The 115,343-nt window shown below is 56.8% G+C and carries 100 protein-coding genes and 2 pseudogenes (2 of these 102 only partly in view); 42 read left to right on the top strand and 60 right to left on the bottom strand.

Annotated features, from left to right (window positions below; all coding sequences use genetic code 11):
* Positions 1-444 carry the final stretch of an HlyC/CorC family transporter gene (locus FEZ62_RS14360; protein ID WP_069899570.1) on the top strand. 843 nt of this gene lie to the left of the window's left edge, so the window shows 444 of its 1,287 coding nt (coding positions 844-1,287); its start codon lies beyond the left edge, outside the window; its stop codon occupies positions 442-444.
* Here the strand turns inward: FEZ62_RS14360 and FEZ62_RS14355 are convergent.
* From FEZ62_RS14355 to FEZ62_RS14335, 5 genes are all read right to left on the bottom strand, one after another.
* Positions 413-1,210 carry an SGNH/GDSL hydrolase family protein gene (locus FEZ62_RS14355; RefSeq protein WP_172928406.1) on the bottom strand — a complete coding sequence of 266 codons (798 nt, stop codon included), beginning with the start codon at positions 1,208-1,210 and terminating at the stop codon, positions 413-415. The genes FEZ62_RS14360 and FEZ62_RS14355 overlap by 32 nt on opposite strands.
* Complete coding sequence (gene purT, locus FEZ62_RS14350) at positions 1,207-2,388, bottom strand: formate-dependent phosphoribosylglycinamide formyltransferase (protein ID WP_172928404.1); 1,182 nt, start codon at positions 2,386-2,388, stop codon at positions 1,207-1,209. Before purT ends, FEZ62_RS14355 begins: the two co-directional genes overlap by 4 nt.
* A 118-nt stretch (positions 2,389-2,506) precedes the next feature.
* Positions 2,507-2,695: a DUF1289 domain-containing protein gene (locus tag FEZ62_RS14345; protein WP_069899573.1), complete on the bottom strand. Its 189-nt coding sequence runs from the start codon at positions 2,693-2,695 to the stop codon at positions 2,507-2,509.
* A complete protein-coding gene (locus FEZ62_RS14340) occupies positions 2,695-3,219 on the bottom strand; it encodes a gamma carbonic anhydrase family protein (protein ID WP_150547448.1) in 525 nt (174 codons plus the stop codon). Before FEZ62_RS14340 ends, FEZ62_RS14345 begins: the two co-directional genes overlap by 1 nt.
* A gap of 16 nt (positions 3,220-3,235) precedes the next feature.
* Positions 3,236-3,838 carry a CoA pyrophosphatase gene (locus FEZ62_RS14335; RefSeq protein ID WP_150547449.1) on the bottom strand — a complete coding sequence of 201 codons (603 nt, stop codon included), beginning with the start codon at positions 3,836-3,838 and terminating at the stop codon, positions 3,236-3,238.
* A gap of 167 nt (positions 3,839-4,005) precedes the next feature.
* Between FEZ62_RS14335 and FEZ62_RS14330 the strand changes: the two genes are divergently transcribed.
* Both FEZ62_RS14330 and FEZ62_RS14325 read left to right on the top strand, forming a co-directional pair.
* A complete protein-coding gene (locus FEZ62_RS14330; protein ID WP_172928402.1) occupies positions 4,006-4,563 on the top strand; it encodes an NUDIX hydrolase in 558 nt (185 codons plus the stop codon).
* 19 nt (positions 4,564-4,582) lie between these two features.
* Positions 4,583-5,092: a L,D-transpeptidase family protein gene (locus FEZ62_RS14325; protein WP_090508973.1), complete on the top strand. Its 510-nt coding sequence runs from the start codon at positions 4,583-4,585 to the stop codon at positions 5,090-5,092.
* 51 nt (positions 5,093-5,143) lie between these two features.
* Here the strand turns inward: FEZ62_RS14325 and FEZ62_RS14320 are convergent, their stop codons facing one another.
* From FEZ62_RS14320 to purL, 3 genes are all read right to left on the bottom strand, one after another.
* Positions 5,144-5,461, bottom strand: a complete 318-nt coding sequence (locus FEZ62_RS14320) for a YqfO family protein (RefSeq protein ID WP_090508975.1) — start codon at positions 5,459-5,461, stop codon at positions 5,144-5,146.
* 109 nt (positions 5,462-5,570) lie between these two features.
* A complete protein-coding gene (locus FEZ62_RS14315; RefSeq protein ID WP_075723326.1) occupies positions 5,571-5,840 on the bottom strand; it encodes a CDGSH iron-sulfur domain-containing protein in 270 nt (89 codons plus the stop codon).
* 18 nt (positions 5,841-5,858) lie between these two features.
* Positions 5,859-9,755, bottom strand: a complete 3,897-nt coding sequence (gene purL / locus FEZ62_RS14310) for a phosphoribosylformylglycinamidine synthase (protein ID WP_069899579.1) — start codon at positions 9,753-9,755, stop codon at positions 5,859-5,861.
* 167 nt (positions 9,756-9,922) lie between these two features.
* Here purL and mltF point away from each other — a divergent pair, with 167 nt between their 5' ends.
* Positions 9,923-11,392 (top strand): membrane-bound lytic murein transglycosylase MltF, encoded by a 1,470-nt coding sequence (mltF, locus tag FEZ62_RS14305; RefSeq protein WP_172928400.1) that lies wholly within the window; start codon positions 9,923-9,925, stop codon positions 11,390-11,392.
* Positions 11,393-11,434: 42 nt separating this feature from the next.
* Here the strand turns inward: mltF and tadA are convergent, their stop codons facing one another.
* The 4 genes from tadA to guaB form a co-directional block, all read right to left on the bottom strand.
* Positions 11,435-11,923 carry a tRNA adenosine(34) deaminase TadA gene (tadA, locus tag FEZ62_RS14300; RefSeq protein WP_172928398.1) on the bottom strand — a complete coding sequence of 163 codons (489 nt, stop codon included), beginning with the start codon at positions 11,921-11,923 and terminating at the stop codon, positions 11,435-11,437.
* The gene (locus tag FEZ62_RS14295) at positions 11,923-13,290 is read right to left on the bottom strand and encodes a multicopper oxidase family protein (protein ID WP_069899582.1); all 1,368 of its coding nucleotides are present in this window, start codon (positions 13,288-13,290) and stop codon (positions 11,923-11,925) included. The genes tadA and FEZ62_RS14295 overlap by 1 nt, the downstream gene beginning before the upstream one ends.
* 380 nt (positions 13,291-13,670) lie before the next feature.
* Positions 13,671-15,251: a glutamine-hydrolyzing GMP synthase gene (gene guaA / locus FEZ62_RS14290; RefSeq protein WP_069899583.1), complete on the bottom strand. Its 1,581-nt coding sequence runs from the start codon at positions 15,249-15,251 to the stop codon at positions 13,671-13,673.
* A gap of 211 nt (positions 15,252-15,462) precedes the next feature.
* A complete protein-coding gene (gene guaB, locus FEZ62_RS14285; protein WP_069899584.1) occupies positions 15,463-16,932 on the bottom strand; it encodes an IMP dehydrogenase in 1,470 nt (489 codons plus the stop codon).
* 298 nt (positions 16,933-17,230) lie between these two features.
* Between guaB and FEZ62_RS14280 the strand changes: the two genes are divergently transcribed.
* Complete coding sequence (locus FEZ62_RS14280; RefSeq protein WP_069899585.1) at positions 17,231-18,871, top strand: mechanosensitive ion channel family protein; 1,641 nt, start codon at positions 17,231-17,233, stop codon at positions 18,869-18,871.
* 669 nt (positions 18,872-19,540) lie between these two features.
* On the opposite strand, the gene FEZ62_RS14275 is transcribed toward FEZ62_RS14280, so the two are convergent.
* The 20 genes and pseudogenes from FEZ62_RS14275 to tssA form a co-directional block, all read right to left on the bottom strand.
* Complete coding sequence (locus FEZ62_RS14275; RefSeq protein ID WP_242454969.1) at positions 19,541-20,188, bottom strand: DUF2931 family protein; 648 nt, start codon at positions 20,186-20,188, stop codon at positions 19,541-19,543.
* 62 nt (positions 20,189-20,250) lie between these two features.
* Positions 20,251-20,943 carry a DUF2931 family protein gene (locus FEZ62_RS14270; RefSeq protein ID WP_172928394.1) on the bottom strand — a complete coding sequence of 231 codons (693 nt, stop codon included), beginning with the start codon at positions 20,941-20,943 and terminating at the stop codon, positions 20,251-20,253.
* Positions 20,936-24,424: a type VI secretion system tip protein TssI/VgrG gene (tssI, locus tag FEZ62_RS14265; protein WP_172928393.1), complete on the bottom strand. Its 3,489-nt coding sequence runs from the start codon at positions 24,422-24,424 to the stop codon at positions 20,936-20,938. The genes FEZ62_RS14270 and tssI overlap by 8 nt, the downstream gene beginning before the upstream one ends.
* A gap of 110 nt (positions 24,425-24,534) precedes the next feature.
* A pseudogene (locus FEZ62_RS14260) lies at positions 24,535-25,458 on the bottom strand (serine/threonine-protein kinase); the annotation flags it as partial.
* A 20-nt stretch (positions 25,459-25,478) separates the two neighbouring features.
* Entirely contained in the window at positions 25,479-26,207 is a 729-nt protein-coding gene (locus tag FEZ62_RS14255) for a protein phosphatase 2C domain-containing protein (protein WP_172928391.1), read from the bottom strand.
* Complete coding sequence (gene tssM, locus FEZ62_RS14250) at positions 26,207-29,722, bottom strand: type VI secretion system membrane subunit TssM (protein ID WP_172928389.1); 3,516 nt, start codon at positions 29,720-29,722, stop codon at positions 26,207-26,209. The genes FEZ62_RS14255 and tssM overlap by 1 nt, the downstream gene beginning before the upstream one ends.
* A gap of 23 nt (positions 29,723-29,745) precedes the next feature.
* A complete protein-coding gene (gene icmH / locus FEZ62_RS14245; protein ID WP_090508996.1) occupies positions 29,746-30,606 on the bottom strand; it encodes a type IVB secretion system protein IcmH/DotU in 861 nt (286 codons plus the stop codon).
* 5 nt (positions 30,607-30,611) lie between these two features.
* Complete coding sequence (gene tssK / locus FEZ62_RS14240; RefSeq protein WP_172928380.1) at positions 30,612-31,943, bottom strand: type VI secretion system baseplate subunit TssK; 1,332 nt, start codon at positions 31,941-31,943, stop codon at positions 30,612-30,614.
* A complete protein-coding gene (gene tssJ, locus FEZ62_RS14235) occupies positions 31,940-32,431 on the bottom strand; it encodes a type VI secretion system lipoprotein TssJ (RefSeq protein ID WP_172928371.1) in 492 nt (163 codons plus the stop codon). The genes tssK and tssJ overlap by 4 nt, the downstream gene beginning before the upstream one ends.
* 5 nt (positions 32,432-32,436) lie before the next feature.
* A complete protein-coding gene (gene tagH / locus FEZ62_RS14230) occupies positions 32,437-33,633 on the bottom strand; it encodes a type VI secretion system-associated FHA domain protein TagH (protein ID WP_172928369.1) in 1,197 nt (398 codons plus the stop codon).
* Between the two features lie 19 nt (positions 33,634-33,652).
* Positions 33,653-33,793 (bottom strand): type VI secretion protein, encoded by a 141-nt coding sequence (locus tag FEZ62_RS20935; RefSeq protein WP_090509219.1) that lies wholly within the window; start codon positions 33,791-33,793, stop codon positions 33,653-33,655.
* A gap of 72 nt (positions 33,794-33,865) precedes the next feature.
* A complete protein-coding gene (locus FEZ62_RS14225; protein WP_172928367.1) occupies positions 33,866-35,383 on the bottom strand; it encodes a sigma 54-interacting transcriptional regulator in 1,518 nt (505 codons plus the stop codon).
* A 10-nt stretch (positions 35,384-35,393) separates the two neighbouring features.
* Positions 35,394-38,007: pseudogene (gene tssH, locus FEZ62_RS14220) on the bottom strand (type VI secretion system ATPase TssH).
* Positions 38,008-38,013: 6 nt separating this feature from the next.
* Entirely contained in the window at positions 38,014-39,021 is a 1,008-nt protein-coding gene (gene tssG, locus FEZ62_RS14215) for a type VI secretion system baseplate subunit TssG (RefSeq protein WP_172928365.1), read from the bottom strand.
* Positions 38,985-40,772: a type VI secretion system baseplate subunit TssF gene (tssF, locus tag FEZ62_RS14210; protein ID WP_172928362.1), complete on the bottom strand. Its 1,788-nt coding sequence runs from the start codon at positions 40,770-40,772 to the stop codon at positions 38,985-38,987. Before tssF ends, tssG begins: the two co-directional genes overlap by 37 nt.
* Positions 40,773-41,013: 241 nt before the next feature.
* A complete protein-coding gene (locus FEZ62_RS14205) occupies positions 41,014-41,286 on the bottom strand; it encodes a PAAR domain-containing protein (protein WP_172928354.1) in 273 nt (90 codons plus the stop codon).
* A 10-nt stretch (positions 41,287-41,296) separates the two neighbouring features.
* Positions 41,297-41,707, bottom strand: a complete 411-nt coding sequence (gene tssE / locus FEZ62_RS14200) for a type VI secretion system baseplate subunit TssE (RefSeq protein ID WP_172928352.1) — start codon at positions 41,705-41,707, stop codon at positions 41,297-41,299.
* A 14-nt stretch (positions 41,708-41,721) separates the two neighbouring features.
* Positions 41,722-43,197 carry a type VI secretion system contractile sheath large subunit gene (gene tssC, locus FEZ62_RS14195; protein WP_069899598.1) on the bottom strand — a complete coding sequence of 492 codons (1,476 nt, stop codon included), beginning with the start codon at positions 43,195-43,197 and terminating at the stop codon, positions 41,722-41,724.
* A gap of 25 nt (positions 43,198-43,222) precedes the next feature.
* Positions 43,223-43,723: a type VI secretion system contractile sheath small subunit gene (gene tssB / locus FEZ62_RS14190; protein ID WP_069899599.1), complete on the bottom strand. Its 501-nt coding sequence runs from the start codon at positions 43,721-43,723 to the stop codon at positions 43,223-43,225.
* A 29-nt stretch (positions 43,724-43,752) separates the two neighbouring features.
* Positions 43,753-45,309 carry a type VI secretion system protein TssA gene (gene tssA / locus FEZ62_RS14185; protein WP_172928350.1) on the bottom strand — a complete coding sequence of 519 codons (1,557 nt, stop codon included), beginning with the start codon at positions 45,307-45,309 and terminating at the stop codon, positions 43,753-43,755.
* Between the two features lie 882 nt (positions 45,310-46,191).
* Here tssA and arcD point away from each other — a divergent pair.
* Positions 46,192-47,619 (top strand): arginine-ornithine antiporter, encoded by a 1,428-nt coding sequence (gene arcD, locus FEZ62_RS14180; protein ID WP_069899601.1) that lies wholly within the window; start codon positions 46,192-46,194, stop codon positions 47,617-47,619.
* A gap of 119 nt (positions 47,620-47,738) precedes the next feature.
* Here the strand turns inward: arcD and FEZ62_RS14175 are convergent, their stop codons facing one another.
* A complete protein-coding gene (locus FEZ62_RS14175; protein ID WP_172928342.1) occupies positions 47,739-48,728 on the bottom strand; it encodes a sulfate ABC transporter ATP-binding protein in 990 nt (329 codons plus the stop codon).
* A 591-nt stretch (positions 48,729-49,319) separates the two neighbouring features.
* On the opposite strand from FEZ62_RS14175, the gene cysP reads away from it, so the two are divergent.
* The 3 genes from cysP to cysW all read left to right on the top strand — a co-directional run bounded on the left by cysP (position 49,320) and on the right by cysW (position 52,080).
* A complete protein-coding gene (gene cysP, locus FEZ62_RS14170) occupies positions 49,320-50,333 on the top strand; it encodes a thiosulfate ABC transporter substrate-binding protein CysP (RefSeq protein ID WP_172928340.1) in 1,014 nt (337 codons plus the stop codon).
* A 71-nt stretch (positions 50,334-50,404) separates the two neighbouring features.
* Positions 50,405-51,253: a sulfate ABC transporter permease subunit CysT gene (gene cysT, locus FEZ62_RS14165; protein WP_197737958.1), complete on the top strand. Its 849-nt coding sequence runs from the start codon at positions 50,405-50,407 to the stop codon at positions 51,251-51,253.
* Positions 51,250-52,080 carry a sulfate ABC transporter permease subunit CysW gene (gene cysW, locus FEZ62_RS14160; RefSeq protein ID WP_172928338.1) on the top strand — a complete coding sequence of 277 codons (831 nt, stop codon included), beginning with the start codon at positions 51,250-51,252 and terminating at the stop codon, positions 52,078-52,080. The genes cysT and cysW overlap by 4 nt, the downstream gene beginning before the upstream one ends.
* Positions 52,081-52,267: 187 nt before the next feature.
* Here the strand turns inward: cysW and FEZ62_RS14155 are convergent, their stop codons facing one another.
* The 4 genes from FEZ62_RS14155 to FEZ62_RS14140 are packed head-to-tail and all read right to left on the bottom strand — an operon-like array spanning position 52,268 to position 56,596.
* Positions 52,268-53,662, bottom strand: a complete 1,395-nt coding sequence (locus tag FEZ62_RS14155; protein WP_172928336.1) for an amidase — start codon at positions 53,660-53,662, stop codon at positions 52,268-52,270.
* Complete coding sequence (locus FEZ62_RS14150; RefSeq protein ID WP_172928334.1) at positions 53,659-54,957, bottom strand: TRAP transporter large permease subunit; 1,299 nt, start codon at positions 54,955-54,957, stop codon at positions 53,659-53,661. Before FEZ62_RS14150 ends, FEZ62_RS14155 begins: the two co-directional genes overlap by 4 nt.
* Complete coding sequence (locus FEZ62_RS14145) at positions 54,954-55,526, bottom strand: TRAP transporter small permease (RefSeq protein ID WP_172928332.1); 573 nt, start codon at positions 55,524-55,526, stop codon at positions 54,954-54,956. Before FEZ62_RS14145 ends, FEZ62_RS14150 begins: the two co-directional genes overlap by 4 nt.
* A 29-nt stretch (positions 55,527-55,555) precedes the next feature.
* The gene (locus FEZ62_RS14140; RefSeq protein ID WP_172928330.1) at positions 55,556-56,596 is read right to left on the bottom strand and encodes a TRAP transporter substrate-binding protein; all 1,041 of its coding nucleotides are present in this window, start codon (positions 56,594-56,596) and stop codon (positions 55,556-55,558) included.
* Positions 56,597-56,928: 332 nt separating this feature from the next.
* On the opposite strand from FEZ62_RS14140, the gene FEZ62_RS14135 reads away from it, so the two are divergent.
* The 4 genes from FEZ62_RS14135 (at position 56,929) to FEZ62_RS14120 (ending at position 60,811) form a co-directional block, all read left to right on the top strand.
* Positions 56,929-57,606 carry a GntR family transcriptional regulator gene (locus FEZ62_RS14135; protein WP_201970346.1) on the top strand — a complete coding sequence of 226 codons (678 nt, stop codon included), beginning with the start codon at positions 56,929-56,931 and terminating at the stop codon, positions 57,604-57,606.
* Positions 57,607-57,859: 253 nt separating this feature from the next.
* Entirely contained in the window at positions 57,860-58,588 is a 729-nt protein-coding gene (locus tag FEZ62_RS14130; RefSeq protein ID WP_172928328.1) for an aspartate/glutamate racemase family protein, read from the top strand.
* Between the two features lies 1 nt (position 58,589).
* Positions 58,590-60,029 carry a dihydropyrimidinase gene (hydA, locus tag FEZ62_RS14125; RefSeq protein ID WP_172928326.1) on the top strand — a complete coding sequence of 480 codons (1,440 nt, stop codon included), beginning with the start codon at positions 58,590-58,592 and terminating at the stop codon, positions 60,027-60,029.
* Entirely contained in the window at positions 60,026-60,811 is a 786-nt protein-coding gene (locus FEZ62_RS14120; protein WP_172928324.1) for a fumarylacetoacetate hydrolase family protein, read from the top strand. Before hydA ends, FEZ62_RS14120 begins: the two co-directional genes overlap by 4 nt.
* A 9-nt stretch (positions 60,812-60,820) precedes the next feature.
* Here the strand turns inward: FEZ62_RS14120 and FEZ62_RS14115 are convergent, their stop codons facing one another.
* Entirely contained in the window at positions 60,821-62,509 is a 1,689-nt protein-coding gene (locus FEZ62_RS14115; RefSeq protein WP_172928317.1) for an Ig-like domain-containing protein, read from the bottom strand.
* Between the two features lie 11 nt (positions 62,510-62,520).
* Complete coding sequence (locus tag FEZ62_RS14110) at positions 62,521-63,222, bottom strand: TolC family protein (protein WP_172928315.1); 702 nt, start codon at positions 63,220-63,222, stop codon at positions 62,521-62,523.
* 516 nt (positions 63,223-63,738) lie between these two features.
* On the opposite strand from FEZ62_RS14110, the gene hmgA reads away from it, so the two are divergent.
* The 4 genes from hmgA to FEZ62_RS14090 all read left to right on the top strand — a co-directional run bounded on the left by hmgA (position 63,739) and on the right by FEZ62_RS14090 (position 67,744).
* On the top strand, positions 63,739-65,025 hold the full coding sequence (hmgA, locus tag FEZ62_RS14105) for a homogentisate 1,2-dioxygenase (protein ID WP_172928313.1): 1,287 nt from the start codon (positions 63,739-63,741) through the stop codon (positions 65,023-65,025).
* 354 nt (positions 65,026-65,379) lie between these two features.
* Positions 65,380-66,171 carry an outer membrane protein OmpK gene (locus FEZ62_RS14100; RefSeq protein WP_197737980.1) on the top strand — a complete coding sequence of 264 codons (792 nt, stop codon included), beginning with the start codon at positions 65,380-65,382 and terminating at the stop codon, positions 66,169-66,171.
* Between the two features lie 168 nt (positions 66,172-66,339).
* Positions 66,340-67,182, top strand: coding sequence for a DMT family transporter (locus FEZ62_RS14095; RefSeq protein ID WP_172928311.1), 843 nt, complete (start codon positions 66,340-66,342; stop codon positions 67,180-67,182).
* 79 nt (positions 67,183-67,261) lie between these two features.
* Entirely contained in the window at positions 67,262-67,744 is a 483-nt protein-coding gene (locus FEZ62_RS14090) for an LEA type 2 family protein (RefSeq protein WP_172928309.1), read from the top strand.
* Here FEZ62_RS14090 and FEZ62_RS14085 read toward each other — a convergent pair.
* The gene (locus FEZ62_RS14085; RefSeq protein ID WP_172928307.1) at positions 67,738-68,817 is read right to left on the bottom strand and encodes a GGDEF domain-containing protein; all 1,080 of its coding nucleotides are present in this window, start codon (positions 68,815-68,817) and stop codon (positions 67,738-67,740) included. The genes FEZ62_RS14090 and FEZ62_RS14085 overlap by 7 nt on opposite strands.
* Before the next feature lie 429 nt (positions 68,818-69,246).
* On the opposite strand from FEZ62_RS14085, the gene FEZ62_RS14080 reads away from it, so the two are divergent.
* The 4 genes from FEZ62_RS14080 to FEZ62_RS14065 all read left to right on the top strand — a co-directional run bounded on the left by FEZ62_RS14080 (position 69,247) and on the right by FEZ62_RS14065 (position 71,202).
* A complete protein-coding gene (locus FEZ62_RS14080; protein ID WP_069899621.1) occupies positions 69,247-69,612 on the top strand; it encodes a hypothetical protein in 366 nt (121 codons plus the stop codon).
* Between the two features lie 101 nt (positions 69,613-69,713).
* Complete coding sequence (locus FEZ62_RS14075) at positions 69,714-70,058, top strand: zinc ribbon domain-containing protein YjdM (RefSeq protein WP_069899622.1); 345 nt, start codon at positions 69,714-69,716, stop codon at positions 70,056-70,058.
* A 143-nt stretch (positions 70,059-70,201) separates the two neighbouring features.
* The gene (locus FEZ62_RS14070; RefSeq protein WP_172928305.1) at positions 70,202-70,993 is read left to right on the top strand and encodes a transporter substrate-binding domain-containing protein; all 792 of its coding nucleotides are present in this window, start codon (positions 70,202-70,204) and stop codon (positions 70,991-70,993) included.
* A gap of 2 nt (positions 70,994-70,995) precedes the next feature.
* Positions 70,996-71,202, top strand: coding sequence for a hypothetical protein (locus FEZ62_RS14065; RefSeq protein ID WP_172928304.1), 207 nt, complete (start codon positions 70,996-70,998; stop codon positions 71,200-71,202).
* A 16-nt stretch (positions 71,203-71,218) separates the two neighbouring features.
* On the opposite strand, the gene FEZ62_RS14060 is transcribed toward FEZ62_RS14065, so the two are convergent.
* Positions 71,219-71,668 carry a YHS domain-containing (seleno)protein gene (locus FEZ62_RS14060; RefSeq protein ID WP_172928302.1) on the bottom strand — a complete coding sequence of 150 codons (450 nt, stop codon included), beginning with the start codon at positions 71,666-71,668 and terminating at the stop codon, positions 71,219-71,221.
* 204 nt (positions 71,669-71,872) lie between these two features.
* On the opposite strand from FEZ62_RS14060, the gene FEZ62_RS14055 reads away from it, so the two are divergent.
* Positions 71,873-72,667: an NYN domain-containing protein gene (locus FEZ62_RS14055; protein ID WP_172928300.1), complete on the top strand. Its 795-nt coding sequence runs from the start codon at positions 71,873-71,875 to the stop codon at positions 72,665-72,667.
* 372 nt (positions 72,668-73,039) lie between these two features.
* On the opposite strand, the gene FEZ62_RS14050 is transcribed toward FEZ62_RS14055, so the two are convergent.
* From FEZ62_RS14050 to FEZ62_RS14020, 7 genes are all read right to left on the bottom strand, one after another.
* Positions 73,040-73,393 carry a RidA family protein gene (locus FEZ62_RS14050; RefSeq protein ID WP_090509059.1) on the bottom strand — a complete coding sequence of 118 codons (354 nt, stop codon included), beginning with the start codon at positions 73,391-73,393 and terminating at the stop codon, positions 73,040-73,042.
* Positions 73,394-73,430: 37 nt separating this feature from the next.
* Positions 73,431-74,834, bottom strand: a complete 1,404-nt coding sequence (locus tag FEZ62_RS14045; protein WP_172928297.1) for an FAD-dependent oxidoreductase — start codon at positions 74,832-74,834, stop codon at positions 73,431-73,433.
* Positions 74,831-75,148, bottom strand: a complete 318-nt coding sequence (locus tag FEZ62_RS14040) for a (2Fe-2S)-binding protein (RefSeq protein ID WP_172928295.1) — start codon at positions 75,146-75,148, stop codon at positions 74,831-74,833. The genes FEZ62_RS14045 and FEZ62_RS14040 overlap by 4 nt, the downstream gene beginning before the upstream one ends.
* On the bottom strand, positions 75,141-76,265 hold the full coding sequence (locus tag FEZ62_RS14035; protein ID WP_090509063.1) for an FAD-binding oxidoreductase: 1,125 nt from the start codon (positions 76,263-76,265) through the stop codon (positions 75,141-75,143). The genes FEZ62_RS14040 and FEZ62_RS14035 overlap by 8 nt, the downstream gene beginning before the upstream one ends.
* Before the next feature lie 106 nt (positions 76,266-76,371).
* Positions 76,372-77,373, bottom strand: coding sequence for a TRAP transporter substrate-binding protein DctP (gene dctP, locus FEZ62_RS14030; RefSeq protein ID WP_150547482.1), 1,002 nt, complete (start codon positions 77,371-77,373; stop codon positions 76,372-76,374).
* A 42-nt stretch (positions 77,374-77,415) separates the two neighbouring features.
* A complete protein-coding gene (locus tag FEZ62_RS14025) occupies positions 77,416-78,714 on the bottom strand; it encodes a TRAP transporter large permease (RefSeq protein ID WP_090509067.1) in 1,299 nt (432 codons plus the stop codon).
* The gene (locus tag FEZ62_RS14020; RefSeq protein WP_090509070.1) at positions 78,707-79,270 is read right to left on the bottom strand and encodes a TRAP transporter small permease subunit; all 564 of its coding nucleotides are present in this window, start codon (positions 79,268-79,270) and stop codon (positions 78,707-78,709) included. The genes FEZ62_RS14025 and FEZ62_RS14020 overlap by 8 nt, the downstream gene beginning before the upstream one ends.
* Positions 79,271-79,421: 151 nt before the next feature.
* On the opposite strand from FEZ62_RS14020, the gene FEZ62_RS14015 reads away from it, so the two are divergent.
* Positions 79,422-80,378 (top strand): LysR family transcriptional regulator, encoded by a 957-nt coding sequence (locus tag FEZ62_RS14015; protein ID WP_090509072.1) that lies wholly within the window; start codon positions 79,422-79,424, stop codon positions 80,376-80,378.
* Between the two features lie 294 nt (positions 80,379-80,672).
* On the opposite strand, the gene FEZ62_RS14010 is transcribed toward FEZ62_RS14015, so the two are convergent.
* The 3 genes from FEZ62_RS14010 to FEZ62_RS14000 all read right to left on the bottom strand — a co-directional run bounded on the left by FEZ62_RS14010 (position 80,673) and on the right by FEZ62_RS14000 (position 83,913).
* A complete protein-coding gene (locus tag FEZ62_RS14010) occupies positions 80,673-82,169 on the bottom strand; it encodes a CoA-acylating methylmalonate-semialdehyde dehydrogenase (RefSeq protein ID WP_069899631.1) in 1,497 nt (498 codons plus the stop codon).
* A gap of 101 nt (positions 82,170-82,270) precedes the next feature.
* On the bottom strand, positions 82,271-82,567 hold the full coding sequence (locus FEZ62_RS14005; protein WP_069899632.1) for a cupin domain-containing protein: 297 nt from the start codon (positions 82,565-82,567) through the stop codon (positions 82,271-82,273).
* Positions 82,567-83,913 (bottom strand): aspartate aminotransferase family protein, encoded by a 1,347-nt coding sequence (locus tag FEZ62_RS14000; RefSeq protein ID WP_172928293.1) that lies wholly within the window; start codon positions 83,911-83,913, stop codon positions 82,567-82,569. The genes FEZ62_RS14005 and FEZ62_RS14000 overlap by 1 nt, the downstream gene beginning before the upstream one ends.
* Before the next feature lie 120 nt (positions 83,914-84,033).
* Between FEZ62_RS14000 and FEZ62_RS13995 the strand changes: the two genes are divergently transcribed.
* The 14 genes from FEZ62_RS13995 to FEZ62_RS13930 all read left to right on the top strand — a co-directional run bounded on the left by FEZ62_RS13995 (position 84,034) and on the right by FEZ62_RS13930 (position 99,288).
* The gene (locus tag FEZ62_RS13995) at positions 84,034-84,963 is read left to right on the top strand and encodes a LysR family transcriptional regulator (protein WP_150547488.1); all 930 of its coding nucleotides are present in this window, start codon (positions 84,034-84,036) and stop codon (positions 84,961-84,963) included.
* A 159-nt stretch (positions 84,964-85,122) separates the two neighbouring features.
* Positions 85,123-86,046, top strand: a complete 924-nt coding sequence (locus FEZ62_RS13990) for an aldo/keto reductase (protein ID WP_172928291.1) — start codon at positions 85,123-85,125, stop codon at positions 86,044-86,046.
* Between the two features lie 16 nt (positions 86,047-86,062).
* Positions 86,063-87,364: an MFS transporter gene (locus FEZ62_RS13985; protein WP_172928289.1), complete on the top strand. Its 1,302-nt coding sequence runs from the start codon at positions 86,063-86,065 to the stop codon at positions 87,362-87,364.
* Between the two features lie 304 nt (positions 87,365-87,668).
* Entirely contained in the window at positions 87,669-88,334 is a 666-nt protein-coding gene (locus FEZ62_RS13980; RefSeq protein WP_172928288.1) for a TetR/AcrR family transcriptional regulator, read from the top strand.
* Between the two features lie 12 nt (positions 88,335-88,346).
* A complete protein-coding gene (locus FEZ62_RS13975) occupies positions 88,347-88,934 on the top strand; it encodes a YigZ family protein (protein WP_172928286.1) in 588 nt (195 codons plus the stop codon).
* Positions 88,931-89,488 (top strand): DUF922 domain-containing protein, encoded by a 558-nt coding sequence (locus FEZ62_RS13970; RefSeq protein WP_172928284.1) that lies wholly within the window; start codon positions 88,931-88,933, stop codon positions 89,486-89,488. The genes FEZ62_RS13975 and FEZ62_RS13970 overlap by 4 nt, the downstream gene beginning before the upstream one ends.
* Positions 89,489-89,679: 191 nt before the next feature.
* Positions 89,680-91,254 carry an ABC transporter ATP-binding protein gene (locus tag FEZ62_RS13965; protein ID WP_172928282.1) on the top strand — a complete coding sequence of 525 codons (1,575 nt, stop codon included), beginning with the start codon at positions 89,680-89,682 and terminating at the stop codon, positions 91,252-91,254.
* Between the two features lie 10 nt (positions 91,255-91,264).
* Positions 91,265-92,371: an ABC transporter permease gene (locus FEZ62_RS13960; protein WP_172928280.1), complete on the top strand. Its 1,107-nt coding sequence runs from the start codon at positions 91,265-91,267 to the stop codon at positions 92,369-92,371.
* 42 nt (positions 92,372-92,413) lie between these two features.
* Positions 92,414-93,340: an ABC transporter permease gene (locus tag FEZ62_RS13955; RefSeq protein ID WP_150547495.1), complete on the top strand. Its 927-nt coding sequence runs from the start codon at positions 92,414-92,416 to the stop codon at positions 93,338-93,340.
* Between the two features lie 201 nt (positions 93,341-93,541).
* Positions 93,542-94,228: an SDR family oxidoreductase gene (locus tag FEZ62_RS13950; protein WP_172928278.1), complete on the top strand. Its 687-nt coding sequence runs from the start codon at positions 93,542-93,544 to the stop codon at positions 94,226-94,228.
* 182 nt (positions 94,229-94,410) lie between these two features.
* Positions 94,411-95,766: an 8-oxoguanine deaminase gene (locus FEZ62_RS13945; RefSeq protein ID WP_172928275.1), complete on the top strand. Its 1,356-nt coding sequence runs from the start codon at positions 94,411-94,413 to the stop codon at positions 95,764-95,766.
* Between the two features lie 291 nt (positions 95,767-96,057).
* A complete protein-coding gene (locus tag FEZ62_RS13940) occupies positions 96,058-97,140 on the top strand; it encodes a BMP family ABC transporter substrate-binding protein (protein ID WP_069899645.1) in 1,083 nt (360 codons plus the stop codon).
* Positions 97,141-97,234: 94 nt separating this feature from the next.
* The gene (locus FEZ62_RS13935; RefSeq protein WP_172928787.1) at positions 97,235-98,194 is read left to right on the top strand and encodes a 2-oxoglutarate and iron-dependent oxygenase domain-containing protein; all 960 of its coding nucleotides are present in this window, start codon (positions 97,235-97,237) and stop codon (positions 98,192-98,194) included.
* A gap of 146 nt (positions 98,195-98,340) precedes the next feature.
* Positions 98,341-99,288 (top strand): adenosine deaminase, encoded by a 948-nt coding sequence (locus FEZ62_RS13930; protein WP_172928273.1) that lies wholly within the window; start codon positions 98,341-98,343, stop codon positions 99,286-99,288.
* A gap of 100 nt (positions 99,289-99,388) precedes the next feature.
* Here FEZ62_RS13930 and FEZ62_RS13925 read toward each other — a convergent pair whose 3' ends face one another.
* From FEZ62_RS13925 to FEZ62_RS13910, 4 genes are all read right to left on the bottom strand, one after another.
* The gene (locus FEZ62_RS13925) at positions 99,389-99,856 is read right to left on the bottom strand and encodes a copper chaperone PCu(A)C (RefSeq protein WP_172928271.1); all 468 of its coding nucleotides are present in this window, start codon (positions 99,854-99,856) and stop codon (positions 99,389-99,391) included.
* 76 nt (positions 99,857-99,932) lie between these two features.
* Positions 99,933-101,309, bottom strand: a complete 1,377-nt coding sequence (locus tag FEZ62_RS13920) for a PepSY domain-containing protein (RefSeq protein ID WP_172928269.1) — start codon at positions 101,307-101,309, stop codon at positions 99,933-99,935.
* Between the two features lie 64 nt (positions 101,310-101,373).
* On the bottom strand, positions 101,374-103,419 hold the full coding sequence (locus tag FEZ62_RS13915; RefSeq protein WP_242454957.1) for a TonB-dependent receptor: 2,046 nt from the start codon (positions 103,417-103,419) through the stop codon (positions 101,374-101,376).
* A 166-nt stretch (positions 103,420-103,585) separates the two neighbouring features.
* Entirely contained in the window at positions 103,586-103,975 is a 390-nt protein-coding gene (locus tag FEZ62_RS13910) for a DUF2946 domain-containing protein (RefSeq protein ID WP_172928267.1), read from the bottom strand.
* Between the two features lie 317 nt (positions 103,976-104,292).
* On the opposite strand from FEZ62_RS13910, the gene FEZ62_RS13905 reads away from it, so the two are divergent.
* Positions 104,293-104,466: a hypothetical protein gene (locus FEZ62_RS13905; protein ID WP_090509100.1), complete on the top strand. Its 174-nt coding sequence runs from the start codon at positions 104,293-104,295 to the stop codon at positions 104,464-104,466.
* Positions 104,467-104,473: 7 nt separating this feature from the next.
* Here FEZ62_RS13905 and FEZ62_RS13900 read toward each other — a convergent pair whose 3' ends face one another.
* The 3 genes from FEZ62_RS13900 to FEZ62_RS13890 all read right to left on the bottom strand — a co-directional run bounded on the left by FEZ62_RS13900 (position 104,474) and on the right by FEZ62_RS13890 (position 110,030).
* A complete protein-coding gene (locus FEZ62_RS13900; protein WP_090509101.1) occupies positions 104,474-105,661 on the bottom strand; it encodes a multidrug effflux MFS transporter in 1,188 nt (395 codons plus the stop codon).
* A 75-nt stretch (positions 105,662-105,736) separates the two neighbouring features.
* Complete coding sequence (locus tag FEZ62_RS13895; protein ID WP_345940447.1) at positions 105,737-108,877, bottom strand: efflux RND transporter permease subunit; 3,141 nt, start codon at positions 108,875-108,877, stop codon at positions 105,737-105,739.
* Positions 108,878-108,881: 4 nt separating this feature from the next.
* Positions 108,882-110,030, bottom strand: a complete 1,149-nt coding sequence (locus FEZ62_RS13890; protein ID WP_172928265.1) for an efflux RND transporter periplasmic adaptor subunit — start codon at positions 110,028-110,030, stop codon at positions 108,882-108,884.
* A gap of 143 nt (positions 110,031-110,173) precedes the next feature.
* Here FEZ62_RS13890 and FEZ62_RS13885 point away from each other — a divergent pair, with 143 nt between their 5' ends.
* Positions 110,174-110,797, top strand: a complete 624-nt coding sequence (locus FEZ62_RS13885) for a TetR family transcriptional regulator (protein WP_172928263.1) — start codon at positions 110,174-110,176, stop codon at positions 110,795-110,797.
* Here FEZ62_RS13885 and FEZ62_RS13880 read toward each other — a convergent pair.
* A complete protein-coding gene (locus FEZ62_RS13880; protein ID WP_069899655.1) occupies positions 110,792-110,998 on the bottom strand; it encodes a cation transporter in 207 nt (68 codons plus the stop codon). The genes FEZ62_RS13885 and FEZ62_RS13880 overlap by 6 nt on opposite strands.
* 190 nt (positions 110,999-111,188) lie before the next feature.
* Here FEZ62_RS13880 and FEZ62_RS13875 point away from each other — a divergent pair, with 190 nt between their 5' ends.
* From FEZ62_RS13875 to cueR, 3 genes are all read left to right on the top strand, one after another.
* Entirely contained in the window at positions 111,189-111,575 is a 387-nt protein-coding gene (locus tag FEZ62_RS13875) for a hypothetical protein (RefSeq protein WP_069899656.1), read from the top strand.
* A gap of 97 nt (positions 111,576-111,672) precedes the next feature.
* Positions 111,673-114,048: a heavy metal translocating P-type ATPase gene (locus FEZ62_RS13870; protein ID WP_172928260.1), complete on the top strand. Its 2,376-nt coding sequence runs from the start codon at positions 111,673-111,675 to the stop codon at positions 114,046-114,048.
* A gap of 519 nt (positions 114,049-114,567) precedes the next feature.
* Positions 114,568-114,969 carry a Cu(I)-responsive transcriptional regulator gene (gene cueR, locus FEZ62_RS13865; RefSeq protein ID WP_069899725.1) on the top strand — a complete coding sequence of 134 codons (402 nt, stop codon included), beginning with the start codon at positions 114,568-114,570 and terminating at the stop codon, positions 114,967-114,969.
* A 34-nt stretch (positions 114,970-115,003) separates the two neighbouring features.
* Here the strand turns inward: cueR and FEZ62_RS13860 are convergent, their stop codons facing one another.
* A protein-coding gene (locus FEZ62_RS13860) for an HAD family hydrolase (RefSeq protein WP_172928258.1) crosses the window boundary here: on the bottom strand, positions 115,004-115,343 show its 3' portion. Its footprint extends 266 nt past the window's final position; 340 of the gene's 606 nt are visible here — the last part of the coding sequence; its start codon lies off the right edge, out of view — the gene reads right to left on this strand; its stop codon occupies positions 115,004-115,006.

The following is a 115,343-nucleotide window of genomic DNA, read 5'->3' as shown; positions in this document are numbered from 1 at the left end:
CCGGAAAGCACCCCGCTGTCGACCCAGCTAATCAACTTCCAGAAGCAGAAACACCGCATGGGCGTTGTGGTTGACGAGTATGGCGACGTGCTGGGCGTGGTCACCCTTGAAGACATTCTCGAAGAGATTGTCGGCGACTTCAGCAACCAGAATATTCTGCGCAGCCCGGACATCCATCCGCAGGACGACGGCACCCACGTTATCGATGGCTCGGCGTACATCCGCGAGGTCAACAAGGCGCTCGGCTGGGGCTTGCCCTGCGAAGGGCCAAAAACCCTTAATGGCCTGATTACCGAAGCACTGGAAAGCATTCCGGACTGCTCGGTATGCCTTAAAATCGGCCAATACCGCCTGGAAATCCTGCAATCGTCCGAGAACCGGGTGAAAAGCGTTAAGGTCTGGCTTGCCGAAGCTACGCCTGAGAGCCCTGAGGCTGAAGCCTGATACCCAGCAGCAGGTTATCCGCCCAGAGGCGATAGCCTGCTGCTGATGGGTGGTAACCATCCACCGCCATCAGATGTGCAGCAAAATCCATATCCAATGCCAGATACTGCGCCCCAGTCGCCGTAGCGGACTCACGCATAGCGCGATCCAGCATCGCGGCTCGTAACCCCAGTAAACGCCGGAATAGCCAGGGCAACGCGGTGAAGTGCTGCAAAGGCGGTACACCGCTGAACACGACGCGATCGGCCGTGGTTTGTGCATGGTGCTGCAGGCTGTGAACAATCTGCTGTAGCGAGGCCTGCCAGCGCTTCAGGCTGCTTAAATGCGTGGTGTCGTTAACGCCCAGCAGCACGACCACCAGATCATGCGGCCCTGCTGCTGGCGTCGTCACCCGCTGCGGCAGGGCTCCCTGCGACAACATTCGCTGCGATACATATCGCTGATGCAACTTTGCTGCGGTTATGCCGTTTTCGCCGCACACTTGCCACGCAACGGGCCGGCTGAAGCGCTGGCTCATCGCCCCCGCCAACTGCCCGGCCAGAGCCAACTGCATGCAGCTAACGCCCACGCCGACCGCTGTCGACTCACCCAGCACCAGTAAACGCAGTGGCTCGCCAGCCAATGCAGCGCCTGCCAAGCCTGCCTGCTCGCCTGCAGCCGGCATCAGGCGCAAGGCCTTGCGCCGGGTCAGCACTGCCATTGGCAGCACCACCGGCGATAACGCCAGCACCAGCAACCACCACGCCGATGCTAACGCCGCGCTCATAGCTCGACGTTAATCGCCTGCGCAGCGCGCGTAGCTTTAGCCCGGGCAGCTTCCAGCGACTCGTCGCGTGCGAGCGCCACGCCCATGCGACGCTGGCCGCTGACTTGTGGCTTGCCAAACAGGCGCAAGGCGGTATCGGGCTCAGCAAGGGCCGCTGCAAGGTTGCCAAAGCTCACCTCTTGCGACTCACCCTCAACCAGCAAAACTGCCGAAGCCGAAGGCCCAAGTTGGCGAATGTGCGGAATTGGCAGGCCGAGGATCGCCCGCGCGTGCAGGGCAAACTCAGACAAATCCTGCGAGATCAGCGTGACCATGCCGGTGTCATGCGGGCGCGGCGAGATTTCGCAGAACCACACCTGATCACCCTTAACGAACAGCTCAACGCCGAACAGGCCGCGACCGCCCAATGCCTCGGTCACTGCCAGCGCAATGCGCTCGGCTTCAGCCTGCGCCTTCGGGCTCATCGCCTGTGGCTGCCAGGACTCCTGATAATCGCCTTTCTCCTGACGGTGACCAACAGGCGCACAGAACGTGGTGCCACCAACGTGGCGAACAGTCAGCAGAGCGATTTCATAGTCAAAGTCGATAAAGCCTTCAACGATCACCCGACCTTTGCCAGCACGCCCACCGGCCTGCGCATAATCCCAGGCGGCCTGCACATCGGCAGCGCTCTTGAGCACCGATTGGCCTTTACCCGACGAGCTCATGATTGGCTTGACCACACACGGAAAACCAATCGCCGAAACAGCTGCCTCAAAGGTCTCGAAGGAATCGGCAAATTGATACGGCGAGGTTGGCAGACCCAGCTCTTCAGCCGCCAGACGACGAATGCCTTCGCGGTTCATCGTCAGCTGCGCAGCGCGCGCACTCGGGATGACCGTGTAGCCTTCGGTTTCCAGCTCGGCCAGCGTCGCCGTGGCAATCGCTTCGATTTCCGGAACGATGTAATGCGGCTTTTCCTGTTCAATGATCGCGCGCAGCGCATCGCCATCGAGCATGTTCACCACATGGCTGCGGTGCGCAACCTGCATCGCCGGCGCGTTGGCGTAGCGATCCACCGCAATCACTTCAACGCCCAGGCGCTGCAACTCGATAACCACCTCTTTACCCAGCTCACCCGAGCCGCAGAGCAATACACGCGTCGCGCTGGGCGACAAAGGGGTTCCGATACGGGGCATAGATAATCCTTGAGCTATTCAGTACAGGCAAATAGGTAAGACAACTGTTAAAGGCTGGGCAATAGACGCGATTTACAGACGCCGCAAGCCCACGCAAACGAGCCGTTCAAAGCAGCAATCAGAGCATCAGGCCTTTTTCGCGGGCGCGCTGGTCACACAACACCAGCACTTGGCGACGCTCTTCGTTCTCCATACGGCTCCAGCGCACGATTTCACTCATGCTGCGCTGGCAGCCGGTACACACATCGTCATCGTCGAGCGCACAGATGTGCACGCAAGGCGATTTAACCGGTTTCTCAATGTTCATCAATCGTCTTGCTCAGCAAGCTCCTTGGCATAACGCTGGGCGTTGTGCACGTAATGGGCCGCGCTGGCTTCAAGCATTTTCTTCTGCGCGTCGGTCAGCTCACGCACCACTTTGCCGGGCGACCCCATTACCAGCGAGCCGTCGGGAATCACCTTGCCTTCTGGTATCAGGCTATTGGCGCCGATGATGCAGTATTTACCGATTTTAGCGCCATTCAGCACCACGGCGTTGATGCCGATCAGGCTGTAATCGTCTACCGTGCAGCCGTGCAGCATGACTTTATGGCCGATAGTGACGCCTTTACCCAGCGTCAACGGAAAGCCCATGTCGGTGTGGATCACGGTGCCATCCTGAACATTGCTGTTTTCACCGATATGAATCAGCTCGTTATCGCCGCGCAGAACAGTGTTGAACCAGACGCTGGCGCCGGGCTCAAGCTTGACCTTGCCCACCAGCGTTGCATTCGGCGCCACCCAGCTCTCCGGGTGCGCATCGACACTGGCAGTACCTAAACGGTATTTCATAAGGGTCCCTCAATGCTCAACTGAGCTTGATAAAGTGCTCGGGTGGGCGCTGCATGTCGATGCCAGCGTCGAAGATCAGATTGACCAGCTCGACCACCATTATTGCGGTGAGCCCCCATATTTTGAATTCGCCAAATCGGTAGCTCGGCACGTACCAACTCTGGCCGAGATAATCGATGCGATGCGTCACTTCACGCGGGTCGTCACGAAAGAACGCCAGCGGCACCGAGAATACGGCAGCGATTTCGTCGTCATTGGCCACGTATTCGACGAAGTCCGGCACCACCGCCACATACGGGGTGACTTGAATACCGTGACGGGAAACCAGTGTACTCAGCGGGCCAATAACTTCGACCAACCCTGGCGGCAGGCCAATTTCTTCTTCGGCCTCGCGCAAGGCGGTGTCGATGAGGTCGCGGTCTTCCGGGTCACGACGGCCACCCGGGAAGGCGACTTCGCCGCCATGCGTCGACAAGCCGCTGGCGCGTAAAGTCAGCACCACTTCGGGGTCATCACTACGGGTGATCGGCACCAGAACTGCCGCTTCGGGAAACCCCTGATCCGCCACCATCGTGCGTGGGCGGTAATCGCGTACACGTTGCAGTAAATCGTCCTGCATGTTGAATCTCGACTTTTTCTTCTGCCGCGATGATTGCATGAAATATCCCGACGCCCAAGCCCCGGCAAGCGGATCACCGGCACTGATGGTTGAAAATGCCGCAACCGCATAGCTTGCCGACGCACCTGATATCGCGCCAAGATAGAGGCTTGGCAGGAGATTCCAGCATGAAGTTTTGCAGCCTCTGTGGCGCACCCGTAACTCAGCGCATTCCCGAAGGCGACAACCGCCTGCGGTTTGTCTGCAGCCATTGCGCAACCATTCATTATGAGAACCCACGCATCGTGGCGGGGTGCGTGCCGATCTGGGGTGAGCAGGTTCTACTCTGCCGCCGCGCCATTGAGCCGCGCGTAGGCTATTGGACGCTGCCTGCAGGCTTTATGGAGAACGGTGAAACACTGGAGGAAGCCGCTGCCCGCGAGACCAATGAGGAAGCCTTCGCGCGCGTAAGCGGTCTGGAGCTGTACACGGTGTATGACCTGCCGCATATAAATCAGGTATACATGTTCTTTCGCGCGCAGCTCGCCGACCTCGATTTTGCAGCCGGAATCGAGAGCCTGGAAGTGCAGCTTTTTCATGAACATGAGATCCCTTGGTCAGAGCTGGCTTTCCCGACGGTTGGCCGTACCTTAGAATGTTACTTTGCGGACCGTCGGCATGATGCCTATCCGGTGCGTAACGAACCCCTTGATGCGCTGCGTGCGCATTACAAAAAAGCCTTTTGATCTGCGGGATTATGCTCTGATGCGTTGGTTGTTCGCCCTACTGTGTCTATCGCTCAGCGTTCTGGCTAACGCCAACCCGCAGCCCCCGCAAGCTTCTCCTGCACCCCGGGTCGACAAGATTCTGGTGGTCAAATCCGAGCGCAAGCTACAGCTCATCAGCCACGGCAAGCCATTCAAGTCTTACCGCATATCCTTGGGCAAAGTACCGACCGGGCATAAGGAGCGCGAAGGCGACCAGCGCACGCCGGAAGGTATTTACTGGGTGGATTGGCGCAAGACCAGCGATAACTTCAACTTGTCGATGCACATCTCCTATCCCAACGCACGGGACATGGCCACTGCGCGCAACAAGGGCACCAAGCCGGGCGGCATGATCATGATTCACGGCACCCCGCTCGACGCCGAATACCCGGAATGGTTCTTCAATACGCTGGACTGGACCAACGGCTGTATCGCCATGACCAACCCGGACATGCGCGAAGTCTGGTCGCTGGTGAAAGACGGCACGCTGATTGAGATCCGGCCTTAAGCCGCTCTCGCTGCAAACAAAAATGGCGCCGGGAGCGCCATTCTTTATGCCTCAAAACTGCATGTCCGACAACCGCCACACATCAAAGGCAGGCGTCTCATACGGATGCGCGGCCTTGAGCGCCGCCACGACCTGATGAATAGATTCATCGGCCACGACCAGTTCGACCTTCCACTCATCCACCCGCTCCAGCGCACCCGCCGTGCCTATGAATGGTTGGCTGCCAGGCAATGGCTGAAACTGCCCCTGCCCGAACACCTGCCAGGCACAGTGCTGGTAGTTGCCGATACGTCCGCCACCGGCGTTGAACACCGCCTGTTTGACGGGTTCAAGATGGTTCTCGGGCACATAGAAGCACAATTTGTACATGCGAATTCTCCAACGTCTGCATGCTCAGCTACGACAGCAATCTCCGTACTGGCTCAACATGAGACCCGATTCGCAGCCGCTTGTTCAGCCCTGCAAGCTCGACTGCCTCTCAATTTCTGCGAATAAACCGCTGCCACCGCTCGGCCATCGAACTTACCGGCGGCACATGGCTGCCATCACAGAACGGCAATCGTTTCGAGCGCCCACAACGGCACAACAGCAGGAGCTGTTCACGCGCAGGATTTACAGTGAGGCCACGAGCGCAGCCAGAAGGACAATCGGGACGTTGCAGCGAATGCTCGCAACGGCAAAGCAACAAAGGTTCGCCGGGGCTAACCCGACGAACCTCTGGCAGAATCAATGCGGGCTCATCAGCCATGAGCCCGCATCCGCATGATCAATCCGCCCAGACACGGGCATTACGGAACATGCGCAGCCAGGCACCGTCTTCATTCCACTCATCCGGGGCCCACGAGTTCTGCACGGCGCGGAACACACGCTCCGGGTGCGGCATCATGATCGTGACGCGACCGTCGCGGCTGGTCAGACCGGTAATACCGCGTGGCGAACCGTTCGGGTTGGCCGGATAGTTTTCGGTGACCTTGCCGTGGTTGTCGACGAAACGCATGGCCACGCAACCGGACAGATCCGCTTCCAGCAATGCTTCTTCGCTTTCGAACTCGGCATGACCTTCACCGTGAGCGATGGCGATTGGCATGCGCGAACCGGCCATGCCCTGCAGGAAGATCGAAGCCGACTCCTGAACCTGAACCATGGCAACGCGTGCCTCGAACTGCTCGGAGCGGTTACGCACGAAGTGCGGCCAGAATTCACTGCCCGGAATCAGTTCGTGCAGGTTGGACAACATCTGGCAACCGTTGCACACGCCCAGCGAGAAGCTGTCTTTACGATCAAAGAAGGCGCTGAACTGGTCACGCGCACGGCTGTTGAACAGAATCGACTTAGCCCAGCCTTCACCGGCGCCCAATACGTCACCGTAAGAGAAACCGCCGCAGGCAACCATGCCTTTGAACTGCTCAAGACTGACGCGGCCGCTGAGGATATCGCTCATGTGCACGTCAATCGCGTTGAAGCCGGCGCGGTCAAATGCAGCGGCCATTTCGACCTGACCGTTAACACCCTGCTCGCGCAGCACCGCAATTTGCGGGCGCAGGCCTTTCTTGATGTAAGGCGCGCTGATGTTTTCGTTCACATCAAAGCCAAGCTTGGCGCTCAGGCCTGGATTGTCTTCTTCAAGCAGCGCGTCGAATTCCTGATCGGCGCATTCGGCGTTATCACGCAGACGCTGGATCTGGTAGCTGGTAGACGACCACTCGCGCTGCAACATGCGGCGCTCGCCAGTGAATACCTTCTCGCCGTGATAGCTGATCAGCACTTCACCGTTGTTTACCGGCTGGCCGATCACCGAGACGCAATCGGCGAGGCCCGCGGCACTGAACTGCGAGAGCACTTCAGCGGTAACGTCCTGGTGCACCTGAATCACCGCACCCAGCTCCTCGTTGAACAGCACGCCGGCTACTTCATCAAGGTTTTGCGCGAGCGCATCGAGCTGCAGGTTCAGGCCGCAATGGCCAGCAAAGGCCATTTCCAGCACAGTGGCCAACAGGCCGCCGTCGGAACGGTCGTGATAAGACAACAGCAAGTTGTCGCGATTGAGACCCTGCATGACCGCAAAGAATGCCTTGAGGTCTTCAGCATCATCAACGTCTGGCGCCTGCTTGCCCATCTTGCCGTATACCTGCGCCAGAATTGAGGCGCCCATACGGTTCTGGCCACGGCCCAGATCGATCAGGATCAGGTCGGTTTCACCGCGATCCATGCGCAGCTCAGGCGTCAGGGTCTGGCGAATATCAGTGACCGGCGCGAAGCCTGTAACAATCAGCGACATTGGCGATGTCACGCTCTTCTCAGCGCCGTCATCCTGCCAGCGGGTCTTCATCGACATCGAGTCTTTGCCCACTGGAATGGTAATGCCCAGCTCAGGACACAATTCCATGCCCACCGCTTTAACGGTGTCGTACAGACGCGCATCTTCACCCGGGTGACCGGCAGCGGCCATCCAGTTAGCCGAGAGCTTGATGTCGGAGATCTTGCCGATCTTCGCACAAGCCATGTTGGTCAGGGTTTCACCAATGGCCATACGGCCCGATGCCGGCGCATCCAGCAGTGCCAGCGGCGTACGCTCACCCATGGCCATGGCTTCACCGGTGTAGGCGTCGAAGCTGGTGGCGGTTACGGCGCAGTCAGCTACCGGAACCTGCCACGGCCCGACCATCTGGTCGCGTGCAACCAGACCGGTAATGGTGCGGTCACCAATGGTGATCAGGAAGTTCTTGCTGGCAACAGCCGGATGACGCAGCACACGGCTGATGGCTTCGCTCAGCTCAACCTTGGCCGGATCGAAATCATCGCCCAATTCAGCTTCGCGGGTGGCTTCGCGGTGCATGCGCGGCGCTTTGCCAAGAAGTACGTTAAGCGGCATGTCGACGGCGTTGTTGTCGAAGTGCGAGTCGGCAACGGTCAGGTGCTGCTCTTCGGTGGCCTCACCGACGACCGCAAACGGGCAACGCTCACGCTCACAAATAGCTTTGAAACGCTCGAAATCCTTGGCATCAACGGCCAGTACATAACGCTCTTGCGACTCGTTGCACCAGATTTCCAGCGGGGCCATGCCCGGCTCATCGTTAGGCACAGCGCGCAGGTCGAAACGACCGCCACGGCCGGCATCGTTTACCAGCTCCGGGAAGGCGTTGGACAGACCGCCCGCGCCAACGTCGTGAATGAAGCTGATTGGGTTGTTGTCGCCCAACTGCCAGCAGCGGTCGATAACTTCCTGGCAACGACGCTCCATTTCAGGGTTTTCACGCTGTACGGAGGCGAAGTCGAGGTCGGCAGAACTGGTGCCGGTGGCCATCGACGAGGCTGCACCGCCGCCCAGACCGATAAGCATGGCCGGGCCGCCCAACACGATCAGCTTGGAGCCGACAGTGATTTCGGCTTTCTGCACGTGATCTTCACGGATGTTGCCCATGCCGCCCGCGAGCATGATCGGCTTGTGGTAGCCGCGCACTTCATCGCCGTGCGGGGTGCTGATCTGCTGCTCGAAGGTACGGAAGTAACCGGTCAGCGCCGGACGACCAAATTCGTTGTTGAATGCAGCGCCGCCCAACGGGCCTTCAATCATGATATCCAACGCAGTCACGATGCGCTCAGGCTTGCCGTAAGGCACTTCCCACGGCTGCTCGAAACCCGGAATTTGCAGGTTGGATACGGTGAAACCGGTCAGACCGGCTTTCGGCTTAGCACCGCGACCGGTTGCGCCTTCGTCGCGAATTTCACCGCCAGAACCGGTCGATGCGCCCGGGAACGGGGCAATCGCGGTTGGGTGGTTGTGCGTTTCGACCTTCATCAGAATGTGCACCGGCTCATTAACAGCGGCGTACTGACGGGTCTCTGGGTTCGGGAAGAAGCGCCCTGCCGTGCTGCCAACGATAACGGCGGCGTTGTCTTTATAGGCCGACAACACACCTTCGTTGTGCATCTGATAGGTGTTCTTGATCATGCCGAACAGGGATTTTTCCTGAGCCTGACCGTCGATATCCCAACTGGCGTTGAAAATTTTGTGACGGCAATGCTCGGAGTTGGCCTGTGCGAACATCATCAGTTCGATGTCGTGCGGATTGCGACCAAGACCTGTGAAGCTGGTCACCAGGTAATCGATCTCGTCTTCCGCGAGCGCCAGACCCAGCTCGACGTTAGCCTGCTCAAGCGCAGCACGACCGCCGGTCAGAATGTCTACCACCGTCAGTGGTTTTGGCGACGCGTGGCTGAACAGCGCGGCGGCGTCTTGCAGGTTGTCCAGCACTAACTGGGTCATGCGGTCGTGCAGCAAGCTCTCTACAACCTGCGCCTGAGCCGCATCCAGCTCGCCACTCACGTAGTAGGCAATACCGCGCTCAAGGCGCTGAATCTTGGCCAAACCACAGTTGTGGGCAATGTCACTGGCCTTGCTCGACCAGGGTGAAATCGTACCAAAACGTGGCACGCTGAGGAAAAGCCGCCCAGAGGGCTCCTGAACCGGCACGCTAGGGCCGTATTTAAGCAGGCGAGCGAGCACTTGCTCTTCGTCAGCGGTGAGCACACCGGTAACATCGGCAAAATGCGCAAACTCGGCGTACAGCCCAGTAACAGCGGGTACTTTGCTGGTTAAAAGCTCAAGCAATTTACCGTGGCGGAAAGCAGAAAGGGCGGGAGCGCCGCGCAAGATCAACATCGGAGACAGCCTCTGGGAAGGGGGTGTACTTTGAGGCCGTGCATTCTAGCGTAAAGCGCCGATAACGGCACCCGTTGACTGCTCCGAAACGATAACTACCTCTGTTAGCAGAGAAGCAGAACGCTGTCGAGATATGGCGAGGTGCAAGCTTTGCGTATACTGCATGGATGTTTGCCCAATCTGTGATCCGCAAGCACTGCACCTTCTGGGTGGCAGTGATCGGTATCCTTCTGCAGCTCAGTGGTTGCGCCGAGGAACAAAAACCTCCGAGCGCACTAGAGCGTGTGCAGACGGAGGGAGTCCTGCGCGTGATCACCCGCAACAGCCCGGCCACCTACTTCCAGGACCGCAACGGCGAAACCGGCTTTGAGTACGAACTGGTTAAACGCTTTGCGGCTGACCTCAAGGTCAAGCTGGAAATTCAGACCGCTGACAACCTCGACGAACTATTTTCCCGACTAAAGGCACCGGATGGCCCCTCTTTAGCGGCGGCTGGCCTGACCTCCAGCGCGGACCGCAAAAGCGAGTTTCAATTCTCCAAGCCTTATTTGCAGGTCACCCCGCAAGTTATCTACCGCCATGGTAATCGCCGCCCTACTCGCCCCGAAGATTTGATCGGCAAGAAAATCATGGTGCTTAAAGGCAGCAGTCACGCCAACCAGCTGGCCATGCTCAAAGTCCAGTACCCCATGCTCGCCTACGAAGAGTCTTCCGATGTGGAAGTGGTCGACTTGCTGCGCATGGTCGATGAAGGCCAGATCGACCTGACTCTGGTCGACTCAAATGAGCTGTCGATGAATCAGGTGTACTTCCCCAACGTTCGCGTGGCCTTCGACCTTGGCGACGAACTGGGTTTGAGCTGGGCCGTGCCCGGCGGTGAAGACCACAGCCTGCTTGATGAGATGAACGCCTTCCTCCAGCGCGCCAACGAGAACGGCAGCCTGAAACGCCTGAAAGACCGCTACTACGGCCACGTTGATGTACTTGGCTACGTTGGCGCCTACACCTTTGCTCAACACCTGCAAAATCGCCTCCCACGTTACGAGCAATTCTTCCGCGATGCCGGTAAGAATCACTCGCTGGACTGGCGCTTGCTCGCGGCAATGGGTTATCAGGAATCACTCTGGCAGCCCACGGCCACCTCGAAAACCGGCGTGCGCGGGCTGATGATGCTGACCTTGCGCACGGCGCAGGCAATGGGCGTGTCCAACCGACTCGACCCCAAGCAGAGTATTCAGGGCGGCGCCAAATACATCGTCAAGGTTAAGGCAGGCCTGCCAGACAGCATTAAAGAGCCGGATCGCACATGGTTTGCGCTGGCGGCTTACAACGTCGGCGGCGGGCACCTTGAAGATGCGCGCAAGCTGACCCAGGCCGAAGGCCTCGACCCGAACAAATGGCTCGATGTGCAGAAGATTCTGCCGCGGTTGTCGCAAAAGAAGTGGTTCAGTAAAACCCGCTATGGCTATGCCCGCGGCGGTGAGCCGGTGCACTTTGTGCGCAACATCCGTCGCTACTACGACATTCTCACCTGGGTAACTCAGCCACAGCTGGAAGACAGCCAGGTCGTCGACAGCAATATCCACGTGCCCGGCATCGACAAGAACAACCTGAAGAAAGAAACCTCGCCGCTCTAAGCACGCTATCCAAAGCCACTTAGCTGCAACCTCGAAGGCTTATTACTGGCCTTTGCTGGCCCGCCGCGCACGAAAGAATTCGGTGAGCACCGCGCCGCACTCATCTGCCAGCACGCCGCCCTCAATCATCACGCGGTGATTTAGAAACGTCTGATTGAAGAACTCGCCACGGCTGATGGCCACACCGGCTTTGGGCTCGGTTGCACCATATACAACCCGCTCAATGCGCGAATGAACAATCAGCCCTGCACACATGCTGCACGGCTCAAGCGTCACGTATAAGGTGCTACCCGGCAGGCGGTAGTTAGTCAGCTGCAAAGCCGCATCACGAATCGCCACCATCTCGGCATGGGCGCTGGGATCATGGGTGGTAATCGGGCAATTGAAGCCACGCCCGACAATCTCGCCATCCTGAACCAGCACCGCGCCGACCGGCACTTCACCGACCGCAGCGCCCTGACTGGCCAGCGCCAGCGCTTCACGCATGAAGTGGGCATCGCGAGTGCGATCAATGATTTTAACCGGACGCATCAGGCTACCTTTATCGCCGCCATAAGGCCTGTTTCCATGTGATCAATCACATGGCAGTGGAACATCCACACCCCAGGATTATCGGCGACAAAGGCGATGCGCGCCGTCTCGTTCTTGCCGAGCAGGTAGGTATCGGTGAAGTACGGGATGATTTTCTTGCGGTCGGAGCTGATCACCTTGAAACTCATGCCGTGCAAATGCACCGGGTGCAGGTATTGCGCCATATTGCGCAGCTCGAAAATGTAGTGATTGCCCAGCTTCAACGTGGCGATTGGCCGATCCGCACAGGTTTTGTCATTGATATCCCAGGCCTGGCCGTTGATCTGCCAATACTGAGCTGGCCCCGCCTGATTCGGGTCTGCTAATGCCGCCGCCCATTCAAAGTTGAACTTGATGGTTTCAGCCTTGGCCAGGTCGGGCTCGGCCACAGGATTGGCTGGCAATGCTGGCGGCCACTCTGCTGGCGCATCAGTGCTGGCAACACTCTTGATTGTCGCCAAACGCAACGGCCCGTTACGCAGTGACAACTCGGTGCCCTCTGCCGGAACCTTGAGCGCCAGATCGAGCCGCATTCCCGCGCCCAACCAGTATTCCTTGCCCAGATCACGCGGCTCGATCGGATTACCGTCGAGCGCATAAATCCGCGACTCGGCGCCGGGCAGGTTTATACGGTAGGTCATGGTGCTGTCGACGTTAATCAGCCGCAGGCGAACCACCTGCCCGGCAGGTAGCTCGATCACCGGACGCGGCACACCATTGATTGTCGACAGCCGCCCCCGTGTGCCGGCGCGCGCCGCTTCACGGGGAATGCTGAACGGGGTGAATGCGCCCTCTTCATCAACATTCCAGGTTTTCAGGCTCAGTGTGCGCTCATGCGCAAAGCCGGTCGGCTCGCGTTCATCAATGATCAACGGCCCGACCAATCCGCGCCCCAGCTGCTTGGAACTGGCCAGATGTGGGTGATACCAGTAGCTACCGGCATCGGGCGGGACGAACTGATAGTCGAAATACTCACCTGGCAGTACCGGCAATTGCGATACATAAGGCACGCCATCCATTTCCAGCGGGATGCGCATGCCGTGCCAGTGAATCGTGGTTTGTTCCGGCAGCTTGTTGATAAAGCGCACACGCAACAGATCGCCCTGACGGCAACGAATCTCGGTGCCCGGCGCTTGCGGGCCAAAGCCCCACACCGGGGTTTTATGGCCGGGAACCAGCTCCATGTCGAAGGGCGCGGCGATCAACTCGTAATCGTGGGTCTTGCGATCAAACGGGCGGCCCAGCCAATAACGTGCACCACCGGCACCCAGGCCAACGACGGTTAAGCCAGCCAGCCCGGCGAGAATTTGTCTACGCGTGAACGACATGTAAATGGACTCCTTTAGCCAACATTCATGAGCCCATCAGGCGACGGTTACCAGCGCCTCCTCTGCGGGAAACGGCTAATGTCATAAAGGCTGCGGCATCAGCCTCTCAGCTGATGACTCTGTGAATAGCGGAATGAGAATATTTTAACACGCAACGATCCGGGTTAACGACCACAACAACGCCCGCCATCAGCGCCACTGTGTCGCACCGCTGAAGTGCAGGAACCGCGCAGCTCTCTCAGCCACTGAGAGTTAAGAGCGTACAGCCGGCGCGGGCCAAACGCCGGACTGTGCAGGCAATAAAAAACCCGCGAATGAGCAGCTGCAAGGCTGGTTATTCGCGGGTTCGGGTAACGTCAGGCTAGCGCACTAGCCAACCGTTATTCCCACTCGATCGTTGCCGGTGGCTTGCTCGACACGTCGTAAGTGACGCGGGAGATGCCTTCGATCTCGTTGATGATGCGGTTGCTGACCTTCTCCAGCAGCTCGTAAGGCAGGTGCGCCCAGCGAGCGGTCATGAAGTCAATGGTTTCTACAGCGCGCAGTGCAACAACCCATGCATAACGACGACCGTCACCGACGACGCCAACCGACTTGACCGGCTGGAACACCACGAATGCCTGGCTGGTCTTGTGGTACCAGTCGAAGTTGCGCAGCTCTTCGATGAAGATATGGTCGGCACGACGCAGCAGGTCGGCGTATTCCTTCTTCACTTCACCGAGAATCCGCACGCCCAGACCCGGGCCCGGGAATGGGTGACGGTAAACCATGTCGTACGGCAGACCCAGCTCAAGACCGATGCGACGCACTTCGTCCTTGAACAGTTCACGCAGCGGCTCGACCAGTTTGAGGTTCATTTCCTCAGGCAGGCCACCAACGTTGTGGTGCGACTTGATAACGTGTGCCTTGCCGGTTTTAGCGCCAGCAGACTCGATCACGTCCGGGTAAATGGTGCCTTGCGCGAGGAACTTGATGTTTTCCAGCTTCGAGGCTTCGGCATCGAACACGTCGATGAAGGTGCGACCAATGATTTTGCGCTTTTTCTCCGGATCGGCTTCGCCAGCCAGGTTATCCAGGAACTGCTTTTCAGCGTTGGCGCGGATTACCTTGACGCCCATGTTCTCGGCGAACATGGCCATCACTTGCTCGCCTTCGTGCAGGCGCAGCAAACCGTTATCGACAAACACGCAAGTCAGCTGGTCGCCAATTGCCTTGTGCAACAGCGCGGCAACCACGGAGGAATCGACACCGCCCGAAAGGCCGAGCAATACGTTGGCGTCACCCACCTGAGCACGAACCGTGGCGATGGCATCTTCAACGATGTTCGACGGAGTCCACAGGGCTTCACAACCGGCGATTTCCAGCACGAAGCGCGACAGAATGCGGCCGCCTTGCTTGGTGTGGGTCACTTCTGGGTGGAATTGCACGCCGTAGTAGCCACGCGAGTCGTCGCTCATGGCGGCAATCGGGCAGCTCGGGGTGCTGGCCAGAACGTGGAAGCCTTCCGGCATGCTGGTGACTTTGTCACCGTGGCTCATCCACACGTCCAGACCGAATACGCCGTCGTCATCGATATGATCTTCGATGCCGTCCAGCAGGCGCGCCTTACCGACAACGTCTACGCGGGCATAGCCGAATTCGCGGACGTCGGAACCGAGCACTTTACCGCCCAGTTGCTCGGCCATGGTTTGCATGCCGTAGCAGATACCGAAGACCGGAACGCCCAGATCGAAAACAGCCTGCGGTGCACGCGGGCTGCCTTCTTGATGAACAGACTCGGGGCCACCGGCGAGAATGATGCCGCGCGGAGCGAAAGCGCGGATGTCTTCATCGCTCATGTCGAACGGGTGCAATTCGCAGTAAACCCCGATTTCACGTACGCGACGTGCGATCAGCTGGGTGTACTGGGAGCCGAAATCCAGAATCAGGATGCGATGGGCGTGAATATCAGGGTGAGCCATAGCCGTCTCTCGTAGCGGAATGCACAAATGACAAAGGGCCGATCAACTCAGCCCCGTACTTCATAAACTTTTCAAAAATGACCTTGCTGCTTCTGCACTGGCGAGTATGGCAAGGGGGTAAAGCGCGAACGGCTTATTTGCCTCAGCAAACAACGCCCTCTCGCTTTACCCCGCCTTACCCGCCCTGCGCATGCGAGCAGCAAAGTGATTTTTAACCGACGCGGTAGTTCGGTGCTTCTTTGGTGATCTGCACATCGTGAACGTGCGACTCAGCCATACCAGCGCCAGTAATGCGAACGAACTCAGGCTTGGTGCGCATCTCATCAACAGTCGCGCAACCGGTGTAGCCCATCGAAGCACGCAGGCCGCCCATCAGCTGATGAACGATAGCCGCCATAGCGCCCTTGTACGGCACACGGCCCTCAATACCTTCCGGCACCAATTTCTCGGCACCTGCGGATGAGTCCTGGAAGTAACGGTCGGACGAACCTTGCGCCTGACCCATTGCACCCAGCGAACCCATGCCGCGGTAGGCTTTGTAAGAACGGCCCTGGAACAACTCGACTTCACCTGGCGCTTCTTCAGTACCCGCCAGCATCGAGCCGATCATCACGCAGGATGCGCCCGCAACCAGCGCCTTGGACAGGTCGCCGGAGAAACGAATGCCACCGTCTGCAATCAATGGCACGCCTGTGCCTTCAAGTGCAGCGGCAACGTTGGCAACGGCAGAAATCTGCGGCACACCAACACCTGCAACGATACGCGTGGTGCAGATCGAACCCGGACCGATACCGACCTTAACGCCGTCAGCACCCGCCTCGACCAACGCCAGGGCAGCAGCACCGGTGGCGATGTTGCCGCCGATAACCTGGATATCAGGGAAGCTTTCCTTGACCCAACGCACGCGGTCGATCACGCCTTTGGAGTGACCGTGCGCGGTATCAACGATGATCACGTCAACGCCGGCAGCAGCCAACGCGGTTACGCGGTCAGCGGTTTCAGCGCCAGTACCAACAGCCGCGCCAACACGCAGACGACCTTGGTCATCCTTGCTGGCAAGCGGGTAAGCCTTGGCTTTTTCAATGTCTTTTACCGTCATCATGCCTTTGAGCTTGAACGCGTCATCGACAATCAGGACTTTTTCGAGGCGGTGCTTGTGCAGCAACTCGCGGGCCGCTTCTTTAGCGGCGCCTTCTTTAACAGTGACCAGACGCTCTTTCGGCGTCATCACTTCGTGGACTTTAGCGTCCATGCGTGTTTCAAAACGCACGTCGCGGGAAGTCACGATGCCAACCAGATCGCCGTCAGACAGCACCGGAACACCGGAGATGTTGTTCTGGCGGGTCAGCTCAAGCAGATCACGCACAGTGGCGTTGGCTTCGATAGTAATAGGGTCTTTAACCACACCCGACTCGAACTTCTTGACCTTGCGCACTTCGGCAGCTTGCTGCTCGATGGTCATGTTCTTGTGGATGATGCCGATGCCACCTTCCTGAGCCATGGCAATTGCCAGACGGGCTTCGGTAACGGTGTCCATCGCGGCGGACAACAACGGGATATTCAGTTCAATTCCACGGGTCAGGTGAGTCTTGAGGCTCACATCCTTCGGCAGAACTTCTGAGTAACCTGGAATAAGTAAAACGTCGTCGAAGGTAAGAGCTTCTTGACTGATACGCAGCATGGCGGGGGCTCCCAGACGGGAAAATTGGAAGCGCGTCATTATACCCAGCAGCGGCCCTGCACTCAATGCAAACTATCATTACGCGACGATTTACAGCCTCAACCAGCGCGAAAGGCCCTGACACAGGCAAAAATTGGCCAGCAATACGCATAAAAAGCCAAATGCTGGGCTATACAGTTATGCCAAGCTGATTCGCCGGCTGGCATTGTGCGCACAGGACTGCTCAGTGCCCTCAATGGCGGACGTCTATAGTCACTTTATGGTCAATACCTGATCTTCGATGTGTAAGGAGCCTCACATGCGTAATCTGCTTCAGGTTTTGCTGTTTGCCTGTCTCAGTGTAATGACACTTTCAGTTAGTTGGGCGCAGGATGAAACGCCGACAAACAACACATCAGGGACCATCAACCCCAATGCTGAACCCGCCGATTTAAAAATAGCCAACCGCACCATCTTCACCTTCCGCGCCGAGCTACTCGGTGAAACGCCGCAGCTACGGCAACGCCGCGCAGTGGCGGCTATCAATGAGGCACTCGACGAATACACCGACCTGCCTGTGAGCATCGATCAGGTCCAAAAAAGCTACGTCATCCTGATGGGCTCCAACCGGGCATTCTTTGTCACACCGGGCGACGTTGACCCCGTCACACCGTTGTCTACCCAGGAAACGGCCAAAGCGGCCGCCGCCAAACTGGAGCGGGTAATCAGCGAAACGCAGGAAAGCCGCGATTTGAACTTCATGTTCAAGGCTGTGGGTTATTCGGCTGCCGCCACGGTGATCTACATCCTGCTGCTCAACGGCATCGCGCTGCTGCGCAACAAACTGCTGGATCAACTGCCTAAGTTGCTGCAGCGCCATAACATGTCGCTCAAGGTTGGCCAGACCCAGCTGATTGATACGCGCCAGCTGTATCCGCTGATCTCACGGATATTTTGGGCTTTACGCTGGCTGTTGATATTGCTGCTGACATACCAGTGGATCAGCTTCGTGCTGTCCTGCTTTCCCTACACGCGCCCGTGGGGCGAAAGCCTTAATGCCTACTTGCTGGATATCGCTGGCTATATTGTGCACGGCGTTATCGGCGCCATACCCGGTTTGGGGATTGCGCTTTGCATCTTCATGCTCGCCCGGGCGACAACTCACTTCACCAAACGCCTGCTCACCCGCATGGCAACTGCTGGGCGTAGCTTTACCTGGCTGAACTTCGAGACCCTGTCGCCGACAACCAAACTCACCTCGCTGGCAGTCTGGTTATTTGCCCTGGCGATGGCCTACCCGTATTTGCCCGGCGCCGGTACAGAGGCATTCAAGGGATTGTCGGTACTGGTCGGTTTGATGATCTCACTCGGCGCATCCAGCGTTGTCGGACAAGCAGCAGCCGGTTTGATCCTGACGTATTCGCACACCTTCCGCGTCGGCGAATATGTGCGCTTTGGTGATCACGAAGGCACCGTCAGCGAAATGGGCATGTTCACTACCCGCATCCGCACCGGCCTGGGTGAAGTACTGACTATCCCCAACTCGATGATTACCGGCGGCGTAACCAAGAACTACTCACGCGCCGTAGACGGCAAAGGCTACATCGTCGATACCGTCGTCACCATCGGCTACGACACCCCTTGGCGCCAGGTCGAAGCGATGCTTCTGGAAGCAGCCTCGCGCACACCCGGCATATCCAGCGTACCGGGCGCGGTGGTGTTTCAAACTGCTTTGTCAGACTTCTACCCGGAATATCGTCTGGTCGCCCATGCAATGCCCAGCCAGCCACGCCCACGCGCTGAACTGCTGAGCGCACTGCACGCCAACATACAGGACGTATTCAACGAGTACGGCGTACAGATTATGTCGCCGCACTACCTCGGCGACCCCGCACAAGAGAAGTGGGTACCCAAAGAGAAGTGGTACCAACAGCCGGCAAAACCGGAAGAAGAGGCTTAAACAATTGATGCCTGCTGAGCCCTAATAGCTCAGCAGGCATACACTGGAGCGTTCTGACCCATTACGATTACATTGCTAAGATCAATCCCGCCGCCACTTAGCTGAACACTTCATAACCTACTTAACTCACAAATTTTCGTAACGTGTAAACCTTCACAATCTCCGAGCCACCCAGAAGGATCAAGGACACGAAAATGCCGAACGAGCCAAAGAACCCAATAACAATTAATACGATAGAGACTGAAGGTAGGTAATAGACCAACCGCAAAGGTATTTGAAAATAATATAACCACATGAAACGGGTGCTCCGCTTCAACAAGAGTACAGCGCTGACTATTAGCGATATCTGAAGCAACCACTGTCCGCAGGCAAAAATGTATGCCGCAACTCCGTGATCAGGGAGTAATCTCCAGGTTGAGGAAATATCGGTCACATAGGGAATATTCCCTCTGACAAAGCTCTCAATCGAGTACCAGGCGATGTAGAGCAAATCAAAAACTCCCCACACAAACAATGTTGTATTACGCGACCCATTCATTATTGCTCTTCACCATAGACTAGCTAATTGTCTAACGAATCCGGCGCAGCTGCTCAACATGATCAGCACTGAGAGCAAAGCTAATTGAGAATTAAAAAGTTCTCACTTGCAGTGCATGAAAGCCCGCACAACTACCATGATTCGTACGGTATGCCAAATTTCTCGACGTACGCTTTGGATATATCAGTGAGCGGCCTGTAATGGCCATTGGACTTACCTTCGTAAGGGCCGCGCGGATCAACTGTGGCTTGCGTGCGTGAGACTTCGATAGGTTTAAGGCATGGGCCGGTGACCCAAGTTTTTGCAATACCCCCAGGAGCAAGGCCAATTACAATTGCCTCACGGTAATCTGTTATTACTTTGCCATCAGCACGGCAGAACACCTCTACACTGTTACGCATCATCTCCCGAGTTGATTCTGGGATCTCGATGTAAGCCTCATAAGTTTTTGGTTCTACCATAGACTGCCAGCGAACATAGATTTTTTTAGGCAAATCAGAACCTCTCACATACTTACCTGCACCCCACCCAGGCCTTTCAGGCCATCCTTTAGGATTACCTTTAAACACCTGAGGAACCCCATTATTGAATGCCCTTGGATATCGGAGCCCGACAGTACCACTGCCACTTCGTCGAAATACAAGATTATTAACATCAACTACATCAGCTGTCTCAACCCATACTTCCATATAATCCGGCGCAAAGAATCCTAAACGCCATGCATCATAAGGCATTGTCTGCTTACTAAATGCGGTACCGCTGCTCAACACGAGTAGCATGGAGAGCAAAGCTAATCGACAATTGAAAAGTTCATACGTGTAGTGCATAACACCCCGCACAACTACCATGACTCGTACGGAATGCCAAACTTCTCGACGTACGCCTTGGATATGTCAGTAAGCGGCCTGTAATGACCATTGGATTTACCCTCATATGGGCCGCGCGGGTCAACAGTTGCTTGTGTACGTGAGATTTCAACTGACCTAACACACGGCCCCGCAACCCAGGCTTTTGCAATACCACCAGGAGAAAGGCCAATAACGATTGCCTTTCTATAGTCTGTTATTACTTTGCCGTCAGCAGGGCAAAATACATCTACGCTATTACGCATCATTTCCCGAGTGGCCTCGGAAATTTTGATATAAGCCTCGTAGGTTTTCGGCTCTACCATGGACTGCCAACGCACGTAGATTTGCCTTGGTAGAGCAGCACCGGCTACATACTTACCTTTCCCCCACCCAGGGCTTTCAGGCCAGCCTTTGGGGTCCCCACTAAAATCATCTGGTATTTTTGTAACTAATGGCCTCGGATATCTGATAGAGGCGATACCGCTGCCTGCTCTGCGAAAAACAAAATTATTAACATCTACAACATCGGCCGTTTCGATCCACACCTCCATATAGTCCGGTGCGAAGAACCCAAGACGCCATTCGTCGTATGGCATTGACTGATCGCCCACCACATAATTACTAGCCGCCAACAAAATTATGAATGACACCAGGCCATTCTTGTAGCTATTTAATACCTTATTCATTTGGATACACCGCTCTCTTGTAATTATTTGCCGGCCTATTTATAAAAACCACGTCGAAGCTGCTACTATTCCAACCCTTTGCCGCATTCCAATTAGCGGAAAGATGAATATAGCGACGATAAAGAAGTGTCATTTCTTCGCTCGTTAAATTAGTTGCCGAAGATTGGCCTAACGCGTAAGTCGTAAGCTTTTTAGCGACACCCTCAAGCTCTGCTGGTAGCAATAAGCTTGGGTCATCATGACCAATTTCATTGAATGGCACTTCATATTTTATAGCCAATTCACGCATCAACCTAAAGTAAACCAAAGCTAACCCATTACTCACTTCGCGGTCGCTGCTAGGTGCAGCGTACACATAACGCCCCTCGGAGCGGTCACCTTTGGCGTATTGATTAGCCTGTATTTCCCAAGTTCGCAGTTTCAAATGCAGCTTGTAATGACGTAACTTAACCTCTAACTTAGCCATATCCTTCTGAGCTAACGTGTAGCTCTGGGCTGATGTTTTAGGAGTGTACTGACTAACAAAACTTCGCCATGGCTTAGCCAGCAACACACGCTCTCGATAATTGGGAAGATAACCTCCACCTAAATCTGAGTGTGCACCAGGCAAAACAATATCTGCCGTTCCGGCACTGTTAAGCGAAAAATTGTAACGATGTTCATCCCTCGCCACTAGCTGTACGACCTTAATCGCCACATCCGGCGCCAGGTGAAGATTCACGCCTGAATTAATTTCATTATGCCCGCTAAAGTCTCCGGCCAATGGATCTGCAATTGCGGCAACGGTATCAAATAACCCGATGAAATTTATCGACACATCAATCTTCACACGCCAATCAAAAGACTCAGAAAACACAGCCAGTCCAGATGGGATTTCTTGACCCAATACACCTTGCGGCCCCCTCATCACTTCATTCGCAAAATGTCTAGCTGACGCTGCCCCACGACTGAATCCAAAAATATCAAACTCAACTTTACCTACTAGGCAGTTTTCATTCAAAATAATGAACTGCCTGATAGACTCTAGTATCTTCTGCAGCCCCTTCTCAACTCTTGACAATACTCCTTGCCGCCCTAGACCCGTACCTTGTGAGTAAACTGAATCTTCGTCCCCACTACTAGTTCCTATACCTTCTACATAGACACTCGAATAAGCTATGTCGCTTGTTATAATTCCACTTTCGCTTTCATCCGGATATAAATCATACAACCTAGCTATATTGCTTACATCATTACCATAACTATCATCTGGCACGCTGCCTTTACTATCGAAACCATGCTCTTCACAAAATGCTTGAATATCCTCCCCCATGTCCGTCAAGTTCACGTCTTGGGCACGGCAGTTTGCGGCTTGCTCGCTGTTCGAGCGATTGTTGCCGGTACCATCGAAGAACACGCCCACGCGTAGGGTGATGTTCCTTTGTTCAAGTTCTTCCTCCTCTTCCTCTTCTTCAATCAAGGCTTTAACCGGTGCAGGTACTGCTTTCAGCGCGTTTGCTTTTGGCACTTTGAGTAACGCGCCTGCGGCTACTACATCCGCTAAACCCGGTATCTCAGCCCCCAGCACATATATCCCAGAGCCCTTCCCTGGTTTGCCTCCGGCATTGATGCGGATAGTCGGGCCAACCATGCTGATGCCGCTCGGGTCGAGTTTGAGGAAGCTGCCGCCGGCTTTGGCGGTGAGTTCGATGGCGGCTTCGGCGACGACTTTGTCACCGGCGTACAGATGAACTTCTCGGCCCGCGCGGGTGAGTAACGCGGTGCCGGCTTTGATGTGCTGGGTTTGGCTGACGCTTAGGTGGTCACTGGCCTTGGCCTCGACTTTGCGCGCCAAGTCGATGGTGAGTTGCTCTTGCGCCTTGAACTCGCTGTAGCTGTTGGCGGTAACGGCATCGTGGCGCTCGTTGCCGACCGTGATGCTCTGGTCGTGCTTGATGTGCTGGTCCCAGTCGCGGGCTGCGTGAACGAATATTTGCTCTTCGCCTTTTTTGTCTTCAATGCGCAACTCGTTAAAGCCTCGGCCGCCGGGTGAGCTGAGGGTTTTGAAGCTGCTGCGGGTTTTATTGGCGGGCAGCACATAGGCTGTGTTGTGGCGCTTGTGATACAGGCAACCGCTGATGATGGGCTGATCGGGGTCGCCCTCAAAAAAACTCACCAGCACTTCCATGCCGATGCGCGGGATAACAACAGAGCCGTAGCGCTTACCGGCCCAGGTTGATGACAGGCGCAACCAGCAGCTGCTTTTGTCATTGCCCTGGCCGAGTCGGTCCCAGTGAAACTGCACTTTGACCCGGCCGTATTCGTCGCAATGAATCTCTTCACCCGCAGGCCCGGTAACTACCGCCGTCTGGTTACCCAGCACTTTGGGCTTCATGTGAATGCGCGAGGGGCGAAAGAACACATCCCACGGTGTGGCAGTGAAGCGGTTGCGGTAGCCCTGATGGAAGTCTTCAGCGTTTGCGGTGGTATCGCTGGTGATATTTTCTTCGAGCACTTGCGGCTGTTTGCCTTCGTGCACGAGGCTGGTCAGCAGCCACAAATCGTTCCATTCGCTACGCGGGTGATCGGTAAGGCGCAGGAAGTAGCCGCTGCACAACTGCGGATCATCGCCACGGCCTTCGACCAACGCATAGTCCGCGCGATGGCGCTCAAGGGCGCGTTGGCTTAAATGCCGGCAGCGGTCTCGGTCATAAACGCCGGCTGGATAGGCGTAATTCTCAAGGTCGGGTTCGGCGCCGTTATTCAGTGGGCTTTCATCGGCTTCGAGCAGCAGGCGCGGCTTCTCGAAGTTGTAGTCGCGCCTTGTGGTGCGCTGGGTACGCGCTTCCATGCGCAAGGCGAAGCGCTTGATCACCGGTTCATCGGCAACCATGCCACTGTCTTGTTGATACGGGGTGGAATTTTCGAGTTTGCGGAAGAAGGTCTGATCATCAGCAAACACCATCAGGTGCCCGTCCTGGCTGTGTTCGAAGTGGTAGTGAATGCCCTCTTCTTCGCACAGACGCTGGATAAAGTGCAGATCGGTCTCGTCGTATTGCACGCAATACATGCGCTTGGGATACACGGTTGGACCAAGATCGAAGCAGTAGGCCGTACCCAGAATGCCATGTGCTTCAAGCACCTGACTGATGATTTGCTCGACCGTCAGGTTCTGGAAGATCCGCTGATCGCTGCTGTGCTGCAAGTACGCCACGTGCGGCACCAGCACCATCGCGTAACGGTGCAAGCGCTTGCCCGAATCGCCTTGGGAGACCTGATAAACCTGGCCGTGAATACCGTTACCGGCCGGATCGAACGCGAGGAAAACCTGACGGTGCAACAGCTGGCCAAGATCGAAGTCCGGGGTTTCACTGACCAGCTCTATCGAGAATTGATACGGCGTACTGATCGCTTCGGTGCCAGTAAAGCCCAGCACCTGAAAGTCGTGCTGCAAGCCTTGTATCTGCACGCTGAAATGGGTTTCGTTGCTGGGGTTGAACATGGCGGACTCCCTGTCCCTTGTCTGTTACGTCCATGGCATTAGCCAAATGATGCAGAAAAACCTCTCACGGGTACGGCATTGAATGCGTCATACAAATGCAGTGCATTGGTGGTTCGGCGGTTAGGGTTTAGCCTTAGCGCGCGCTTTAATGCGGGCCAACAGCGGCGGGGTAATTTTCTGGGGCGGCGCAATGTGCGCCCGAGGTTCAGGTCTCTGGCCAGCTCAGACGAAACTCTCAAGTAGGGATGCTTGCCGCAGGCCAGCTCGAAGAGTACGCAGGCAACGGCAAACATATCGCTACCCGTCGACAGCCCGAAGCCATCGAAGAGCTCGGGCGCGGCATAGCTAGGCGTCCAGGCATTGAAACGCTCGCGGCTGAGCCGGGCCAATCCTGGCAGGACGCCGCCAAACGACTGCCCCAAACCGAAGTCGAATAACTTCACCCTGTAGTTGTCGAGCATCACGTTGCTCGGTTTGATATCGCCGTGCAGCACCCCGTGCGCATGCGCGTAGGCTAGAGCATCGAGCAGTTCCAACGCGATATCCCGCAACTCCGACCACGACAACCCATCGGGGCGCTCGCAAAGCAGCTTGTCCAGGGTCAGGCCCGACATCAACTCCTGAGTGATAAACCCACGTTGGCACTCAGGCTCCATGTTGAAGCTGTACACGCGCGCAATGTTGGGATGCTGCAGATGACGGGTTAACGCAAATTCACTGAAGAGCAAGACACTGGCATCTGCGCACTCGGCAATCTCTTCACCGAGAATTTTGATGGCGACAGATGGATCAGGGTCGCCGTATTGCTCATGCAACAAGTCGCGGGCTTTATAGACCAGATTCATCCCGCCCACGCCCAGCAAGCGTTCGATGCGGTAGCGCCCGGCCTATATGCGCGGGATTTCTTTAACGGTTTGAGCTTGAGATGGCTGGACTTGATCGTGCGCCGGAACAAAACCGAAATAGGTCAAATCACGCGGCTCATCCGCCGCGCCCGTTAACGTGACCGGCACCTCGCCACCGGCAAACGTCATCGCCTGCGGCTGCTCGTCGTTCATTGGCGCACCACCACAGCGCTTATGTTGTCGCGTGCTGCACTTTGCAGGACGTTGGCGAACAGTCGATCAATGGCAGCTTCGGGGCTGTCCATGTTGAGCGCGCGACTCAGAGCGTTAGCGTCGAGATATTGATACAGGCCATCGCTGCAAAGCAGAAATACATCACCTGGGCAGACTTCAAACTCGAGCACTTCAAGATTGAGCTGCACGCTGGCACCGATTGCCCGGGTCAGCGCATGCGAGGATGGATGCTGCTGGGCTTGTTCGGCGCTCATTTGCTGCTCGAATATCAACTCCTCATACAGCGAGTGATCTCGGGTGAGTTGATACAACCGCTGTTCGCGCAACATATAGCAGCGACTATCTCCGGCCCAGACGCAGGCGCCATGATTACCCTCGATCAGTAACGTCACCACGGTGCTGCCCATGATGCTGCTCTTGCGATCTGCGGTGACGGTAAGCTCCTGCCCCAGCCTGCGGTTGAGCCAATGCAGGCACTCGCGAACATCGCGCAAGTGCCTGACAAAGCTGCCATCAAACACCAGATCGGCTAGGCTGCTGACAACCAACTGACTGGCAACATCCCCGGCCCGGTGCCCGCCCATTCCGTCGGCGACAGCCCACAAGCCCTGCGCCGAGTTTTCGAGCAAGGCATCCTCGTTACGCGAGCGTACCTTGCCTGCATCGGTCTTTGCCGCACTGCGCCATGGTGCTTCGGCGATCATTACAGATGGCTCGGCAACTGAAACCGGCGCAACACACGCAAGTCGAACGGGTTCGGCGTGCGTTGGCTGGAGAGCAGATAGCTGGCATGTACATCGTCTACCCGCGCCTTGATCAACAGTACATCGCGCCCGCGCAGCGGCTCGGTCTGCATCATGTCGAGAAAACGAAACAGTGACCACGGCCCGGTGTCTTTCTTGACCCCGACAGCGCGTCCGACCAAGCGCTCAAGCACCAGGCTGGTCTGGCCATTGTCGGCATCTGTCGGCCAGACGAACGACTGCGTCACAATCGGACCGTGACGATACTCCATGCGCTGCTCGCCAAAGGTGAACTCGGCGCGACTCACGCTCGGATCAAGGTTGTAGGGTTCAAGCTCAAACTTGACCACTGCCTGATCAGGATTCTCGGCAAAGAAGCTCTGGCGAATGGTACGCACGTTGCTCATTTGCTTCAGGAAAGCCCCGGTCATCGGCAAGCTGTGCTCAGCAATGCTGCGTAAGCGGTAATGGCCCGAACTGCCGGTTACAAAGGGCCGCATGTAGTTGTCGAAGAACTGCTGGGCAATGCCCTGATCCTTGAAGAACATGTTGAAGTCATTGATCGACACATCACTGTGGCTGCCCGCGGAGAACGGGTAACGTCGGGCGATTGCCTTGCTGTAAAAGCTGTACAGCTCACTTTGATAACGCTGATTGAGGTAGCTGTAGGCGTCCGCCAATGCGAGGCCCCAAGTCTGGTTCGCGATGCCTGCAAACCAGCCGCCGACGGGCTGTGGCAGACGCACAGAAGCGGTGAGCAGATTGCCCAATGCATCCTGCTCACCGCTAATACGACTCTTCGCGTACTCGAACGAAGCCTGTCCAGACTGCCCCGCGCGCGCCCGGTTGGCCATCTGCAATTGCAGATCGTTAACCGCTTGCAGTGCGGGAGTAAGATCGGCTGTGGGGCTGCCTTCATCAGTCAGTAGTTGATGCAACGGATCAAAGCGGCGTTGCAGGAGTTTCTTCGCCGCATCCGGCAAACTCTTACTGATATCCACTTTGGACTTAGCCGCCTTGGCCGCATCCGCCACAGCACCCGCCACACCAGAATCAGGCGCTTCGGGCAAATCCTCGGCCGACTCAAGCAGCGTCGGGAAGCGGGTATTGGTGCGCACCTCCGTGAGCAGCAGTAACAGAGGCGAATTGGCAGATGTCAGACTCGCCAGCTGATTAGCGCCTTGCTGCGCATTGGTAATTTCGTGAAGCTCCACACGCCCGACGGCTTCACTCCAGTAGTCGGCATAATCGCTGAAGTACAACTGCTCAAGCTCGACCATCAACTGGCGTAAATCCATACCGCTGATGTCGGTATTTTTACCCAGCACCCAGTTGTCGCGCAGGATCTCACTGACCATGCTGACACCCCGGGAGATGAAGTACTGCTTGTATCCCTGCTGGGTGTAGAAGCCGGGGATAAGGTAATCCGTACCCGAGAACACGCCGCTTTGCGATCCCATATGCTGGCCCAGCCGATACTCAGGCAAGCTCCCCGCTTCATCGCGCAATATGCTGTAAACCACACTGGCAAACGACTCGCTGAGCAACACTTGCCTTGCCTGCGCAATAAGGGGTTTATCCGTTGCATAGCTAAACGGCAGCTCAAGCAGGCGATCAAGGTGCGCGCTCAGTTGCTGCTGGGTTTGTGCATCGCCGCGATAGAGTGCAGACCAGCGACTGGTGATCTGTTGTTTCAACAGCTCCGGGTCACGGCGCTTGGTATCACTGAGCATCAAATAGCCACGCAGGTTTTCCAGCAGTTGCTGGCGGTCATTCATGTGCGTGTGTATTTGCGTTTCAAACAAGCGGGCGATGCGCGGCAACAGAACGCGTTGCAACTCGTTATCGTACGCGGTCTCCAGCACTGGATTACTCGCGTCGCCCTGATACAGCCCCGTGCGCTCATGCAGCGCAACATCACCATCCGGCGGGAATACTTGTGTGGCGTTATAGCTGCTGTTGAGTGGTTTTAACGCCGCACGCACACCATCTGCCGGCGATAATTTTTGATCCTGCTTTTCGAGGGTCTGAGCGATGCTTTTGACCTCATCCAGACGCTCAAAGTTGGCCGAAAAACTCGTCGCCCAGGCAATGCCGAACACCGACAGTGCAGCCGCCGCGCCCAGATAGATTGCGCGCTGCCCCCAATTGATCCGGCGCTTTTCATTCTTGTCGAGGCCAGCAAGCACAGCCTCTGGGAATATTACCTGGCTGAGCAAATTATGAATGAAGCGAGAGCGGCCCTGATGCAGGGTCGGCAGCACGCTGCTGGCAATCCCGAGATTGGAGCCAATTCCCGCCACATTAGAATCAAGGGTTTCGGTCAGGTACGGCGCGCTGGTCAGATAGAAACCACGCAATAAGGTTTTGCGCTGGTAGCGATTACCGGTAAACGCCATGTCGACAAACAGGCACAAACGCTCACTGATTTCGGCAAGCTGATGCGGAAAATCAAGCACGCGCCCCCGGCGTGCGGTGTCGCGCTCCTGATGCATGCGCAAAATCACCTGGCTGTTGAGGCGCTGTAACAGCTTTTCGAGTTCCTGACGCAAGATGGTTACGTCAGTGCCATTCTGATCCTTGCGAAAAGTCGCGCCCAATACCTGTTCGCTCTCTTCGCGAGACAGCTGATCGAAGAACTCATTGAACCCAAGCAGTTGGTCGGCCTTGCTCAGCACCAGATACACCGGCACATCAATGTGCAAGCGCTGATGGATCTCCTGCAGGCGCGCACGAACTTGTATACCTAGCCGCTCCAACGCCTGCTCGCCGCCCTTGGCCAGCAGATCAATTGGAATATTGACCAGCACACCATTGAGCGGCCTGCTCCGCCTGTGCTTACGCAACAGCATCAGCAAGGTGTCCCAGGCGCTGCTGTCCGTCGGTTTATCCGGCTGGGTCAGAAATCGGCCAGCGGTATCAATCAGCACACCATGTTCGGCAAAAAACCAGTCGCAATTGAGTGTGCCTTTGGTGTCACGGGTTAGCTTGCGCTCGATCTTGTTCAGTGGAAAATCCAGCCCGGAGAAGTCCAGCAAACTGGTTTTGCCGCTGCCTTGCGGACCGATCAACACATACCAGGGCAACTCGGAGCGCCAGCGCTCGCTGCGCTTCCTGTAGAGGCTGGTACTTTTGAGCGTATAGAGCGCGTCTTTAAAGCGGCGACTGATTTCTTTCTGTTGGCTCTCAGTCTCCTCCTCACGGCGTAAACGCTCCTGCCCTTCCTCACTGTCCTCGACTTTCTTCATGCGCACACTGCTGCGCCAGCTGAGAAATACGACCAACAATCCCCACAGCAGAAACAATCCGCAGATGGTCAGTAACCGTGCATCTGTGCTTTCCCAGATGCTGTAATCGGCGAAGGAAAATAAAGGCCCCACGAACCAAATGAAGATCGCCGCCAACACCACCAAAATCAGTGTCCAAACCCATGACTTACACAGGAAGGCGGCTATTTTTTTAAAGTAGTTTTTCATTACACATCCCTGTAATTCGGCTTTTACTCGACGTTGACCGCGTCGGGCGGCTGATACGGTTGCAGTACCGACTCACGGTGTTCGCTCAAGACCCAGGCGAAGCCGGAATACATCACCAACAAGCACGCCCCGGTGAATGCCACTACGAGCCACCACGGAACGATTCGAACCAAACCGCGCCCCTTATCGTTAAGGCCCTGCCATTGTGGGGAGAGCTGGCGAGGTACATCACCGCGCAGCTGGCCTATCTGGCGATAAAGGCTGTCGCGGATAGCCTCAAGGTCGAGCATGCCGCGCGGAATAACCCGGTATTTGCCCTCGAATCCGAGGGCCAGGCAGAGGTACATCAACTCCAGCATTGGCAAGTGCTTGACTGGGTTTGCCGAAAGACGCTCAAGCAGTTGGAAGAACTTTTCACCGCCGAAGGTTTCGTGGTGAAAAGTACTCAGCAGGCTCATGCGCGCCCACTCACTTTCAACCCCCCAGGATGTGGTTACCACAGCCTCATCCACGACCGTGCAAAGTATGTAGCGCGCCGCCATTACCTGGCTGCTCTCACTGCCATCACGCAAAGCCCGTGCTTCGAAGAGCTTGAGGTTTGAAGACAGCCGCTGATTGAGTTCGAGCATGTCTTGCGGGGTACTGTCACGCTTTAGCCGCACCACATCTGAAAGCACAGTAGAAGCCGCTGCGACCAATGGATTAAGACTGACATTGAACGAGTCTGCCGGCCCCAGCCTTGCGGCATAGATCATTCGCTCTTCCAGCTGCTCAAACTTTGGAACCGTATCAAAATCGGTGAGTGGGTCTTGCCCACGCTCGTAGCCCGGGCGGTCCAGGAGCACCGTTTTATCGTCTTGCGGATTGCCCATATCCCTGGTCATTTTGATTAATTCCTTATGGCCCAAAACTTCATTTCCAACTCGTCAAACTCACCACTGACATGGAAAGCAAAGCCGCCTGAGCGCTCTAACTGGTCCAGGTCTTCCGGGGTCAGATCAAGAATGAAGTAGGTCTTTTTCGAGTGGAACGGAATCTGTCGTGGCGCGACCGGAAGCGGCGTCACTTTGATGCCTGGGAGGTGCAGGTTTACCAGCTGCCGGATGCTCTCGACCGAGCCCACCTTGAGGTGCGCGGGTAACCGATGGCGTAACTCTTCAGAGTCGCAGTTGGCACTCGCCGCCAGTACAAATGAGCCGGTCTCCAGCAGTGAGCGATCATTCAGTTGCGAGACCAAGACTCCGTACTGACGCGCCTGCAGCACAAGCTCCAGCGCATGCTGCTCAAGCACCATCGACAGCACCTGGCGTATGGTTTCCATCAGTTTGCGAAAGCAGGCGCCCTGATCGGTATGCAGGTAGCTGTTGTCCAGCCTGGGCCGCTTGCTTTCGCTGGAAAACGTCGAGAGATCACCGAGCATTACCAGCAATACGCGATAAAGCTCTTCCGGGGTAATTTGCTTGATGCTGAGGTAGTGGCGCAGAAGCAACTCGGTACGGTTGATCAGTTGCAGCATCATGAAGTCACCGACCTCTGCGCCACCCACCTTGCCGTTCGAGCGAATTCGCTCAGCAATGGTATCGCCCCGATGCGCCAGCATGCTGATCACTTCTTTCAGGCAAGACAGCAGATAGCTCGATCCGTGGGCATGGATGAAGGTCGGAATAAAATCCGCATTCAGGCTGACGATGCCATCAGGTCCGGAATTGAGGATTTCACAGATCTTAAGTTTTACGCTGCTTTGCTCGCTCTGCGCCTCGCCGAGCAGCAAACGAAAATCAGGACGGGCGCAACTCACCTGGGAACTGACGTCATCCCCCGCGTTGGAATCAACCACATCCAGCTCATAGGCGATATAACGCGCAAAAACATCAGTCTGCGCCGCGGTCCGTGACTCGACATGATTGCCAGTCACCAAAGGCAGCGCCAGATAAATATCGCAAACCCCGGTGTTCGGTGGGACTTCAAGCGTTAGTGGTTCGCTGTTTCCACCCAAATCAAACAGGCTGCCGTCTGGTAATACGCCAGCGGCTTTACTGATGACAATTTTGCCCATATTGAGAAACTGCACATCTATCTCGATGCTCAGAAAACCCCATGAATAGCTTCCCAGCAGTTGGGTGCGCATCTTCATCTGGTTATCGTAGTAACGATCGTTGTGCTGAAAGTGCTGAGGCCTCAAAAGCATGCCTTCACGCCAGATTACTTTGTGATCATTCATGGCTGAGCATCCATATTGTTGGCACTTTCGTTAACGTTAGTGATTCCTTGCTGGTCGAGCGTCAGGGCAGTCTGCGTTTGCCCGTCAGGGGTAACCTTGATCACATAGCGCCACTGCGCATCGGATAAATCCCGGTATGCAGCCAACACGCCGACGTAACGACTCTCTGTGTGGACGCTCAGTTTCAAGTTAACAACCTGACCAGGACGCAGCTCCATTTCTTCGTTTGCGACCAGATCAGGCGCCAGGGTTTTCTTGGCGGACTCATACAGACTGAAAAAATCTGCGTTCTCGAATGAGACCGGGTTCTTCAACTCAAACAAACGCACGACAATTGGCGAGGGCCGGCCATTGAGATCAGGATTAAGCCGTTCGCTGGCTGTCAGTTGCAGGTCCAGCTTGGTTAGCTTTGAGTAGGGCGAGAGCACCGAGCAGCCCGATACCAACAGGCTAATGAGCAAACCACTGACAATGTATATCCGCTGCATATCAATCATCCTTGATCTTCTTTGTTGAGCGTTGCTATCAATTGGCATTGTTCTTCGTAGGCCTGCGCAAAATCGCGGGCCAGCAGCCGCTCAGTCCATTCATCATCTTGTTGCAGTGCCTGGTGATAACGTTCGTATGCGCGCCAGCGACGGCCCGCCTTGGCGAACAACGGCTTGTTGCCGTCGCGCTCAAAACGCAAGGTGAGTTGCTGCGGAGAAAAGTGTTCAAGCGCGCTTTGCAGGGCTGCACGACTGGCGCTTAGCATGGCCACCTGATGCGCTTGCAGATCGCGAAATGCCTGGTATATCGCCTGCTCTGCAGTGACGGCCCCGGCCTTGGGCGGGCTCAGTAATACGCCGACAGCCTCATCGGTATCAGTGGCATACTTGAGTGGATTCTTGGCCGCTTTATGTACCACGCTGTGGCTCAAACGCAGCTGGTTTTTCAATTCCCGGCGCGTGTATAACGACTGCTGCAGATTAAGCATGCTCTGCCTGAACAGGCGCGCACTGTTGACCGCCATCGCCTCCCGATCCGCGTTTTCCATCCCGGACATATCAACGCCAAGCGCCTCGCTAAAACGCTGCCAGAACGCTTGATTAAGAGGCGCAACCACAGGCTCGTCGGGTAGCGGCTTGAATACCTTGGGAGCAATTAGCTCAGGCAACACCAGATGCTCTTTATCGACCCGCGCATAATCGGCGAGCTGATGGTCATCTTTTGTAGCGGCCTTGAGCGCTAGCAGTTCATCGAATGGCGCGTAGGCGTCTTCTTGCTGATCCAGTGCCACGAGCGGATCAAGGTCAAAATTGACATCATCAGGAATGATGCTGCCAGCGGGCAAAGGCTGGCCAATTTCGCGGGTATAGGGCGCCAGACGCTCAATCAAACTCGCCCGGATAATCAACCGGCCGAGCCGATAAGAGCTGCCGCTCTCTATGCGTTGTGCCACCCCTTTAGGCAACAGCGCACCACTCTCAATCAATTGTGTGCCGTTACTGCTGATATCGGTGATGTAATAACCATCGTTGCGATAACTGATCAGCGCATGTTGATTGGACAGGTGCCGGGTCGGGTCGGTAATCACCCACTCGCAATCATCACCACGCCCGATCAAGCCCCCCGCGTACTCGAACGTCTTGTGAAGCAACTGGTCTGGTGCGCATTCATGCGCCTCTACTATTTCTAACACCAACTGCATAAGCTCGCGCTCCTTGCGATTATTGTTCGCGATTTAGGGTCGCAGGCTCACCTAAGGGTCGATATTCATCATCGTTGTATTTGAAATTGCCACTACAGCCTCCAACGGTCAGTAGCGCACTTATTAAAAGCGCGGCAATTAGCCAGTTCCGGTCCAACATCTGTTCCCTCCCAAAATGCCCAGCAATGGCGTTGTAGTGCCCGTACATGTCAGCCCCCCGATAAAGCGTGGGTTAGCCATGACTCGCGTTGTAATGGATGTTGAGTCGCGACAGCCGATAAATCAGGGTTCGCCGAGGCAGCGCCAGTTCGCGGGCAGCCTGGGTTTGATTGCCGCGATTTTTGCGTAAGCATTCGATTAACAAATCTCGCTCAACCTGATCGAGCTTCTGGCGTAATCCGCAATGGGTTTGCTCGACTGTATGCGCCTGTAGAAGACTGAAATGCGCGGGCAGCAACACCCCCTGATCGCACATCAGCACGGCACGCTCGACAGCGCCTTTGAGTTCTCGAACGTTGCCCGGAAATTTGCACCCAGCCAGATACTCAAAGGTTTCGGGTGCCCATTTGAGGGAATCACGCTGCAAAAATATGCAGGCCTTTTCTGCAAAGTGCTGAGCCAGAATCCGAACATCGCCTTGTCGTTGCCTGAGCGGTGGCAACTCGATGGGAAATTGCATCAACCGGTAATACAGATCTTCTCTGAAACTGCCTGCCGCTACGGATTCTGGAAGGTTGCGGTGCGTGGCCGCGATAATCCGCACATTGATCTTGTGAGTACTGTTCGCGCCTAACGGGCGAATCTCACCTTCCTGCAACACACGCAACAACTTGGCCTGCAAGGACATTGGCATGTCCCCAATCTCATCAAGCAGCAAGGTGCCGCCCTCTGCGGCATCGAACAGCCCGCGACGATCACGGTCGGCGCCGGTGAACGCGCCCTTGCGATAACCGAACAATTCACTTTCAAGCAAGTTCTCAGGCACTGCTGCACAGTTCTGCACGACAAACGCATGTGTCTTGCGCGGCCCCTGCTCATGAATCGCTCTGGCAACGACGTCCTTGCCCGTGCCCGTCTCGCCCGTTAGCAAAACCGTGTAAGGGCTGGAAATTACCTTGGTGATAAGACGGCGTGTTTCACCGATAGCAGGGCTTTCGCCGATCAGCCCGAACAGGTTGCCCGTTGAGCGCGGATCGGTTGTGCTCGTGAGGCCATCATTCAGCGGGCGGGAGCGCTGCAACAGCCAAGCCTGTTCAGCAAAAAACTGGCCCAACTCAGAAAGCGCTGAGGTATAGCCGCTCAAGTCCTGAACCCGCGTACTGGCCAACAACAGCAAACCATTCACCGTGCCAGTGCGTTTAGCCAAGGGCACACACAAAAGTGATGACCAGCGTTGCTTGAATGCTGGCAAAAACTCGATTGAGTGCAGGCCAGAATCCACTTGTTGCAGACACACCGAACGGTTCTGGCTCAGCGAAAACTGCAGCAACTGCTCATCCCGGTAATCACTCGGCACCGCCGCATCGAGAGTTCTCTGAACGTCACCTGCGAGGCATTGCACGCTCAGATTCAACCGGGTGTGAGCCGCATCCAGCTGATAGACCTGGCTCAACTCACACTCTGTAAGCGCAGTCATGGCCCGCGCCAGCTTCAGTTGCAGTTCGCCGACATCTGCGGCGACGTGCAAGCCTGCAATTTGCCTGACAAAGCTCTCGGCAAACTGCACCGGTTGCGCTACTGGGGAAAACATCAGACGCGCCTCATGCGAATTCACACGCAATTTGCCCATTGGCGAGCGTTGCATGAACCCGACTAATCGGCTCACCCGTTGTCATGGCGTCGAGCAACCGGTCTGCGATCAGTGGCAGCAGATGCAGGTCGAGCAAATGATCGATATAGCGCGCCGCTGTCGCTCTGCTTGCAGCGCTCAGACAAAAGCGCGACCAGTTGCGGGCAGTAACTGAGCTGCAACTGTCGATTTGCCAGTCGCTCCTGCAAGCGCTGCAACTTGAGTTCAACCAACTCACGCAGAATCTGCTCATCCACCGGGAAATAAGGCACCACTTTCATGCGCGCCAACAGCGCAGGTTTAAAGTGCTGGCTAAGGGGCGGCTGGATGGCCTCTTGCAGTTGCTCGACGCTGGGTTTTGCATCCAGATTGCACAAGGCACTTATTTGCTCGCTGGCAAGATTGGATGTCATCAGGATCAGGCAATTGCGAAAATTGATCTCGCGCCCTTCCCCGTCGTTGGCGACGCCTTTATCAAAAATCTGATAAAACAGATTGAGCACATCGGGATCGGCCTTCTCGACTTCGTCGAGCAATATCACCGAATAAGGTTTTTGCCGAACGGCCTCGGTCAACATGCCGCCTTCGCCGTAACCCACATAGCCAGGTGGCGCACCGATCAGTCGCGAAACGGTATGTTTTTCCTGAAACTCGGACATGTTGATCGTGGTGATAAAGCGGTCGCCGCCGTACAGCAACTCAGCCAAGGCCAACGCGGTTTCGGTTTTGCCAACCCCGCTGGGGCCGACCAGCAGAAACACGCCCACTGGCGCATCCGGCTTACTCAAGCCAGCCGCGTTGGCCCGCATGGAACGATCTAGCGCCTCAATAGCCTGCTCCTGCCCAAGAATGCGCAAGCGCAGATCAGTCGCAAAGCTGGCTATTCGGGCGTTATGTTCACGCGCCAGCTGGGCGAGCGGCACACCAGTCCATGCGCTGATAACTTCGGCAACCAGCCGTGGGCATACCTCAAAACTGACCAACCGCTCGGCCTGCTGCGCTTCGCACAAGCTCTGATGCACCCAGCTCAATTCGGCTTCGTACGCTAAAATATCGGCATCGGTATTGCTGTCTTCAAACGCCTCACCTGCGTTTTCAGCTTCGACACGTGCAGCCGCGAGTAACTGGCGAAGCTCAAGCAAACGTTCCGCCATATCACGCTGCTTGCACCAGCGCTCATGCAGGCTCTGCTGCTCAAGTTCAGCTTCAACAAGCCGCGCTTGCAGCAGCGCCAGGCACTCTTGATCAACCGGCAAACCGGACTCAGCATCGCGCTGCAACGCCTGAAGCTGTCGGTTGCCCTGAGCCAGCTCTGCGCGCACACGCTCCAATGCATCGGGCGCGGCGGCGAGGCTGATGCGCACCCTTGCGCACGCCGTATCCAGAACATCCACAGCCTTGTCCGGAAGCAGGCGACCCGCCAGATAGCGCGCCGACAACTCAGCGGCGGCGACGACCGCATCGTCACGAAGATAGATGCCATGGCTTTGTTCATAGACCTGCGCCAATCCGCGCAGAATCGTTACGGCCTCTTCCACCGTTGGCTCATGCAGCTGGACTGGCTGGAAGCGGCGCGACAAGGCAGGGTCTTTCTCAAAGTACTTCTTGTACTCAGCCCAGGTTGTCGCGGCAATGGTGCGCAACTCACCGCGTGCCAATGCCGGCTTAAGCAGATTCGCAGCGTCCGAGCCTCCAGCATCGCCCCCTGCTCCGATGATGGTATGCGCCTCGTCAATGAACAGAACGATTGGCTTGGGTGAAGATTTAACTTCGTCGATCAGGCCTTTCAGGCGGCGCTCGAACTCACCCTTAACACTCGCACCGGCCTGCAACAGGCCCATGTCCAACGCCAGCAGCTCAACGCCCTTGAGAACTTCCGGAACTTCACCGGCAGCTATGCGTGAAGCAAGCCCTTCAACAATTGCGGTTTTGCCGACACCGGCCTCGCCCACCACAATGGGATTATTCTTGCGCCGACGAGCAAGAATATCGATCATCTGGCGAATCGCAGCGTCGCGGCACAACACCGGATCAAGCTTACCGTCGCGGGCTTGCTGGGTGAGATTGTGGGTAAAGCGCTGCAGTTGCGACTCGCCGCCGTGAGCAGTTGCTGGCGGTGCTTTGCCGGCCTCGTTTTGCAAAGAAAAATCGCGGATACGTTGTGCGTTCAACTTGGCGATGATCGGCTGATAACGGCTACCGGCATACCGTAAAGGGTTGCCTATCAGGGCTAGAATCAAGGCGCGCTGATCAATCTGGCTCTGCCCCAATTCCAGAGACGCAACCAGCAACGCATCCTGCATCCACTGCACCAACTCCGGCGCAAAGACCGGATTATTCGAGGCGCATTGTTCGGTTTTAAGCTGCAAAACCGCCTGCAAAGCATCCGCCGTAATCTCCGCGTCCTGCAGCGCACGCACCAGCAAACCATCACGATGCTCAAGCAACGCGAGCAGCAAATCCTCAATCAACACCTTGTTGCCGCCACGCGAAATACAACGCTCAGCGGCACTTTCAAGATCACGTCGGGCCTCTATTTCGAGTGCCTGAATGAGCTGTTGCAGGTCGACGTTAATCATCTTCATCAGTCCTTAATGAGTTTTGCTGCCGAGGGTGACAACACCATCAGCGCGCTCGCAGCCAAGCCAACTGGTCCAACCCAGCAGGCAGGCACTTTCCTGACCAATACGCAGTTCGCGAATTTCTTCGGGGATAAGCACCAGGCGGATGTCGTAATCGAGTGGATCACGCAAGGTAAAACGCACCAGCGCGCAAAGCGGTTGGTAGCCGGTGCCAATGGGTAAAAAATGGTGAAACTGCACCCAGCTCAAGCGCCGAATGTGAATGCGAAACTTGCCACTGCAATCGCGTACGCGTTCGCCCAGTACCAAGTCATGGGCCAGGGTGTAATTGGCGGTGCCCAGGCTGTTCTGTTGCCTGGGCTGAATATCCACAATCCGCACTACGCATTGCTCGATATTCATGTCGGCATGCTTGAAGTAGTAACGCAAAACCGCCTCGATCAACGCGGCGGAGTGAGCCCGTAAACTCAGCAGGCCCAAATACGGCAGCAAGCGTTTCCAGTTGAGTTCTTGCGCGTTGCGTATGTCTTGCCCGGCCAGACCAACCAAGGCGAACAGCTGCTCGGAGAACGGGTCATTCGCCCCCGTGCGAAAGCTCGAGCGATAGCGATACTTGCGCCAGATAGGCAGCAGCAAACGCTGAAGCCGGTGATTGAACAGGTCGAGAAACTCGCGTGTCGGGTTACCTTCCGGGCTGTCGCCAAGCGCTTGTTCGCCATAGAAAGCCGGAATGGGCGAGCTGGCACCAAACAAGCCAATCAAGTTGAAGCGCAAACGACACCGCAGCAGCCCTTCTTCCTGAAAATACTCCACCCGATCCACATCGCTTCCCGGAAACCCGAGGCTGGGATTGGCCTGAAACTCCAACTGATCGTAGAGCTCCTCCTCACTCATGAATGGGTGAGCTTCACGCAGGCGATACAGCACACGCTGCACAGCCTGAAACAGTGAGTATTCGCGTATTACCTGGCTAAGCCCGCTTAAAGAAGGGGCTGTAACCCCATGCGTGGCATCCATGTGTACACTTCTCCCTGTGTGCTCTCTACGCGCAATTCGTGATATGAGTTGAGGCTGGCGTACAGCGCAAAAAACTCATTGAGTACCGAGGCGAAGACGAACAGGTCGCCTTCACAGATGTATCCTTGCGAGTCCATCGACAACACGCTGCACAAGCCACGTATGGGCAATCCCTGATGCAGTCGGTCGACGTGGGTATGCTTGATCGACTTCAAACCGCCAAGTAATCGTTTGCTGACCCGCTGCGCATGCTGATCATAAAAACTCGGCAAGTCGTAGGTTTCGAGAATGACCTTGAGCGCATCGACATTCGCCAACGACAAATAGTTGAGCGACATATTGCTGATCAGCTTCCACAGAAAGTCCTGATTCAGCGGCGGTGCAAAGCTGGAGGTTGCGGCCGTTATATTCTTGAACTTGAGAAACTCGGGCGTGCCATCGCTGGGTACGCAGATATCACCCAGCTTCAGCTTTCGGGGCAGGTTCTGATTGGTGCAGGTCAACTCGATAGACAGGGTTTCATTGATTTCCTCTTCACTCATGCTGAAGCTCAAGTGCGTATCGAGCCCGTCATGGTGCAGCGAAGCGCGCTGGCGAATGCTGTAATGCGCCAGCGCCTGCGGCACATCAAAGCTTGGGTCATGCTCGAATGACTCGAATGGCACATAATCGCGATAACCCAAGCCACCAGGCCGCCAACCCAGCACGGCGTCTATCGAGAACACCCCGCAGTGCTCAAGGTTGTACTTGGCCGGCACCACCAGGTACTCATCCTGCTTGCCATCAAAACGAATGGGCGACGCATCGTGCTTGAATAAATTGACGATGGGCGTGCAGTTCAGCGCTATGTTGTCCAGCGTTGGGCGGGCGCGCTGAAGATTACCCTTGGCCAGATTGAAGCGAATCTCAAAGCCGCGCGTCTGCTTGAGAATGTCCTCAGGCAAGGCATTCAGCCGATCAAGCCCGGTCAAATCGACGAACAGAAATTTGTCCTGAAAGGCAAAGTACTCCTGCAAGTAGCGGTATCCGCGAAAGCTGTTTAACGGATATGGGATAAGTGCCTCTTCCTCCGCAAAGCCGACAGGCTGCACGCGGTCTGGCGATAGACCAAAGGAAATAGTCTTGTCGCCCTCACTCAGAAACGGCTTGTTCTCGCTGTCGAGTGGCACCAACTCAATCGCGTTGAGGTGGCGCAGCAAGCCTAGATACAAGGTCTGGCTGATGTACCGCTCACCGGTAAAATGCAGGCGCAAGCGACTCAGATCCAGACTACCCAGATGCCCCTCGCTGGTCATTGCCAGTCGCAGGTTGAGTAGCGCGCCATCGCCCTGCATCGAGTAGCTCAATGCCTGTAACTCGAGCGGCAAGATTTCAGTGGGATAACAGGTGCGAAAATGGCACGTGACCCCATCAACCGGAACACTTTCAACGGGCGTGTCACGTTGTACTTTATGTGCAGGGCCAGACTCAGTTAACGGCTCAAACTGCAAGATGCTGAACGCCGGCAGCGGACGCATGTAATTGGGCCACAGCAAGTGCATCAGCGAATGACTGAGCTCAGGGAGTTCGTCATCAAGCTTTTGCCGCAAGCGCCCGGTTAGAAAAGCAAATCCTTCCAGCAAACGCTCGACATCGGGGTCGCGCCCAGCCTGCAGCAGAAACGGCGCCAACGCCGGGCTGCGCTCGGCAAAGCGGCGCCCCAACTGACGTAACGCCGTAAGCTCACTCTGGTAGTAATTATTGAACGACATCTCAGCGCCAACCTGTCTGAGCAGGTGCGCAGTGCTCTGTACTCACCCGAATCGGCACTGAACTGCTTGCTGCGTAGGGTGCTGTGGCGGCATGGGTAAAAAGCACTAATCAATCCTTGATAGTGAAATGACGGCGCTGAATCTCGCGGATATCTGCGAGGTTCAGCCACCAAAACGTCCTTGTTTCGGCAGCTCAAACGGCATTGCCAAGCGCTGCAAATAAACGGGCAGTGTTCCGGGACTAACCGATAATCACGGTTCCTGCGCCACTGATGACAACATTGCCGTGGCTGCCGACCGAACCCACGGTAGCGGCTGCTTTGCCATTAATGAAAACCGTGTCCGAGAGCTGTTCCGCCAGGGCGCCACCGCAAGCACTGGTGTCGCCCTCGCGCGCGGCGCTAGCACCCTCGATAAGCACATCCGGCGAGCCGGTTGCGATTGGATTATTGCCATGCCCGCTGTGCGGACAATCGGTTGCGTCACCAACGCGTGCTGCAGGTTGACCAGCCATGTGAGTACCCTCATTTATTAACATTGACCTGCCCGCTACCATCGAGCGTCGCAGAAAAACTGACGTGCCGTTTGAAGCCCTCGACAGCCAGATTGCCCTCGATATTGAACGCCAACTTGAGTCGGTCATTACCGCCGGGTAAAGCCACTACATGCACATTGCTCAAGCGCGGCTCGTAAGCCTCGATGAAACGTTCGATTTCGCGCCGCGCCTGCTTGAGTGAGTCGTGCAGGCTGAGGCGCATATCATTGAGATCGGGTAAACCGTAGTCGGGGAGTGTCTGCACACTCCCCGCACGGGTGCTGAGCATTTTGCCCAGATGCGCTGCAACCGAGGCCATCGCGCAGGCCTCAAGGCTTGAGCCATTGCGCTTATCCAGCTCACCGCTAAGGCGCTCGAATAGGCTCCCGTAAGCAGCCATGCTCAGCCTCCGACCTACTCTTTATCCAGCTTGCCAACCAGCGACAGGGTGAAATCTGCGCCCATGTACTTGAAGTGCGGCCGCACGTTCAGGTTGACCCGATACCAGCCAGGCTCGCCTTCAACATCGCTCACAACAATTTGCGCGGCGCGCAAAGGGCGACGGCCACGGACTTCCGCACTCGGATTCTCTTGATCGGCAACGTACTGGCGAATCCACTTGTTCAATTCAAGCTCAAGATCCGTTCGCTCCTTCCAGGCGCCCAGTTGCTCGCGTTGCAGCACTTTCAGGTAATGCGCGAGTCGATTGACGATCATCATGTAAGGCAGTTGCGTACCCAGCTTGTAATTCAACTCGGCAGCTTTATCTTCGCTGCTATTGCCAAAGAACTTCGGCCGCTGAACCGAGTTGGCCGAGAAGAAAGCCGCGTTATCGCTGCCTTTGCGCATGGTCAGTGAAATGAAGCCTTCGTCAGCCATTTCATATTCGCGCCGGTCCGAAACCAATACCTCGGTTGGAATCTTGGTTTCGATTTCGCCCATGCTCTCAAAATGATGCAGCGGCAAATCTTCAACCGCGCCACCGCTTTGCGGTCCGATAATGTTCGGGCACCAGCGAAACTTGGCAAAACTGTCAGTGAGCTTGGTCGCAAATGCATAAGCGGTATTACCCCACAGGTAATGCTCATGGCTATTGGCGACGTTCTCTTGATAGACGAAGGTTTTGACCGGATTTTCTTCAGGGTCGTACGGGTTGCGCAGAAGAAAACGCGGTACGGTCAACCCCACATAACGTGAATCTTCCTGATCACGGAAGCTCTGCCACTTGGCAAACTGAGGGCCTTCGAAGTGATCCTTGAGATCTTTCAAATCTGGCAGACCGGTAAAGCTCTCCAGCCCGAAAAACTTCGGACCTGCTGCGGCAACGAAAGGCGCATGGGCCATGCACGAGACATTGGACACGTACTGCATCAGCTTGACGTCGGGTGCGCTCGGAGACATGAAATAGTTGGCGATGATTGCGCCCACCGGATTACCACCAAACTGGCCGTATTCAGCGGTGTATACATGCTTGTAGAGGCCTGACTGGACGACTTCCGGGGAGTCCTCAAAGTCATCCAGCAAATCGTCCTTGGAGACGTTGAGCATTTCGATTTTGATGTTCTCGCGGAAATTGGTGCGGTCCACGAGCAACTGCAAGCCACGCCACGCCGACTCCAGCGCCTGGAAGTCGCTGTGGTGGATGATTTCATCCATCTGCCGACTGAGCTTTTCATCAATCTCGGCGATCATCCGGTCAACCATGGCTTTCTTGACCGGCTCACCGCTGTTCTGCGGCTTTAACAATTCCTCGATGAAAGCTGAAACACCGCGCTTGGCGATTGCATACGCTTCATCATCAGGATTAAGCCGGGTTTCGGCGATTATAGTGTCGAGTATGCTGTATTCAGTTTTTGCGTCAGTCGACGTCTTTGCCGCGTGATTGCTCATAATTCCGATCCCTGCTGAAATTGATTTAAGCGTCCTTAGTGACTGCCGGATTAATGCCCAGCTCACCCAAAACCCGCCCGCGCGACTCATCGTCACTCAACACCCCTTCAATCGACTTGCGAAAAGCCGGTGTATTGCCCAACGGCCCTTTCAAAGCCACAAGTGCGTCGCGTAACTCCATCAACTTTTTCAGCTCGGGAATTTGCTCAACCAGATTTGCCGGGTTGAAATCTTTCATTGAGTTGATATTGATACTCACCGCCAACTCTTCGGCGTTCTCATCCAACTGATTGGGTACACCAAGAGTCAAGCTCAATTCCTGCTTGGCCAGCACTTCATCAAATGAGTCTTTATCAATACCAACTGGCTTGCGATCTTCTACCTTGCGCTCATCTTCGCGCTGAATAAAGTCACCCAGCACCAACAATTTCAAAGGCAGCTCTACATCTTCCTGAGCATTTCCAGTCGCCGGTTTAAACGTGACATTAATCCGTTCTTTGGGTGCTATTGAGCCTTCTTTGGCCATGGTAAATCTCCTGAGTTTAACCCTTGGGTCTATTCGAGTATCACGTCTAAATCGAGGTGGCAAAGTCTGCGATAAACATCATCTTTACACTCACGAACAACATTGCTCTGCGGCATCAGTTCACAGCAGCGGTATAACAAATGGAGAATTTCCAGCGCCAAGTTTGGCTCCCAGGAATTTAAACCTGACACCAACAATTGCTGATCCAAAGTTTCCAGCTGAACTTTTACCAAGTCATACTTTTTCGCCGAGAAACACAGCCGAGCCAGACTCAGCTGCCAGAAAAAAATTGCGCGGCCGCCCTGCGCACTTTGCAGGCCTTGATTGAGCAGCCTCACGGCGGCTTTCAAGCCTTCATCACGCAACACCGGCAAGGCATCGGCGAGCGCAATGTCCCAAGGCTCTTCAACATAAGCAGTGTGCTGCGGGTCTTGGGTTTTGGGGGCTTGCAGATGATGATTGACCTGCGCACTTATCCAGGCACGAGTTTGCTCATCGGCAAACGGCTCGCCATCATGGAAGCGCAGCTCAATGAGACTCGGCAGGCGCTGTTGCAACAGCGCAAAGTGGATTTCAATTTCACGCATTGCCAGCTGAGCATTCAGGCCTTCAAGGCACTCCCACACCATGCGCTGACCATCAAACCAGAACGGTGAACGCGCGATGCTGGCCTCAAGCTCGACAAGCAGATCGGCATACTGCTTTTGCTCAAGACGTTCCTGATAGTTCTTTTGTTTATCAGCAGGCAATCCACGCAGCGCAGTAACCTGTTCGGCGTTGCATTCCGGCAAGCTATCAATATTCAGCCAAAGCAGGGTTCTGTTGAGTTTCAGCGCCCGGACATCCGTGGCTTTCTGGCGCAGCCACCATGCGCACAGTGGCCGCGCGCCCTCTTGCAGATTACGCAGCGACTTATGCGCATCTTTCTCGTTGTCGATCTCAGCGTTAGGGCTCAAAAACTGACTGGCGGCCTGCTTCACTTGAGTGACTACACCACTAATCGAAGTCGGCTCCAACTGATCATTGGCGGCGCGCTCAACCATGCCCGACAGACGCCGACAAATCGGCAGCAGCAGCGGCGCTTCATCCTGCAGATGGTTGGTCAGTAGCAAATCAAGCGCTTCGAGGTGCAGCACGAACTGGCGGAAAAGAGGCAGCTGTTCTTTGACCGGCACGGTCTCACTCAAGACGCCTTCCATGCGTGGCACTAACCAGTTGAAAGCTGCAGAACGGGTACGCAGCTTTAGCGGATGCAAGGTGTCCCAATGGTGCTCACAGAGATTTCGCAACATGCCCAACCCAGCCAGCAATCCGGGTAAAGCCTCGCGTTGCTGCAACGCCCATGTCAGCCAGACAGCTACACGCAAATCCTTGGACTGCTCACGTAATAACAACTCGCTCCCATCCAACACCTTGAGCCAGTCAACATGACCATTACCATGGATACTATTGGCTTTACCAAGCTCACGCTCCAAGGCCTCATATTCGCTGGTAAAGCGTACGTCTTCACCGCTGAATTCATTTTCAGATATTGGCGTTTTCGCGAGGCGAATATAATAACTGGAAAGCTTGCGGGCATTACTCATCACTCAGTTCTTCCGGCTTAATTGTATCCACAAACATTTAGAATTCGCGCCAGACGCATCCATACGAACGAAAAATCTAAATCTATATAAACTTACACCAGTTTTGTTTAGTGACAAGCACCAAAAGAAAATCCCTACAGCAACTTACATCCCAACAAATCTACCCACTAAATAAGCGCAATCACTATAACCACGTATACACCCGACAAAGCAACCTACCCCTTAACCTTAACTCACTTAAAGCTTGCAAAGCATTATGCAACTTCTTGCTCAACACCTGTACATATCCACCCGACAAGCTACTTATCATCAGCAATTACGCCTCAATACATAACTGGAGAACAACAAACAAGAGTGAGCAACTTTTTGCTCACTCTAACAAGTGCAAATTAATCAAGCCAATGCGACAACAACCGGCAATAGCCACTACATTGTTTATTAGTTACTTTCCAATCAACTACAGGTATGTATCAATATTGCCCTTGTAACGCGGAATATATCGACCTGTACGTATAGTTTGTTTCATCCCTGAACTCATTCAGACTGGCCTTTCTGCTGAGGCACATGGCAAGGCCGTATCACGGCCGTGCTTGGCCGTTCGGATCGGCGAATCCCGGATTCAGACGAACTCACTAACTAGCACCGATTGGCCAAGCGCTCCTTAAGTGCCCACCTTCAGCCTATTTCCGCTTGCACCGAGACGATCTGAACGATGATTGAGGGGCACTAAAGCAACCTTGATCCACCGCCGCTTAAGCTATGCTTGAGAAAAATTTGCAGCGATGTATGCGGTCACGGTTGGAGCTTTTCAAAATGTCTTAACCGCATCGCCAAGGTGTTTCGCTGGATGTTTGAGCATCAACTACGGAGAAAGGAAGCAGCATGCCTGAGCCTGCACAGAGACTACGGATTGGCGCCTTGATCGCTTTGGTTGTGGGGTCGATGATTGGTGGGGGTATTTTCTCTTTACCGCAGAACATGGCCGAACGGGCAGATGCCGGCGCCATCATGATCGGCTGGACCATCACAGCTGTCGGCATGCTCAACCTGGCATTTGTGTTTCAGGTGCTGGCTAACCGCAAACCTGAACTCAACTCCGGGGTGTATGCCTATGCCAAGGCGGGCTTCGGTGACTACATGGGCTTTTCATCGGCCTGGGGCTACTGGATAAGCGCCTGGCTGGGTAACGTCGGCTACTTTGTGCTGTTGTTCAGCACGCTGGGTTACTTCTTTCCAGTGTTTGGTGAGGGTAATACACCCATCGCCATTGCAGCCTCTTCTGCTCTGCTTTGGGCCGTGCACTTTCTGGTGTCGCGCGGGATCAAGGAAGCAGCCTTCATCAATCTGGTCACGACGATCGCCAAAGTAGTGCCCTTGCTGATCTTTATCGTTATTGCCGCCATAGCCTTCAGTATGGATATCTTCACGCGTGATATCTGGGGCTATGAAAACCCGGACTTCGGCAGCGTGATGAACCAGGTGCGCAACATGATGCTGGTGACCGTGTTCGTTTTTATCGGCATCGAAGGCGCCAGTGTTTATTCGGCACGCGCACAAAAACGCTCGGATGTGGGCCGCGCAACAGTAATCGGCTTCCTCGGCGTGTTGGCGTTGCTGGTATTGGTCAACGTGCTGTCGCTGGGCGTGATGACTCAGCCAGAACTGGCCGGATTACAAAACCCATCTCTGGCCTCGGTACTTGAACATATCGTTGGGCCCTGGGGCGCGCTTCTGATCAGTCTCGGGCTGATCGTTTCCTTGCTCGGCGCCCTGCTCTCCTGGGCGTTGCTGTGCGCCGAGATCCTGTTTGCTACCGCGCAGGACAACACCATGCCGGCGTTTCTGAAAAAGCAAAACGCCAATCAGGTCCCGATCAATGCATTGTGGATGACCAATGTAATGATCCAGCTGTTCCTGCTGATCACCCTGTTTTCGGCGGGCACTTATACCAGCCTGATTTACCTCGCCTCATCAATGATTCTGGTCCCTTACCTGTGGTCAGCCGCCTATGCCTTTCTGTTGAGCTGGCGCGGCGAAACCTACAAAGCCAAATCAAAGGAGCGGATCAAAGACCTGTGTATCAGTTCAATCGCATTAATCTACGCGGTCTGGCTGCTCTATGCAGGCGGCGTCAAATACCTGCTGTTGTCTGCACTGCTCTACGCACCAGGAGTGGTGCTGTTTGCGATAGCCAAGCGCGAACAACGCGCTGCATTGTTCACACCGATAGAAACGGCTGTATTTGTGCTGGTAGTGGTAGGCGCAGGCTTCGCGGCCTACGGTTTGGAGACGGGCATATTGACGATGTAAGCCGGTAATGGCGCTGGGCCGATCAAGTCTCGGCACCCAGCGTGTTTGCCGTGGGTGGCAAAGCTTACGCTTAACCACCCAAGTTGCAGCGCCAACTGGGCATGGGTGCTGCTAAGCAATCACTGATTAGCCTGCGGCTGCCCGGCCTTGGGTTTGAAGTACAGGGTCTCGCCACGATTAAGATTGGCCAGGCTCAGGTGATCTTTAGCCACCTCGGCCTCAATCAATTCGCTTTGCCCAGCCACCTTCAAGGTCACCCGGGTGATTGCACCGAGCGGGCGAATATCACGCACTTCAGCGGCCTGATGATCCGTTTCGGCATCACGCGAAAGATGCACTTCATGCGGGCGGAACAGCACGTGGTGATCTTCACCCACATACAGGCGGTTCGCATCCCCGAGGAAGTGGTAAACGAAGTCGCTGGCAGGCTTTTCATAAACCTCGGCCGGTGTGCCGATCTGCTCGATCACACCTTTATTCATGACCACGATCCGATCGGCAACTTCCATCGCCTCCTCCTGATCGTGCGTAACGAACACCGATGTCAGATGAACCTCTTCATGCAAGCGCGCCAGCCAGCGGCGCAACTCTTTACGCACCTTGGCATCCAGCGCGCCGAAGGGTTCGTCCAGCAGCAACACCTTGGGCTCAACAGCTAGCGCACGGGCCAAAGCGATCCGTTGGCGTTGCCCACCAGATAGCTGCTCAGGATAGCGATCCGACAACCAATCCAGTTGCACCAAACCCAACAGCTCGTGCACTTTTTGCTTGATGACCGTCTCGCTCGGGCGCTCGCGCTTTGGCTTCATGCGTAAGCCGAATGCGACGTTGTCGAATACAGTCATGTGGCGGAACAAGGCGTAATGCTGGAATACAAACCCCACATTACGGTCGCGCACGTCGTGCTCGGAAACATCTTCACCGTGGAACTGAATAGAGCCGCTATCGGGTGTTTCCAGACCGGCGATAATGCGCAACAGCGTGGTTTTACCGCAACCGGATGGCCCCAGCAGCGCAACTAGCTCGCCACTTTTGATATTCAGGTTGATCTCGTTCAGCGCCTTGAACGCATTAAAATTCTTACTGACGTTGGTGATTTCAATCGACATGTTCTTGCGTCCTCAGCCTTCTGGCGCGGGCGGTTAATTCGTACATATCCCGCAGCGATAATGACAGCAGGGAAACAGCGCCCAAGGAAGGAGGCTGATAAGGCGGTGTAAGTGTATCGGGTCAGGTGACGTATAACGACTGCACAGAGGTCATCAGACCCTGACAAAGCCGGTACACGCGCAACCTTTAAAAAGTTGAGCGAATCATAGGGCCGGCCCTATATTCATAAAAATATCATTTAGTAACATTGATATTCGTTTTTAGCATATAAATCAAGATGCCGCGCTATCTACGCTCTGCCGGCGACCTTACTCTTGGCTTTGGATAATGCTGGCTCAAGCGAAACACCGGGCCAACAGTTGCCGAGCTAGCTGACTGATCAGAGCCCGTTGAGCAGCAATTAAGCTGCCTTGGCGCTGCACCGAGGTTAACGCACCTAAAAATTCGATATCGTTATATACATAGCTCAAAAAATTACTTTTTAAGAATAAAAAACTTAGGCAGTATCACCGCCCATAAGTTGGCCGATGTGCCAGAAAAATTAAATGGAGCCTTAAACACAGGGCTCAGTGACGAGGAACGTCTTCATCATGCTAAAGAAATTGCTTCTGGCCAGCCTTATCTCTACCAGCCTGTTGAGCAGCGTATCTGCACTGGCTGACGACAAGCCGATCCTCAACGCTTCATACGACATCGCTCGTGAACTGTTTGCCGAGATCAATCCTAAGTTCCTCGCCAAGTGGAAAGCCGACACCGGTAAAGAGCTGAAGATCGACCAGTCTTTCGCCGGTTCTTCGCGCCAGGCGCAAGACATCATTCAAGGCAAAAAGGTTGATACCGTTACTTTCAACCAGGTAACCGACGTCGACATCCTCGCCAAGCGCGGTCTGGTACGTAAAGACTGGGCACAGCAGTTCCCGAACAACAGCTCGCCTTACTACAGCACCACCGCATTTTTGGTGCGCAAGGGCAACCCAAAGAACATCAAGAACTGGGACGACCTGGCCCGTAGCGATGTGAAACTGGTGTTCCCAAACCCGAAAACTTCGGGCAACGCGCGCTATAGCTACCTGGGCGCGTGGTTGTATGCAAACGAGAAGTTCGCCGGTGATGAAGCCAAAATCAAAAGCTTCGTCGGCAAGATCCTGCACAACGTACAAAACTTCCCAACTGGCGGTCGCGCCGCAACCATCGCCTTTGCCCAGAACGGCCAGGGTGATGTATTGCTGACTTTCGAATCGGAAGTGGTGAACATTGCCAACGGTGAAGAGTTCAAGTCCGGCGAATACGAAATCGTTGTACCGCCAGTCAGCGTTCTCGCCGAGTTCCCGGTGGCAATCGTCGATAAGGTTGTCGACTCTAAAGGCACCCGTGATGTTGCCAAAGCCTACCTGGACTTCCAGTACAGCAAAGACATCCAGCAACTGCTGACCACTTACAACTACCGTGTACACAACCCGGAAGTCGTGAAAGCCACCGCCGACCAGTTCCCGCAGGTGCGCCTGATCAACCCGACAGAAGTACTCGGCAGCTGGGATGACATCACCGCCATGCACTTCGACTCCAATGGGGTGCTCGACCAACTGCTGGCTGAAGGTCGCTAAGACCGCTTTGATTTGAGCAATACAGCAGGCCGCCGTCCATGATGGCGGCTTGTGCATTCAGGGACATTTGCGTGCTTACAACTCCCCGCTTTTTTGTGCAGAAACCCGTACTGCCAGGCTTCGGCCTGAGCTTTGGTTTCAGCACGTTTTACATTTCTCTGGTGATCCTGTTCCCACTGTCGGCACTGCTGCTTTATGTCAGCGACATGAGCTGGGCGCAATACTGGCAGGCCATCAGTGATCCGCGCGTGGTGCAGAGCTACAAGGTGACGGTCAGCGGCGCGTTCTACGCCACGATCGCCACCGTATTGATCGGCATGTTGCTGGCCTGGATCATCACCCGCTATGACTTCCCCGGCCGCCGCCTGGTCGATGCTTTCATCGACCTGCCATTCGCGCTGCCCACCTCGGTTGCAGGTTTAACCCTGGCCACCCTGCTCGCACCTAGTGGCTGGCTGGGCATGTGGCTTGAACCGATGGGCATCAAACTGGCCTACGCCTATCCCGGCATTCTGATCGCAATGGTTTTCACCAGCCTGCCCTTCGTGGTGCGCACCGTGCAGCCAGTGCTGCAAGACATGGGACACGAATACGAAGAGGCCGCCCGGACCTTGGGCGCTAATCGCGTGCAGACTTTTTTCCACGTCGTATTGCCAACGCTATTACCGGCGTTGATGACCGGCGCATCGCAGTCATTCATTCGCAGCCTGGGTGAGTTTGGCGCGGTGATCATGCTGGCCGGCAACATTCCGTTCAAGACGGAAGTGTCCTCGCTGATGATTTTCGTGCGCTTGCAGGAATTCAACTATCCGGCGGCGGCAGCAATTGCCTCGGTGATTCTGCTGGCCTCTCTGGTACTGCTGTTCAGCCTGCAAGTGCTGCAGGGTCGAATCTTCAAATGGCAACGGCAAGGCAAATGAAAAAACCTCAACACTGGCACCAGTGGCTGTTGATCGGCCTTGGCTTGACCCTCGTCACGCTAATTCTGCTAATCCCGCTGGCGCTGATTTTCAGTAAGGCGTTTTCCGGCGGTCTGGCCCTGTTGTGGGGCAACCTCAACGAAGATTACATGATCCACGCCATTGGCCTGACGCTGCTGGTTGCGGCCATGACAGTACCAATTAATCTGGTGTTCGGCATTTTGCTGGCCTGGTGCGTAACCCACTACGACTTCCGCGGCCGCAAGCTGCTGACCACTGTGATCGACATTCCCTACGCGGTGTCGCCCGTGGTGGCCGGCCTTTGCTATCTGGTGGTGTACGGTATCGAATCCTCGCTGGGCCGCTGGCTCTACGATCAAGACATCCAGTTGATGTTTGCCTGGCCGGGCATTGTCATGGTCACGGTCTTCGTTACCGCGCCCTATGTCGCGCGTATTCTGATACCGGTGATGCAGGCTCAGGGCCAGGATGAAGAGACCGCCGCCATGTGCCTTGGCGCAAACGGCTGGCAGATTTTCAGCAATATCACCCTGCCGAAAATCAAGTGGGCATTGCTCTATGGCGTAGTGGTAACCAACGCACGGGCGGTGGGCGAGTTCGGCGCAGTTTCAGTCGTGTCCGGCACCATCATCAACCAGACGCTGACCCTGCCGCTGCTGGTTGACCAGCTCAACAACGACTACAAACCCGCTGCCGCGTTTACCGCCGCCGCACTGCTGGCGATGATGGCATTGCTGACACTGCTGCTGAAAACCTTCATGGAATGGCGCCAACGCACCTTGATGCAGCGCGCCGAGGCCAGCTAGAGCCGGTATTCGCTGTAATCGCAGATTGAAAAAGACGCCCACGGGCGTCTTTTTTATGGCTGACGGATTAGTCGCGCCCCAGGTCAAAGGCTTTCATTGCGCCGTTTGTAGCTGAGCAGCCTGAGGTTAATTGGTGTGATTGGCCTGCGCCTGTAAAGGGAGCTAATAACCGACAGCAGCCAAACATTCAGCTACCCGCCTGCCACAACTTATTAAACCGAGAGTGCCAAGGCCTCGCCTGTTCGATACGCGCTGCCAGCGCCAGTAAATCGCTATCGGCGCCCATGGGCGCGACTAATTGAATGCCTATCGGCAGCCCTTCGCGGGACTCTGCAATCGGCAGGCTAATCGCCGGCACACCTGCAGCATTCACCCAGCCAGTGAAGATCGCATGGCCACGCGGACCGACTGGCTGGCCATCAATGGTCTCGGGATAAGCCTGTTCGGCGGGCCACGGCAAGGCGGCTGCCGTAGGCATCAACAGTGCGTCATAGTCTGCAAACATTCGGTCAACTGCGACTCGTAGCGCCTCGACCTGCTCGATGATGGCCCATAAACGGCTCGCCGGCAGGCGCTCCCCGGCGTCGGCGAGTTGTTGATATTTCGCAGACGCACCAGTGCGCCATTGTGGATAACTGGCAAACAGATGAGCCAGACCGATCTGACCAATCTCAGGCCAAGCCCGATTCATAGCACTCAGATCAATCGGCAGCTCGGCTGTTACAACCGTGCAGCCCAACTGCTCAAGCAAGCCGGCAGCTTCGGCCGTAGCGCAGCGCACCTGCGGACCTACCGGCGCGCCATCGAGAGTTTGTACATAGAGCACTCGCTGCAATTGACGCCTGGCTTGCACCCGCGCCAATGAACGGCGATCGCGGGTATCAGCGCCAGACAGCAAGCTGAACATCAACTGCACGTCGGCAACGCTGCGCCCCACCGGCCCGACTACTTCAAAGTCCAAGAGCAAGCCGGGAAATCCTGCGCCCCGGGCAATCGCGCCGATTGAAGGCTTTAAACCGACCAGCCCGGTGTGCGCGCAAGGCCGACGGATTGAGCCGCCGCCATCGGTACACAGCGCCAACGGCGCAATTCCCGCCGCCACCGCCGCCACCGCACCGCCACTGGAACCGCCGGGCGTGAGCTGGATATCCCACGGATTGCGCGTGGTGCCAAACAAGGCGTTGCCGGTGTAACCCTCAAGGGTAAACTCCGGCACATTGGTTTTTCCCACCAGCACCGCACCCATGGCCCGCAAGCGTGCCACCGGCAATTCATCAGCCGCGAAATTATCTTCCAACGCCGGGCATCCCCATGTAGCGGGCACACCGGCCATCAACAGATTGTCCTTGATGGTCATCGGGATGCCATCCAGTTCGCTCAACGGGCAACCTGCGGCATAGCGCGCCTGACTGGCCAGCGCAGCGGCATGTGCATCAGGAGCCAGCGCGATAAGCGCATTGATTTGCGAGTTGACCTCGGCGACACGCTCAAGCACCGACTCGAGCGCCGCAACCGGCGACCACAAGCCCTGTCGAAAACCTTGCGCCAACTCGACTGCGCCCAGTTGCCATAGCTTGCTCATGCAGCCTTCCCCGGCAGCCAAGTGACGATATCCGGCATGGCTATAAGCAGCAGCGAGAACACCATCATGATCGCGGCGTACGGCAGCGCGCCACGGATCACATCCGTCATGCTGCCTTTGTCCGGGCGAATGCCGTGCACCACAAACAGGTTCATGCCCACCGGTGGCGTGATCAAGCCGAGCTCACACATCAGCACCACGAAGATCCCGAACCAGACCGGATCAATGCCCAGCGCGATGGCCATCGGGAAGGTGATCGGAATTGTCGCCACCTGCATCGACAAGACGTCCATGAACATGCCCAGCACCAGATAGAACACCACCAGCACCAACAGGAACGCCGTGGCGCTGAGGCCAAGCGAATTGACCCACGCCGACATGTCCTCGGCAACGCCCGTCAAGCTGATGGTCAGGTTAAGGATGAAGGCCGACGTGATGATCAGCAGAATCATTCCGGACACCCGCGCCGTCTGAATAAAGCAGGTGCGCAGGGTCGGCCAGTTCAGCGCCCGCGCAGAAGCTGCAAAACCCAGCGCTACCATCACGCCTAGCGCCGCCGATTCAGTCGTGGTCGCAAGGCCGGTGTAGATGCTGCCCATGACCACGCCGAAAATCACCACAGGCGCAATCAGGTGCACCGAAGCACGCAACTTGAGAGCCAATGGCACATTTGCTTCACGCATCGCCGCTTTTTCAGCGCCGCAATGGGTAAGCGCAATAAACAACATGAACAAACCGCTTAACAGCAAACCTGGAACGATACCGCCCATGAACAACTGGCCAATCGAGGTATTGGTCAGCGAGCCATAAATGATCAGGTTGACGCTCGGCGGAATCAGGATGCCCAGCGTGCCGCCCGCCGCCAACGTGCCCAGCGACGGCGCCACTGCATAACCGCGCGCCTGCAAAGATGGTAACGCCACAGTACCGACTGTTGCAGCAGTGGCCACTGACGATCCCGAAGTGGCGGCGAACAACGCGCAAGTGGCGATATTGGAATGCAGCAAGCCTCCGGGCAAACGTCCCATCCACGCCGACAACGCCAAATACATGCGGTCGGCAATACCGGCGCGCAGCAGAATTTCACCTAGCAGAACGAACAGTGGAATCGAGGTCAGCAGATTATCGTTCTGCACGCCCCACACCACCGGAGAAATCGAATCGAGAAACGGCATGCCATACGCCAGCACACCACCAATAATGCCGACAACCGCCATCACCACAGCAATCGGCAGACCTGCCAGCATCAGCAGAATCATCGCCACAAAGGCGATCAGTACAAATACGACACTCATACCGGCTTCACCTGGCTGCGTTGTTCGATGTTGCCCAGTTCCTCGGCCAGTTCATCCTTGGCCCCGCGTGGATTGAAGCCATGGTTCAACGCATTAATACGGCGGTTTACCAGCAAGTACGTCGACCGAACCGCCATACCAAAAGCCACCAGCATGAAAATCACCTGTCCGGCAAACCACAAGCTCTGTGGATAAATCAGCGGCGTTGCCCACGGCGTTTGTGCAGTGCTTTGATAGTCCAGCGTGTCGCGCACCACGCCCCAACTGAGCAAACCCAACAAGCCTGCAAAACTGGCCATCAGCACACTGGAGAACCAGTTCAGCTCCGCTTGCCAGCCCGCCGACAAGCGCTCATAGAACACATCCACACGAATGTGATTACGCCCGAACAAAGCCAGCGTGAAGGCCAGCGTAGCCCCAACTGCCAGGGCATAGCCGCCCAGCTCATTGGCGCCTTGCAACGAGACGCCAAGAAGCTTTCGCGCCAGCACTTCGATGCTGATCCAGCCGGACAGGGCGATAAAGATGCCGCCAAATATCGCTGCAAGCGTGTTTTCGATACGCGACATGATGATCGCCCTCCGCTGAATGGTTTGGGTTACTTCAGGCCAACAACAGGACCGACCTTGGCTTTCCAGTCAGCCGAGCACTGTGGGTTGACCTTGTCGCATACGGCGGCCCAGTTCGGCAGCGAAATAGACTGCAATGCGCCCTTGAGCAACTGGCGATCGGCATCACTGGGCTCAACGCTGATCAGCTTGTATTTCTTGCCAGTGGTGCACGGTTCCGCGCCAACGTTGCAGTTCAGAGCATCCTTATAAAGCTCTTCGGAGTACGCCCAGATTTTGCTGTTGAGGGTGTCGAAGGCTGTCTGCAATTTGGCTTGCTGCCCGGCGTCGAGTTTGTTCCAGGACTTTAGAGAAATGCCGTAGCCGTTCAGGCCCATCTGCACGCCGAGGGGAATCTGCCTTGTGGCAATTTCTGTCCAGCCTGCCGAGTTGGCCGAGCTTGGGCCGGTGATCGCGCAATCAACCACGCCGAGCGAAAGGGACTGATGCGTTTCAGCAAAGCTCATTGGCACCGGAATCCCGCCGATGGACTCAACGAACTGCGCAAGGTTCTGATCCGATACGCGCACCTTCAAACCCTTAACATCGGCAAAGCTTGCAACCGGCGACTTGCAAAAGAGAATCTGCGGACCGAAAGGCCAGACGCCCAGCAGCTTGACGCGAAACTGCTTCTGCAGGCGCTGATCGAGGGTATCGAAATAGGCATCTGCAACCTTGCGACCAGTCTCGTAGTCTGGGTTCAGGCCAACCAGATCAAGCCCCAGCAAGGCCGGTTCATCACGCGAGTTTTGCGAGGCGCGGATCGAAACCAGATCGAACAGGCCGGACTTGAGTACACGCAATTGTTCGGTGTCTTTGATCCCGGTGGTGTCGATTGGCTTGTAGTCCACCGTGACCGGCAACCCGGTATTTTCAGCAAAGTTCTCGAAGAACGGCTGCTCGATGTTCTTCTGGATCAGGCCGGTTGCCAGCGGCTGGCCGATTGCCTTCCATTTGATCGCTTCATCCGCCTGAGCGGAGCTGATTGCAAGGGTCGCGATCAAGCTGGCAACGAGGGGGGTGATTCTCATAAAGGGCAAACTCCTGGACGATTGGCTGTTTTGTGGGTCAGCGAACTGCAAGTGAGTACATAACTTTCAAATGTATTGCGTACATTCTTGAAATAACTTTTGCAGGTACTGTGCCAATCAGCTGTATACCCCTGCGTAGCGGGAAAGGCTGCTCGCTGCTTGCCTGAAGTGATCACGTACCGGGCATGAGACTGGCACCGCGAGGGTGCGCGACGCTGAAGGAGGCACCGCATGAGTGCAGTGTGTTGTGTCACTTGACAGCGAGAGGGGTACTGCTCATTGTTCAGAATTATTGGGTACAATATTTTTGTACAATTGATTGAGGCTGAATCGTGGAATCAACCAACAAGCCGGGCATTAATGAAATTGCCGACCGCATCGTCAACGCGATCATGGAGCACCGGCTACCTCCCGGCATCAAGCTTGCGGAGGAGAAACTGGCCAGCGCGTTCGGGGTCAGCCGCACCAAGATTCGCCAGGCATTAACCCGGCTGGCCAAAGATGGCCTGGTACGCCTGACGCCCAACCGCGGCGCCTTTGTGGCAAGCCCAACCGTACAGGAAGCGCTCGACCTTTTTGCCGTGCGCCGCCTGCTCGAACCCGAGGTTATTCGCAACACCGTTGAACGGGCCGGCAAGGCCGAAATTGACCGCCTCAACCAGCATTTGAAGCTTGAAGCCGAGGCCCGCGCACGTCACGACCGGCGAGCAATCATCAAGCTTTCCGGTGAATTCCACATGCTTCTCGCCGAGGTATCCGGCAACAGTTTCATCAGCAAGATGATGGCTGAACTGTGTCCGCTTACCTGTCTGATCATTGCCTTGTACGACTCGCCGCAAACCCCGGCCTGCCCCGAAGACGAGCACAGCAAGATCGTCGAAGCAATTACCGCCAAAGACAGCGATAAAGCCATTGAGCTGATGCTCCATCATCTCAACCATGTCGAGCAGGAACTCAACCTGGGTGGCCACAGCAAACCCGATATCGACTGGGACCAGATGTTCGGCTAAGCCATTCACCAGCCGCCCAGCCCGTACACCTGCCCTGCAGAAGTTGCCCGGCCCCGGAGGCAACTTCTACAGGAAACACATGCCGTTCAATCCCCTGCGCGCCTCCAGCCTTGACCTCGCCGAGCAATTATTGGCAGGCATATTGCTTAGATAAACTACAAGATTGCATCCAATTTTGTTTTTTATTATGGATGCACATATATTCAAACCAACAGGCTCATGCGCTGGGCTGCAGATAAACGGATCTTCATTAATGACTAAACGTATTCGGCTCGGCGTGCTGACGCCCTCCTCCAACACCGCACTGGAACCCATCACTTCCGCAATGGTTGCCCAAGTGCCAGGCGTTACGGCGCACTTCTCACGGTTCACGGTGACTGAAATATCGCTGGCCGAGCAGGCACTCGGCCAGTTCGATGACAGCAAGATTCTCGCCGCGGCCAAGTTGCTCGCCGATGCGCACGTCGATGTGATCGGCTGGAGCGGCACTGCCGCAGGTTGGCTTGGGTTTGAGCACGACCGTAATCTGTGCCGCCGCATCACCGAAGCCACCGGTATTCCTGCTACCACCTCGGTGCTTGCGCTGAATGAGATTCTCCAGCGTACGGGCCGCGAAGACTTCGCCCTGGTCTCGCCCTACACCGCCGATGTGCAGCAACGCATCATCAGCAACTACACAAGCGCAGGCTTTGCCTGCAAGGACGAGTCGCACCTGAATATCAGTGTGAATTTCGACTTTGCCGAAGTGGATGCACAAACCCTGACCCGCCAGGTCATGGATATGGCCAAGACCAACCCTGCTGCGATTCTCACCTACTGCACCAATCTGCAAGCCACACCACTGGTTAAGGAATGGGAAGCCGAATTGGGCATCGCAGTTATCGATACCACCGCCACTGTCGTCTGGAAAATGCTGCGCATGTGCGGTATCGACACCACAACCATCAACGGCTGGGGCCGTTTCTTTGCGGAGGCCAAATAACATGGCTGCATTCGATCTGGTCATCCGCAACGCCCGTTGCGCCACCGCGGCCGACACCTTCAATGCCGACATCGGCATTATTCAGGGGCGTATTGCCGCGCTTGGGCTCGACCTTGCTGGAGGCGCAGAAGAAATTGATGCAGCAGGTCGCTGGGTGTTACCCGGCGGTATCGACGCGCATGTCCATTTCGACCAGCCGACCAATGACGGCTCGCGCATGGCCGATGACTTTCTCACTGGCACCCGCTCGGCAGCCTGCGGCGGCACCACCACGGTGATCCCGTTTGCTTGCCAGCAGAAAGGCCAGAGTTTGCGTGCAGCGGTTGAGGACTATCACCAGCGTGCCGAGGGCAAGGCCAGCGTTGACTATGCATTCCACCTGATTGTCGCGGACCCGACCGACAATGTGCTGGACGTTGAACTGCCCGCGCTGATCCGCGAAGGCTACAGTTCGTTCAAGATTTACATGACTTACGATGATCTCAAGCTCAACGACCGGCAGATCATCGACGTGCTCGCCGTCGCCCGCGCCGAAGGGGCGATGGTGATGATCCACGCCGAGAACACCGACTGTATTTCGTGGCTCACCGAGCGCCTGCTCAAGCAGGGTAAAACCGCGCCCCGCTACCACGCGCAATCGCGGCCGATGCTGGTTGAGCGGGAAGCCACGCACCGCGCTATCGCCCTGTCTGAGTTGGTCGATGTACCGATTTTGATTGTTCACGTCTCGGGGCGTGAAGCGGTCGAGCAGATCCGCTGGGCGCAAGGTCAGGGCCTGCGCATTTATGCCGAAACCTGCCCGCAATACCTGTTCCTCACCGCCGAAGATCTCGGCCTTGAAGACGATGAACACAACCATGGGGCGAAATGCATTTGCAGCCCGCCGCCGCGCGATAAAGCCAACCAGCAAGTGATTTGGGACGGCCTTGAGTCAGGGCTGTTTCAGGTGTTCTCATCTGACCACGCGCCCTTCTGTTTTGATGGCCCGGACGGCAAGAAAGCGGCCGGCGCAGACGCCAGTTTCGACAAGATTCCCAACGGCATTCCCGGCGTCGAAACGCGCCTGCCGCTGCTGTTCTCGCACGGCGTACTCAATGGCCCGCTGGAGATGAGCCAGTTTGTCGCGTTAACGTCCACCAACCCGGCGAAAACCTACGGGCTGTATCCACGCAAAGGTTCTATCGCCGTGGGCGCCGACGCCGATCTGGTGATCTGGGACACCGGCCTCGAGCGCACGATCAAAAATACCGATCTGCACCACGCCGTCGACTACACACCTTATGAAGGCATAGCCGTGAGCGCCTGGCCTGCGATTACCCTGCTGCGCGGCGAAATCGTCTGGCGTGACGGCGAGTTCACGGGGCAGGCTGGCAAGGGCCAGTTCCTGCCGTGCGACTTACCCACACCCGCGCACCCGAAAACCCGCAAGGACCACTCATGACCAACACACCACAACTGCACGACGCACTGATAGAGGCGTGGCGTTCGGGAACCCCGCTCAGCGAGGAAGCCGCTACCCGTCTGGCACCGGCCGATAATCAGGCGGCATATCGTATTCAGCACCAAGTGGGTGAGGCGTTGCAATGGTTTGAGCAGGGCCGTCCACACGCCTGGAAAATTGGCGCGGCCAGTAAGGAATCACTGCCCACCGCCGCCCCGATTGCCGATGCGGTGGTTATTCATGGCTTGCCAGAAAGCCCTGCACAGTTGCCACTGAGCGCACGCCACACATTGTTTGGCATTGAGGTGGAACTGGCCATTCGCTTGGCCCGCGACTTGCCGGCAAGCACCGATGCCGCGCAAATAAAGGCGGCGGTTGCCGAGGTCATTGTCGCCATTGAAGTCTGCGATGTGCGGGCGCAGGCGTGGCAAAAATTGCCAGCCACGTTTCGGCTGGCAGACCAGCAGATGAATCGATGGCTGATTCTTGGCAATGCGACTGCGGGAGGCTGGCAAGACGACTACGCGCAGCGTGGCGTGCAATTACAGGTGAATGGTGCGCCAGTTGCACTGAAGGACTCGCGTCACCCGCTGGGTGATCCGCTGTGTCTGTTGCCGTGGTTGTGCAATCACGTCGCCGAGCAATATCCGGCTGGGCTGCGCGCAGGCGACGTCATCACCACCGGCACCTGGACCGGATTGTATGAGGCGCAACCGGGCGACCGCATCTGCGCCAGCTTCGACGGGCTCGGCGGCGGCGCGCTGAATATCGCCAACGCCTGAACCGCCTTGCTAACGCAGGGCTCGCATAAGAGCCGCATCGGCCGCCGACTCGCCGCGACTGGCTTGCATCAGTTGTTCGGCGAATGGCAGTGAGGCCAGCGGCCGCGCCTCTACGCTGTCAATTGCCGCGCCAGTGCGCCCGGATGCACCGCTGATGGGGCGCATTTGCACCTCGAACGCGTTGAAGTTGATGTCCAGCATGTAACGATCAACAACACCATTTTCCCGTTCAATGCGTAATTGCAGCGCGATCCCATCTACGTTTGCAGGCCGGTCCATCGATAAATGGCCTAGCCCATCGCCCCGCGCCCACACCGGCAAGGCCCCGCCATCGGCAGCACTGAAACGGGCACGCACGATCCGCTGCTGCTCAGCGTCCAGTTTGTTGATCACATCCAACCATGCGCGAGGCCCGTGCGTATGCATCTGCACCGTGGCTTTGCCGTCGTGCGAGGTCACGGATGCGGCCGACTCTGCCGCCGCATCATAGCCATCGCGGCCTTGGATCACGCTGCTCTGCTGCAAGTGTCCGAACAGGCCCAGATCACCGTTGTTGCCACGGCTGCGCTCGTCGATGCCAAACAATGACGACACACCATTGGCCGCTGCCAGCACAGCACCATCGCCCGACAACGTAGTATTACCATTGAGATCATTAAGCTGATCGATCCCCAACTCCTCAATTGCGGGCGGGTTCAACCACGCCGGTGAATCCGAATGATCCGGTGACTGCCGCCCGGGAGTAAAGCTGGCACCCGGTGCTTGCGGTTCAAGGTGGACGATGTCCTGATTGAGCAGATCAGTGAAACTCAGCGTGCTCGTGCTAAAGGCCTGCCCGTCGGTAATCGTATAACTGACCACAGGCACAGGGCCGTTGTAGTCTGGCCCCGGAATCAACACAAAGCTGCCATCGGCGCCCAGAGTCAGGGTGCCAATCAACGTGCCATCGGCGCTGGTCAGTTGCGTACTGGTCGCGCCATTATCCGGTACGTTAAAACGTTCGGCGATGCCATCTCCGTTGGTATCGACGGCAAAACTGCTGACCCGCAGCGGGTCGCCATCCGGGTCGCGGTCGTTGTTCAGCACATTGCCGGTTGTCGGCGTGTTGACAGTGGTTGTAATCGGGCCATCGGCCACGGCAACCGGCGGATCGTTAACCGCCACCACCGTAATCGAAATAACCGCCGTGGCCGTGCCGCCTTGGTCATCAGTGATCACGTAAGCGAATCGAGTCACGCCGTTGAAATCAGGCGCGGGGATGAACGTCAGAGCGCCGTTGGCAGCCACGCTCACGCTGCCGTTTGGCACCGCAATGCTCTGCGCCACACCGGGCGTGAGCGCCACGCCGTTAATCGACTGCACCCGCAGCGTATCGCCGTCAATGTCCACGTCATTGAGCAGCGGCGAAATCACCAGCGGCGTGTCTTCCTGCGTGGTGTACGGATCGTCCTGCGCAACCGGCAGATCATTCACCGGCGTGACATTAATGCTTATCGTCGCGGTGGCCGTGTCCACGCCATTGCTGATCACATAGCTGAAACTCAGCGGGCCGTTGAACTGCGGCGCGGGCATAAAACTCAGGCTGCCATCGGCGGCGATATTAATCGCGCCGGTCACCACGCCCGCCGTGTTAGTCAGCTGGATAACCTGCGCACTGCCTGGCGTTAGCACCACGCCGTTGATTGACTGAATGCTCATCACGCCGCCGTCTATATCCACAGCTCATAACTCAGCGCCACCAACGGTCGGGTCAGTCCGCTGGACTCCTGCTCCTCTGCTTGTTTCAAGGCCGCTTCGGTGGTGCGTTCAAGTTCCAGGGTTTTGCCCAACATGCGCTCGGCACAGGCTGCACGCCAAAAAGCTGTGCGCACATCTTCGACAATCCGCTGGATGACTTTGCGTTTGCGCTCTTCGGCGAGCATGACCGCGTCACCGGCTTGCTGTGCGCGGACATACGACAAGCCAAAGTCGAGCACATCCCAGCTCAGCGCCAAGTCACTGGCCAGCACTTCACGGTCACTGGAGGTGGACGGTTCGAGGGACTGCTGGCCCGTTAACAAGGACCGGCTACTGCCGCCGGAGTCGTTGCTGCGGCCGTTGTAATCGAGGGTGCCGACCAGCCGGGGCAACATGTCGTAGCGGCTCAGGTCCAGCTCCCGCACACGCACCGCGTGTTCCATCATTTCCACCCGGTAATCGAGGTTGTACTTGATGGCGCGGGCCATGGCCGAATAAAGGTCGATGGGGCCGGTGACAGGCTCTTGCTGGGCGGCGACACGCTTCAACAGGTCATCAGCGCGCTGTTGGCGCTCTTGCTCACTCAATGATTCGGGTTTGACGCTGCAGCCACCAATAGCAGTGCTGAGCAATAAAATGGCTAAAGCAGTTCTACGGTGCCTGAGTGAAAGCATGTGCACACTGTCCATTGATGCATCTGCTCCTAAAGCGCCGCCCGTTGCCGCCGCAACAGACCGTATGAACACTTACGCAAAGCACACAGCAGATCTTCCCCAGCGAAATCGCCTGCCCCTCCTGCATCAGCAGTTCGAGACGGCCACCAAGCGTTGCTACAGGCGAATCTACATCTAAGCCACTTGTTCGAAAGTGTTAGCGACGGGGTGAAATGCTGCCAAGTGAACTGGCTGCCAACTGCATTTCAGATGATTGAAAGTCGTCACATGTATTACGTCAGAACAGCACAGGAACAATTCATTGGCAAATTGGCAAGCACAATTAGGCACTAATTAATTTGTTATAAAAGCTCGCCTATATTCGCCGAAAACAAACTCAAAAGTGGCACATCAAGCGAACATAACGTCCAACGCCTGACTTAAAAAGCCCCCAGAAACAGGCCATTTAATTTGCCGGTTGACCACTTTTTGGCATGCCATTACGATATTCGTAATTCAATTACAAAAAAACTCAAAATGACCACTCTTCAATATCTCTCAGGCTTTGCCAACGAGTTCAGCAGTGAAGCGCTTCCCGGCGCATTGCCTGTTGGCCAGAATTCGCCGCAAAAAATGCCATACGGTCTGTACAGCGAACTGCTTTCTGGCACCGCATTCACGGTGCCACGGGCAGAAGCGCGGCGTACCTGGATGTATCGCATCAAGCCGTCGGCCAATCACCCGGCATTCAAGCGACTTGAACAACAGCTGCCAAACAGCCAGCTAGGGCCTGTCACGCCGAATCGGCTGCGCTGGAATCCGTTTGAGCTGCCGGAAGAACCCACTGACTTCATCGCAGGTTTGCAGCTTATGGCCGCAACCGAGGCGGCCGATAAAGCCAGCGGCGTCAGCGTTTACTTGTACGGCGCCAACTGCTCGATGCAGCGAGTGCTGATGAACGCAGACGGCGAGTGGTTATTGGTGCCGCAGCAAGGTCGTTTGCGCCTGGTAACGGAATTGGGCGTTGTGCAGGTGGAGCCGCTGGAGATCGCGATAATCCCACGCGGAATGAAGTTCCGTGTCGAACTGCTCGACGCCACTGCTCGCGGCTACTTGTGTGAAAACCACGGGTGCGCCCTGCGCCTGCCTGATCTGGGCCCGATTGGCAGTAACGGCCTGGCCAATCCACGAGACTTCCTGACGCCAGTCGCGCACTTTGAGAACATCGACCAACCCACGCAGTTGGTGCAAAAGTTTCTCGGCGAACTGTGGGCAACCGAACTGGATCACTCGCCACTCGATGTAGTGGCCTGGCACGGCAATAACGTGCCGTACAAATATGACCTGCGCCGCTTCAACACCATCGGCACGGTGAGTTTCGATCACCCGGACCCGTCAATTTTCACCGTACTCACCTCTCCCGGCGTAACGCCCGGGCAGGCCAATATGGACTTTGTGATTTTCCCGCCTCGCTGGATGGTCGCCGAAAATACGTTCCGGCCACCGTGGTTCCACCGCAACCTGATGAACGAGATGATGGGTTTGATCCAGGGCAGCTACGATGCCAAAGCTGAGGGTTTCAGCGCCGGTGGTGTATCGCTGCACAATTGCATGAGTGCCCACGGCCCGGACAACACCACCACAACGCAAGCCATTGCGGCAGACTTGAAGCCGCACAAGCTGGATAACACCATGGCTTTCATGTTCGAAACCTGCAGTGTTTTGCGGCCCACCCGCTTCGCGCTGGAAGCGCCGCAATTGCAAAGCAACTACGACGATTGCTGGGCCCACATGGCGAAAACCTTCAACCCTGAGCAACCTTAAACGGTTACGTATCAAGCCAGGCCTTGCGTGATCCAGACCGGCTCGCGCAAGGCCTTGGCCAGCGCATTGAGCGGCAGTGCTTCGAAATGCCGCATTTTGTGCCCCAATTCGCTACCTATACGCCCCAATTCGAGGCAAAGCTGTCCTTTCAGTCAGAATCGACGCCCTCTACCCGCCAAATCTGGGCGGATATAAAACCCTGCGCAATTATTTTTCCTTTTAACAACAACAGTTTGTTTGGCTGGCGATATAAAATTAGCTTATCTGGCGCTAATTTTGCTTTAGACCCAGCAGCCTGACCCAATAGACAGGTTTAACAACGATAATTCTGCACACCAGGAGCAACACCGAATGATGCGTACACTCTCCACCATGATGTTGGCCGGCGGGCTTCTGGCGGGCGGCCAGGCAGCAGTTGCGGGCGACTTACTGCAATGGCAAAACAACAGCCTCACCTATCTGTACGGCGAAAACTTCAAAGTAGACCCGGACACTCAGCAAACGCTGACGTTTGAGCATGCCAGTGGTTGGAGCGTGGGCGATCTGTTCTTCTTCGTTGACGGCATTACTTACAATGACGGTGAAAACGGCGCGGGCGACTCGAAGACTTTCTACGGCGAACTTTCTCCTCGCCTGTCGATGGGTAAGCTGTTCAACAGCAAGATCCAGTTTGGTCCGGTAACAGACGTCCTACTTGCGATGACGTACGAGTTTGGCGAAGACGACACTGAGTCTTACCTGATCGGTCCAGCCGTTGATCTGGCGATCCCCGGTTTCGATTACTTCCAGTTGAACACTTATCTGCGCACCACTGACGGCAAGCGCGATGGGGATAACGTCTGGCAGATTACGCCGGTCTGGAGCTACACCATTCCGGTTGGCAACTCCGACATCCTGTTCGACGGTTTCATGGACTGGGTTGTGGACAACGACGACTCCTACCACGCCAACCTGCACTTCAACCCACAGATCAAATATGACATGGGTAAAGCGCTCAGCTGGGGCGAGAAGCAGCTGTACGTGGGTATCGAGTACGACTACTGGAAAGACAAGTACGGTATCGACAACGACGGTTTCGTTGGCAGTGAAATCCTTGACGGCACCAACCAGAGCGCGACCAACTTCATCGTAAAAGCGCACTTCTAAGTAAGTCCGGCCACAGGCCAACGCTGCATTGAGTGCAGGTTGGCCCGCGGCTTTCAAAGACCACCCAAACGATCTAGCCTCACCCGACTTTCGAGGCATCCTTGCAGCCCCTCGTTTGTGTTTAGATGGTGCCCTCATCTGTGCACCGTTTATATTCGAGAGCTGCCCATGACTGCGCGTACCTTCCTGCTGACCGCACTGGCGATGCTTGCATTTGCCGGTAACTCGCTGCTCTGTCGCCTGGCGTTAAAAGCCACGACCATCGACGCTGCTACCTTCACCAGTGTGCGCCTGCTCTGCGGCGCGCTGACTTTATGGCTGTTGCTGCAATGGCGCAGCAGTGGCAAAACCGCTGCCGGAAGCTGGGCAGGCGCTGTTTCGCTGTTCATCTATGCGGCCGCGTTTTCGTTCGCCTATATCAGTCTCGACACCGGCGTAGGGGCGCTGCTGCTGTTCGGTGCAGTGCAGGTCAGCATGATTGTTTATGGTTTTTACAGCGGCGAACGTTTCAACAAGCTCACCAGCTGTGGCCTGATTCTGGCGCTGGCCGGCTTGCTCGTCCTGCTCTTGCCAGGCGCCAAGGCACCCGCACTCGGTGGTGCGCTGCTGATGTTGCTGGCCGGTGTTGCCTGGGGCGCGTATTCCTTACTGGGGCGCAAAGTTGCCGACCCGCTGGCCGCAACAGCCGGCAATTTTATTCGCGCCGTGCCGCTGGCTCTGCTGCTCAGCCTGATCCTCATCAGCCGAACCCAATGGGACGCCAGCGGTCTGTTCTATGCGGCGCTCTCCGGCGCGCTGACCTCAGGCGTGGGTTACGCCATCTGGTACACCGCCCTGAACGGGCTCAAATCCATTCAAGCCGCCACCGTACAACTCAGCGTGCCGATCTTGGCGGCGCTGGCAGGCAGCCTGGTACTGGGAGAAGCGATGAGCCTGCGCCTGTTAATAAGCTCGGTGGCCGTGCTCGGCGGCATTGCGTTGGTACTCTCGGCCAAACAACGCACAGCGTAAGGCCAGTGTGCCTGATTAACGCGCATACAACAGCCGCGCCCGCTAGACTCAAGGCTCATTACTGCAAGGAATTCTGCCCATGGTACGCGCCATTACATTGCTGCAACGCGCCCTGTTCACCGCTCTGCTAATCAGCCTTACGGCGTGCAGCACGCTGGGCATGCGCGACCCGCTGAAGATTAATCTGGTGGGCGTCGAACCTCTGCAAGGCCAAGGCCTTGAGGTACGTTTCGCGGTCAAATTGCGCGTCCAGAACCCCAACGATTCAGTGATCGACTACAACGGTATTGCCCTTGATCTTGAAGTGAACAATCAGCCGCTGGCCAGTGGTGTAAGCAACCAAAGTGGGCAAGTGCCAGGCTTTGGCGAAGCGGTGATCAGCGTTCCAGTGACCATTTCTGCATTCTCGGCAATGCGCCAGGCCATGGGCGCTACCGGCTTCAAGCCCGAGCAGGGATTACCCTACAAGTTAAGCGGCAAACTCGCGGGCGGGCTGTTCGGCACGGTACGTTTCAGCGACACGGGCACACTTGATCTGCCGGCGCCCGCCACCGCTTACTGAGCCACAGGCTGGCCGAGCATCACCTGATTTCGGCCATTTTCCTTGCCGGCATAAAGCGCCTCGTCAGCGCGGGCGATTGCGCTGTCCAGTCCTTCATGAGCCTGAAGTTCGACCACACCAAGGGTCAGCGTCAGGCCAACATCATGACCATCGAGGTGTAGGGCATTGCGCGACACTTCAACGCGTATTCGCTCGGCCAACTGCCGCGCTCCCTGCAGGTCGGTAACCGGCAGCATGATCAGAAACTCTTCGCCGCCCCACCGACAGCAACTGTCGCCGTCGCGAGCGATCTGCATGATGGTCTGGCTGACATGCAATAAGGCCTGATCGCCGAACTGGTGACCGTAACGGTCATTGATCAGCTTGAAATGATCGATATCCGCCAGAATCATCGACAACGCCGAATGCTTCTCAAAGCTGTGATCCAACTCATCCGCGGCCACCTCAGCCATACGCCTGCGGTTGATCATGCCGGTTAACGGATCATAAGCGGCCAAATGTTCCAGCTTGGAGTTCATGCCCGCCACAACCATAAAGTGGCGCATCACAAACAGCGAAATCACACTAAACGCAGTGGCAAGATTCAGCAGCCGCAGACACTCAAGCGCCTGCGCTGAAATATCCGGGTCTGGGGCCGTGCGCTGCTCCAGCGCCAACATTTGCAGCATCAGTAACACGCACAGCACAACCTTGTGCCAGATGCCAATTCGGCCACTGAAGGCGACCAGAGGGGTCATCGCAAACAGCAGGTAGTGAAAGCCCGCACGGGCGCCAAACTGGGTGCAATACACGCTCAACTGTATGCCGAAGGCCAATATCAGCAACGCCAAACCGCCGATAAATACCGGGAAAGAGCGGCGATTGATGACCAGCAGATAAAGCGGTGCCTGAACCAGAATGAGCAGCGCGCTGAAGGCCCACCAACGGCTGCCGTAAGACAGGAACAGGGAAAGGTGGAGCAGATTGATCACACTGAGAATTACAATTCCCCAGCGCACCAGCGAACGAAACGAGCGGCGGATGAACACGGTGTCATACGGATCATCTTGCCTGGATTCTGGGTTTGACTGCATATGCGGTACATCCCTGTACGAAACAACCCACTGATTACAAAGCCTGCGCAAACCGGCCACTCCAATCAGCTTCCTGCTGCAAGGTGGCACATCTGGCTGCTTGTAAAACCATCGGTCGCGACTGGCAAGCCGATGGATCACCCCTGATGCTGTCGCGACCATATAAAGCGCTTGGCATGCCTGTTCTCAGAGTAGCTCAGAGCGCTACAAAACGGCTGTTTGAGCCCCTATCCGCAAACTAGCACAGGCCACTCAAAGGGGAAGGACAGGGTTGTCAAATTAGTCAAAATACATAGTAAGGATGTTTTACAGAGCAAATTGGCCTAATAGCTTTACACAAGCTTTACACGAACTTACGGATAATTACCGAGTTTAGGCGTTCAATATTGTTGTGCGGTATTAGCCGCAATTTTCGCAGGAGTACTCCTTATGATTGGCCGACTTCCCTTACTCTTGGCCGGCATACTCAGCTTGGCCGTTGCAGGTCAGGCCTCAGCCCATGGCCATAATGATGGCGTGATTGCCGGTGCGGTGGTTGGTGCAGTAATTGGTGGGGCAATAGTTGCTAACAGCCGTTATCAGCCGGCGCCGGTGTATGTGCAACCCGCACCGCAGCCGGTGTATTACCCGCCTCAACCGGTTTACTACGCACCGCCGCCACCGGTTTACTATCAGCCAGCACCGGTGTACTACCGCCAGACGCGCGTAATTGTCGCGCCGCGCTATCGCTATTACGGAGGCGGCTACCACCACGGCGGCGGTCATGGTCACGGCCACGGCGGCCACCATCGTTAAGCCAACCAGGCCCCGCTCAATGCGGGGCTTTTTGCATGTGCCCCGACGACAGCTAAATCCCTATATAATGCAGGTCTTTAGCCCACCTTAGAGGACTCACCGTGAGCACTTTGCCAGCCTGCCCAAAATGTAATTCCGAATACACCTATCAGGATGGCTTGATGCTGATGTGCCCGGAATGTGCCCATGAGTGGGCGGCGGACGGCAGTGATGAAGCGGCTGCAGACGACGCCAAGGTAATCAAGGACTCGGTCGGCAACACCCTTGAGGACGGCGATACCGTCACGGTCATCAAGGATCTCAAGGTCAAAGGCTCATCGCTGGTGGTGAAGGTTGGCACCAAGGTCAAGGGCATCCGCCTGTGTGATGGCGACCATGATATCGACTGCAAGATCGATGGCATTGGCGCCATGAAACTCAAGTCCGAGTTTGTCCGCAAAGTTTAATACTTCCCCGCGAAGCTCGCCCTGCAACTGGGCGAGCGGCTCTAGCGCAAAAGCTTCTACAAGCCCGCTTCGCGCCCTGTCGGCCAGCCGTTTTCAGTGCATGCTATGGTTGTTGAATCAGCCAATAATCCGAGACAGAGCCAATGCGCGTGATGTTGTTCAGTTTGCTTGTGGGTATAAGCACCTCGACTCTCGCCGAGACTTGGCGGGTGGTTGGTAGCGAACAGTTCGCGCCCTACAGCTACACCACCGCGATTGACAGTGAACCGCAAGGTCTGGATGTCGATTTAGTCCGTGCCGTGCTGGATGAGGCCGGTATTGAATACCATCTGCGTTTGTACCCGTGGCAGCGGGCTAAAAAGATGCTGGAGACCGGCGAGGCAGAGATGGCATTCGTGTTTGCCGGAACGGCCGAGCGCCAGCGTCAATACCAGCTGGTTGGGCCTATTCGTGAGGGCTCGACACGCTTCATGAGCCGCCGCGACTTCGCCCTTGAAGACTGGCAGAGCTTCGCGGACCTGGCGCCCTATGTGATTGGTCAGGTGCTGGGTTACGCCTACGAAACTGCATTCGACAACGCCGCGCTCAAGCGTGACGAAACGGCCCAGCAACCCGGCCAGCTGGTCTCAATGCTGTTAGCTAAACGGATCGAACTGATTGTTGGCGATAGCTTGCAGTTACAGTATCTGGCACGCCAGCAACATGGCAGCGAACACGTAAGGATGCTGCCCACTCCCCTGGTGAAAATGCCGCGCTATGTAGCCTTTGGCAAAAATGATTTGCACCGTGCCAAGCAGTTCAATGCCGCGCTGGAAAAGCTGAGAGACACTGGCGAACTGGACGCTATAGTCGAGCGCTGGAGACAACAGATAAGATTGCCTCAACCCAACTCGATTGAAGCTGAGCCCGAACCTGACCTTGAACATCAGAGTTGATCATGCGCATTGCCACATTCGTATTTGCCATTACTTGCCTGCTCGGCCTCAGCGCCTGTGGCCTCGGCGAAACTGCAGCCACCGCCAGCCTGCAGGCCAAACAAGCCGAGCAGGCGCAGCAGCAAATGAAACAACTTAAAGAGCAGGTTGAGCAAGCCAATCAGGCCAGCAATCAGCGCCTCAACGAAGCAATGAAACAAAGCCAATAGCACTCACGCGCGAGCTCTAGAACTCAAGCAATTTGAATCCGGCATCGGCCTTTTTCAGCAGCGCTTGTTGGTCGCCGGACTGGTTCCACTTAGCGCGGCCATCCATTTCCGCACTCTTGTGAAACAACAGCAGCATGCTGCCGACCACCTTGAAGTTGGTCGGGTCGATAGCCATCTTTTTGCCCTCAGTCAGGCTGAATGCACAGAAGGCGCCGTAGTGCGGAACATAGTGCGCCGGATTGCCATTGAACAACGCAACCTGCTCAGGGGATGTCAGGTAATAGGTTTGATCTTTGTACTCGGCCTGAAACTTTTCACTTCCAAGCTCCGCCTTGTTCTCAGTGAAATATGAAACCGGGCTGTAGCCGCCAATGGCGGGCGTTGCAGCCTGCACCTGGCTGCAAAACAGGAACGCGCCAACCAGCAGGACCTGAACGGTCCGTAAAAGCGTGTGGGTACGAGACATAAGCTAACCATCCTTAGTGAGCATTGAGAAAACCGGCGCCACCATCCGTGGGCGCATCCGGACTGCACTCTAACATTGCAGCTCGGCGCTGTGGGGCCTGCTGGATTTACCTGAACGTCTGCGCGCGACCCGCAGATCAAAATCGTTCATAGCCAAACAGCGAATTTCAAATTACCTTGAATACAAACCAATCAGGGAAGAACGATGGCCAACAAAACCCCACAGTCCGCCCAGCAAACTCATCTTGCCGTACTCATCGACGCCGATAATGCGCCGGCGGCGATTGTTGAGGGTCTGTTTGAAGAGATTGCCAAATACGGCATTGCCAGCGTCAAGCGCATCTACGGCGACTGGACGCTGCCCAATCTCGGCAGTTGGAAGAAAGTCCTGCTGGATCACTCGATCCAGCCCATCCAGCAGTTCGCCTACACCAAAGGCAAAAACGCGACGGACAGCTCGCTGATCATCGACGCGATGGACCTGCTCTACACCCGCCGTTTTGACGGCTTTTGCCTGGTCTCCAGCGACAGTGATTTCACCCGGCTGGCGGCACGCCTGCGCGAAGAAGGCCTGACTGTTTATGGCTTCGGTGAGGAGAAAACGCCCTCACCTTTTGTGTCCGCCTGCGACAAGTTCATCTACACCGAGATACTGCGCGCCGACGCAAAAGAGCATGACAAACAAACGCCGGACTCGGCTGATGACGCCCACCCGGAACCCACCAAACAGCCGTCGCAGCGTAAAAACCAGAAAGCCCCAGTCGAGTTTATTGGCAAGGTTATCGATGATATTGATGACGAAGACGGCTGGGTCCAACTGGGCGCATTGGGCTCAAACATCACCAAACTACGCCCGGCGTTCGATGCTCGTCTTTATGGCTTCAAAAAACTCAGCGACCTGATCAGAGCCAACCCGCAGCGCTTCGAATTACAAACAAAGGCCGTCAGCTCCACCGGCGGCGAAGCACTTTATGTACGCAACAGAAAAGCCGCGAAATAACTGGTATACGGCAGCTGTGAACGGCCAAAACGGTACTGCAACATGAATGCGAAATTGCACTCAATTTAAACACCCGATTGTGTTCGGCCTGACCCGTTATTTTCAGTCGGCTTGACCATCGGTTACATCGGACTTGACCGGCACACTTCGTAATCCTGACCGGCAGAGAATGGTCGGTTTTGACCGGTCGAGACAGGCAGTAACCGGCAAAAACCGGTCACTCGAAATTGGTTACGGAAGCAGAGCCGGACTAGTAACTCAGCCTCTCCTCGTCTACAGGTAAGCCGTGCTTCATACTATGTCCGCCGCTGTCTTACTCTGAAAGTTGAGCAGGCCAGAAAGTGAATATGACCCTGCACGCAGAAAATTTAACTACTGCGGAACGGCTGCGATCACCGAGATTTCTACCAGCAACTCCGGGCTGGCCATTTTAGCCTCTACGCAGGCACGCGCAGGGGCGAAGCCTGCTGGAACCCAGCTGTCCCATACACTGTTCATCTCGGCGAACAGGCTCATATCTTTCAGGTAGATGGTGGCTGACAGCAGCTGCTCACGATTGCTGCCGACCGACGCCAGCAGCGCATCGACCTTGGCCAGCATGGTGCGGGTTTGCTCCTGAATGCCGCTGCTACGATCTTCAGCGACCTGGCCGCATAAATAAGCGGTCTGGTTATGCACCACGACTCGGCTCATCCGCGCGGCTGTTTCGTATCGGCTAATGCTCATCACTTGTCCTATTGGTTTTTCATGTTGAAATGACACGCTACTGCTTGTCCCCGTGGCTCACCAGAGAAGCCAGTTCACCCAGGCAAAGAGGTTTTATCGGCGCGCGGATCGTGTAATAACCTACTTGGTCGATGGCGACATTGCGCTCGGCGGCGATGATCTGCGCCACGGTGAGACCGCACATGCGGCCCTGACAGGGGCCCATTCCGGCACGACTAAACGCCTTGGTCTGATTTGGACCGCTACAGCCAAGCCCCACAAAACGGCGGATATCGCCGGCACTGACCTCCTCGCAACGACATACGATGGTTTCATCGACCGGCAGCAGGAACTCGACAGCCGGTTGGTAAAGCACATCTAGAAACGGCCGGATAACCATCAACCTATTCAGGGTCTGACGCACCGGCCGTGCCAGCATGTCCCGTTCAGCGCTGCCGAGGCGCCCCTGCTGGCAGGCAACTTGCCAGGCCGTCAGACGCCCGAAGTGCTCTGCAGCCAGTGCGCCTCCTATCCCGGCGGAGTCGCCAGCGACGAAGACACCGCCGATCGAGGTTTCGCCCCAGGAATCGGTCTGCGGATGCCAGCATTGCTGTTGTTCGTGCCATAAATGCCGAGCATCCATGGCACGGGTCAATTGCACATTTGGTACCACGCCCTGATGCACCAGAAGTGACTTGCAGTTGATAACGCGGCTATGGCCTCGCTGCTGAAAGTGCACTTGCGCCACGCGGCCGCTGCTGTCAGCGTCGGCGCTCAGCTTCGTCACCCCACTGAGCATGTTGATACCAGCCTTGCGCAGCGAAACCAGATAGCCGAGGCCCTTGAACAGCATACGCCACCCCCGTAGCGCGCCGAGCCCATGGCGCAATGCTTTGAAGTAGTTGGCTGACGGCGTGGTATCGAGCACTGCGCTGATCGACACTCCGGCCTTATGCAGCTGCCAGGCAATCAACAACAACAACGGACCACTGCCTGCCAATACAAGCGGGCCTGGCGGGGTCAGGGCGCTGCTCTTCAACAGAATCTGCGCGGCGCCACAGCTCATCACACCGGGCAGTGTCCAGCCAGGGAAGGGAACCGGCCGTTCCTGTGCGCCGGTGGCCAGCAAGATTTTCGCCGCACGTAAGGTGCGACTATGTCCGCCGATGGACACACTGAGTACGCGCTCCGAGCTGATGTCCCAGACCGTGGTCGAACTAAAGTAATCGATCTGTGTATGCTGCAGCGCATCCACCAGTTTGCGCCCGTAATAGTAATCGGGGCCCAGCACTCGGGTGTCGGCCGGAGCAGGCTTGCCTACGCTGCGGTAGATCTGCCCACCCGGGGCGGCTTGTTCGTCAAGCAAGGCGACATCTAGGCCATGCTGACAGGCCGTAGTCGCGGCGGCCATCCCGGCGGGTCCGGCGCCGACTACGACCAAGTCATATATTCGCTCGCTCACGAGTACATCTCCTGCTCTGCCATCGAGAGGTATCTGGCGCCGGTCTGCGGAAGGATTTTCATACCCTCAGCCACCAGCGTCATGCAGCCCTGCACATTGGGGACGCCATCGACCTCCACTAGGCACTCGAAGCACACACCCATCATGCAGTATGGGGCGCGCGAGCTGCCGGACAGCGGAGTTGTGCGTGAAGGAATCATGCCCGAGGCCAGCACTGCTGCGGCCACTGTATCTCCCGCTCGGGCATTGAATGTCGCGCCATCGATCTCTACCAGCACCGTGCCACCGTCTTCATTTGCCAAGCGTTTAAACATCAAATCGTGCTGCACGGAACACCTCCAAAGAAAAGGCTTCAGGTTTGCCTGCTATCCAGTCGGCGATCGGTCCTGAATGAGCGGCACCAAGGGTGACACCGCTATGGCAGGTCACTAGAAATGCCCCGGGGCAGACACGCGACTCTTCATATATTGGATACCCATCCGGGGTCATCACCCGCAATGCGCCCCAGGCGCGAACCATGCGTACGTTTTCCAGCAGCGGAAACATCCGCGTTGCCCGATGAGCAATCTGTGCCATCACCTCGGTAGTGGTGCCGCTGTTGAAGCCGACGTCTTCCTTGGAGTCGCCCAGCTGCATGGTGCCGTCCCCTGTCTGGCGCACATGACCGGTGGGATAATGGAGAAACGGCTGTATGCGTTCGGTGATCAAAATCTGTCCGCGGTTGGGCTGGACCGGGGCCGACAGCCCCAGTTGGGGGGCCAGTACCTTATTGCCGAGACCGGCAGCCAGCACCACCTTTGCAGAGTTCCAGCGGTCATGCCCGGCCACTACGCTAAAGCCACCGTCCTGCTGACGGATCTCGCCGATGGAGGCATTGCTGAGCAACTTACCGCCCCGGGCGATAAAAGCCTCGGCCAAGGCCCGCAATAGCAGTAACGGATTCAAATGACCGTCCTCCAGCCCCAATGTAGCGCCGGCAACATGGGGGCCGATCGCGGGCACAAGAGCTTTGAGTTGTGCATGGTCAAGCACCTTGAACGGGTAATCGCCGCCAGCCTGCTCGCGCATAGCACAAAGCATGCGCTGGCGTTGTTCCAGTTCGGCGTCGTCCAGGCAAATCAGCAGCCCGCCTTGCTGGGAAAGTTGAACATCGATGCCGGTGAAGGACTCAAGCTCTTGGGCAAAGTCTCCCCACAAACGCGCCGACAAACGTGACAACTGGGCGTATTCGGGACAGGTATCGCCCTTGCCCTGCACCCATACCAGGCCGAAGTTTCCCCGAGAAGCGCGCAGGGCGATGTCGCCCTCATCCAGCACGGTGACCTTCAAGCCATTGCGGATAAGGCCTAGCGCAATGGCCAGGCCAACGAGTCCGCCGCCGATCACGGTGACATCCGTTTCGCGACAGTCTGCCCGTAAGCGAACCGACATGGCCTACTCCTTTTAAAATATTGAGGTTGCAGGCATAGGACCTGCTGGATGAAAGCGGCAAGGCCGTCCCGGACGTTTATATTTCGGGGGCCTTGCTCAGCCAGGCTCAGTCCTTCAATGCTGCCTTGAGCACCTTCTCGGCCCACTCTTTGCCGATGTCATCGATGATTTCAGGCCATACATTGGTACGGACTTTCCTCACCGTAGCTTCGAGCTCCGCCTCGGACACGTCGACAATGGTGGCACCTGCTTCAGCTAGCAGTTGCTCGTTGGCGGCCTGGTCAGCTTGGGCGGTCAGCCAACGACGGTTTTCAAACTCCAGAGCAACCTTATCTAGCGCCGCTTGTTGCGCTGGATCGAGGTCGTCATAACGCTCCTGATTGAGCAGCAAATACCACACTTCGAAATGGGTATTTGATGGTACGTAGTACTTAGTCACATCACGGAAGGAGGAGTAATAACCCTCGGCACCCGAGCCCATCACCCCATCAACCACACCCGTTTGCACGGCGGTAAAAGCCTCAGAGAACGGCAGTGGCGAAGCAATGTAGCCCACCTGATTCGCCAACAGTTGGAAGGTTTTGATGGGTGGCACGCGCAGCTTGATGCCCTTAATGGCATTCGGATCGCCAGCACCCTGCACTTCGCGGTTCAGCGCGATTCCGCCGAAATATACCGGCCAAGCGCCCATCACCTTGATGCCTTGTTCTTTATACAGCTCGGCAACAGTTTCACGCAGTGGCGTGCCCGGACCGAACACCTCCCGTGCCTCTTGCCAGTTTTTTACCATGTAGGGCATGTAAATAATCTGGAAGCGTTTGTCTGCGCCGGAGGCTGGCGGTTGAACCGCCATGTCGATAGCGCCGAGGCCCACACGCTCTTGCACCACGGTGTAATCACCTAGAGCATTGGCGGCGTATATCTTGACTTTAATCTTGTTGTCGGTCGCTTTCTGGACATTTTCGGCGAACCATTTGACTTCATTATCAATGACAGTGCCCTGAGGGCGGACATGAGAAAGCTTCAAAGTTTCGGCCTGAATCAAGCCGGTAGTCGCGAGCGTAAGAGCCAGCGCGAGGGCGGATTTTTTTACGAGTGCTAGGTTCACTTTAAGTTTCCTTGTTGTTGTTCGAGGGCCTGAGTAGGGAAATCAGTAACCAAACAGCCTAGGGATATATTCGGAAAGGTCGGGCCATGCAGCGACTAGAACTACGACCGGTAAGTAACCGAATAGTAAAATCAACATGGCGGGTTTAACGACATCAGTGAATTTCACTTTGCCAATACGAGCGCCCAAATAGAGGATGCTGGCGTAAGGGGGCGTAACGCCTCCCATCGCAGTGTTCACCCCAACAATCGCGGCGAATTGGATCGGACTGACGTCCAGAGCGATCATCAGTGGCAAAAGCAATGGCGCGGTCAGGATAATGGCGGTGATGTCATTCACTACCATGCCGATCAAGAACAGGAACAACGTCACCAAAATCAGCAGCGTAGTTTTGTCAGACGTGATTTCGAAAATAGCGGCCACCAACGCTTGCGGAATCTCTTCCATGACGTAGATCTGGCTGAGCATTAAGCTGAACAGGATCATGATCATGATGGAGCCCACGGCAGTGGCCGACTCCTTGCCTGACTCAATAAACGCGCGCCAGGTCAGTCCCTTGTAGATCATGAAACCGACAGGTAAGGCGTAGATAACCGCGACGGCAGCCGCCTCCGTAGGGGTCATAATCCCACCATATATCCCGCCTAGGATGATCACCGGCATGATCAATGCTGGCAGGGCATTCACTGTGCGCGACATGCCTTCCTTGAAAAGGTCGGGCATGGACATGGATTCATCGAGCACCAGCTTGAACTTACGCGACATCACTAGGTTGACCACGGCAATGTTGAACATAATCAGCAGGCCAGGGCCCAAGGTGGCGAGGAAGCTAGCCAGGATTGAGGTTTCTGTGACCCAGCCGTAGACGATCATGGTTACGCTCGGCGGGATCAATAAACCGAGAATCGAGGAGTTGGCGATCAAGGCTGTGGCATAGGCCCGTGGGTAGCCTTTACGCTCCATTTCGGGGATCAACAGCGGTCCAATGGCTGCAATGCCAGTGAGGCCACTGCCGGAGATCGCACCGATAATTGCGCAACTGACAGTCGCCACCACACCGAGACCGCCGCGGATCCGGCCAACAAATATATTGACGAACTTCAGCAGACTGGCCGCAATGCCACTGACACTCATGATGGTCCCGGCAAACACAAACAGAGGGATAGCCAGTAGCACCGGATTGGTCAGTTGGTTAAAGCCCCAAAGCATCATACCTTTCATGGTGGCATCACCGACGAGCACCATGATCATCAGCCCAGCGCCGAAGCAGTAAGGTAGCGGCACCCCAAGGCTGAGCAGAATAATCAGCAGGGCAAAACCGAGCAGCGCGACTTCAATCATGGCGGTTTCCTTCTTGTTTTTCGGTCAGCACCTGGAACTCAGCAACTTCGGTCGTTTCTGGGTAGTCATGGCTTATTGGCGCGTTCAGTGCGGCGCCGCCGTTGAACAGCACGCGAAGGTTTTTATAGAGGTGCATGCAGACGTATAACGTCATCAGCAGCAGGCCGAGAAACAGCGAACATTCATAAATGAACGTTGGTAAGTAGAGGGTGGGGGTTTCCTTCCATACCCTAAATGCGTAGCGGAAGTAATCCCAAGCCCACCAGGTCAGCCAAGCGGAAATAATGATACTGAGGGATTCAGAGATGACCATCAGAAGGCGTCGCGCCTTTTCGGTGTCGAGAAAAATCTCCAGCACGTTGGCACGTATCTGTGTGTCTTCCCGCGACGCGTTAACACTGCCGAGGATGTACAGCCACATGATTGGGATGATCGATACCTCTTCTAGCCCCATGACGGGAGTTTCAAAGACGTATCGGGTGATTACCTGCACGAATTGGAAGCCTGCAACAGTGCTGATTAGCAATGCCAGCGCATACCGGAAGAACGTCTCCATTTTTTCTCTCTTGTTGGACGTTTGTGATGCAGATTTTGCTTGGCCAACTTGATAACATCAAATCGTTTATTATTTGCACTAGATAACAAAATATTATGATCTTGCTTCACATCAATCGTGCTTTAAGGCCCCAAAGTCGTTTGGAGGGTATGTGGCGAAATTAAGTCATCGGCAGGCCGAGGCCTTCCGTGCGGTGATGATCGCCGGCACTATTACCGGCGCAGCAGAGATTCTTTGCGTATCTCAACCGGCCGTGAGCCGACTGCTGGCGGACTTCGAGGATGCCGTTCAACTCAGGCTGTTCGAACGTCACAAGAAACGTCTCACGCCAACGCCAGAGGCTTTGATTCTGTTCGAAGAAGTGGAAAAATCCTTCGTAGGTATCGAGAAGTTGGCCAGAACCGCCGATGAGCTGCGCGGCTATCATCGCGGCTCCTTGAGGATCGCAGCCATGCCAGCTGTGTCCATAGGCTTCCTGCCTAATGTGGTCCAGAACTTCATCAGCGATCACCGCGGCGTTTCAGTGACCCTGCAGGTCCGCAGTTCGCAGCAGGTCGCCGACTGGATCGCTACCCAGCATTACGATGTCGGCATAGTCGCTACTAACGTCTCCGACCCCGCCCTTGAGGTACAACTGCTGGCCGACTGCCGCATGGTCTGCGCACTGCCTGTCGGTCACCGGCTTGCTGATAAGTCGGTGATCACACCCGAGGACTTGCGAGACGAGCCCTTCATTTCACTAGGCACAGAGCAGAGCGTGCGCTACAAGATCGATGAGGTGTTCAATCGCGCAGAGGTAAACCGTCAGCTAATTGTGGACACGCAACTATGCTACGTGGCGTGCTCATTCGTACTGGCAGGCAGCGGCGTCACCCTCGTTGACCCACTGACAGCCCTACACTTTGCGCCGCAGGGCTTGGTGGTAAAACGGTTCGAGCCGAGGATTAGTTTCGTTTTCAACGTTCTGTATCCAGGACAAAGAGCGAAATCGCAAATGACCCTTGATTTTACCGACACGCTGCGCTTCAAGCTGGCGCAGTTGGCAGAGTCCTCGTCCGGTTTATTAGACTTCGAGGCACCACCACACGACCAAGGTGGGAGCACTTGATTCGACATGAGTTAGGCCATCTGAATCAGCTCTATTACGGTGACCGCCTTCAAATCTCTTTTTTGCTAGTTCAAATATGTCCGCCAACTACTGCAAAGTGTCGATTTCAGCCGATTACGACAGGCAGTTTTAGCCGACTGCTGCCAGCCATGGACACGGCCCATTCTGCTCAAGTCCTAAGCACATGATTGCTAAGACCAAATGCAATCGAGCGGTCAATTCGATGCAATTCCCCAATGCAAAAAGCCCAGTCATCGGACTGGGCTTTTTGGTTACCGCGAAGCGAGTTAAGCGTTAGCCGTTGCTTGGGAAAGCAAACGATGCAGCCTCGTGAGTCGCGCGCTGTGGCCAGCGCTGAGTGATGGCTTTGCGACGGGTGTAGAAACGCACACCGTCCGGGCCGTACGCGTGCAGATCGCCGAACAGCGAGCGCTTCCAGCCGCCGAAGCTGTGGTAGGCAACCGGTACTGGCAGCGGCACGTTGACGCCGACCATGCCGACTTCGATCTCGTCGCAGAACAGGCGTGCAGACTCACCGTCGCGGGTGAAGATGCAGGTGCCGTTGCCGTACTCGTGATCGTTGATCAGTTGCATGGCTTCTTCGAGGCTGTTGACGCGCACGACACAGAGTACCGGGCCAAAGATTTCTTCTTTGTAGATGCTCATTTCCGGAGTTACGCGGTCGAACAGGCAGCCACCGAGGAAGAAGCCTTTTTCGTTACCGGCAACGCTCAGGCCACGGCCGTCGACAACCAGTTCTGCGCCAGCAGCAACACCAGCATCTACATAGCCCTGAACCTTGTCACGGTGCGCGCCCGTCACCAGTGGGCCCATGTCCAGACCGCAGGAAGTGCCTGCACCGATTTTCAGTGCTTTGATCTGCGGCTTGAGCTTTTCGATCATCGCATCGGCAATCTGATCGCCCACGCACACGGCAACGGAGATGGCCATGCAGCGCTCGCCACACGAACCATAAGCGGCACCCATCAACGCGCTGACCGCGTTATCAAGGTCGGCATCCGGCATCAGCACCGCGTGGTTTTTAGCGCCGCCCAATGCTTGTACGCGCTTGCCGCGCTTGGTGCCTTCGGCGTAGATGTACTCGGCAATCGGGGTCGAGCCGACAAAGCTCAGGGCTTTGACTTCCGGGGCTTCGATCAACGCATCCACGGCTTCCTTGTCGCCGTGCACAACGTTGAGTACGCCTTTCGGCAAACCGGCTTCCTGAAGCAGTTGCGCGATGTACAGCGTCGAGCTTGGGTCACGCTCTGAAGGCTTGAGGATGAAGCAGTTACCGCAGACGATGGCCAGCGGATACATCCACAGAGGCACCATCGCCGGGAAGTTGAACGGGGTGATACCGGCAACCACGCCCACCGGCTGGAAGTCGCTCCAGGCGTCGATGTTCGGGCCGACGTTGCGGCTGTATTCACCCTTGAGAATTTCAGGTGCTGCGCAGGCAAACTCGACGTTCTCGATACCGCGCTTCAGCTCACCGGCGGCGTCTTCGAGGGTTTTGCCGTGCTCTTCGCTGATCAGCTTGGAGATTTCAGCTTCGTGCTGCTCGAGCAGTTGCTTGAAGCGGAACATGATCTGCGCGCGCTTGGCCGCCGGGGTATTGCGCCAGGCTGGGAATGCAGTTTTGGCCGAGTCGATAGCCTGCTGCACGGTGGCGGTGTCCGCCAGTGCAACCTTGTGGATAGCGTCGCCAGTCGACGGGTTGAACACGTCGGCGCTGCGACCGGTTCCAGCGACTGACTCGCCATGGATCAAGTGATTGATAGTGCCCATGAGACTCTCCATTTAATTGTCTGTGCGATGGAGGCAGTTGTGCCCGGCCATCCGAATTTTCTGCTAAGCGGCGACAAACCTATGGCCTGTCACCTTCTGATTCAGCGAGCGGTTTTGATCTCGGTTTCTACAAACACCACTTCATGCTCACTGGCGTTGACCACATTGTGCTTAACGCCGGCGCTGCGAAAATAAGCCTGCCCGGCAACCAGGGTCGCGTACTTGTCGCCCTCGGGTGTTTCCAGCAACAGGGTGCCCGCGGTCATGGGCACCACGACATAGTCGTAACCGTGGCAGTGCAGCCCGGTCTCGGTGCCCGGCGCAAAGCGCCACTCAGTAACGATAACCTGCTCGTTATCGACCTGCACCGTGGCCACGGCCTGAGCCCGGTCGCCCATTAGTCAATGCTCTGCAGGGCTTGGCCGACCGCGTCGAATACGCGGTCGAGGTCTTCGGCCTTGGCATTGAAGGTTGGCCCAAACTGCAGGGTATCGCCACCAAAGCGTACATAGAAACCGGCTTTCCACAGCGCCATGCCCGCCTCGAACGGACGAATCACTGCATCGCCATCACGCGGGGCCAACTGGATTGCACCGGCCAGACCGCAGTTACGAATGTCGATGATGTGCTTGCTACCTTTCAGGCCATGCAGCGCATTGGCGAAGTGCGGCTCGATCTCGGCAGCTTGCTGCACCAGGTTTTCACGCTTGAGCAGTTCCAGCGAAGCCAGACCCGCGGCGCAGGCAACCGGGTGCGCCGAGTAGGTGTAACCGTGGCTGAACTCGACCATGTGCTCTGGCGATGGCTGGTTCATGAAGGTCTGGTAAATCTCTTTCGAGGCAATCACCGCGCCCAGGGGCACCGCGCCGTTGGTGATCTGCTTGGCGGTGTTCATGATGTCCGGCGTGACACCGAAGTACTCAGCGCCAGTCCACTTGCCCATGCGGCCGAAAGCGGTAATGACTTCGTCGAACATCAACAGGATGTTGTGCTGGGTGCAGATTTCACGCAGGCGCTGCAGGTAGCCAACAGGTGGCACGATGACACCGGCCGAGCCGGACATCGGCTCAACGATGACCGCCGCAATGTTGGACGCGTCGTGCAGCTCAATCAGCTTGAGCAATTCGTTGGCCAGCTCAACGCCACCCGTCTCAGCCATGCCCTTGGTGTAAGCCATGCCGGCTTGCAGGGTGTGCGGCAGATGATCGACGTCCATGAACTGGCCGTACATTTTACGGTTGCCGTTGATCCCGCCGAGGCTGGTACCGGCAATGTTCACACCGTGATAGCCACGTGCGCGGCCGATAAATTTGGTCTTGGCCGGCTGACCTTTCAGGCGCCAGTAAGCCTTGGCCATTTTCACAGCCGTATCGGCGCACTCGGAGCCCGAGCTGGTGAAGAACACATGGTCCAGACCTTCCGGCGTCAGCTCAGCCAGTTGTTCGGCAAGCTGGAACGACAGCGGATGGCCGTACTGAAAGCCCGGCGAGTAATCGAGGGTGCCCAACTGCTTGGCCACCGCTTCCTGAATTTCCTTGCGCGAGTGACCCGCACCACATGTCCACAAACCCGAAAGGCTGTCGTAGATCTTGCGACCCTGATCATCCTTCAACCAGCTGCCTTCGGCAGACACGATAAAACGCGGGTCACGATGGAAGTTGCGGTTAGCGGAGAACGGCATCCAGTGAGCGTCCAGCTTGAGCTGGCTGGCGATTGATGGCGTAGCAGTCTGGGGCATATTCATGGTGCAGCCTCGCGAGGAAGACAATGTTCTTGTTGAAGGACTCTTGCCAGTAAAGGTGCCACGCGGATAAAGTCAGTAAAACCAAACTCTTCTTATCTTTAGTTAAGCGCATACTAAACAATGAGCACACGCCGCCCCGAACCGTTGGCCCAAGTCAGTGATTTTGATATCCGCCTGCTGAAACTGTTCCGCAGCGTGGTCGACTGTGGCGGCTTTTCTGCCGCAGAAAGTGTGCTGGGCATCGGTCGTTCGGCGATCAGCCAACAGATGAGTGACCTCGAACAACGCCTCGGCTTTCGCCTGTGCCAACGCGGGCGCGCCGGGTTTGCGCTGACCGAAGAGGGCCGCGAAGTTTTCCGCTCGACCGAGCAACTATTGGCGGCGCTCGAAAGTTTTCGTACCGAGGTCAACGGCCTGCACCAAAACCTGCGCGGCGAGCTGAATATCGGCCTCACCGATAACCTGGTAACGGTACCGCACATGCGCATTACCCACGCCCTCGCCCGCCTCAAGGAACGCGGCCCGGATGTGCGCATACACATTCGTATGACGCCACCCAGTGAGGTCGAACAGGGTGTGCTCGACGGTCGCCTGCACATTGGCGTGGTGCCGCAGGCCAGCTCGTTGTCCGGCCTTGAGTACCAACCGCTGTATGACGAACGTTCTTTGCTGTATTGCGCGGTCGGCCATCCGCTGTTTTACGTGGACGACACCAAACTCGATGACGAGCGCCTGAATGCGCAAGACGCCATTGCCCCGACCTTTCGCTTGCCGCCGGACATTCAGGGCCATTACCAACAACTCAATTGCACCGCCAGCGCCTCGGATCGCGAGGGCATGGCCTTCCTGATTCTGACCGGACGCTATATCGGCTACCTGCCCGACCATTACGCAGCGCCATGGGTACAGCAAGGCCGGTTGCGTGCACTCAAGGCCGACTCGCGCTTCTATGAACTCAATCTGGCGGCGGTAACCCGCAAAGGCCGGCGTCCGCACCTGGTACTTGAAAGCTTTCTTGAAGTGCTCGACGAAACCAGCAACCTGAGCTGAGCCACGCCGTATCAAGCCGATAAAAAGCGCAGAACGGCTGTTAGTAACAACCCGTAACAACCAAGCCGTTAGATCGGCGCAGCAGGATGCGCCGGTCTATGCTCGAGGGGTTATTGTTTAACCCTGACTCTCGCACGTTTTCATCGCCAAGGAGGCGCCATGTCCAGTCGTCGTCGATTTATCCAGAACAGCGCCACCCTGCTCGGGCTCGCGGCTTGCACCCCGCTGTTGAGCAACGCCGTATTTGCCGACGACCTGAGCCAGCTGCTGAAACGTGAAATCCCCTCCTCCGGTGAAAAGCTGCCGGTCATTGGCCTTGGCACTTCGCGCACATTCGATGTCGGCCTGGACGATGCCAGCCTCAAAGAGCTGGACGGCGTGATGCGTACATTCATCAACGGCGGCGCCAAGCTGATAGATACCGCCCCCAGTTACGGTAATTCCGAGGCGGCCACGGGGTCTTTGCTCAAACGAACCGGCACGCACGGCAAGGCGTTTCTGGCGACCAAGATTTCCGCCACTGGCCGTGACCAAGGGCTTGTCCAGTTCCAGCACAGCCAGAAGGTGCTCCACCGCCAAACCATCGACTTGCTTCAAGTGCATAACTTGCGTGACACCAACACCCAACTCAAGCTGATGCGCGAACTCAAGGAGCAAGGGCTGGTGCGCTATATCGGCGTAACCCATTATCTGGACTCGGCTCACGACGATTTGCTTGCGGTGCTGGCGCGCGAGAAGCTCGACTTCGTCCAGTTCAACTACTCACTGGGTGAGCGCAATGCCGAGAAGCGCCTGCTGCCGTATTGCGCCGATAACGGCATCGCCACACTGATCAACCGGCCGTTCATGCGCGGTGAATTGTTGCGGCGGATCAAAGGCCAGCCGTTACCGGAATGGGCGATTGAAGTCGATGCCACTTCATGGGCGCAACTGTTGCTCAAGTTCATTCTTTCCAACCCTGCCGCAACCGTGGTGATACCGGCCACATCGACTCCGCGTTACATGGCCGACAACATCAAGGCCGGTATGGGCCGTCTGCCAGATGAGCGCAATCGCCAGCGAATTATTCAAGCGTTTTCCTGATTTGCAGGCCGGATAGATGATTAACGCGGCGCCGCGACTGGCCAAGGCAATTAACGCCGAAGCCAATGAGCTGGTGGCGGCCTTATGCGGTTTCAGCCTGTTTCTCTGCCTGTTCTGCGGCTATTTCATGCTTCGCCCAATCCGCGAAACCATGGGCATCGTCGGCGGTGTGGATAACTTGCAGTGGCTGTTCAGCGCCACATTCGTGCTGATGCTGATCGCCGTGCCGCTATTCGCCTGGCTCAACTCTAACGTGCCGCGTGAGCGTTACATCGACTGGGTCTACGCATTTTTCATCAGCAATCTGCTGATCTTCGCCAGCTTATTCAGCCAGCTGCAACACGATGTGTGGCTAGCCCGCAGCTTTTACGTCTGGCTGTCGGTCTACAACCTGTTCGTGGTCTCCGTGGCATGGAGCCTGATGAGCGATGTGTTCGACAGCCAGCAAGCCAAGCGGTTGTTTGCCTTTATCGCCGCCGGTGCCAGTTGCGGCGGCTTGCTCGGCCCAGCATTAGGCGCGCTGCTGATCGGCTGGCTCGGCGAGAGTGGCCTGATGCTCTGCGCCGCAACCTTGCTGGCCACCGCGCTGTTGGCCAAGCGTTACCTGATGAGCTGGCGCAGCCAAGGCGGCGCAGGACGCCCCGGCGCTGTGAGCGATGAAAGCCCGAAACGCCCAGTTCTCGGCAATCCTTTCAGCGGGTTTAGCCTGGTGGCCCGCTCGCCGTATTTGTTGGCGATCAGCGTATTTGTGATTCTTTTGGCGACAGCCAGTACGTTTTTGTACATCGAGCAGGCGCGACTGGTCGCCGAAACATTCCCCACCCGCGCGCAGCAAGTGCGGGTGTTTGGCTTGATCGACTTCACCGTGCAGGCGTTATCACTGATCGCGCAGCTTTTCATCACCGGGCGCATCGCACAGCGCTTCGGCATTCGCGCGCTGCTCGCCAGCGTACCTTTGCTGGTGTGTCTGGGCTTTATCGGTCTGGCCCTGGCACCTACATTCGCCATGCTTGCCGCGCTGATGATTGTGCGCAGAGTCGGTGAATACGCCTGCGTAAGGCCGGGCCGTGAAATGCTCTTTGCACCGCTCGATGCGCAAACCAAGTACAAGGCCAAGAACTTCATCGACACCGTGGTTTACCGCGCCGGCGATGCGGCCAGCGCCTGGGCCAAGACCCTGATCGACAGCCTGAGCAACGGTGTGTGGGTTGCAGCAATAGCAGGCGCAGTCTGCGCCGCCATTTGGGCCGCACTCGGTTGGTACCTGGGCGGCCAACGCGAGCAAATCAAACCGCGCAGTGATGAGAGCAGCGTTTAAGTATCGGGCACCGGCAGACGAGTTGGCGACAGCTCCAGCCGATCAGGCAGCGCTCGGTTGGCAATCCGCCAGCGTCGCTTGCCGCCAGGATCAAACTTGGCCCAAGCTGGCCAAGGCGCTCAAACACAAGCCTTTGCGCTGCGCACCAAGCGACAAAAGCGTGCGACGCCATCGCAACACGCACCAGTAAAGTGCGTTATTCACCGGTAAGTTCGGCTGGCCATTTTTTTCTGACTGCAGAGCTTGTCACGCCCGCGGCACTGGGGTATCTCTGCACTCGTTGCCAGACAAAAGCGAAGCCGTCATGACCTTTGAAGTTCCAGCGCACAGAACGAATACCCCGGGCAAACCCGCAGGCCGTATTCGTCAGAAAAACGAAGAAGCCATCATTCTTGCAGCCGAAGAAGAATTCGCGCGCCATGGTTTCAAAGGCACCAGCATGAATACCATCGCGCAGAATGTCGGCCTGCCAAAAGCCAACCTGCATTACTACTTCAACAACAAGCTCGGCCTGTATCTGGCCGTGCTCAGTAATATCCTCGAACTCTGGGACAGCACCTTCAACAGCCTCACGGTTGATGATGATCCGGCACTGGCACTGAGCCGTTACATACGCGCCAAAATGGAATTCTCAAGGCGATATCCGAAGGCCTCGCGGATTTTTGCGATGGAGGTGATCAGCGGCGGCGAGTATCTCTCGCAATACTTCGATCAGGACTATCTGGTCTGGTTCAAAGGCCGTGCGCAGGTATTCGAGGCGTGGATAGCCGCTGGAAAAATGGACCCGGTAGATCCGGTTCACCTGATATTTTTGCTCTGGAGCAGCACGCAACACTACGCGGACTTCGCCTCTCAGGTGTGCCGCGTGACCGGCCGCAGCAAGCTCACCAAGCAGGACTTCGACAGCGCCACGCAAAACCTAATCACCATTATTCTCAAGGGCTGCGGCCTCAAGACAACTGCCGAGTGACACTCAACGCCAATGCCTTTCACCCTGCTCCAGCCTTGCGAGTACAGCGAGGAAATCCGTAAAAGCCGCTTCGTTGCCTACGCCGCCCCCGTCACCAGCGCCGAACAGGCGCAAGCGTTTATCAGCCAGCACAGCGATGCCAGCGCCTCGCATAACTGCTGGGCCTGGAAGGTCGGCCAGCAATATCGTTTCAGTGACGACGGCGAGCCCGGCGGAACCGCAGGCCGGCCGATTCTCAGCGCAATTGAAGGCCAGGATTGCGATCAGGTCGCAGTGCTGGTGATTCGCTGGTACGGCGGCATCCAGCTGGGTACTGGCGGCCTAGCCCGCGCCTACGGCGGCAGCGCAAACAAGTGCCTGCAGGCCGCCGAGCGCATAGAGCTGGTCAAGCGCACGCAGTGCAGTTGCCATTGTCACTTCAGCGAACTGGCGCTGTTCAAATCCCGCCTGCAGGATGACCCGGACTTCGTACTGGAAAGCGAAACATTCGATGCCGAAGGCGCCACCCTGCAACTGGCCGTGGCCGATGCCCGCGTCGATGAACTGGCTATACTGCTGGCTGATATCAGCCGAGGTCGCGCCGTTCTGCAACGCCAATGAAACCCTGCCTGCTGCTGTTGCTCGCTTTCGCCCTGCCCCTGCGCGCAGAGGTACAGCAGCAACTTGAGCAAACACCCTACATTGCCTGGGGCACGAGCCAGCCAACGCTCGGCGCCGTGCTGCGTAGCGCTACGCCGATTACGTTTGGCGGGCAGCGCTTCATCGGATATACCCGCTGGGACATCAATTGGCGTTTCTTTTGGTATCAGCAAAGCAACGGCCGCTGCCAGATACGCCATCCCGTGACCCGCCTGAATGCACAAATGACCCTGCCCGACCTGCGTGGCGGCAACAGCCAGATACATGCTCAGTTCGACCAATATTTACGCGCGCTGAAACGACATGAAATGGGCCATTACGCCATCGCTCAGGCCGCCGCCAACGCCATCGACGAGCGCCTGCAAACGCTGCCCGAACAAGTCGATTGCAACACTTTGCAGCGGGTGGCCAATGAACAGGCGCAAGGCATTCTTGAGCACTACAGGCAACAGGAATTCGACTACGACCTGCAAACCGGCCATGGCATATCGCAGGGCGCGGTACTGCCTGACTAACGCGTGAAACTTTGTCCAAACGCCAACCCGTCATGCAGGCGCACCACACTGGCCAACAAGCGCACCAAATCGGTGCCAAATTGACATCACCAGGCAGGCAGTCGAAAATTTAACCGCGCCGGTGCAGGTTTCTGACTTACTGGCCAAGTTTTTGCTTATAAAGCGCACGTTGTCATTTAGAGTCACTGCCCATGTCCGTTTCCCCCGAATCTTTGCGCCTGCAGATGCGCGGCATCAGCAAGCGCTACCCCGGCTGTCTGGCCAACGATCGCATTGATCTGAACATTCAGCCGGGCGAAATCCACGCCCTGCTGGGTGAAAACGGCGCTGGCAAAAGCACCCTGATGAAAATCATCTACGGCGTTACCCAGCCCGACAGCGGTGAAATTGTCTGGCGCGGCAAGCCGGTGAAGATGCGCAACCCGGCAATGGCACGCAGCCTCGGCATCGGCATGGTGTTCCAACACTTCTCGCTGTTTGAAACCCTGACAGTGGCCGAGAACATTGCGCTGGCCATGGGCCGCGCCGCGGGTACGCCCAAGCAACTTGAAGGGCGTATTCGCGAGGTTTCGCAGCGCTACGGCATGGCGCTTGAACCAGAGCGTCTGGTTCACAGTTTGTCGATTGGCGAACGTCAGCGCGTCGAGATCGTACGATGTCTGATGCAGGACATCGAACTACTGATTCTTGATGAGCCGACCTCAGTGCTCACCCCGCAAGAAGCCGACGAGTTGTTCGCTACCCTGCGCCGGCTCGCTGCCGAGGGTTGCAGCATCTTGTTTATCAGCCACAAGCTCGGTGAAGTGCGCGCGCTTTGCCACGGCGCCACGGTATTACGCGGCGGCAAGGTCTCTGGCCACTGCGTGCCCCGTGACTGCAGCGACCTGGAACTGGCGCGGCTGATGGTGGGCGATGCAGAAGGCCTTGAAAGTACCTACGCCAAGGTTCAGGGCGGCGAGCACTTTCTGCAGGTGAACGATCTTAGCTGGGAAAACGCCGACCCGTTTGGTACCTCGTTGCGCGCCATCAACCTTGAAGTGCGCAGCGGTGAAATTGTGGGGATCGCCGGGGTGGCCGGGAATGGTCAGGACGAACTGCTGGCAATGCTCAGCGGCGAACAGTTGCTGCACAAGCGCGATGCCGCGAGCATTCGCTTTGCCGGTGCGCCAGTTGCCAACCTGCGCCCCGATGCCCGGCGCAAACTCGGGCTGGCCTTTGTGCCGGCCGAGCGTTTGGGGCATGGCGCGGTGCCAGAAATGAGCCTGAGCGACAACGCCCTGCTCACTGCTTTTCAGCAAGGGCTGGTGAGCAATGGCCTGATCAAGCGCAACAAGGTTGTGGCCTTCGCCGAAGAAATCATCCGCCGCTTCGCAGTCAAGACGCCGGACGCAGAAACCCCAGCCGGGAGTTTGTCCGGCGGCAACCTGCAAAAATTCATTCTCGGCCGCGAGATCATGCAAAAACCCAAATTGCTGGTCGCCGCACACCCGACCTGGGGTGTTGATGTGGGCGCAGCCGCCGCGATTCACCGCGCCCTGATCGCCCTGCGCGATGCTGGCGCGGCGATTCTGGTGATCTCCGAAGACCTCGACGAACTGTTCCAGATCTGCGACCGCATCGGCGCATTGAGCAGCGGCAAACTCAGCGCACTGACCGATACCCCAAGCACCTGCCAAGTTGAAGTGGGCCGCTGGATGGCCGGTGAATTCGGCGCCAATCCTTCCCCTATTGATCAGGCCGCAGCTAACCCTGCCCCGCTGAGCTGACGGAGTTTTTATGTTGTTATCCCTCGAACCCCGCGGCCAGCAATCGCGCGCGATGCTCTGGTTATCACCGGTGCTGGCAGCCGTACTGACGCTCATCAGCGGTTCGCTGCTGTTTCTGGCACTCGGCCACGATCCGCTGGAAACCCTGCACACCTTGTTAATCGCACCGCTGAGCGACTGGTACGGCGTCTCCGAACTGCTGGTTAAAGCCCTGCCGATTCTGCTCTGTGCGCTGGGCCTGGCGGTGGCGTATCAGGCGCGCATCTGGAACATCGGCGCAGAAGGTCAACTGCTGATCGGCGCACTCGCCGGCAGCGCGGTGGCGATCAATATCATCGACTGGGAAAGCCAATGGGCACTGGCGCTGGTCATCATCAGCGGGATTTTTGCGGGCGCGGCGTGGGGCGGTTTAACCGCCTGGCTGCGCACACAATTCAACGCCAATGAAATCCTCACCAGCATCATGCTCAACTACATCGCGCTGAACCTGTTGCTGTTCTTCGTCCACGGTGCGCTGAAAGACCCGGCGGGTTACAACTTCCCCGAGTCCGCCATGTTCGGCGATGCCAGCCGTCTGCCGGTACTCAGCGAAGACGGCCGGGTGCATGCCGGTTTGTACTTCGCCTTGCTGGCGTTGGTGGCGGTGTGGGTATTGCTGCACAAGAGCTTTCTCGGCTTTCAGGTAAAAGTGCTCGGGCTGGACCGCCGCGCTGCGGGTTTTGTTGGCTTTCGCGAGAAGCGTCTGGTCTGGTTCGCCCTGCTGGTCAGTGGCGGCCTGGCCGGGCTTGCCGGAGTGGGTGAAGTGGCTGGCCCAATCGGCCAGTTGGTGCCGCAGGTTTCCCCCGGTTATGGCTACGCAGCAATCACCGTGGCCTTCCTCGGCCGTTTGAATCCAATTGGCATTGTGTTCTCCAGTTTGCTCATGGCGCTGCTGTATCTGGGCGGGGAGAACGCGCAGATGAACATGAACCTGCCGCAGGCAATCACTCAGCTATTCCAAGGCATGATGCTGTTCTTCCTGCTCGCCTGCGACGTGCTGATCATGTATCGCCCACGGCTCAAGGCCGGTCTGTTCAAACGCTCATCAGCCGCGGTTAGCAACGAGGCGGCGGTATGAATCTTCTTCTCTCTCTGGCCCGTATTTGCAAGGTTCAAGCGCATGGATATTGATCTGCTGACTAACATTTTCTACGCCATGGTGCGCACGGGCACGCCTCTGCTTCTGGTCGCGCTCGGTGAACTGGTGTGCGAGAAGAGCGGCGTGCTCAATCTGGGCCAGGAAGGCATGATGCTGTTCGGCGCGGTAATCGGCTTTATCGTTGCCTTCAGCACCGGCAGCCTCTGGCTCGGCGTGCTGCTGGCGATTGCAGCAGGCATGTTGCTTTCACTGCTGTTCGCGATTGTGGCGCTGGGTTTCAACGCCAATCAGGTCGCCACTGGCCTTGCATTAACCATCTTCGGCGTGGGCCTCTCAACGTTCGCCGGGGCGGCCTGGGTGGGCAAACCACTCACTGGTTTTGAGCCGATTGCCTTGCCGTATCTCAGTGATATCCCGCTCATCGGGCGCATGCTGTTTGCGCAGGATCTGCTGGTGTATCTGTCGTTTGCGCTGTTTGCGCTGGTGGCGTGGGTGATGCTGAAAACCCGTATCGGCCTGATCATTCAGGCTGTCGGAGAAAACCCCGACGCCGCCAGCGCCATGGGCTTGCCGGTATTGCGTGTGCGCACGCTGGCAGTCATGTTCGGCGGGGCGATGGCCGGTTTGGCCGGCGGTTACCTGTCGCTGGCATACACGCCGATGTGGGCAGAAAACATGACCGCCGGGCGTGGCTGGATTGCTCTGGCGCTGGTCGTTTTTGCCAGCTGGCGGGTGTTCCGTGTGTTGCTCGGCGCCTACCTATTTGGCCTGGCCAGCATTGTCCATCTGGTTGCTCAGGGCATCGGTATTTCAGTATCGAGCAACCTGCTGGCGATGCTGCCGTATGTGGCGACCATTGTGGTGTTGGTGCTGCTCTCGCGTGACGCGATCAAGACTCGCCTGTTTGCTCCGGTTTCACTCGGCAAGCCCTGGCAGTCGGGGCACTGATCAGTCGCCATGGCAATTACAGACCGCCACGTATGGCCCATCTGAATCACTGAGTTGAGCGGTTGGGCGTGGTGTCAGTCACCCGCCCAAGCCATGCAGATAAACAGCCATACGTAAGTTGGTTTGACGCGTTACAAGCCGTTTGCATATTCGGCCTGTAACCGCGCAACATAGTCGCTCCGGATCAACTTGGAGCGACCTATGCAAACTGTCAAAACCGCCCTTATCATCGGCGCCTCCCGCGGGCTTGGGCTTGGTCTGGTCGAGCGACTGCATAGCCTCGGCTGGAACGTCAGCGCCACGGTTCGCAACCCGCAACGCTGCGACGAGCTGCGCGCTATCGATGGGGTCAAAATTGAAACCCTGGATATCGACGACAGCGCCTCAGTTCAGGCACTGGTCAACCAGCTCGACGGCCAGGTGTTTGACCTGATTTTCGTAAACGCCGGGATTCTCGGGCCTGAACACCAGAGCGCAAGCCAGGCGACCCAGGCTGAACTGGGCCAGTTGTTCATGACCAACGTTGTTGCGCCGATTCGCCTCGCCGAAAAACTCGTCTCACAATTGCGCCCTGACACCGGCGTGCTGGCGTTCATGAGTTCGATTCTCGGCAGTGTAACCATGCCCGAAGGCAACGAGATGGCGCTGTACAAAGCCAGCAAGGCCGCACTCAACTCGCTGACCAACACCTTTGTCTGCAGCCTTGAAGGCAATCGACCAACGGTATTGTCGCTGCATCCGGGCTGGGTCAGAACCGCGATGGGCGGGCCGAATGCCGATATTGATGTAGCCACCAGTTGTGCCGGTCTGGTTACCCAGATAGAGCAGTTCAGCGGCAAGGGCGGCCATCACTTCGTTGATTACAAAGGCCAGACTCTGATCTGGTAAATTGCAGCAGACGCAGCCTGCAAAATGCTTCTGAATACCGCCGTCGCGCGTCAGGTCCGGTTGAACTGACGCGCGACGGCGGGTATCTTTAGCGCCGGTCAGATTTTGTCTGACGCACCTGGATCAGCAGACAGGGTTAACACTGAGCTGGCTTACCTGAAAACCCACTCAGAGGCCTGCACATGCCGAGCACCCATATCTGGATCAAAAACCCTCTCGATATTTTCACTGCCAACGATGTTGATGCATCGGGCGGTATCGTTGTCGAGCACGGCATCATCACGGAAATTCTCAAAGCCGGTCAGGAGCCTTCGCGCCCTTGCACTCAGGTCTTTGATGCCCGCGAGCACGTTGTGCTGCCGGGGCTTATCAACACCCATCATCACTTCTATCAGACCCTGACCCGCGCCTGGGGCCCGGTGGTCAATCAGCCGTTGTTTCCATGGCTGAAAACCTTGTATCCGGTCTGGGCACGCCTGACCCCGGAGAAGCTGGCACTGGCCAGTAAAGTGGCGTTGGCCGAATTGCTTCTTTCAGGTTGCAGCACCGCAGCCGACCACCATTATCTGTTTCCCGGCGGCCTGGAAAACGCCATCGACATTCAGGTTGATGTGGTTCGCGAGCTGGGTATGCGGGCAATGCTTACCCGAGGCTCGATGAGTCTGGGCGAAGCCGACGGTGGCTTGCCGCCGCAACAGACCGTGCAGCAAGGCCAGGTGATTCTTGAAGACAGCCAGCGCTTGATCAAGGAGTACCACGAGCGGGGTGATGACGCGCAGGTGCAGATTGCCCTCGCCCCTTGTTCGCCGTTCTCGGTAACGCAGGAAATCATGCGCGAGAGTGCGCAACTGGCCGAGCAAATGGACGTGCGCCTGCACACTCACTTGGCTGAAACACTGGATGAAGAGGAGTTCTGCCTGCAGCGCTTCGGCCTGCGCACGGTCGACTACCTCGACAGCGTCGGCTGGCTGAGTTCGCGTACCTGGCTGGCACATGGCATTCACTTCAATCCGGATGAAATCGCCCGTCTCGGTCAGGCTGGCACCGGCATTTGCCATTGCCCAAGCTCGAACATGCGCCTGGCTTCGGGTATCTGCCCGACTGTCGATCTGGAAGCGGCTGGCGCACCGATTGGTCTGGGCGTTGACGGCTCTGCGTCCAACGATGCCTCGAACATGATTCTGGAAGCGCGTCAGGCCCTGTACATTCAGCGCCTGCGCTTTGGCGCCGAAGCCATTACCCCGGAACGCGCATTGGGTTGGGCAACCAAGGGTTCAGCCAAACTCATAGGACGCAGCGACATTGGCGAGATCGCCGTCGGCAAGCAGGCGGATCTGGCGTTCTTCAAGCTCGACGAGCTGCGTTTCTCCGGCAGCCACGACCCGATCAGCGCCATGCTTCTGTGTGGCTCGGACCGTGCCGACCGCATGATGATCGGCGGCCAGTGGCGCGTAATCGACGGCCAGATCGAAGGCCTCGATGTCGCCCAGTTGATCGCCGATCACCGTCAGGCCGCCAAGGAACTGATCGCCGGCTAAAGAGCTACCGCACCATAAAGAGGCACTGCATCAGCAGCCAGCTGATCAGCCGCACCATCAACGAACCCCGCCTGCGCGGGGTTTGTTGTTTAAGCGAAGCGGCAACACTGAGCTGGGTATTTCTAAGGTGGCGCGGCTCGCTTACAGCCTGCCTTTACGCACGGTTACAGGTTTGCGAAGTAATTACACGGGGTAATTGTCTAGTTGGTCAGTTTTTTGCAGTTGACTTACGGTCAACGTATAACAAGCATAATCACGCCATCACCCAACATTTACGGAGCAACACCCGCTATGCACAAGAAGAGCAAAGGACCCTTGCTGCGCACCCTCGTCGCCGCCCTTGGTTTCAGCGCCGCCATGAGCGCCTCAGCCGCTGACCCGCTGAAAGTCGGCTTCGTCTATATCGGGCCTATCGGCGACCACGGCTGGACTTATCAACACGAGCAAGGCCGCAAGGCGCTCGCGGAGAAACTGGGCGATAAAGTCGAAACCAGCTTCGTTGAAAACGTACCGGAAGGTGCCGATGCCGAACGTGTTATCCGTAACATGGCAAAAGGCGGTTATGACCTGATTTTCTCGACCTCATTCGGCTACATGAACCCAACCGTGAAAGTGGCCAAACAGTTCCCGAAGGTAACCTTCGAACACGCCACCGGTTACAAGCAAGCGAAAAACCTCGGCACTTACCTGTCGCGCTCGTATGAAGGCCGTTATGTCGGTGGCTATCTGGCTGCCAAAATGACCAAATCCAAGGTTGTCGGTTATGTGGCCTCTTTCCCGATTCCGGAAGTGATCCGCGACATCAACTCGATCCAACTGGCACTCGACAAGTACAATCCGGGCACCGAAATCAAAGTGGTCTGGGTCAACTCCTGGTTCGATCCGGGCAAAGAGTCTGACGCGGCCAACGCGCTGATCGACCAAGGCGCAGACGTTATCTTCCAGCACACTGACAGCCCGGCGCCGATCCAGACCGCAGAACGTCGCGGTGTTTACGCTGTTGGTTACGCCTCGGACATGGCCCACTTCGGCCCGAAAGCGGTACTCACCTCGATCGTCAACAACTGGGGCCCGCATTACATCAAGGCCAGCGAAGCGGTCATGGCCGGCACCTGGAAGTCTCAGGATTACTGGGGCGGCCTGGATGACGACACCATTCAACTGCCGATCAGCGACATCGTGCCGGCTGACGTAAAAGCTGAAGCCGAGAAGATTATCGCCAGCATCAAGTCGGGTGAATTTCATCCGTTCACCGGCCCGATCAAGGATCAGAGCGGTGCAGTCAAACTGGCTGACGGTGTAGTGGCGACCAACGCCGAACTGGCGTCGATGAACTACTACGTAGAAAATGTTAAAGCTGAGCTGCCTAAATAACAGCCTAAGTAAAAGATGCACTGGCCCGGCATCCGGTTAACTCCGGGTGCCGGGCCAAGGTGTATCTGCAACTGAACGTGAGAATTGCATGAGCATTGATAAACTGCCCGTTATTGATATCGCCCCGTTGTACGGCAACGACCCGGATGCATCCCTTGCTGTCGCCAACGCCATTGATGCGGCGTGTCGTGAATGGGGATTTTTCTACATCACCGGTCATCCAATCAGCCGTGAGCGTATGAGCTCGCTGCTGGATACCGCCAAAGATTTCTTCGCCCGTCCCGACACCGAAAAGCTCGCCATCGATATTACTCAGAGCGCGCATCACCGGGGCTATGGCGCGATTGCCACCGAGCAACTCGACCCGAGCAAACCCAGCGACCTCAAGGAAACCTTCGACATGGGTTTCCACATGCCCGCCGAGCACCCCGAAGTGCTGGCCGGTAAACCCTTGCGCGGCCCTAATCGCCACCCGGATATCGCCGGTTGGAAAGACCTGATGGAAACCCATTACGTCGATATGCACGAGCTGGCAAAAACCCTGCTGCGCAGCATGACCATCGCCCTGGGCATTGAGCGTGACTTCTTCGATACACGCTTCGAAGAGCCCATCAGCGTGTTCCGCATGATCCACTATCCGCCGCGCCACACTGCGACCAGCGCAGATCAGCAAGGCGCCGGCGCCCATACCGATTACGGCTGCATCACCCTGTTGTTTCAGGATCAAGCCGGTGGCTTGCAGGTGCAGAACATCAACGGCGAATGGATTGATGCACCGCCAATCGCCGATAGCTTCGTGGTGAATCTGGGCGACATGATGGCGCGCTGGAGCAACGACCGTTACAAGTCGACGCCGCACCGGGTCATCAGTCCGCTGGGCGTTGATCGCTATTCGATGCCGTTCTTCGCAGAACCGCATCCGGACACCGAAATCAGCTGCCTGCCCGGCTGCTCGGACGCCAACAACCCGCCGAAATACCCGAGCACCACCAGCGCCGCCTACCTGCTGTCACGCTTTGCCGATACCTACGCCTATCGCCGCGAAGAAGCGTAAATCAAAGCGACCGCAGCCTGAGTAACTCTCACGATACCCAGGCTGCGATCATCGCTTATCCCCCGACAATTACACTCGCCGATTCGCACCAATCCTGACCCAGCGGTTAAACTGTTGCCCGATAAGCCCTGCGATGAGATTTCAATATGTACGAATGGTTAAATGCCCTGCCCAAAGCCGAACTGCACCTGCACCTCGAAGGTTCGCTTGAGCCCGAGCTGCTGTTTGCACTCGCCGAGCGCAACAAGATCGCCCTGCCCTGGACCGACGTAGAGGCATTGCGCAGCGCGTATGCATTTAACAACCTGCAGGAGTTTCTCGACCTTTATTATCAGGGCGCGAATGTGCTGCGCACCGAGCAGGATTTCTACGACCTGACCTGGGCGTATCTGTTGCGCTGCAAGGCGCAGAACGTGATTCATACCGAACCGTTCTTCGACCCGCAAACCCACACCGATCGCGGCGTTCCGTTCGAAGTGGTGGTTAACGGTATCCAGCAGGCGCTCAAGGATGGCCAAGAAAAGCTCGGTATCAGCTACGGCTTGATCCTCAGCTTTCTACGGCATTTGAGCGAAGAGCAAGCCTTTGTCACGCTTGATCAGGCACGGCCATTTCGCGACGCGTTTATTGCCGTAGGCCTCGACAGTTCAGAGATGGGCCATCCGCCGAGCAAGTTCCAGCGGGTATTCGACAAGGCGCGCAGCGAGGGTTATCTGACCGTTGCTCACGCTGGTGAAGAAGGCCCGCCCGAATACATCTGGCAGGCACTGGACCTGCTCAAGATTGAGCGGATTGATCATGGCGTGCGCGCTATTGAAGACGAACGCCTGATGCAGCGCATTATCGACGAGCAAATTCCACTGACAGTCTGCCCGCTGTCGAACACCAAACTGTGCGTGTTCGATGACATGCGCCAACACAACATTCTCGAAATGCTTGAGCGCGGCGTCAAAGTCACCGTCAACTCGGATGATCCGGCCTACTTCGGCGGTTACGTTGGCGAGAATTTCGCCGCGTTGTACGACAGCCTCGGCATGACCGAAGCACAAGCGCGCAAACTGGCGCAGAACAGCCTCGACGCTCGTCTGGCCTAGCGCGCAATCAGGGGGCTCAACGGCCCCCTGAACATTTGCTGGTCACTACTGACCGGGTGACTAACCAACTGGAGCCCGGCTAGCGCGACTCGGGTCTAACTCAGTGCTGGTGCTCGCTGTGCTCAGCCGGCGCGGTTTTTTGCACAGCAACTTCAACTGTTACAGCGCCCGATTTCTCGAAATTAAGGGTTAACGGAAAACGCTCACCGTCCTTCATTTGCCCTTTCAGCTGCATCAGCATGACGTGATAGCCCTTGGGCTCGAAACGCACCTCCCCGCCTGCTGGAACTTCAACGCGTTTAACCTCCTGCATTTTCATCACGCCATCTTCCATGAGGTTTTCGTGCATCTGGGCAAGACCCGCTTGTGGGCTGCTGACCGAGATCAGCGCATCCGCTTCCTTGCCATGGTTTTCCACCACGAAATAGGCCGCAGCAGCCGGCGCAACTGGCGGCATTTCGCGTGACCACGGATGTTCGATGTGCAACTGGCCCGCATCGTATTCATGCGCTGAGGCAAACATGCAGGGAACCATCAATGTCACCAGTAACAACGTTTTCTTCAACATAAACACTCCAAAAGTAAAACGAACCGCCCGCAGCACGGGCGGTTGGCGCCGGCAATCTGCGCCGTTAACCAGCAGGCTACTGGGCCTGCAAGCGGGTGGATGAGTTCATCCGTGAAAGTATCAGCCAATCAATCAATGCGATCAGCAACAATGAGCCGCCCACCAGCGGGAAAGCAATGCCGACCAGCCCCATAATCACCAACCCGGTTTTCCAGCGCGGCAGATCGTGACGCAATGGCGGCACACCCAGACGACCTTGCGGCCGGCGCATCCACCAGATCACCAGACCGCTGATCGCACTGAGCAAAATCATCAGGCACACGGCCAGCATCAGCAACTGATTAGCCAGCCCGAACATCTTGCCTTCATGCAGCATCACCCCGGTTTCTACCGTGCGGGCAACCAGCCCGTAATCGGCCCAGCGAATGTCTGCCAACACTTTACCGCTGTATTGGTCGATGTGCAGAGTTGCATCGTTACGCGGATCGTCGGCGAACACCGCCACGGTGTACACGCCCTTCTCACCCTTGGGCAGAGTCACGCTGTAGCCGGGCGTGACTTTGTGCGCAGTGGCAGTCTCCACCACAGCTTGCAAACTGACCTTTGGCGATGCGTTGGTGGCAGGTGCCTGTGCATGGCCGTTGTGCGCCGCATGCGGATCAGACTCTGGCATTGGCGTGTTCTCAACCGCCCATGCCACGGTTTGCACGGCGCCGTTGTTGAGCGTACGCGCCTCAACATCCGAGGTGGGCACCTCTTCCCACATTGCCGGCGGAAAGTGATTCCAGGCACCGGCAAACTTGGCGCCCCAAAAGCCGGTCCAGGTCATGCCGGTAAGCAGCATGAACAGCAAAAAGATCGAGCCCCAGAAACCCAGCACCGAGTGCACATCGCGCCAGAATGCCCGGCCGCTGTTGGCCATGCGCGGCCACAACAGCGCCGCTTTATTGGCCCCGCGTGGCCACCATAAATACAAGCCGGAAATCACCAGCAAAATGCCCCAGCCCGCCGCCAGTTCCACCAGACGATCGCCGAGCGTGCCGATCATCAACTCGCCGTGAATCTTGCGGGCGATGGCTTGCAGGTTGTCATGCGCGTCCTGAGTTCCCAGCACAGTGTTGCTGTACGGGTCGACAAACACATTGAGCGTTTGCTCACCGTTAGCCAACTCGAACATGGCACTGCGATCAGCCGCCACAGGAGGCATGTATTTACTGATTTGCGCCTGTGGATAAGCTTGCTGCACAGTCGCCATCTGCTGATCGGCCGAAACCATTTCACCGGCCTGTGGCACCTGCATGAGGTCGGCGTACATCAGGTCATCAAGCTGCGGCTTGAACAGGTAGATGATCCCGGTTAACGACAGCATGATCAGAAATGGAATGACGAACAGCCCGGCGTAGAAATGCCAACGCCAAGCCAGGTTATAAAATGAGGGAGTGCTGGTTTTCATTTTGTGGCTCCGGCTAGCGGGTTGTGTGTGTTGTTAGCAACTGCAGGATTGCGTTGATCATGGCTCATAACCGCCACTCCAGACCGGCGAAGACGCTGCGGCCATCGCCTGGTAAAAACTGAGCACTGTCCTGGCCTCGTGCATCCGCAATCACGCCAGTAGTCGCCACATAGGTTTTGTCGGACAGATTGCGTCCCTCAACAAAAAAACCAATGCCTTCGGGCATTTGGTATCCGGCTTTCAAACCCCATATGAAATAACCATCGGCATAGAGTGTTTCTGCCTGGTCGACGTTGTAATGGGTAGGTGCCCACTCGAATGTAGGCCCGGCATACCAACCGGATTGCTGCCACAGCGCTTCCCCTTTGAGGTACTGCTTGGGCATGCCCGCGAGCTGATTGTCGCCGTAGACATCATCGTCATCGAAGTGGAAATCATTGAGCAGGTACTGCCCGCGAAATGTCACCTGAGCCAAGCTGACCGCCGCGCCGAATTCGAGCCCCTGATGGATGGTTCGGTCAGCATTGACGGTGCCCAGCGGATCGCCATTGGCATCGTTCAACGATAGCAGTTCGTCACGAATTTCACTGCGGTACGCCACCAGATCAAGATCCAGATTGTCACGCTGCCAGCGCATCCCCAGCTCGAAGGTATTGGCGCGCTGCGCATCGTTATCGGTAACCACTTGCCCGCCCGTCAACTCGCTGAACGTTGGCGGCTCGAAACTCTGGCTGAAGTTGGCAAAGAACTGCACGCCTTCCGCATAGTCATGACGAACGCCAAGGCGCGCGGTACGGCCGATGTAGGTTTTGCTGAATGACTCGTCCTGAGCCAAACAGAAGCCGCTGACAAAGGCATTGCACTGCAAGCGGTCGTCTACGTCACGCTCCTGATGCAACCACGCGAGGCCGCCAATAACAGCCCAGTCCTTGGCCACCGGCATTTCCAGCTCGGCAAAGGCATTGAAGTTGTTTGCGCTCTGTTGCAGCTCATTAACTTTGCGCCCGGCATGGCCGGACATGTTGATTGAGCGCGTGTCATCGCTCCTGCCTTCACTGGCCTCCACACCGCCCAGCCAGCGCCAACCGTCATGATTGCTCCAGGTGTGCGTAAGGCGTATGCCATAGTCTTCGCTGTCGACATCCAGCACCTGAAAAATCGGGTGCCACAGCGATTTCTCGCTGTAGAAGGTCGACAGATGCAACGCATGGCCATCATCGAGTTGCAGGGTTGAGATGTTGCCAATCCGGTCCAGGTTCAGATCGCGTTTTTGATCGCCCGATAAACTGCTGGCTGAAGCCTGCTCGGGGTCGTCTCTGAGTTGAGCCTGAGTCAAACTGCCCGGCAGTTCGGAGTCGGACTCAACATGGGTCAGGTAGAAGCGCGTGGCAATACGGTCATTGATACGCCCGCCGATATTGGCAAATACCCGCTGGTTGTCCTGATCGGAGTGATCGCGGTAGCCGTCCTGCGCCGAGTCCGACAAGCTGACAACGCCATCCCAATCACCAAAGTCTTGCGCAAAAGCACCGTACAACCGGTGATAGCCAAAACTACCGCCCTCATAGCGCAGGTCTAACGGGGCTGCGGTTTTACCCGTTGGGGTGACAAAGTTCACCGCGCCGCCGAGATTAGCCGCGCCGTAGCGCCACGCATTGGCCCCACGCAAGACCTCGACCCGACTGACTGCAAGTGGCTCAATGGTCTGAAAATCAAAGCTGCCGTCCGCCAGATTGACCGGCGCGCCATCCTGCATCAACAGCAATCCACGGCCATGAAAGGTACGCTGCAGACCAGAACCGCGAATCGATAAACGCGCCTCATCCGAGCCGAAGCGCGGCTGCACAAAAACGCCGGTGGCCAAGCCAAGTGCATCCTGGAAGGTGCTGCTACGACCCGTTTTATAGGTTTGTGCATCAATCACCGAGGCGCCGCCCGGCACCTTGGCAAACTCTTCGCGCTTTTCGCTGAGTGTTGCGGCCGTTGGATCAGACTGCCATTGCCCTTTGACCGTCTCATCCGCCAACTCGACAGGTTCATCAACGGCGCTGACCATTTGGCACACGCCCAGGGCGCAGGCGCCCCAGAGACTCTTTTTAATTCTTTGCATGTGTAACTCCCCATCCCGCAAAGAGCCGGCCAGTCAGCCGGACAATGTTGCGAAAAGCTCAGACACTGCACGCCAGAGCACGAAGCTCTGAACGCAGTTAATCTGGATATTTTTTATGGTCTATTCGCAACGGCGCAGCGTTGCTGGCATCCATTGCAGCGATGGATCATGCAAATAGCGGGGAGGCGCGGGGATTGGCCGAGGGCCATAAATAGCGGACAGCTTTGCCAAATAGCAGAGGTGGTTTCAGCGCGGGTTGGCGACCGGAGGCGAACAGCCCAAGTACACCGAAGAAGGCGGCGAGCGCCAAGCCGACAAAGGTTGAGCACATGGAGCAACCAAAGCCGCCAGCAGGATTGATCAGCGGAGTGCCTGAGCCTTGCAGGTCGAAACCAGAGCCAGAATTGCCGCTGGCTGAGCAGTACGCTCCGTCTATTCCGCTGAGCTGCAGGCCGGTCATCTGGCCATGCCCGATACTGCAAGCGAGCGCACTGAACAGCACGCTGATGTACAGCATCCAGGCCAGAAGAACTCGATCAGAGCGGGCAATTTTCATGACGCGGGACTTTAACACTCAGAGGTTGGAGAGCAAGCAAAGGTCTTGAGGCAGTTTGTCGCACTCACAAAGCAATGCTAGCTCGGCATTTTCAAGATTGCCACATGCGAAAAGTTTGTAGTTTGCTCCGGGCGCCGCGCGTCGTACGCCGGGCGCCTACCACCTTGCCGCGGAGACCTGCGATATAACCTTGAGTTCTCGCCAAGTTCGCGCTTGTTGCCAATGGCGCTAACCAACCGACGATTGCCTGATGAATGTCAGTGAAAGTTCACAGTGTCTTACTACACTAGCTCAACCGAACTCAGGAGGTGCTCAACATGAATATCGCTATCCGTACCGAGAAGAAACCTGAAAGCTCCTGCTGGCAGGTCTTTGTAGACCAGCAAGCGATTCCCTTTCGCAGCGAAGCCGAGGCCCGCCAGTTCGTAACCACGCTTGAAGCACGCGTGCGCGCTCCTCACTGGCTGCCGGAGCAGAAAATCGCGGGGTAAATCCCGCTCAAACCGGGTGCCCCGCACGCAGTTCTGCCCAGCGGGTAAAGCGCGAACACAGCGCTGCCAAAAGCCCACACCCGCAGATCACAGTTGCCATCGGCATCGCCGTGCCATCATGCAGCACACCCACCATTGCCGCCGCGCTGGCGGCAATGCCAAATTGCAGACTCCCTAACAACGCCGAAGCACTCCCCGCATGGCTGCCCTGCCCGGCCATGGCGCTGGCCGTGGAGTTGGGTAAAAGAATCCCCAGGCAGGATATGCAGCCAAACAGCGGCAACAGAATCGGCCACAACGCGGCTGGCGCCGAACTGGCAACAGCAAGCAAGGCAGCGCCACACGCCAGATAGAACAGCACGACTCTGCGCACCCAGTAACTCGGATTACGCTTGGCCAATAGCCAGGAGTTAAGCTGCGCGACCAGAATAAAGCCGCCCGCGTTAATCCCGAAAACCCAGCCGTAATGCTCGGGCGGTATGTCGTACAGATCGATGAACACGAACGGCGAGCCGGCGATGTAGGCGAACATACCCGCAATCGACAAGCCGCCCGTCAGCGCATAGCCCATAAACGGCAGGTCTTTGAACAAGTGCAGGTAATTGCCAATAGCGCCGCTCAGCGGAGCGGGCTTGGCGTCGGCTGCCAAGGTTTCCGGCAGCCAGCGCGCCACCGCCAAACCACTGAGCACGCTGAATGCGCATAGGCAGAAAAAGATCGACTGCCAGCCAAGTGTCGCCAGCATCGCGCCGCCCAGTATCGGTGCCAGAATCGGCGCCAGGCCCATGACCAGCATCAACTGCGAAAACACTTTGGCCGAGGCAATCGGGTCGCACAGGTCGCGCACCACGGCCCGTGAAATCACCATGCCAGCGCAGCCACCTAAGGCTTGGATGAAGCGCGCGGCAATCAACCATTCAAGGCTTGGTGCCATCGCGCAGGCCAACGAACCCAACGTGAAAAGGGTTATCCCGACCAGCAGCGGCTTGCGCCGGCCAAAGCGGTCGGCCAATGGTCCATAGAGCAATTGGCCGATAGCCAGGCCGATGAAGTACACCGCCAGCGACACTTGCACGTGCTCGATATCGGTTGAGAAAGCTGCCGCTATCGCCGGAAAACTTGGCAGGTAGAAGTCGATTGCCAATGGCCCGAATGCACTCAAAGCGCCAAGGATCAGCAGTGTTCGCAGGTTCATGGGGTGGCTCGCAAAAGGGTTTCTTAAAAACGACAACGCCGCCTTGAGTTAAGGCGGCGTTGTTTTACCGGGCAATCACTCTATGTGATCGACTGCTGGTTTGTCTGTTTTTCGCTTGCTGAGTTTATCGCCCCACGACTCAACCAACATAAAGAACATGGGAATCAGGAATGTCGCCAGCAAAGTGGCTGCGAGCATGCCGCCGATGACCCCGGTACCAATCGAGTGACGACTGGCTGAACCCGCACCACTGCTGATAGCCAGCGGCACAACACCCAGGATGAACGCCAGCGAGGTCATCACAATCGGCCGGAAACGCAGGCGTGCAGCCTCCAGTGCCGACTCGAATATGCCCTTGCCTTCACGGCGCAGCATCACCGCGAACTCGACAATCAGAATCGCGTTCTTCGCCGCCAGACCGATCAGTGTCACCAAGCCGACCTGGAAGTAGACATCATTCTCGATGCCACGCAGCCACACCGCCAGAATGGCCCCGAATACCGCGAACGGTACGGCCGTGACCACCGCCAACGGCAGTGTCCAGCGCTCGTACTGGGCGGCCAGAATCAGGAACACCATGATCATACCGAAGATGAACGCGAGGCTACCCGAACCCTGAGTCGCCAGTTCCTGATAAGCCGAGCCGGTCCAGCCGATGGAGTATTCCGTGCCCAGCACCTTGTCTGCGACTTCCTGCACCGCTTGCAGGGCCTGGCCCGAGCTGTAGCCCGGCGCTGGCCCGCCGAGAATCTTCGCCGACGGATACACGTTGAAACGTGCATAGGTATCCGGCCCGAGAATACGCTCGACACTTACCAGAGTCGCCAACGACACCAGCTCGCCGGTGGTCGATGAACGTACGTACACCTGCGACAAGTCTTCCGGCTTGCGGCGGAACTCGGACTCAGCTTGCAGGCTCACCTGCCAGGTACGCCCATACAGGCTGAAGTCGTTGACGTAGTAGCTGCCAAACGTTGACTGCATCGCAGTGAACACATCACTGATCGACACGCCCAGAGAACGGGCCTTGGTGCGATCAAGGTCGATGTAGTACTGCGGTACGTTGGCGTTGAAAGTGGTCTGAATATTTGCAAGCTCAGGACGTTTCTTCGCCTCGGCAATCAGCTCGTTCGCCTTGGCAGCCAACTGTTCAGTGGTCCCACCGGAGCGATCCTGAATGTAACCCTCGAAACCACCGGTGGTGCTCATGCCGGTAATCGGCGGCGGGTTGAACGTGGCAACCACGCCATCCTTCTGGCTCGCGCCCATGCCCATGTAGTCATAGATCAGGTTACGTGCGTCCAGCTCTGGCGTATCACGCTCTTTCCAGTCATTGAGGGTGATGAACGACACACCGGCGTTGCTGCGCGTGCCCATGGTCAGGATGTCGAAACCGGAAAAGGTCACCACGTCTTTAACTTCGGGGCGATCCATTAACTGCTGCGTCACATCGCCGGTCAGTTTTTCGGTGCGCGTTAGCGACGCGGCGGCCGGCAGGAAGTAGGCATTGAGCACATAGCCCTGATCTTCATCTGGCACCAGCGAGGTTGGCACCCGGCCAAACAACACCACCATCAGCGCAATCATGCCGCCAAACAGCACCAGGCCCATCAACGAGCGCTTGAGGAAGAAGCGAACACCAGCGGTATAACCGTCGGTAATTTTGTCGAATACCCGGTTGAACCAACGGAACGGTGCCGCCGGTTCGTGATGGCCGGGCTTGAGCAGCAAGGCGCAAAGTGCCGGGCTCAATGTGAGTGCGACGATGCCCGAGATCACCACCGAAACGGCAATGGTAATCGCAAACTGTTTATACATTTGTCCTGCCAGCCCCCCGAGGAAGCCGACCGGAATAAATACCGCACAGAGCACCAGCACGATGGCGACGATAGGGCCCGTCACCTCTTCCATCGCCTTGATGGTGGCCTCTTTCGGTCCGATCTTGTCCGTCGCCATGACCCGCTCGACGTTCTCGATCACCACAATCGCATCGTCCACCACGATACCGATTGCCAGTACCAGACCGAACAACGTCAACAGGTTGATCGAGAAGCCCAGCGCATACATGCCGGCAAAGGTACCGATTAGCGACACAGGAATCGCCAGCACCGGAATCAGCGTGGCGCGCCAGTTCTGCAGGAAGATGAACACCACCAGAACCACCAGCACCAGCGCTTCAACGAAGGTGTGGATAACTTCTTCAATCGATACTTTTACGAACGTGGTGGTGTCGTATGGAATCTTGTATTCCATGCCGTCCGGGAACTTGGTCGACAAACGTTCCATGGTCTTGTTGACCGCCTCAGCGGTGTCCAGTGCGTTCGCGCCTGGTTGCAGATACACACCGAAAGCGGCGTTCTGCTGGCCATTGAGCGAGGTCACCAGCGAGTAATCCTGTGCGCCCAATTCAATCCGGGCAACGTCTTTCAGGCGCAGGCTGGCGCCAGTCTCATCAGAACGCAGGATGATGTTTTCGAACTCTTCAGGGTCAGTAAAACGGCCCTGAGTGGTCACGGTGTAGGTGAAGTCGAGCTTCTGCTTGAGCGGCTGCTGACCAAAACTACCGGCGGCAAACTGCGAGTTCTGCTCGCGGATGGCGTTGACCACATCCGTTGGCGTCAGGTTGTACTGCGCCAGCTTGTCGGGGCTCAGCCAGATACGCATCGAGTAATCTTGCGAGCCAAACTGGGTGACGTCACCCACGCCCGGCAGACGCTTCAATTCGTCGATAACGTTGATCAGCGCGTAGTTACTGATAAACACCGGGTCACGTGAGTCATCCGGCGAGAACAGGGTGACAACCTGGAGAATGTCCGAAGACTTTTTCTCAACGTTTACCCCCTGACGACGCACCTCTTCCGGCAGCTTGGCCAGTGCGGCCTGCACCCGGTTGTTAACGTCGATGGTGGCCTGATCCGGATCACGTCCGACATCGAAGTACACCGCCAAACGCATGGTGTTACCACCCGAGTTCGACTGCTGATAAATCATCCCTTCAACGCCGTTGATCTCTTGTTCCAACGGCGCCGCAACGGTTTCAGCAATTACCTGGGCACTCGCCCCCGAGTAGGTAGCGGTCACCGATACCTGAGGCGGAAGAATCTGCGGATACTGCGCAACTGGCAACGCGCGCATGGCCATAAGGCCGGCGAGCACGATTACCACCGAGATGACCGATGAGAACACCGGCCTTTCAATAAAGAAGCGTGAGATCACCTAATTACTCCTCAGCTTTTTTATCGGTGGCAGGCGCCGAACCGACTTTTACGGGAGCATCAGGACGAACCTTTGACAGGCCCTCAACAATCACTTTATCGCCGGCACTGATGCCGGACTCGATCACCCAACGACCATTCGCGGTGCGGCCCGTTTTGATCTGACGAGTACGGGCAACGCCCTTGTCATCAACCACATACAGGAAGGTGCCTTTAGGGCCTTGGGAAACGGCGCGCTCCGGAACAGTCAGCGCGTCTGGCAGGGAAATGCCCTTTAGCTGAACGCGTACGAACTGGCCCGGCAGCAAGCTTTGATCCGGGTTTGGCACAACAGCACGGGTACTTACGCTGCCAGTGCCGCGGTCGATCAGGCTGTCGGTGAAGTTGACCTTGCCTTCCAGCGGATACGTTGAACCGTCACCGTAGGCGATACCAACGCGCAGCTCTTTGTCTTCAAGCACCAGCGAACCATTGGCCAGGCCACTGCGGACCTTTTTCACATCGCTGTCGGGCGCGGCGAAGTTGACGTAGATCGGATCAAGCTGAGTAATCTTGGTCAGCAAGCTGGCGTTCGGGTCGCCGGCTACCATCAGGCTGCCTTCAGAAACGGTTTCTTTGCTGGTAATCCCGGAAATGGGCGCCTTGACCGTGGTGTATTCCAGATCAATCTGCTTGGACTGCACTTCTGCTCTGGCGGCCTGAATGTTCGCCTTGCTTTGCTCGAAGTTGGAGACGGCATTGTCCAGTTCGCTCTCGCTGGCGTAGCCCTTTTTCTGCAATTCGCGAATACGCTTAAGGTCGCGCTCGGTCTGACGATAACGCGCCTGCTCCTGCGCCAGAGCACCTTTGGCACGCGCTAATGCGGCCTCATAAGTGCGCGGGTCGATGCGGAACATCACCTGGCCCTTAGTCACTTGGCTACCTTCCAGATAGGTGCGCTCCTGCAGAATGCCACTTACCTGGGCGCGCAACTGGATTTCGCGAAAACCTGCAGTACGTGCCGGATATTCGAGCATTAACGGGAACGCTGCCGGCTGCACTGTCTCGACCGTTACTTCTGGCGCTGGCGGCGCATCTTCGGCGTGAGCGGCATTAAACAGTGTGCTTAGAGCAAAAAATCCCAGAAATGCAGGGAAATGGCGAGCAAAGGACATAGGTGTCTCCGAGACATCGTACAGCACAAAAAAACAGGCCGACGATCCTAGTTACATACAGGTATGTTTGTAAATAGAATAACCAGGCAATTTTTATTACACTCTGTTCCAAAACAGAGCCGTTAAATCAAGCCGATACCGCCATGCGCAGAACCAAAGAAGACGCTGAGAAAACCCGCCTGGCCATTTTAGCGGCTGCAGAAGAACTATTTCTGGAGCGCGGCGTTGCTCACACAAGCCTAGAACAAATTGCGCGAGAAGCCGGAGTAACTCGTGGCGCGGTGTATTGGCATTTCGAAAATAAAGCCCAATTGTTTCACGCGTTACTCAGCCAGGTTCGCCTGCCCCTCGAACAAATGACCGAACGCTTCAACGGCAACCCCGGGGAAGACGCCCTGCAAACCTTGGCAAACCTGTGCATCGAAGCACTTGAGGGCTTGGTACTCGAACCACAAAAACGCCGGATCTTCACTATTCTGCTGCATCGCTGTGAGTTCACCGACGAGCTACGCGACGCAGAAATACGCCACGAAAGTTTTATCAACGATTTCATCAACCTGGTAGAGCAACAATTCTGCCAACCCGACATCCGCCAGCGACTGCGCCCGGAAATGACCCCGGCACTGGCTGCACGCGCATTGCACGCGATGATTGTGGGATTGTTTTCTGACTGGCTGCGCGACCCTGAATTATTCGACCCGCTCAAGCATGGCCGAATAATCATTGACTCGTTTATTGCAGGGCTGGTGCAGCAACCGGACCTATAGCGCTTCGCTCGCAACCAGCGTGTAACCCTCGCCTTCTATGGCCTCCCCCAGCTTCTCAGCCGGCAACTCGCTTTCGACCAAAACCTTGCCGGCCTGCAAATCGACAGTAACCTGAGCGGCCGGATCGAGCTTTTCAAGCGCCCGAGTGATGCCCTGAACGCAATGCGCGCACGTCATACCCGCCACAATGAATATCTGCATGATTGGTTCTCCACTGGTGTGTGATGCCTGCAACGCAGACCGAAACGCTACTTTCGACCTTGCCACGGGGTTAAGGTCAAGCACCTCATCATGCACCCTTACACACACCTGCGCACCGAAAGTGCACAACACAAGCGCAGTGCCAGCCGCTATGCTAGGGCTTCATCTCGCCTTTTAAAGGAGACCGCCGATGCGCCTCGCTTGGCTATTGGCATTGACAACTGCGTTTGCAGCCACCATGACGCAGGCGCAAACCCTGCACTCATCGCAAGCTCAGGCCGGAGGCTTTGCCATACTGGTGGTCTCGCGTGAACGCCTGCAAGTGAATACCCAATGCGAAATCGGCGTGTACCTGCATGACCAACTCGCCGGCCGGCTGTTTCAGGGCCAGTCGATCTCGTTCAACTTGCCGCCGGGCGAAATAGCCGTGCGCCTGCAGCCTGTCGGCAGTGGCGAATGCAAATCCGGAGTCGACCTGCGCGACAGCCAGCGCCTGCAATTACGCGCCGGCGATATCCAGCGCTACAACATTGCCGTCAGCAACGGTGGCCTGCATTTACTGCACGCCAATCGCTAAGCATCCATGGTGTTGAGGGACTGAGACACAGAAAGGCCTTGACCTTACCAATGTGGCAAGGTTGATCCTAGGGGCACCTCTTCAAGGAGACTGAGAAATGGCCGCCCCCAACACGTTTGATCTCCCCATTAGCGGCATGACCTGCGCCAGTTGCGCTGGCCGGGTTGAGCGCGCCCTGCGCCAATTGCCCGAAGTACACAGCGCCACCGTGAATCTTGCCACCGAGCAAGCCCGCATCGAAGCACCCGCTGACAGCCTCGGAAAACTACTTTCCAGCATCGAGGCGGCGGGCTACAGCGTACCCAGCGAGCGAATTGAACTGGCTATCAGCGGCATGACGTGCGCCAGTTGTGTGGGCCGCGTCGAACGCGCCTTGAATAAAGTGCCTGGCGTTGTGCATGCCAGCGTCAATCTCGCCAACGAGCAAGCCACAGTGCAGGTTACTCGGGGCATTACCGCCGAAAGCCTGATTGCGGCCGTCAAGGCTGGCGGTTATGAGGCGCGCGTAATCGACGCCGAAGACAATCAGGTATCCGACGCCGAGCGCCACCTGAAAACCGAGCGCTGGCACCTGATTGCGGCTGCGCTGCTCACGCTGCCACTGGTGGTGCCGATGCTGGTTGCTCCCTTCGGCTTGCATTGGATGCTCCCGGCGTGGCTGCAATTCGCCCTGGCCACGCCCGTGCAGTTCATCCTTGGCGCGCGTTTCTACCGCGCCGGCTGGCGTGCCCTGCGTGCAGGCGTCGGGAATATGGATCAACTGGTGGCGATTGGCACCAGCGCCGCCTATGGCTTGAGCATTTACCAATGGCTCAACGCACCCGCCGGCACCGCCCCGCACTTGTATTTTGAATCTTCAGCGGTGGTGATCAGCTTGATCCTGCTCGGCAAATATTTCGAGAGCCGCGCCAAACGCCAAACCACCACCGCGATTCGGGCGCTGCAAGCACTCCGGCCGGATCAAGCGGTGAGACTGCAGGATGGTCAGGAGCAAATCGTGGCCCTGAGCGAACTGCAACTCGGCGACAGCATTGTGGTGAAACCGGGCGAGCGCTTTCCGGTGGACGGCGAAGTACTCGAAGGCCAGAGCCATGCCGACGAGGCCCTGATCAGCGGCGAAAGCCTGCCTCAAGCCAAACAGCCAGGCGATAAGGTGACTGCCGGGGCCATCAACGGCGAAGGCCGTTTGCTCGTGGCGACACGTGCGCTGGGCGCGGAAACCGTATTGGCGCAGATCATACGACTGGTCGAGGATGCACAGGCTGCCAAGGCACCGATCCAGAAGTTGGTGGATAAAGTCAGCCAGATTTTCGTCCCCGCCGTCTTACTGATTGCACTGGCCACTCTGATCATCTGGCTGATGCTCGGCGCCACGCTCAGCACCGCCCTGCTCAACTGCGTCGCGGTATTAGTGATCGCCTGCCCTTGCGCACTGGGGCTGGCAACGCCGACTGCAATCATGGCCGGAACGGGCGTGGCAGCGCGCCACGGAATTCTGATCAAGGACGCCGAAGCCCTCGAAGTGGCGCACCAGATCAAAGTGGTCGCATTCGATAAAACCGGCACATTGACCTCCGGCAGCCCGCGCATCACCGATCTCAAAGCCGCGTCAGGCAGCGAGCAGCAACTGCTGCAATTGGCTGGTGCCCTGCAACGCGGCAGTGAGCACTCGCTGGCCAAGGCTGTGCTTGCTGCCTGCACCGAACAAAAGCTTGAGCTGCCGACGGCCAGTGACAGCCAAGCCCTACCGGGGCGCGGCATCAGCGGCCAGATCGGTGAACGCAAACTGGCGCTGGGCAATCAGCGCCTGCTTGAAGACAACCACCTGCAAGCCGGCGACCTCAGCACCGAGGCCAAAGACTGGGAAGCTCGGGGCCGCACACTTTCATGGTTGCTCGAGCTTGCGCCGCATCCGCAGGTGCTGGGCCTGTTTGCCTTTGGCGACACGCTCAAGGAAGGCGCGCAGGAGGCCGTCAGCAAACTCAGAGAATTGGGCGTGCAAAGCCACGTGATCAGCGGCGATAACTGGGGCAGCGTCAAGGCCGTGGCCGCCGAACTGGGCATCGAACATGCTCATGCGCAGGTGTTGCCCGGCGAGAAAGCCGAGTTGGTCAGCGAGTTGCGCCAGACTGGCCGCGTGGCGATGGTGGGCGATGGCATCAACGACGCCCCTGCGCTCGCCGCCGCCGACGTTGGCATTGCCATGGGCGGCGGCACCGATGTGGCCATGCATGCAGCCGGGATCACCCTGATGCGCGGCGATCCGCGACTGGTGCCCGCAGCGCTGGAGATCAGCCATCTGACGTACAACAAGATTCGGCAGAACCTGTTCTGGGCGTTTGTGTATAACCTGATCGGCATACCGCTGGCGGCGATGGGGTTACTGAATCCGATGTTGGCGGGCGCGGCGATGGCGTTTTCGAGCGTCAGCGTAGTAGCCAATGCCCTGCTTCTCAAGCGCTGGCACCCTTGAAAGTGATCATTCTGAGGCTACTGCGCTTAGGGATTGCTGCGTTATAAACAGGCTCGGAATGCTCATTTACACCAGTAAACTCCGCTTCCTCGCCTGTTTATGCCTTGCACTCCCGTCGCTCGCTACGCCTCAGAACGATCACAGAGATGCAGTGAATGTGAGAAGAGCAAAGGCTTTTTTGGGTAGAGGAGCAAGACTGAAACTGCGTTACACGTGGTGCAAGCGGGTGTGGTTAACGGCAGTACAGCATCAGTAAATCGCTGAAAACTAATGCGTCCAGGGGTTGCGGGGTTATAAACAGGCTCGGAATGCTCATTTACACCAGTAAACTCCGCTTCCTCGCCTGTTTATGCCTTGCACTCCCGTCGCTCGCTACGCCTCAGAACGATCACAGAATTGCAGTGAATGTGGGAAGAGCAAGGGCAAGGGCAAGGGCAAGGGCAAGGGCAAGGGCAAGGGCTAGAAACTCTAGTTAGAAGCGAATTGGCTTTAACTACGGAATACGCGATGGAGGCGAGTGTGAATATTGGGCAAGCGGCGAAGAAAACTGGTTTGAGCGCGAAGATGATTCGTTACTACGAATCCATTGAGTTGCTGCCGGCGGCGGGGCGCAGCGAGAGTGGTTACCGGCAGTACAGCGCCAGTGATTTGCATCGGTTGGGGTTTATCAAGCGGGCGCGGGATTTGGGTTTTTCGCTGGATGAAGTGGCGCGACTGCTAACGCTGTGGCAGGACCGTCAGCGTGCCAGCGCCGATGTTAAGGCGTTGGCGGCGGAGCACATCGACGAGCTGAACCGCAAGATCATCGCCATGAGTGAACTGCGCGACACGCTGCAAGACCTGATGGATCACTGCCACGGCGATGATCGCCCGGACTGCCCAATAATCAAGGCGCTGGAGCCTTCTACCGACGCGCGATAGGCGTCGGCATGGCGTTATCCGGCAATAGTCGCCATCAAACCTTCGAACAGTCGGCCACCGCCTCAAGCAGCGCGCAGCAATCGACAGCGAAGTGATCGACCAGACTCGGCCACGGGTTCTCCGCCAGATTCACCAACACGCTGTATGCACCGGCGGCGCGGGCGCATTGCAGGTCGTAGAGATAATCACCGACCATCACCAGCTCATCGGGCTGCACCTGCCATTGTTCGGCCAGATGCAGTAAACCGGCGGGGTCCGGTTTCGGATGCGCTTCATCACGGCCCAATACGGCATTGGCTGCGAAGCAGTCCGCAACGCCAATGGCTTCAAGCGTGAGCCAGGCCAATTCGTGAGCGTTGCGGGTCAGGATACCC

Origin of the sequence: Pseudomonas sp. MS19 (assembly GCF_013277615.1) — a bacterium.
Lineage (GTDB): Bacteria > Pseudomonadota > Gammaproteobacteria > Pseudomonadales > Pseudomonadaceae > Aquipseudomonas > Aquipseudomonas marincola.
The sequence above is the reverse complement of the archived record's forward strand: the minus strand, read 5'-3'. Positions and strand labels throughout refer to the sequence as shown.

Coding starts and splice junctions, on each gene's coding strand:
- FEZ62_RS14340 (WP_150547448.1), bottom strand. CDS start 3,219: ATGAAATACCGTTTAGGTACTGCCAGTGTCGATGCGCACCCGGAGAGC.
- icmH (WP_090508996.1), bottom strand. CDS start 30,606: ATGACCAGGGATATGGGCAATCCGCAAGACGATAAAACGGTGCTCCTG.
- FEZ62_RS13930 (WP_172928273.1), top strand. CDS start 98,341: ATGTACGAATGGTTAAATGCCCTGCCCAAAGCCGAACTGCACCTGCAC.
- arcD (WP_069899601.1), top strand. CDS start 46,192: ATGCCTGAGCCTGCACAGAGACTACGGATTGGCGCCTTGATCGCTTTG.
- FEZ62_RS14255 (WP_172928391.1), bottom strand. CDS start 26,207: ATGATCGCCGAAGCACCATGGCGCAGTGCGGCAAAGACCGATGCAGGC.
- FEZ62_RS14275 (WP_242454969.1), bottom strand. CDS start 20,188: ATGCTACTCGTGTTGAGCAGCGGTACCGCATTTAGTAAGCAGACAATG.
- tssG (WP_172928365.1), bottom strand. CDS start 39,021: ATGGATGCCACGCATGGGGTTACAGCCCCTTCTTTAAGCGGGCTTAGC.
- cysP (WP_172928340.1), top strand. CDS start 49,320: ATGCTAAAGAAATTGCTTCTGGCCAGCCTTATCTCTACCAGCCTGTTG.
- FEZ62_RS14355 (WP_172928406.1), bottom strand. CDS start 1,210: ATGAGCGCGGCGTTAGCATCGGCGTGGTGGTTGCTGGTGCTGGCGTTA.
- tssC (WP_069899598.1), bottom strand. CDS start 43,197: ATGAGCAATCACGCGGCAAAGACGTCGACTGACGCAAAAACTGAATAC.
- FEZ62_RS13975 (WP_172928286.1), top strand. CDS start 88,347: ATGCCTTTCACCCTGCTCCAGCCTTGCGAGTACAGCGAGGAAATCCGT.
- FEZ62_RS13995 (WP_150547488.1), top strand. CDS start 84,034: ATGAGCACACGCCGCCCCGAACCGTTGGCCCAAGTCAGTGATTTTGAT.
- FEZ62_RS14280 (WP_069899585.1), top strand. CDS start 17,231: ATGCGTAATCTGCTTCAGGTTTTGCTGTTTGCCTGTCTCAGTGTAATG.
- tssI (WP_172928393.1), bottom strand. CDS start 24,424: ATGTTCAACCCCAGCAACGAAACCCATTTCAGCGTGCAGATACAAGGC.
- FEZ62_RS14320 (WP_090508975.1), bottom strand. CDS start 5,461: ATGTACAAATTGTGCTTCTATGTGCCCGAGAACCATCTTGAACCCGTC.
- FEZ62_RS14295 (WP_069899582.1), bottom strand. CDS start 13,290: ATGTCGTTCACGCGTAGACAAATTCTCGCCGGGCTGGCTGGCTTAACC.
- FEZ62_RS13980 (WP_172928288.1), top strand. CDS start 87,669: ATGACCTTTGAAGTTCCAGCGCACAGAACGAATACCCCGGGCAAACCC.
- FEZ62_RS13905 (WP_090509100.1), top strand. CDS start 104,293: ATGAATATCGCTATCCGTACCGAGAAGAAACCTGAAAGCTCCTGCTGG.
- FEZ62_RS13915 (WP_242454957.1), bottom strand. CDS start 103,419: ATGCAAAGAATTAAAAAGAGTCTCTGGGGCGCCTGCGCCCTGGGCGTG.
- FEZ62_RS13990 (WP_172928291.1), top strand. CDS start 85,123: ATGTCCAGTCGTCGTCGATTTATCCAGAACAGCGCCACCCTGCTCGGG.
- FEZ62_RS13885 (WP_172928263.1), top strand. CDS start 110,174: ATGCGCAGAACCAAAGAAGACGCTGAGAAAACCCGCCTGGCCATTTTA.
- FEZ62_RS14175 (WP_172928342.1), bottom strand. CDS start 48,728: ATGTCGATTGAAATCACCAACGTCAGTAAGAATTTTAATGCGTTCAAG.
- mltF (WP_172928400.1), top strand. CDS start 9,923: ATGTTTGCCCAATCTGTGATCCGCAAGCACTGCACCTTCTGGGTGGCA.
- FEZ62_RS14100 (WP_197737980.1), top strand. CDS start 65,380: ATGCGTACACTCTCCACCATGATGTTGGCCGGCGGGCTTCTGGCGGGC.
- FEZ62_RS13950 (WP_172928278.1), top strand. CDS start 93,542: ATGCAAACTGTCAAAACCGCCCTTATCATCGGCGCCTCCCGCGGGCTT.
- FEZ62_RS14055 (WP_172928300.1), top strand. CDS start 71,873: ATGGCCAACAAAACCCCACAGTCCGCCCAGCAAACTCATCTTGCCGTA.
- tadA (WP_172928398.1), bottom strand. CDS start 11,923: ATGCGTCCGGTTAAAATCATTGATCGCACTCGCGATGCCCACTTCATG.
- FEZ62_RS14145 (WP_172928332.1), bottom strand. CDS start 55,526: ATGTCGCGTATCGAAAACACGCTTGCAGCGATATTTGGCGGCATCTTT.
- FEZ62_RS13985 (WP_172928289.1), top strand. CDS start 86,063: ATGATTAACGCGGCGCCGCGACTGGCCAAGGCAATTAACGCCGAAGCC.
- FEZ62_RS13900 (WP_090509101.1), bottom strand. CDS start 105,661: ATGAACCTGCGAACACTGCTGATCCTTGGCGCTTTGAGTGCATTCGGG.
- FEZ62_RS13965 (WP_172928282.1), top strand. CDS start 89,680: ATGTCCGTTTCCCCCGAATCTTTGCGCCTGCAGATGCGCGGCATCAGC.
- FEZ62_RS14080 (WP_069899621.1), top strand. CDS start 69,247: ATGATTGGCCGACTTCCCTTACTCTTGGCCGGCATACTCAGCTTGGCC.
- tagH (WP_172928369.1), bottom strand. CDS start 33,633: ATGCAGTTGGTGTTAGAAATAGTAGAGGCGCATGAATGCGCACCAGAC.
- FEZ62_RS14095 (WP_172928311.1), top strand. CDS start 66,340: ATGACTGCGCGTACCTTCCTGCTGACCGCACTGGCGATGCTTGCATTT.
- tssK (WP_172928380.1), bottom strand. CDS start 31,943: ATGAATGATCACAAAGTAATCTGGCGTGAAGGCATGCTTTTGAGGCCT.
- tssB (WP_069899599.1), bottom strand. CDS start 43,723: ATGGCCAAAGAAGGCTCAATAGCACCCAAAGAACGGATTAATGTCACG.
- hydA (WP_172928326.1), top strand. CDS start 58,590: ATGGCTGCATTCGATCTGGTCATCCGCAACGCCCGTTGCGCCACCGCG.
- FEZ62_RS13910 (WP_172928267.1), bottom strand. CDS start 103,975: ATGAAAATTGCCCGCTCTGATCGAGTTCTTCTGGCCTGGATGCTGTAC.
- FEZ62_RS13955 (WP_150547495.1), top strand. CDS start 92,414: ATGGATATTGATCTGCTGACTAACATTTTCTACGCCATGGTGCGCACG.
- tssE (WP_172928352.1), bottom strand. CDS start 41,707: ATGGCTGCTTACGGGAGCCTATTCGAGCGCCTTAGCGGTGAGCTGGAT.
- FEZ62_RS13945 (WP_172928275.1), top strand. CDS start 94,411: ATGCCGAGCACCCATATCTGGATCAAAAACCCTCTCGATATTTTCACT.
- FEZ62_RS14085 (WP_172928307.1), bottom strand. CDS start 68,817: ATGCAGTCAAACCCAGAATCCAGGCAAGATGATCCGTATGACACCGTG.
- guaA (WP_069899583.1), bottom strand. CDS start 15,251: ATGGCTCACCCTGATATTCACGCCCATCGCATCCTGATTCTGGATTTC.
- FEZ62_RS14110 (WP_172928315.1), bottom strand. CDS start 63,222: ATGCTTTCACTCAGGCACCGTAGAACTGCTTTAGCCATTTTATTGCTC.
- FEZ62_RS14070 (WP_172928305.1), top strand. CDS start 70,202: ATGCGCGTGATGTTGTTCAGTTTGCTTGTGGGTATAAGCACCTCGACT.
- tssJ (WP_172928371.1), bottom strand. CDS start 32,431: ATGCAGCGGATATACATTGTCAGTGGTTTGCTCATTAGCCTGTTGGTA.
- FEZ62_RS14090 (WP_172928309.1), top strand. CDS start 67,262: ATGGTACGCGCCATTACATTGCTGCAACGCGCCCTGTTCACCGCTCTG.
- FEZ62_RS14325 (WP_090508973.1), top strand. CDS start 4,583: ATGCGTTGGTTGTTCGCCCTACTGTGTCTATCGCTCAGCGTTCTGGCT.
- tssA (WP_172928350.1), bottom strand. CDS start 45,309: ATGAGTAATGCCCGCAAGCTTTCCAGTTATTATATTCGCCTCGCGAAA.
- FEZ62_RS14130 (WP_172928328.1), top strand. CDS start 57,860: ATGACTAAACGTATTCGGCTCGGCGTGCTGACGCCCTCCTCCAACACC.
- FEZ62_RS13925 (WP_172928271.1), bottom strand. CDS start 99,856: ATGTTGAAGAAAACGTTGTTACTGGTGACATTGATGGTTCCCTGCATG.
- FEZ62_RS13970 (WP_172928284.1), top strand. CDS start 88,931: ATGAAACCCTGCCTGCTGCTGTTGCTCGCTTTCGCCCTGCCCCTGCGC.
- FEZ62_RS14115 (WP_172928317.1), bottom strand. CDS start 62,509: ATGAGCATTCAGTCAATCAACGGCGTGGTGCTAACGCCAGGCAGTGCG.
- purL (WP_069899579.1), bottom strand. CDS start 9,755: ATGTTGATCTTGCGCGGCGCTCCCGCCCTTTCTGCTTTCCGCCACGGT.
- FEZ62_RS14330 (WP_172928402.1), top strand. CDS start 4,006: ATGAAGTTTTGCAGCCTCTGTGGCGCACCCGTAACTCAGCGCATTCCC.
- hmgA (WP_172928313.1), top strand. CDS start 63,739: ATGACCACTCTTCAATATCTCTCAGGCTTTGCCAACGAGTTCAGCAGT.
- tssM (WP_172928389.1), bottom strand. CDS start 29,722: ATGAAAAACTACTTTAAAAAAATAGCCGCCTTCCTGTGTAAGTCATGG.
- tssF (WP_172928362.1), bottom strand. CDS start 40,772: ATGTCGTTCAATAATTACTACCAGAGTGAGCTTACGGCGTTACGTCAG.
- FEZ62_RS14315 (WP_075723326.1), bottom strand. CDS start 5,840: ATGGCTGATGAGCCCGCATTGATTCTGCCAGAGGTTCGTCGGGTTAGC.
- FEZ62_RS14335 (WP_150547449.1), bottom strand. CDS start 3,838: ATGCAGGACGATTTACTGCAACGTGTACGCGATTACCGCCCACGCACG.
- FEZ62_RS13940 (WP_069899645.1), top strand. CDS start 96,058: ATGCACAAGAAGAGCAAAGGACCCTTGCTGCGCACCCTCGTCGCCGCC.
- FEZ62_RS14270 (WP_172928394.1), bottom strand. CDS start 20,943: ATGAATAAGGTATTAAATAGCTACAAGAATGGCCTGGTGTCATTCATA.
- guaB (WP_069899584.1), bottom strand. CDS start 16,932: ATGCTGCGTATCAGTCAAGAAGCTCTTACCTTCGACGACGTTTTACTT.
- FEZ62_RS14025 (WP_090509067.1), bottom strand. CDS start 78,714: ATGATTGAAGTCGCGCTGCTCGGTTTTGCCCTGCTGATTATTCTGCTC.
- FEZ62_RS14060 (WP_172928302.1), bottom strand. CDS start 71,668: ATGTCTCGTACCCACACGCTTTTACGGACCGTTCAGGTCCTGCTGGTT.
- FEZ62_RS14020 (WP_090509070.1), bottom strand. CDS start 79,270: ATGGAGACGTTCTTCCGGTATGCGCTGGCATTGCTAATCAGCACTGTT.
- FEZ62_RS14140 (WP_172928330.1), bottom strand. CDS start 56,596: ATGAGAATCACCCCCCTCGTTGCCAGCTTGATCGCGACCCTTGCAATC.
- cysW (WP_172928338.1), top strand. CDS start 51,250: ATGAAAAAACCTCAACACTGGCACCAGTGGCTGTTGATCGGCCTTGGC.
- FEZ62_RS14040 (WP_172928295.1), bottom strand. CDS start 75,148: ATGTTTAAACGCTTGGCAAATGAAGACGGTGGCACGGTGCTGGTAGAG.
- FEZ62_RS14010 (WP_069899631.1), bottom strand. CDS start 82,169: ATGGGCACTATCAATCACTTGATCCATGGCGAGTCAGTCGCTGGAACC.
- FEZ62_RS13960 (WP_172928280.1), top strand. CDS start 91,265: ATGTTGTTATCCCTCGAACCCCGCGGCCAGCAATCGCGCGCGATGCTC.
- FEZ62_RS14050 (WP_090509059.1), bottom strand. CDS start 73,393: ATGAGCATTAGCCGATACGAAACAGCCGCGCGGATGAGCCGAGTCGTG.
- FEZ62_RS14205 (WP_172928354.1), bottom strand. CDS start 41,286: ATGGCTGGTCAACCTGCAGCACGCGTTGGTGACGCAACCGATTGTCCG.
- FEZ62_RS13880 (WP_069899655.1), bottom strand. CDS start 110,998: ATGCAGATATTCATTGTGGCGGGTATGACGTGCGCGCATTGCGTTCAG.
- FEZ62_RS14065 (WP_172928304.1), top strand. CDS start 70,996: ATGCGCATTGCCACATTCGTATTTGCCATTACTTGCCTGCTCGGCCTC.
- FEZ62_RS14150 (WP_172928334.1), bottom strand. CDS start 54,957: ATGAGTGTCGTATTTGTACTGATCGCCTTTGTGGCGATGATTCTGCTG.
- FEZ62_RS14155 (WP_172928336.1), bottom strand. CDS start 53,662: ATGAGCAAGCTATGGCAACTGGGCGCAGTCGAGTTGGCGCAAGGTTTT.
- FEZ62_RS14225 (WP_172928367.1), bottom strand. CDS start 35,383: ATGTTTTCCCCAGTAGCGCAACCGGTGCAGTTTGCCGAGAGCTTTGTC.
- FEZ62_RS14345 (WP_069899573.1), bottom strand. CDS start 2,695: ATGAACATTGAGAAACCGGTTAAATCGCCTTGCGTGCACATCTGTGCG.
- FEZ62_RS14005 (WP_069899632.1), bottom strand. CDS start 82,567: ATGGGCGACCGGGCTCAGGCCGTGGCCACGGTGCAGGTCGATAACGAG.
- FEZ62_RS13920 (WP_172928269.1), bottom strand. CDS start 101,309: ATGAAAACCAGCACTCCCTCATTTTATAACCTGGCTTGGCGTTGGCAT.
- FEZ62_RS14035 (WP_090509063.1), bottom strand. CDS start 76,265: ATGTCGGTTCGCTTACGGGCAGACTGTCGCGAAACGGATGTCACCGTG.
- FEZ62_RS20935 (WP_090509219.1), bottom strand. CDS start 33,793: ATGTTGGACCGGAACTGGCTAATTGCCGCGCTTTTAATAAGTGCGCTA.
- FEZ62_RS13870 (WP_172928260.1), top strand. CDS start 111,673: ATGGCCGCCCCCAACACGTTTGATCTCCCCATTAGCGGCATGACCTGC.
- FEZ62_RS14000 (WP_172928293.1), bottom strand. CDS start 83,913: ATGAATATGCCCCAGACTGCTACGCCATCAATCGCCAGCCAGCTCAAG.
- FEZ62_RS14120 (WP_172928324.1), top strand. CDS start 60,026: ATGACCAACACACCACAACTGCACGACGCACTGATAGAGGCGTGGCGT.
- purT (WP_172928404.1), bottom strand. CDS start 2,388: ATGCCCCGTATCGGAACCCCTTTGTCGCCCAGCGCGACGCGTGTATTG.
- FEZ62_RS13890 (WP_172928265.1), bottom strand. CDS start 110,030: ATGTCCTTTGCTCGCCATTTCCCTGCATTTCTGGGATTTTTTGCTCTA.
- FEZ62_RS13875 (WP_069899656.1), top strand. CDS start 111,189: ATGCGCCTCGCTTGGCTATTGGCATTGACAACTGCGTTTGCAGCCACC.